Origin of the sequence: Caballeronia sp. ATUFL_F2_KS9A, assembly GCF_023630765.1 — a bacterium.
GTDB lineage: Bacteria > Pseudomonadota > Gammaproteobacteria > Burkholderiales > Burkholderiaceae > Caballeronia > Caballeronia zhejiangensis.
This window is the reverse complement of record NZ_JALQEK010000031.1, coordinates 1-113,649: the sequence shown is the minus strand read 5'-3', so window position 1 is coordinate 113,649 and position 113,649 is coordinate 1. Positions and strand designations below refer to the sequence as shown.

The window sequence follows — 113,649 nt, the reverse complement described above, 5'->3', positions numbered from 1 at the left end:
TCTCGCGCGCGAGCATGCGCGTGAACAGCAGCCAGAAGACGTCGAAGCCGCGCCCGCCTTCGGTGAACGTCGGCGGAATGCGGGATGGCGCATTTGCCAGCAACACCGTGCCGCGCCGCATGCCGTAGCCCAAGTGTGCGCCCACTTTCCCGCCGATGCAGACCGAGCCCGCGACGAGCCGCGACGCGGCGAAATCGCCCGCATCGCCCGCGACCAGCACGGTGCCGCGCCGCATGCGATCCGCGAGGCGCGCGCCTGCGCTGCCGTAAATCGCGAGCGTGCCGCCTGTCATGCCTTCCATGTCGCCGGGCAGCGCACTTGCGGCGAACTCGCCGGCGTTGCCGTGAATCGACAGTCGTCCGCCTTGCATCTCGCACGCGGCGAATGCGCCCGCATCGCCTCGTATGTTCAACTCGCCGCCGGACATCTTCATGCCCGCGTAATCGCCTGCAGCGCCGTGCACCGCGAGCGTGCCTTCGGTCATGTTCGCGCCGATGCGGTCGAGCCACGGCGCATCGCCTTCTATCGTGAGTGCGGGCGCATCGCTTGGTTCCTGCGCGATGTCGAAAAGATCGCCGAGCGCGCACGTTTCGCCCGCGCCTTGCAGCGTGATGCGCGGCAGTTCTGTCGCCGATATCTCCGCCAGCGTCGCGGGCAGTAATTTCGACCCGTCGACGCGAAAGCCCGGCGCATTTTTTACGCGCAACGTGATGGCGTTCATGCGCGGCTCCCGTCGATATCCTTCGACAGTTCATGCAGCTTGAAATGGTACGGCCCGAGCTTGCCGCCGTAGTTGCCCGCCGAAATGCGCAGCACGCCGCCGGCGCGCCCGATCTTCGTCGCCGCCGCGATACCCGCGGTCATCGCCGCGCCGACATCGGCATCGGTCAAGCCGTCGATGACGATTTCGAGCACGCACGCGATGTCCGGCGTCAGCTCGCTCTTCTTCGACAAGCCGACGAGCGTCGGGCAGAACGCATCGTTCGTGGACGCCGTCGCGCCCGCATACTTCGATCCGATCTTCGATCCCGAGCGCACGACGCCGCCCGGAAACGGCGTGATGACGTTCGGCAGCCGATGCATCGCGGCGACGGCGGATTCGGCCGCATTGAGCGCGCTGTCGATGTCGCGCGCGAGAAACAGCAGATTGCCGCCGCCGACCGCTTTCACCGTCGCGGTGAATTCCTCGCAGACGAACTCGCCGTCCATCACGGGCACGCGCCAATAGCGTGCGCCGTCGAGTACTTTCGATATTTGATAGCCGTCGCCGAAGAAGCGCAGGCCCGCGCCGAGCGGCGCGTTGTCGGAGAGCGGCGCGCGTGTGTTGGCGGGATCGATGCCGCCATAGACGGCGGTCGTCGGGCACGTCAGCACGCATTGGCCGACGCGCCGCGCGATCTGCTTGGCGAGTTCCTTCGACGATATCGCGAAGATCAGCACCGCGATGCCGGGCCTGCCATCGGGCGTTTCATCGCCGGACAGATCGCGTTCGATGCCGGCCTCGCAGCCGCAATCGATGACGGACGTCGCGAAGCCTGTCAGCGAATTGGCCGCGTGACGCGCCCACGTCGACGAATGCGCGGTGATGACGAGGCGCGTCGCTTTCATCGGGAAGGCTTCGGCGAAGGTGTCGTCGATCTGCGTGTCGTTGATACGCATGCGTCAACTCCCGTTCGAAGCGAAGCATGCGACGGGCAACAGCCGCCCGCCGTTGCAGCATGCGCAGATTTCATCGTCGCCGATCGCGATGTTCTCGAAGCGCGTCGCGAGGTTTGCCTGCGTGAATTCGCGCACGCGCTTTTCGATCGCGCGGTCGTAGTCGGGGCGCACGTAATGGATGCCGCCGGTGGGCGTCGCGAGCAGCGTGCCGTCGCGCGCGATCAGCTCGCCGTCCTTGAACACGTAAGCAGGCGATGTGAACATGCGCTCGCGATCGTCATCGTCGCGATACACGGCAATGTCCGCCGCCGCGCCTGCGCCGAGATGCCCGCGATCCGTGAGGCCGAGCAGTTTCGCGGGACCGGCGCGCGTGATGATCGCAATGTCGTAGAGCGAGAATTCGCGCGTGATTTCGCTCAACGCGCTCGCGGTTTTCGCATCGGCGTGCAGCTTGTCGAGTTGTTCGTCGCGAAAGGACTTGTCCATCAGCAAGCGGATCAGATGCGGATAGCTCGTGAACGGCGCGCCGTTCGGATGATCGGTGGTCATCGACACCCGCCACGGATCGTCGACGAGCAAAAAGATCTCGAGCCCGATGATCCATTGGAGCGCATTCACGAAGCTCTGTTCGCGGTACTTGAACGGCACGATGCCGCAGCCCGCATCGCATTCGATATCGCCGAGCACCCATTTGCGCGGTCGGGCCATCGGCGCGTTCTTGAACTGCATCATCGTGTCGCCGGATGCGGTGACGGTCTGACCGAAGATGATCTGGCCGACATCGATCGTCACGTTGGGCCGCGCGTTCACTGCATCGGCGATCGCGCGCGCGCCCGATGAAAACTTGCGCGGGCCTTCCGTGCCGTAGCTATGGAACTGGATATGCGTCAGATGAATGGGCAGGCCATCGGCGGTGTCCATCGTTCTGATCGTCGATTCGATGTTGCCCGGCACGCCGAGATTGCTTGCGTGAACATGCAGCGGATGCGGCACGCGCAGCTCGGTGAGCGCGCGCGTGAGCGTGCTCAACACATCGCGCGGCGTGATGCCGTAATGCGCGTGCTTTTCATCGACATCCAGCGAACGCTGATTGAACTTGAATGCCGATATGCCGCCCGGATTCACGACCTTCACGCCGAGCGCCTTGCTCGAATCGATGGTCCAGCCGACGTAATCGCGCAGACGTTCGAAGTCTTCCTTCGCAGCGAGCATCTGCAGGAAGAGCTCGTCGTTGCCCATCATCACGTAGGCGCCGTGATCGATGATCGGCGTGTCGCCCATTTCCAGATGCGCGTGGCGCGCGTTCGACGCGATCATCGCCGGCTCGAACGCGGCCGTGTAGCCCATTTCCGCATAGCGATAACCGGTGGCAAGCGTGCCGGGCGCGCACACGCCGCACGATGGCAGACGCATGTATCGGCCTTCGTTCGGACGATCGGGCACGGCACGCGGATCGTCGCGATGATCTTCGGGCAGAAGCAGCCGCGACAGATTCGTCTTGCCGCCGCCGATGTGCGAATGCAGATCGATGCCGCCCGCCATCACGATCATGCCGCTCGCATCGTAATCGCGGTCGATGCTTTCGTTCGCGGCATCGGCGACGATGCGGCCATCGCGCATATGGATGTCGCGCTTCTCGCCATCGACGCCATTCGCCGGATCGTAAAGCGTGCCGCCTTTGAGGCGCGTGACGCTCATGCGGGCCTCCTTGCCTGCGCGAGTTGCGATGCGATCGATGCGACCGTCGGCAAGGCGTAATCGCGCGCGGCGGCGAGCGGCGCGACCACCGATGTATCGACGCGAAACAGATGCCCGCCGCTGTCGATGCCCGGCGTCGCGACGGGGATGAACACGGTCGGCGCGTGGCGCACGGGGACGGCCGTCGATGGATGCGCGAGGATGATCGCGGGCACGTTCGCATCGAGCGATGCGGGCAGCGGCTCGGGCGCGAAGCTGGACACCCACAGGAGCGCGTCGATTTCGCCGCGCTGCAGCAGCGTTTCCGAGCGATAGCGATGCGCGTCGTGATCGAGCGGCAAGCCGTATGCGACGCGCGTGCGCAGCGGAAAGCCCGACAGCCATGTGATCGCCTGATTGACGGACGCGGCGCCGTCGTCGCCGGTGAGGGCGAGCGTGCCGGCGCGCGCGGTGCGATTGATCGCCTTGACGATGCGTTGCAGCGCTTCGATCGCGAGCGCGGCGTGTTGCGTCGGCAGCGCCGATGGCTCGTAGATCACCGCCGTGTACTTCGCGGCGTTGATGCGTTCGGTCAGCGCGACGAGCTCTGGCGTTGGAATCGGACGGCCGCCTTCGACGAGCGCGGACCACAGCGCGAGTGTGTCGAAGGGATCGGCGTTCGCGAGGATCGATTCGGCTTGGGCGTTGGCGGCTTTATCGATGTCACATCCGATGAATACAACCTTTGTCTCGCGGCCCTCGCTTGCGATGCGCTCGAAGAAGCGCGGATAGCGTCGCGACGGCTCGCACGCGAACACGACGATGAGATCGGCGCGCGAGCGGACTTCGGAGAGCGTCGTGAAGAACGAGCCGCGATCTTGCAGTGCGCGATTGCTGTCGGCGAGCGTGTCGCCGTGGAGGTGATCGAGGATCGCGCCGCACTGCGCGGCGAGTTCATAGAGCGCGCGTGCGCCGGACACGTCGGTCGCGAGACCGCCGAATAGCGGCCGATGTGCGTTCGACAGGATCGCGGCGGCTCGCGAGAGCGCCGACTTTTCGTCGGTGACTTGCCCGTCGATTTGGGGCTTCTGGCTTGCATCGTTCGGACCGAAGCGGGCAAGGGAGGCGTCCAGACGCGGGCAGGCGGTGTGCGGCGCTGCGAGGCGGTGATCGGCGGTGGGTGCGAGCGTGATGTCGTCGCATAGTAAAGGGCAGAACGGACAGGTCCAAGGTTTTGAGGCCGCGGACGGGGCGCTCGGCGTGGTGGAGGTATCGGGCATGGTCGACCTTTTGAGCAAGGTCTATGCCGGTTTTGTTGCTTTTTGCTTTTCGCTTTTCGCTTTTGCTTATCGCTTTTTGATTTCGCCGGATCCCGTATTCGTGTCGGTCTATTAGCATTGCCCCTGTGCGGGGCGGCACTCACTTTCTTTGCTGCTGCAAAGAAAGTAAGCAAAGAAAGCAGCTACTGATACGCCCGCGGTCACACGCAATTTGGGTAGTCCTCTCGTCGTTCGTGGGCTGCCTAACGAGTGCCCTCATAGGCCCAACCGGGCTTGGCTCGCGCACGGTCCGCCACATCGCACCACACAACAAACTGGTTCAGCACCAAACAGCTCCAGCCCGCTTCGCGGCCGACCGGTGAATCGGGTCTGCGTGTGCTTCGCTACTAACGTCTCAATCTCGCTGCACTTGCCGCACGTTGGTTTCCCTTGCATACCGGGCGGCAGCGCGTAGCGCTGTGCCGAAGCTCTTTCGTGCTGAACCAGCGTTCTCAACGGTTTCGGGCGGCAGACCGTGTGCGAGCCAAGCCCGATTAGGTGTTTGAGGGCACTCTTTAGGCGAGTGCCGCCTGTGACGAGAGGACTACCCAAATTGCGTGTGACCGCGGGCCTGAAAAGCTGCTTTCTTTGCTTACTTTCTTTGCAGCAGCAAAGAAAGTGAGTGCCGCCCCGCACAGGGGCAACGCTAATAGACCGACGCGAGACCGGGATCCGGCGACTACTGGAAGGAAAGTGACTACCGCCCGCACAGGGGCAATGCTAATAGACCGACGCGAAACCGGGATCCAGCGAAACCCCCGCCGGGAAAGGCGAAAAAAACTGCTCCGCATTGCAACACACTGTCACCCATGAATCACCATATGCAACACCTGCTTCCCAAACGATTACACCTAAAACGCGCCCCGAAAGCCGTTGGCATAAAAATTGAGTTCGGTGCCAAGGAAGTCAGAAAGAAGCCCCGCGATGCACATCGCCCTGAGATAAGGCGCCATCGTGAATAGCGGAAGCGACGAGCCAGGCAGAAGCGCCGCTGCGCTCGGCGAGCGCGAGATCATCGGCATGGCGGATTCCACCCGCGCCGATCACCTCCCGCGCCCCGGCGAGCGCCCGCACGTCAGCGAACGTGTCGAGATCGGGCCCGCCACACGCGCCCACATGATCGAGCGTCATCACGATCACGCGCGACGGCCACCATCCGCTCTCGCCATGCGTCGCCCCGAGCGCGCGCCCGCCGCGATAGTCGAGCGAAAGTATCGGCTCGAAGCCGCAAGCCGATGCCTCGGCGATCGCGCCGACATCGACGAGCGTTTCGGTGCCGAACACAGGCAGGATCGCGGCAGGCGCCGCTGAACGCGTCAGCCGCAAGACGCGTTCGACGAAAGCGCGCATCGGCAGAAACGCGGTAAAGCCCGCGTCGAGCCAGATGCGCAAGCCGTCGCCGAGGGCATCGCAAATCGCGGCGAGCGCGGCATCGTGCGCGCCGCGCGAAAGGATCGCGCCCAGATCGGCGACGTACAACGTGCGCGCGCCGGTCGCGGCGACGAGCGCGCGGGCGATCGCAACAGGATCGCTCGTCGCGCACAACGAGGACTGGATCGGCCGATAGCGCGAACGCTCGCCGCGCACCGCGCGCACCGCGTGGCCGTCGAGCAGATCGAGAACGGGTATCACCTGCATGGATGGCTTTCCTTTGACCAAGATCTTTGTATTCGAGTATCTCACCGGCGGCGGCATCGATCCGGACGCGGCAGGCGCAGGCAGCCTCGCCGATCTCTCCGCGCTCATCGTCGAAGGCCGCGTGATGCGCGACGCCATCGCCGCCGATCTGCGCGCGCTGCCCGGCATCGACGTGACCGTCGCAAGCTCGCGCTTCGAGCAACTCGACGGCGCAAGCGGCTACGTGCGCGCGCATCCGGGCGAATCGCTCATCCGCTTCGTGGCCCGCGTGGCGCGAGAGCATGACCATGCCTGCATCGTCGCGCCCGAGTGCGACGGACTGCTGCTCAAGCTCTACGACGCCGTCGGCCAGGCGCGCTGGCTCGGCTGCGCGAAGGAAGCGATCCGCGGGGCATCGAGCAAGAGCGCGACGGCCGCGTGTCTCGCCGCGCGCAGCATCGCCGCGACGCGCGCGCTCGAACCGGAAAACGCGGCCGCCGCAATCGGCCGGCGCTGGGTCGTCAAGCCCGACGACGGCGCGGGCGGCCTCGATACCTACGTCTACGACGACCTCGCCGCCGCGCGCGCCGAATACGCCGCGCGTGCGGAAGCGGGCCGCAATCCCGTGCTGCAGGAATGGGTCGACGGCGAGCCGTTGAGCCTTTCGCTGATCTGCCGCGACCGGCTCTCGCGGCTCGTGAGCATCAACCGGCAGCGCATCGGATTGTCGGATGCGGCGGGATCGGAACGGCGCGAGCGCATCGTTCAGTTCGATGGCGTCGATGTCGACCGCATCGACCGGCATGGGCCGCAAGGACGCGCGCTCGAACGGCTCGCGCTGCGCGTCGCCGATGCGTTTCCGGGGCTGCGCGGCTTCGTCGGCATCGATGTCGTGTGGCATCCCGAGCGCGGGCCGGTCGTGATCGAGGTGAATCCGCGTCTCACGGTCGCGTATGCGGAACTGAGCCGGCGCGGCGGCAGGAATCTCGCGGCGGAGCTGCTCGCGGCGCATCGCGTGCCCGGCTTCGACGGCGATGCCGGATTGCTGCGCGCGTGCGCCGGAGCGTCGTCATGACGGCACCGACATTGCACGATGCGCCGGTGTTCGGCTGGGACGTGGGCGGCGCGCACGTCAAGGTGTCGATGGCGACGCGCGCGGGCGTGCTCGCCGACGTCGCGCAATGGGCGTGTCCGCTGTGGCAGGGCATGGCGCACCTGGAACGCGCGATCGACGCGATGTTCGAGCGCTGGCCCGCCGCCGCCGATCCGGCCGCGCGCCACGCCGTCACGATGACGGGCGAAATGGTCGATCTCTTCGCCGACCGCGCCGACGGCGTGCGTGCGTTGACGCGCGCGCTTGCGCAAAGGCTCGGGCCGCGCACGATGTTTTTCGCCGGCGACGCGGGCTGGCTCGCGCGCTCGGCGTGCGCGGAACACTGGCGCAAGGTCGCATCGGCGAACTGGCTCGCGACCGCGCAATGGGTCGCGGCGTGCCTGCCGGATGCGCTGCTCGTCGATATCGGCAGCACGACGACGGACATCATTCCGATCGTCGGCAGACGCGTCGTGGCGCGCGGCACCAGCGACGCCGAACGGCTCGTGAGCGGCGAGCTCGTGTATCAGGGCGTGGTGCGAACGCCGTTGTGCGGGCTCGCGCATCGCATCGCGTTTCGCGGCGAGCACGCCGGCGTGATGAACGAATGGTTCGCGACGACCGCGGATGTCTATCGTCTGACGGGCGAGTTGTGGCCCGAGCACGACCAGCATCCGAGCGCCGACAACGGGCCGAAGACGCAGGCTGCGAGCCGCGTCCGGATTGCGCGGATGATCGGCCGCGACGCCGCCGATGCGAGCGATGCGGAGTGGCGGCGTTTCGCGCAGGGCTGGCGGCGCGAGCAATTGCGCGCGCTGGAGACGAATCTGGCGCGCGTCGTTGCGCAGGATGCGGCGCTGGCGGCGGCGCCGATCGTGGGCGCGGGTTGCGGGCGCTTTCTGGCGGCGGCGCTGGCGCGGCAGGAGGCGCGCAGCTATGTCGACTTCGCGCGTCTCGCGGGTATCGACGGCGACGATGCGACGCGTGCCGAATGGGTATCGACGTGCGCGCCGAGCGTGGCGGTTGCGCTGCTGGCGTCGATGGCGATGAAGGGCGCGGGAGGCAACGAAGCGCATCTGTCGAACGATGCATCGGCGCGCGCTGCGTGATAGCGTGCGAAACATAGCGAAGGATGCGGGTGCGTGGCCCGCCGGCTTGATCGAACGAGGACAGGAATATGTGGGTGGTGAAGATCGGGGGAAGCCTGAGTCACGACCCGGCGCTGCGCGAGTGGTTGACGCGGCTATGGGAAGTGGGCGGCGGGCGCGTCGTGATCGTGCCGGGCGGCGGCGATTTCGCGGACGCGGTGCGGCAGTATCAGCAGGAGTGGCATTTCGACGATCTCGCGGCTCACAACATGTGTCTGCTCGCGATGGCGCAGTACGCGATTCTGATGCAGGGCGTGGTGCCGGAGCTCGTGCTGGCGTCGAACGAGGATAGGATTCGGCGCGCGTTGCGCGATGGGCGTGTGGCGGTTTGGGTTCCGACCGATCTGATGCGCTCGACGCCCGATTCCATGACGAACTGGGAGACCACTTCGGATTCGCTCGCCGCGTGGCTTTCTACTTCGCTTAATGCGGAGCGGTTGATGATCGTGAAGTCTTGCGAGGTCGAGGCGAATGCGCCGCTCGAGGCGCTGGCTTCTAAAGGCATTCTGGATCGGCGGTTTGCGGATTATGTGCGGGATGCAAATTATGTCGTCGAGGTTTTGAGTAAGTCCGATGTAGGGGTTATGCGGGATCGATTGCTCAACGTGGCGGTTTGAATTTTCTTCGCTTTTGCTTTTGCTTTTGGTTTTCCTTTTTCGCCGGATCCCGTTTTCGCGTCGGTCTATTAGCACTGCCCCTGTGCGGGGCGGCAGTCACTTTCTTTGCTGCTGCAAAGAAAGTAACCAAAGAAAGCAGCTTCCGATACGCCCGCGGTCACACGCAATTTGGGTAGTCCTCTCGTCCATCGTGGGCTACCTAAAGAGTGCCCTCATCACAATCACCGGGCTTGGCTCGCGCACGGTCTGTCACATCGCACCACACAACAAACTGGTTCAGCACCACATAGCTCCGGCCCGCTTCGCGGCCGACCGGTCAATCGGGACTGCACGTGCTGCTCTACTAACGTCTCCATCTCACTGCAATCGCCGCCCTTTTGGTTTCCCTTGCAGACCCAGCGGCAGCGCGTAGCGCTGTGCCGATGCTGTTTCGTGCTGAACCAGCGCCCTCGAAGTTATTGGTTGGCAGACCGTGTGCGAGCCAAGCCCGATTAGGTGCTTGAGGGCACTCTTTAGGCGAGTGCCGCCTGTGACGAGAGGACTACCCAAAGTGCGTGTGACCGCGGGCCTGAAAAGCTGCTTTCTTTGCCTACTTTCTTTGCAGCAGCAAAGAAAGTAGGTGCCGCCCCGCACAGGGGCAACGCTAATAGACCGACGCGAAACCGGGATCCTGCGAAAAAGCCCCCGAATAACCGACGCTCAACGAGCAAGATGCAAAGCCCGAACCCACTTCTCGACGCGAAGCGGATCAAGCCTCCCAGTACGTCCATCGCGCTCATCGCAAAGAGCCCCACGAAACCCGGCAATATCCGGCGCGAGCAAACGAATCCTGTCGAGATCGTCCCACCTCAAAGATCCGGCGACGGCAATCATCGTCCCCCGCTTGCGCGCATCGCCGATGCAGGAAGCAAGCGCCCCCACATCGACGCAATCGAACAACGTGCGCCCGTCCTTGCTCGCCGTATCGAACACGATGCCCACAAAGCCCAGTTGCGCCGCAAGCGCGGCCAGTTCGCGATCCACGCCATCGTCGGATAACAACACCGGCACGACAGCCGCCGGCAAGCTCGCCAGATGCCGCAAGCACGCAAAAGCGCCCGCCCCGGGCGACACCCCGACCTTCACATAATCGACGCCCGTAGCCGCGACATCGAGCACGCGCGCGGTCATCTCGTCGAGCGCATCGTTGGGCAAATCGCCGATGGTCGCGCTGATCGGCCGCACCGCATACCGCGCACGCAACGCCCCCACGATACGCGCGATATCGCCGATCGCAACAGCGCCCAGCGCGCCCGCGCCCGGCTCCTTCAGGTCGATCAGTTCGGCGCCGGCGTTCGCCGCATCGAAGGCTTCGTCGGCCGAGCGGACGCTCGCGAGCAATGCGGTCATCGTCGAAACTCCAGAGGGATGGCTACGGAAAACGCGTCAGCTCACAGCCTTCGCGCGATGCGCCTCGATCGCCTGCAAAAGCCATTGCCAGGCCTCGCGCTCGGCGTCGCCCGCAGTCTTGTCGATGGCGATCCGCAAATACGCCACCTCGCTATCCACCTTTTCAGGCGGCAACATGAACAGCCGGCTCACGAGAATCGCGCCTTCGACAACCGCCGCCTGCGCGCGATTGAAGCCCGGAAACGGCGCATGCGTCTCGCGATGCACACATTCCATGCGCAACGTCGGGCGCGCTTCGTCATCGAGAAGTTCGGCGAGACGCAGCTCGATATGCGCGAGCGTCGATGCGAGCCGCACGCTTGGCACCGTGCTCGCGGCAACCGTCGGCCAGTCGCGCGCAATGCCCGTCACGCAGCCCGCGAACACGCGCACGTCCGTCGTCAGATTGATGACGGCGCTCTTCGTCGCGATGACGTTATCGAGCGTCGTCGACGGACGGAACGGCGCAAGAATCGCGAGGCCCTCTTCGAAGCGCACGCCCATCGGCGCGATATGCGGCCGGCCATCGCGATCCGCGGTCGTGACGATGGTCTCGTAAATCATGATGGTCGGCGAAAGTATTCGTAGCCGCACGAAAGAGCCGCCATCGCTTCGATGCGGCTTCGTGCGGGTTCGGTCCGCGTTTAGCGGGTGGCGATATACATCGTGATTTCAAAACCAAAACGCATATCGGTGAAGCTCGGCGTGGTCCATTGCATGGGCGTTCCTCCAGATGAGTCGGGTTGATGCCTCGATACCGCTTCGATGATTTGCCGATGCGGACGAATCCGCCAGGCGGCCGGGAGGGGGCCGGCCCTTCGACGATGCAAGCGTCATGCCAATGACATGAAGCGGATGCCGAAGAGCGCGGCTCGCTCATCATGCGCGCCGACTGTGACGAAATCAGAACACAGTGTCCCATTGCTTCGTTCATAAACGCATCAGGGCTATTCCCGACTAAGGCATCGCTTAAGCCCGGGCAAGTAATTCGTGAATTCCTTTCTGTGCGACGCGTGCTTACTCTGCAATGACAGCAGGGCGCGGTTCACAAGCGGCGATCGCTTCGAGCAGCACCGCGACGCCACTCTCATCTCACTGTCGAGGAAACGGAATGAACGACTTCAGCAAGGCCGCCGTCGAGGCGGTGCGCAATCCGTCCGATCCGCGCTCGCGCTATGCGGCCGGCGTCATGAAGTATCGCGAGATGGGCTACTGGCAGCCCGATTACACGCCGAAGGACACCGACGTCATCGCGCTCTTTCGCATCACGCCGCAAGCGGGTGTCGAGCCGGAGGAAGCGGCTGCGGCCGTGGCGGGCGAGTCGTCGACGGCGACATGGACGGTCGTGTGGACCGACCGTCTCACTGCATGCGACATGTACCGCGCGAAGGCGTATCGCGTCGAACCGGTGCCGAATGCGCGCGCCGACGAGCCGCAGTACTTCGCTTACATCGCGTACGAACTCGATCTTTTCGAAGAGGGATCGGTCGCGAACCTGACGGCGTCGATCATCGGCAATGTGTTCGGCTTCAAGCCGTTGAAGGCGCTGCGGCTCGAAGACATGCGTATTCCCGTTGCGTATCTGAAGACGTTTCAGGGACCGCCGACGGGCATCGTCGTCGAACGCGAGCGGCTCGATAAATACGGACGTCCGCTGCTCGGTGCGACCGTGAAGCCGAAGCTCGGCTTGTCGGGAAAGAACTATGGGCGCGTCGTGTACGAAGGTTTGAAAGGCGGGCTCGATTTTCTGAAGGACGACGAGAACATCAATTCGCAGGCGTTCATGCACTGGCGCGATCGTTACCTCTTCGCAATGGAAGCGGTGAGCCGCGCGCAAGCCGAGACCGGCGAAGTGAAGGGTCACTATCTGAACGTGACGGCCGGCACGATGGAAGACATATACGAGCGCGCGGAATTCGCGAAGGAACTCGGGTCGTGCATCGTGATGATCGATCTCGTGATCGGCTGGACCGCTATTCAGTCGATGTCGAAGTGGGCGCGTCGCAACGACATGATTCTGCATCTGCATCGCGCGGGACATGGGACTTATACGCGGCAGCGCAATCATGGCATCTCGTTTCGCGTGATCGCGAAGTGGCTGCGGATGGCGGGCGTCGATCATGCTCATGCGGGCACTGCCGTCGGCAAGCTGGAAGGCGATCCGTTGTCGGTGCAGGGCTATTACAACGTGTGCCGCGAGGCGCGCAATGAGCCTGATCTGTCGCGAGGGATCTTCTTCGATCAACCGTGGGCGGGGTTGCGCAAGGTGATGCCGGTGGCATCGGGCGGGATTCACGCAGGGCAGATGCATCAGTTGCTCGATCTCTTTGGAGATGACTGCATTCTGCAATTCGGCGGCGGGACGATTGGACATCCGCAAGGGATTCAGGCCGGGGCGACGGCCAATCGCGTCGCGCTCGAAGCCATGGTGAAAGCGCGGAATGAAGGGCGGGATATTGCTCGTGAAGGCCCCGATATTCTTGAAACCGCCGCGCGGAGGTGTACGCCGTTGCAGCAGGCGCTCGATACCTGGCGCGATGTCACTTTCAACTATGCGTCGACGGATACGCCGGATTTTGCTGTTACTGCTACGGCGGGGGTATAAGAGGTTTGTTGTTGTTGTTGTTGTCGCCGGATCCCGTTTTCGTGTCGGTCTATTAGCACTGCCCCTGTGCGGGGCGGCAGTCACTTTCTTTGCTGCTGCAAAGAAAGTAACCAAAGAAAGCAGCTTTTCAGGCCCGCGGTCACACGCACGTTGGGTAGTACTCTCGTCCCAGGCGGCACTCGCCTAAAGAGTGCCCTCAAACACCTAATCGGGCTTGGCTCGCGCACGGTCCGCCGCCCGAAAACGCTGAGGACACTGGTTCAGCACGAAACAGCTTCGGCACAGCGCTACGCGCTGCCGCCGGGTATGCAAGGGAAACCAAAGGGCGGCGATTGCAGTGAGATGGAGACGTTAGTAGAGAAGCACGCGCGGACCCGATTGACCGGGTCGGCCGCGAAGCGGGCTGGAGCTATTTCGTGCTGAACCAGTTTGTTATGTGGTGCGATGTTACAGACCGTGCGCGAGCCAAGCCCGATTAGGTGTTTGAGGGCACTCTTTAGGCAGCCCACGATGGACGAGAGGACTACCCAAATTGCGTGTGACCGCGGGCGTATCGGAAGCTGCTTTCTTTGGTTACTTTCTTTGCAGCAGCAAAGAAAGTGACTGCCGCCCCGCACAGGGGCAACGCTAATAGACCGCCGCGAACACAGGATTTCATAGAAGAAGCCGAATCTCCAAACATAAGGAACCCGAAATGAACATCACCCAAGGAACATTCTCCTTCCTGCCACCATTAACCGACGAAGAAATATCCGCACAAATCAATTACGCGTTAGAGCAAGGCTGGGCCTGCTCGGTGGAATACACCGACGATCCCCATCCAAGGAATACGTATTGGGAAATGTGGGGCCTCCCCATGTTCGACCTCCACGATGCCGCCGGCGTGCTGATGGAAGTGAACGAATGCCGCAAGACGTATCCGAACCACTACATCAAAGTAAACGCCTTCGACTCGGTCCGCGGATTCGAAACGATGCGCCTCTCGTTCATGGTGAATCGCCCAGCGGAAGAACGAGGCTTCCGACTCGAACGCCAGGACGACAGAAGCCGCATCCAGCGCTATGCGATCCGCACCTACGCAACCGATCGCCCGAGCGGCGAGCGTTATTGATGAGGAACACCGACCATGAACGCCGAAGCCACGCTCGAAGAAGCGCCGCAAGCGAAAGCGATGCACGCCGACCTGATGGCGCTCTATCGCGAATCGCGCATCGGCGAAGTACTGGCGGAACTGGACCGCGATCTCATCGGCCTCGCGCCGGTCAAGACGCGCATCCGCGAGATCGCCGCCCATCTGCTCGTGGAGCGCGCCCGCGAGACACTCGGTATCGCATCGGGTGCGCCCACGCTGCACATGTGCTTCTCGGGCAATCCCGGAACCGGCAAGACCACGGTTGCGCTGCGCATGGCGCAAGTGCTGCATCGCCTGGGCTATATCCGCCGCAATCATCTCGTCTCGGTGACACGCGACGATCTCGTCGGCCAGTACATCGGCCATACCGCGCCCAAAACGCGCGAAGTGCTCAAGCGTGCGATGGGCGGCGTGCTCTTCATCGACGAGGCCTATTACCTGTATCGCCCGGAAAACGAACGCGACTACGGACAGGAAGCCATTGAAATCCTGCTGCAAACGATGGAGAACCAGCGCGACGACCTCGTCGTGATCCTCGCGGGATACGAGTCGCGCATGGAGACGTTCTTTCATAGCAACCCGGGCTTTCGTTCGCGCATCGCGCATCACCTCGTATTTCCGGACTACGCGCCCGGCGAGCTTCTGCAAATCGCCGAACACATGCTGCGCGACATGCACTACCGCTTCGACGACGCCGCGCGATGCGCCTTCGAAGACTATCTCGCGCATCGCATCAGACAGCCGAACTTCGCCAACGCGCGTTCGGTGCGCAATGCGCTGGATCGCGCGCGACTGCGTCAGGCGAACCGGCTGTTCGCCGCGGCCGAAAGCGGCAACGGTGTCGCCGATGCCAACGCGCTGATGCAACTCGACGCCAGCGATATCCGCGCGAGCCGCGTGTTCACCGATTCATAACTCGAAGGAGAACGCGATGCAGGATGGACGCACGACCTTATCGAAGTTCCTGATCGACACGCTCGACCGCAAGCCCGGACCCGAGGCGGCGAGCGGACTCTCCGCGCTGTTGATCGACGTGGCCGCATCGATCAAGACGATCGCGGCCGCATTGACGCGCGGCGCGTTGAGCGGACAGCACGGCTCGGCACAATCGATCAACACGCATGGCGAGGAACAAAAGAAGCTCGACCTCGTGACCAACGATATCTTCCTGCAGCATTGCGAATGGGACGGTCTGCTCGCGGGCATGGTCTCGGAAGAAATGGACGACGTCTACGCGATTCCCGAGCCGTATCCGCGTGGCGAGTATCTGCTCGCGTTCGATCCGCTCGATGGCTCGTCCAACATCGATATCAACGGCGTAGTCGGATCGATCTTCTCGGTGTTGAGGCGCGCGAGCGACGAAAGCGACGCGCCCAACGACGCAGCGTTTCTGCGTCCGGGCCGCGAGCAGGTTGCGGCAGGCTATGCGATCTACGGCCCGTCGACGATGTTCGTGCTCTCCGTCGGCAATGGCACGCACGGCTTCACGCTCGAACGCGATGTCGGCAACTTCGTGCTCACGCACTCCGATATTCGCATTCCCGAGGATTCGTGCGAGTTCGCGATCAACGCATCGAACGAGCGCTTCTGGGAACCCCCCGTGCGCCGCTACGTGCAGGAATGCAAGGACGGCCGCACCGGATGCCGCGCGCAGGACTTCAACATGCGCTGGATCGCATCGATGGTCGCGGAAGTGCATCGCATCCTCATGCGCGGCGGCGTGTTCATGTATCCGCGCGACTTCAAGACGCCAGCGATGGAAGGCCGCCTGCGTCTCCTGTATGAAGCCAGCCCGATGAGCTTTCTCGTCGAGCAGGCGGGCGGGCTGTCGATCACCGGGCGCGAACGCATTCTCGATGTCGAGCCGAAAGCGCTGCATCAACGCGTGCCCGTGATACTCGGCTCACGCAACGAAGTCGACCGCATTCAGCGCTATCACGGCGAATACGATCGCGGCGAGGACAAGCCGTTCACGTCGCCCTTGTTCAAGGAGCGCTCGCTGTTCCTGCCGGAAACGGAAGCCTGATCCCGCATCTGAAACGGCGCTCATCGATTACATTCAGGGAGACAAGCGCATGTCAGTCAAACATCCGATCGTTGCAGTGACCGGTTCGAGCGGCGCCGGCACCACCACCGTCATGAAGAGCTTCACGCATATCTTCAGGCGCGAAAAAATCAACGCGCAGATCGTCGAAGGCGATGCGTTCCATCGATACGATCGCCTCGGCATGCGCGAAGCGATGAAGCAGAGCGAACGCGACGGTCTCGTCAACTTCAGCCACTTCGGGCCGGAAGCGAATCTGCTGCATGAACTCGAAACGCTGTTCGATACCTACGGCGAAACCGGCGGCGGCAAGTTTCGCCACTACGTGCACGATGAAGGCGAAGCCGTGCATTACAAGCAGGAAGCGGGCACCTTCACGCCATGGGAAGACGTCACGCCCGGCACGGACATGATGTTCTACGAAGGCCTGCATGGCGCAGCCGTCACCGACAAGGTCGATATCGCGCGTCATGCGGACTTGCTCGTCGGCGTGGTGCCGATCATCAATCTCGAATGGATTCAGAAGCTGCATCGCGATCAGACGATGCGCGGTTACTCGCATGAAGCCGTCGTCGATACGATCCTGCGCCGCATGCCCGATTACGTGAACTACATCTGCCCGCAATTCTCGCGCACGCATGTGAATTTCCAGCGCGTGCCGACCGTGGATACGTCGAACCCGTTCACGTCGCGCGAGATTCCGCAGCCCGACGAGAGCTTCGTCGTGATTCGCTTCGCGAAGCCGAAGGGCATCGACTTTCCGTATCTGTTGACGATGCTGCACGACTCGTTCATGTCGCGGCCGAATGTGATCGTCGTGCCCGGCGGCAAGATGGGTCTCGCGATGCAGCTCATCTTCACGCCGATGATCCTGCAGCTACGCGACCGGCGCGCGCGCGCATGAAAGGTTTCTCATCATCGCATCCAAGGAGGCATCACATGAATGCCGTCGCTGAAGCATTGCCCCGACTTCATCGCTCACCCGACACGCGGCAGATGGCGAACGCGTTGCGCATGCTAGCCGTCGATGCCGTGAGCCAGGCCAAATCCGGTCATCCTGGCATGCCGATGGGCATGGCGGAGATCGCGGTCGCGTTATGGGGAAGTCATCTGAAACATAATCCCGCCCATCCCGACTGGCCCGATCGCGACCGCTTCGTGCTGTCGAACGGGCACGGCTCGATGCTGCTCTATGCGTTGCTGCATCTGAGCGGCTATGACTTGTCCATCGACGAGATCAAGCGCTTCCGGCAGATGGGCAGCAAGACGCCCGGACATCCGGAATTCGGCGTGACGCCCGGCGTCGAAACGACGACCGGACCGCTCGGGCAAGGGCTGACGAACGCAGTCGGCATGGCGCTTGCCGAAGCCTTGCTCGCGCGCGAGTTCAATCGGCCGGGGCATGAGATCGTCGACCATCGCACGTATGTTTTCGCGGGCGACGGCTGTCTGATGGAAGGCGTGTCGCACGAAGCGGCGTCGCTTGCGGGCACGTTGCGGCTGAACAAGCTCACCGTGCTTTACGACGACAACGGCATTTCCATCGATGGCCACGTCGACGGCTGGTTCACCGACGATACGCCGAGGCGCTTCGAATCGTACGGCTGGCATGTCGTGCGCGCGGTGGACGGCCACGATGTCGACGACGTATCGCATGCGTTGCAGCTCGCGCGCGAGTCGGACCGGCCGACGCTGATCTGCTGCAAGACGGTGATCGGCCTCGGCGCGCCGAAGATGGCCGGCACGCACGATGTGCACGGCGCGCCGCTTCCCGCCGACGAAGTGGAAGCGACGCGGCACGCGCTTGGCTGGATGCATCCGCCGTTCGAGATCCCATCGCCGATACGCGCGCTGTGGGACGCGCGCGAGGCGGGCGCGGCGGCACAGGACGACTGGAATCGTCGCTTCGGTGCGTATCGCCGCGTGTTTCCGGGCGAGGCCGCCGAATTCGAGCGGCGCGTGCGCGGCGCGTTGCCCGCGAACTGGCGCGACACGGCGCATACGCTCGTGCGCGATGCGGATCGCGCGCGACAGAGCATCGCGACCCGCAAGGCGTCGCAACTCGCGATCGAAGGACTGGCGCGCGCGTTGCCCGAACTGCTCGGCGGTTCGGCCGACCTGACCGGCTCGAATCTCACGCGCTGGAAGGACGCGGTCGATGTAAGCGCCGCGCCGGAGAAGGGCAACTACATCCACTTCGGCGTGCGCGAGTTCGGCATGAGCGCGGTGCTGAACGGCGTTGCGCTGCATCGCGGGTATCTGCCGTTCGGCGGCACGTTTCTGACGTTCTCCGACTATTCGCGCAATGCGCTGCGCATGGCCGCGCTGATGAAGACGCGAACGGTGTTCGTTTTCACGCACGATTCCATCGGACTCGGCGAGGATGGCCCGACGCATCAGCCGATCGAACACGCCGCGACGCTGCGCATGATTCCGGGCCTCGACGTGTGGCGTCCGTGCGATACGGTCGAGACGATGCAGGCGTGGATCGGCGCGATCGAGCGCGACCGGCCTTCGTGTCTGCTGTTGTCGCGGCAGAATTTGCCGTTCGTGCCGCGCGACGAAGCGCAGATCGACGGCATCGAGCGCGGCGGCTACGTGCTCGCCGACTGGCCTTCGACTTGCGAGCGCGATGCGCGCCGCGTCGTGTTGATCGCGACCGGCTCGGAAGTCGCGCTTGCGCTCGCCGCCGTCGAGCCGCTGAAGAAAGAGGGCATTCTCGCGCGCGTCGTGTCGATGCCTTCGACGACCGTGTTCGATCGCCAGTGCAACGCGTGGCGCGAACGCGTGCTGCCCGAAGGCGTGCCGCGTGTCGCGATCGAAGCGGGCGTCACGGCGTTCTGGCGGCAGTACGTCGGGCTGAATGGCGGCGTGATCGGCATCGATCGCTTCGGTGAATCGGCGCCCGCCAGCGAACTGTTCGCGCACTTCGGCGTGACGACCGATGCGCTCGTCGACGAAGCGCGCCGCGTGGCCGCATGATTTTCGCGTTTTGCATGGAGACATCACGATGGCTTTCATCGCATTGAGGCAGTTGCTGGATCACGCGGCGGAGCACGGTTACGGCGTGCCCGCGTTCAACGTCAACAACATGGAGCAGGTCCACGCGATCATGCAGGCGGCCGAGGCGACGAGAAGCCCGGTCATCCTGCAGGCGTCGGCGGGCGCGCGCAAGTATGCGGGCGAGCCGTATCTGCGGCATCTGGTGTTGGCGGCGGTCGAGGCGCATCCGGATATTCCGGTGGTGCTGCATCAGGATCACGGCGCGAGCCCGTCGGTTTGCCAGCAGGCGATTCGTTCGGGCTTCACCTCCGTGATGATGGACGGCTCGCTCATGCCCGATCAGAAAACGCCCGCGGAATACGACTACAACGTGGACGTGAGCCGGCGCGTCGTCGAGGCGGCGCATTCGGTGGGCGTGTCGGTGGAGGGCGAGCTGGGTTGTCTCGGATCGCTGGAGACGGGGCGCGCCGGCGACGAGGACGGCGTCGGCGCACAAGGCGCGCTGAGTCACGATCGCCTGCTGACCGATCCCGACGAAGCGCGCGCGTTCGTCGAGGCGACGGGCATCGATGCGCTCGCGATCGCCATCGGCACGTCGCACGGCGCTTACAAGTTCAGCCGCCAGCCAACCGGCGATATTCTCGCGATCGATCGCATCGCCGAGATTCACGCGCGCATTCCGGATACGCATCTCGTGATGCACGGTTCGTCGTCAGTGCCGCAGGAATGGCTCGCGATCATCCGCGAGCATGGCGGTGAGATTCCGGCGACGTTCGGCGTGCCCGTCGATGAAATTCGGCGCGGCATCGCGAACGGCGTGCGCAAGGTGAACATCGATACGGATATCCGGCTCGCGATGACCGGCGCGATGCGGCGCGCGATGGCGTCGGCGAAGTCGGAGTTCGATCCGAGGCATGCGTTGAAGGCGGCGACGGCGGCGGCGCGGGATTTATGCGTCGAGCGGTTCGAGGCGTTCGGCTGCGCGGGACACGCGGATCGCATCAGGCCGATGGGACTCGAGGCGATGGCGAAGCGGTATCACTGAGAGGAGCGCCGCTCGGTGAGACGGGCGGCTTCAGGCAGATCCTTCTGCGCTTCTTCGACACTGAAAATATACTCATGTCCTCGGATAGTTAAGGAGAACTTCGATGCTATCCGAGTGCAATCGCCCCACCAATATGCCAAACCGCCAATCGAAACAATTGGGACCTATTTCATGCCTACCGAATCACCGACAGCCATCCCCGCATGTTCCATCTCGGCCCTGCGCAATCGAAGATCGTACGACATGAGCAGCGCCCGCATCTGCGGCGACATGCCGTGATAGTGAACGAGAAAGCTCGACGGCACACGAAAGCCCCACGGCGTGTTGATGTCAACGAGGCTGCATATGTCTTCGCTGCCCAACGATGCCTGCTCCGAGACCGCGCAATTGAAATGCCATTGATCCCCGCCGCCCGATACGAGACTTTGCTTGTCATCGACGTTCTCGACGCTTGCGATGACCCGATCGAGTAGCGCGGCATTCGCAGGCGTGCGGCGAAAGCCCATCACGCCTGAATTGAAAATCCAGGTGCCGACATCGCGCGCAAGAACGAGATCGCGGCTGCTGCAGAAAGACTCGAGTGGCCGGTCGAGATCGTTGACGAGCGTGTCGGCGTCGAGCCAGAAAGCCCATTCGTGATGCGGGAGGTTTTCGCGCAGCAGGAAAGGCTTGACCCAATTGCCGCGCATCGGCAGGCGTTCGGCGATGCGGCGCGGAACCTCGCGATGCACGTACAAGGTATAGCCATGACGTTCGCAATACTCACGCAGGTTCGCTTCTGCGATGCGTCCGTAGATCGCTGCCTCTGGCGTGTAGACGGTCGTGATCGACACGGGCCGTCCGGGATTGCAGGTGCTCATGGCCGTCATCGTGCTTTCATCGGATGCGCCGTCCTCGAACGCACGCGCATGGTTGTTGCGATGTGCATTGAGATGCTCGATGAGCGCTTCCCGCAGCCGGGGATGCACGCATGTTCGCGAGAGATCGGCGTGCTCTTCGGCGATAGCGAGCGCGAATACGCGAAACCGCGGCCATACGGGCATGAGGGGGCCACTGGCGGCGAGCACCGCGTAGATCGGATTCCGCGCGTTACCGCAAACGCGAGGAAACGTGCATGCATCGAAGGCATCGAGCAGGTCGGTTTCGATTGGCGGTATAGGCGATCCGAACCGGCAGCGATTCACGACTTTCAGCAGCTCGGCGCGCACCCGAGCCGTGTTGCGCCAGATTTGAACATCGGGTTGAGGCCGCACGTCCTTGATACGGGTGAGCAGCCAGTCGCGTTCGCCGAGCACGAAGTCGAGCGGCACCGGCTCGACGATCGCAGCGTTCTCGCTCAGCAACAAAACGATCTCGCCCTCTTCGGCGCGGTGCATTTCGGAGAGCAGCGACTCGTACTTGAAGAGCCATTGCGCCGGCGCGTTCCGATAGATGTCTGCCGCGTCGATGACGATATGGCGATACCCATGCAAGGCGGCATAGTGTCGATGATTGTCGAGCGCTGCGCGGGAGGGGTGAAGAAAAAGACTGATGACTTGCATGATGGCGGCGCCGCTCCGTTGAAAGGAGAGCTGCGCGAAGGCTTAAAGGCGTGGAGAAATGTTTAAGGGCGGATGCGAAGTACAAAAAACTAAGGATTACGCTGTAGTTTGTGTTGTTAGCGGAACCGCATTTTAGGCTATTTGCAGTCAACCATTGAATAGTTCGAGCAACCTTTTTGGAGCGATGTCATCATGCCTACCGAATCACCGACTGCCGAACTCGGCGCGATCGCATCCGGTTTCGTGCTCCCCGCGACCGACGGCAGCATGCACACACCTCATTCTCTGAAGGGTGAGAACGGCCTCGTGATCGTCTTCATGTGCAATCACTGTCCCTACGTGAAGGCCGCGATGCCGAACCTGATCCGCGATGCGCGCGCGTTGCATGAAATCGGCGTCAACGTGGCAGGCATCAATTCGAACGATGCGGCCGTCTACACCGACGACGCCTTCGATCGCATGATCGCGGTCGCCGAAGAATGGAACCTGCCGTTTCCGTATCTGCACGACGAAACGCAGGAAATCGCGCGCGCGTATGGCGCGGTCTGCACGCCGGAGTGCTTCGGCTTCGACCGCGAATTGCGCCTGAAATATCGCGGCCGAATCGATGCGTCGCGCAAGCAGGCTTTGCCCGATGCGCGCCGCGATCTCTTCGAAGCGATGCGCGCAGTAGCGATAAACGGCGAAGCGCCCGAAGCGCAATATCCCGCGCTCGGCTGCTCGATCAAATGGAAGCCTTAGCTTGTCTTTTTTGTGCTGCCGGGCGCATGCCACGCCATCAGGTCTTCATCGGGCCGATCGACTTCGCATCCCCAATCGAGTTGCTCATCCTGATCGAAGCGCTTGCCCAGCTGCCACGCGATTTCCGCGCGCGCGAGCTGCACGCCGAGGTAGAACGCGTGCCCGCCATCGTTTTCGATCTTCAGCGCGGGATAGAGCGCGAACGGATCGACGGCGACGTGATGCCCGTCGCGGTTATAGACATGTATGCCGTCCGCCGATACTTGCACGCGAAAATTCGGATCGCGCACGGCGGCGGCGAATGCGGCGATCTCTTCGGCATCGTACGGAAACGGCCGCTTTGCGTGCAGCGCGGACAGATCGGCGGATATGCCTTTGGGCAGCGTCTGCGTTTCGCGCGCGGCGTGCATCACGCGACGCGCGACATCGGCTTCGCGAACGGCGCGGCGCGCGTGCAGGCTGACCGACGTCGTCAGCACGGCGGCGATGCGCAATTCCGCCGCCATGCCGAACAACACTGCGTTGATGCCGCTCGTGTCGGCCTCGGTCAGCTCGGTCACATTGCCGACGCCCATCATGATCGGCACTTCGGGATGACGCTCGCGCAACGACACGTAACGCGCGATGGACGCCGCGAGCCCGAACGGAATCGGATCGAGAATCGGATCGGCGAGAAAGGCGCGGCCGCGCCTCGTCATCGCGTCGATTGCGGCATCGAGCGATGCGACGTCCGCGGGCTCGCGCGGCACGAGTATCGGCGTCGAAGCAATTTCATCAGTTATCCATAGCGTATCGACGTTGAGGCTCATCACATAGTCCGCGCCCGCGCGCCCGCCGCGCACGAGTTCCTCTTCACGCATCGAATCGACGCTCACGCGATAGCCTTGCTCTTTAAGCATCGCGACCGCGTCCTCGAGATGAGCAAACGGCGTTTCCGGCAGACAGCCGATATCGATTACATCCGCGCCTTGCCGCTTGTATTCGCGCGCGCGCGCCGCGATGCCGTCGAGATCGAGACGCGGCGCATCGACGATCTCCGCGAATATCTCCGTCTCGTAGCGCGACAGATCGACATGCCGCGCCTCGCGTCCGAAGAATTGCGGCAAGTCCTTCACCTCTTCGGGACCGCGCTCGACCTTCACGCCGTAATGCGCGGTGAGGGCGTCGAGATCGCCGCGGCATCGGCCGGGCACGATCATGCGAGTCGTGCCTTCGCTCAAGGGCGTCGCGACGCGCCGGCGGATCATGTCGGCGGTCATCAGGCCCGCGACCTGAAGGCCGATCTCGCGCACTTCCCATGTGAACGGCGATCCTGCGGCCGCAGGCGCGATGCTTTCGAGCACTTGCCGAAGGCTCGGCTCCGCGAGCCGTCCCGTCAGGAAGACGATGTGTTCCATGCGAGCTTCAGGTCCGCCAGGCGTTGATCGAGCGCGGCTTTGAGATCGTCGAGCGAGCGGGCCACGGTGGTATGCGCGAAGCGCGCGAGCCGCTCGACGTTCTCGAACTCGATCGCGCGCGGCCTCACTTCGACCCATTCGTGCGGGGCGTGCGTGATGACGGAGGGCGCGGTATCGCATGCGAACACGATGCCCGGCACGCATTGCTTGCCGGCTTGCGCATAGAGATTGGTGGGCAGGGTGTCGGAGATGCCGAACGCGCATTTGGCGACGGTGTTGCTCGTCGCGGGCGCGATCACGACCGTGTGATATTCGCCGCTATAGATCATGCCGACGGGCACGCTGCTCGCGCTGTTGTCGCGCAACACCTTGAAGTGCTCGCGCAGTTTCGCGACAGTCCAGCCGTAGAGCGGCAGCACTTCCTCGCCGGCAGACGAGAGAAACAGATCGACGCCCGGAAGCTGCCGTGCGAGCGCGATCGATTCTTCGAGCATATGGCCCGAGCCCGTCACGCACCACGCAAAGCGCGCGTCGGGCTTGAACTCGTCGAGCCGGCGGGCGGGCGTGGGTTGCGTCATGCGTCGGATGCGCCCGGCGTATCGTGCGACAGCCGGATATGCAGACGATGCATCTTGCGATACAGCGTATTGCGGCTGATGCCGAGCACCTTCGCGACATTGCTCACGTTCCAGCGATGCTCGTCGAGCAACTGAAGCACGGTCTCGCGCTCCTTGACCTGGATCGCGTTGAGCGACGACGTATCGGCATCGTCGGCGAGATGCGGCGCTGCGGTTATCGGCGTGCGTGCGGCGGTTTGCGTGACCGGCGCGACGCCGTTCGCGATCTCTGGCGGCAGATGCGCGCAGCGAATCTCGGGGCCGTCGCAGAGTGCGATCGCCATCTGCAGCACATGCCGCAACTGGCGGATATTGCCCGGCCACGGATAGTTCAAGAGCGCCTGCTTCGCTTCGGCGGAAAGCGCGGGCGGTTCTTCGGCTTCGGTCTCGAGAATATGGCCGATGAGCGCGAGCGCATCGGCGCGTTCGCGCAGCGGCGGCAGATTGATCTCGATACCGTTCAGCCGGTAATACAGGTCCTCGCGGAACATGCCGGTTTGCACGAGCTCGACGAGATTGCGGTGGCTCGCGCTGATGAGCTGAAAGTCCACCTTCACCGTCGTTTCCGCGCCGAGCGGCGTGACCTCGTGTTCTTCGAGCACGCGCAGAAGACGCGCTTGCAAGGCGAGCGGCATGTCGCCGATTTCATCGAGGAAAAGGGTGCCGCCGTTCGCCTGCACGATCTTGCCGCGACGGCCTTCACGCTGCGCGCCGGTGAACGCACCGGCGCGATATCCGAACAGTTCGCTTTCGATCAGATTCTCCGGCAGCGATGCGCAATTCACCGCGACGAACGCACCGGTTCCGTTGGGGCTGATGCTGTGCAGCGCATTGGCGAAGACTTCCTTGCCGGTGCCTGTCTGGCCGCGCAGGATGATCGGGATCTTCCGCTGGATCACGCGCGCCGCGAGTTGAATCTGCGAGGCCATGCGCGGATCGCCGAACTCCAGATGCGCGAGCTTGTCGAGGCGGCCCGCCGATGCCGGCTCGCGCGCGTCCTTCTTCGACGCTTTGGCGCGCGCGCCGGGCGCGGACAGATCGCGCGATGCCGGATCGTTCATCAGGATGCGCGTTGCGCCCTTCGCGCCTTCGCGCGACGTCTGCGCAGTGAGGAAGAAGCGGCTGTTCGCCTTCGCGCTGTAGACCGTCACCGGATGGAACGAGCCGCGAATGCTGCGCGCGATCATGTCTTCGAGCGACGCATTGAACGCTTCCTCGATGCGCTTGCCGCACAGCTCGGCGGGCGAGCGCAGATCGAGCTGGAAGAGGGCGCTGCGGCTTGCGGCGAGCACGACGCCATCGTCGCTGACGGCGAGCTTGCCCGCATGCAGAGTGCCGACGAACTCGGGCCGGCTATGAAAGTGGATCATGTTCGCGTGCCGGTAGCGCGCATCGATCAGACGATTTTCGATCATCTGCCGCGACATGCCGACGAGCACGAGCGAATGCTGCTGCAACAGCTTCGAGCGGCTCGTGACATCGAGCACGCCGACGACGGTGCCGCGTTCATCGAAGATCGGCGCGGCGGAGCACGTGAGCGATGTATAGCGTGGATAGAAATGCTCGTGCTGACAAACGGCGATGCAGTCGCGCTCGATGAGGCACGTGCCCATGCCGTTGGTACCGGCTTCGCGCTCGCTCCACATCGCGCCGACGCGCAGGCCGTCGGCGGCGACGGCTTCGCCGAACGGCACCGACGACACCTGATGCACGATGACGCCATCGGCATCGACGAGCACGACGGCGAGTTCAGGATCGGCGAGTTGCTGATAGAGCGTCGTCATTTCGAGCTTCGAGCACGCGATGAGATCGCTCGCGGCTTCGCGACGCTCGTTGAGTTCGTGCTGCGCGAGCACGGGCGGCATGACGAAGCGGCCTGGATCGAGCCTGAATTCCGTGAGGCATCGCAGCCACGATTGCGCGACCGAATCGCTGGCGCGGCGCGCGGCCAGCGGATTATTGACGATGTTCAGCACTTCCCGGACATGCGTGTCTACGTCAGCAAGTGACGACATGGGGGCAAGTCTCCGTTGCGCCGCATTCCGGTGCGCGTTTCGCGCGGCCGTTCGACGCCGAATCTGTTGTGTTTTACGCTGGCGCTGCGGCCAATCGTGCCTGAAGGCGCGCCTCGTGGCCGGATGATCGGGAGATTTCAGGTGCTGTCTGCGGACCCGAACGACCGGTTCTCAAAAACTGTACATCCTTAGGCGCGTAGGTTCAATAAGTAGTCGCATAGAGTGATGCGAACGCGCCCGCTTTTTGCTTGCCATTCGCGGATGGATTCGGCGATTGGCGCCGGGTCTCTTTTCTATAAAGGGCCGCATTCGCGCGGTGATGAACATATGGGCCGATTCGAACCGATCCGCGAAGCTGCGTATGTTGCGCCGCAACCTGATGCGTCCCTATCGCATGCTGCAATGGACATCGTTTATATCGAGGGACTGACGGGGCAGACGGTTATCGGCATCGACAAGAGCGAGCTGCATGATCCGCAGCCGGTGCGGATGAGCCTCGCGATCGGAGTGCCGTCGTTGCGCGCCTGCGTGACGGATCGGATCGAGGACACGGTCAACTATGCGGCAGTGCGGGAGGCGGTTCACGGGCTGCTTGCGTCGCATGGATTGCAGTTGCTGGAGGCGCTGGCGGAGCGCATCGCGCAGATGCTTATCGCGGATTTCGGTGCGCATTGGGTAAGGGTTACGCTGGCCAAGCCAGCCAAGTTCGATGATGTCGATGCTGTGGGTGTTGTGATTGAGCGACGACGTAGCGTCGATGTGCGGGGCGGCGGTTCTGTTAGCCTTGCTTGGATCGGGCGGGGGTATGTGCCGGGGTGATGGGTTTTTGGTTTTTTTTCGCTTTTGGTTTTTGGCTTTGGTTTTCGCCGGATCCCGGTTTCGCGTCGGTCTGTTAGCGTTGCCCCTGTGCCGCCCCGCACAGGGGCAGTGCTAATAGAACGACACGATCACGGGATCCGGCGAAATCAAGAGCGCGAGAGAAAACCGCAAGCAAAAAGAACTTCACTTGGCAGCAGCCTTCTGCTGAATCCCACAAGCCTTATAAGCATCCCTCTGCAATTCCCGATACTTTTTGGTTTGAGCCTTCGCGCGATCCACGCGAAACTCTGCCCCACCTTCCCCACCCAACGTAGCGTACTTGGAAAACGTAGATTGCTCGACGTAATCGTCATAAGTAAGCACCTTGGCGATCTTGTCGATCGCACACGAGCACTTGTACACGTTGGCGAAATCGTGCCCGTTATCGTCCATGCATCCGAGCACGTATTCCACGCGCCCTTCGGTCGGATAATCGTGCGTCTTCGCCGGCGGCGGCCCGCCACCCGCGCCTGTCGCGGCGAACGAAAGCGGCGAGATCAGCGAGAGGCAAAGAAGCACCGACAACGCGCAGCAACGTGGGGTCATGCGAAGAGCCTCGTGGTTATGAAACGAACAACGCCAAAACAGCCGGCACGCAAAAGTCCCACACGCACCGGCCCCAAACAACAAATCAGCTCGGCGAGAACGGATGCGACATCGTTCCCTTCTTCGATACTACATCCTGGGCCGATGGCTCGCCCGCCACCGCGCGCGCAATCGCTTCCTTCGTCGCCTGATAGTTGAAGTCGTGAATCTTCTGGTCGTTGTCCGCTTCCCAGTGAATGAACACGCCGACGCAAATGAACAGGTCGTCGGCTTCGTCGGCGGGAATGACGCCGCCTTCCACGCTGTCGGCGACAGCCATCGCCACCGCGCGCTGCGCCGGGCCGAACATCTGCACGGCCTGCTTCGCGCCCTTGATCGTCACCTTGTTGAAGAGAATCGTGTTCGGCTTGGTCAGCAGATTCGGCGCAACCACGGCGAGCAGCGACGTGAAGCCGTCCTTGTTGTTCGTGAGCGCGTTGCAGAACGCGGTCTCGGCAGCGGAACCTCGCGGTCCGATGATCAAGTCGATGTGTGCCACCTCGTTGCCATCGCCGACGAGCGACTCTCCTACCAGGACGCGGTTGATCTTGGCCATGCTGTTCCTCCAGTGATGTGTGGTTCTAGGGACTAGCGACTTGCTCTCGACTCGCGACGGGCACCTCTTTAGCCGCGCAAGGCTCGCGGTCCCACCGGATTGCCGATGCGACCGCTCAACCGCGAACTTCCTAACATGTTCCGTGCCAATTTCCGGTCCGCGCGGGCAGACTTCATGCATTCGCCGATGACGTCGTCAACGCGACGAAAAGCGCCGCCACCGCGAGGTCCGCGCTCGTGCCGGGATTGATGCCGCGCGCCTTCAGTTCGGCATCCCATCGATCGAGCGCGGGCGACTCCGCGGGACAACCCGCCGCGTGCCAGTTCGCGCGATGCATCGCCGCATCGCGCGTGACACTTTGCGCCATCGCCGCGCCCTGCTTGCGCACAATGTGCGAATCGGGCCAGCCGGAAAGAAACGTCAGGAACGCTTCCAGCATCGCGCGATGCTCCGTCGCCGACGACACGGCGCCCACCGCATCGAGGCCCGCGCCGAAGATATCGGCGAAACCGTTCTCATACTGACGCGCAATGCTGTCGCGATCCGCCGCGAGCGACATCGCCGCGCGCAAGGTCACGGTCGGCGGCGCATGCACGGGCTGCTCGGGCGCGTCGCCGAGGCCGCCCGGATTCGCCAGCGCGATCGCGCGATACGCGAGGCGCGCATCGTCGACGTCCAGTTCCGCGAGCACGCGCTCGGTCGCCGCGCGCCAGCGCGATGCATCGATCGGAGCGTCGCCATCGAAACTTTCGAGCGCGGCGCACAAAGGCGCGGCGAGCAGCACGATGCCCAGATTCGTGTTGCAGCCGACCGCGTCGAAAGTCCGCCGCACGGCGTCGAGAATGCGCGCGCCCACGCGTGCGCGCGGCGTGAAGAGTCCCGCCGCCGCCGTGCCCGCGCTCGCGATGAATTGCGCCGATGTCATGTTGTGCCCCGCGCTCGCGACGCTCACGTTGCCGGGCTTCCTGGTCTCGACATCGAGCCGGCACGCGCGCAGAAACGCGGTGCGCGCGGCGTCAGACGCGCTCATCGCCGCTGGCGAGCGCAAGCGGGCCTTTCGATGCGGCCAGCTTGCGATCGAGAAAATCGTCGACGAGCAGCGCCGCGATATCGCGCGGCGTCACCGATTGCAAACCGCGCCACGCCGCGACGCCGTTCACTTCGAGCACGACCGGCCGTCCGCCTTCCGCCGGAATCAGATCGACGCCCGCGTAGTCGAGACCGAGCGCCTGTGTCGCGCGCACGGAGATGTCTGCGAGCGCGGGCGTGATTTCGGCAGGCTCGCATTTCGCGCCACGCGCGAAGTTGTGGATCCAGTCTTCGCCGCCGACGCGCTTCATCGCCGCGACCGCCTTGCCGCCGATAACGAGCACGCGCCAGTCGAAGCCAGGCGCACCCGCATCGACATAACGCTGCAGATACGCGACCTGACTGAAGGGTTCCAGCGACGGCAGCGTCACGCCGGGCTTCTTCAGCCCTTTGCCCTGCGAACCGAAAAGCGGCTTCATCACGACTTGCCGGCCCGCCGCCGCCTCGCGCATCAGCACGCGCTGCGCATGCGACGGCGATTCGCTTGCCCACGTCGCGGGCGTCGGCACGCCGTATCGGTTGAGCAGAAAGCTCGTCATCGACTTGTCGACGCTGCGCTCGATCGCGCGCGCATCGTTATAGACGGGCACGCCGCTCTCGCGCAGCGCATGCAGGATGCCGAGCCGCAACGTCACCTGCTCGAACGTGCCGCCCGCGATGCCGCGCACGAACACCGCGTCGGGCAGCGTGTGGCCGAAGCCGGGAATCGCGAGACCGTGCGGCTTCCATGTCGTGTCGATGCGGCAATCCGCGAGATCGACGCAACGCGCTTCGACATCGCGCGCGCGGAATGCTTTCTTCAGGCGGCCGGTGTGCCAGCCTGTCTCATCGGTCATGATGGCGACGCGCAAGCTCATGACGCGCTCCATTGCGCGTCGAGCAAAGGCTTGTCGACCTTGCCGCCGTGATACGTCGCGCCGCTTTCGAGACTCGACACCCACGCTTCGGCGGGCGCGAAGAGCGCCGGATCGATCTGATAGAAGTCGTAGTTGAACGACGTGAAGATCTCCGCGAACGGACGCCCGTAATCGCGCGCATTCGACGACGGCAATTCGGCGGCGAGCCGCTTCGCGACCGCGTCGCTTTTGACCGTCAGATGCACGCGGCCGCCGTAGAGGATCGCGTCGTTGGTGCGGCCCATCGCCTGGATGCCGTCGGGCGCGGGCGGCGGAAGCGGCGCGCTGCCGCTGCCTTCGACGATCTCCGCGAGATCGACGCCCAGCACATGCGTCTTGTGCAGCGCGACTTCCACGACACGCGCGACGACCTGCACCGTGCCCGCAACAGACTGTGTCGGCGTCACGGCGATGACGAGCTTGTCCGGCGCGAGGCCGCAATCGTTGAGCACTTTGTCGATGACAACTTGCGGCGGCAGCCGGTCCACTTCCATCACGAGCGCACCGCGATCGTGACGGTCGCGATAGCCCAGTTCGTCGAAGAGCGGTTCCTTGCACGCGAGCGCGCGCGCCGGCCCCGAGCCGAGCGAGAAAAATTTCTTGCCGCCCGTTTGCTCCTTGGTCGCGGAAAGGCTCCAACCCGCGTACTGACTCGCGAGGCACGCGAGCACCGGGTTGCTCGTATGCACTTCGATGAAGCTCGGCCAAAGCGGTGCGTCATCGAACGCGCTGCGCCGCGCGACCCGCCCGAGCCCGCCCATGCAGATGCGCGCGATCAGGATGCCCGCGTCGGCGCTGCCTTTGGCGTCCACGCCCGCATCGACGATGACGGTGCCGCCATCGGTGCGCGTGACGTCGACGTGAAGACGCGCGGCATCGTCGATGAGACGCGCGACGAGCCGCTCGCTCGATGCGTTGACGCTCACCGCCGAATCCGCCTGGAAAGTTGAAGTCATGGTCTCGATAAGAGTTCGATGCGTTGCAAAAGGCGCGCATGCTCGCGATCCAGCGCGTCGCGCAGATCGGAGAACGCGGGCGCGGACGCGGTCATCGTGCAGACCGGCTGGCCCGCTTCGATGCGCGCGCCGACGAGCGGCACGTCGTGACACGCTGGATCGTCGAAACATGCGTCGCTGAACGCGGGCGACGCCGTGAAGCCTTCGTGCGCGAACACGACGCGCTGCCCCGCATGGAGCGGCGGGGTGCGAGCGGCGGTATCCGGCGCGTGCGGCAGCTCGCCGTGCAGACACGCATCCAGATGCGCGCCGATCAAACCGCGCGGCCAGGCGTCGGGCCAGGCGGCTTCATAGAGCGCCATCGTCGATGACGGGCGCGTGTTGATTTCGAGCACGCTGAACGTGTCGCCGTCGAGCAGAAAGTCGATGCTGTTCAGCCCCGTCAGATCCGTTTGCCAGACGATTCGATCAATCGCTTCGACGATGCGCGCCGCGATGCGCGCGGGCAATCGCACCGGCCCGAGCGAGCCCGCGTGCACGAAGGGCAGACGTCCCGCCGCGACCGTCAGTTGCTCCGCGAAGCCGATGACCGCCGCCTCGCGATGCGCGGCGACGAAAAGCGCGGACATCGAACGGCCCGGCGCGAGCCGCTGAAAATACGCGCCGGCGGGCGCGCGCCCGACATCATCGGCCCATTCGATATGGGTGCCGCCGCAGCCGTCCGAACGTTTGACGAGCCAGCCGCTGCGATCGGCGGGCGGCGTGTAGCGCACTTCCGGATGCGCGATGTGCGCTTCGTCGAGCAGCGCGAAGAAGCGGCGCGGATCGCGCACCGCCGCCGCCTGCGCGCCGTTGCCGATGAAGCGCGGCATGTGCGGCGCGCGGCTCAGTTCGCCCGCGAGCGGCTCCAGTCCGCTCGTCACGATGAGACCGAGCATGCGCGGCAGGCGCGCGGCGTGTTCGAGCGCATCGAAGAGACGCGCGCGATCGATCGACAGACCCTTGCCGCCAATATCGAACCACATGCCCGCGTGCTCGCGCGTGTCGCGATCGCCGAAGATATCGAGCGCGACGACGTTCAGTCCCGCGCGCGCCGCCGATTGCGCCAGAAGCCGCGCCGACAAACCCGCGACGGCGATGCGCGGTGCGCGGGATAGCTCGCCTGCGATCATGAGCTTTGTCCCGCGACGATCGCGCGGGCTTCGTCGAATGCTTCGGGAAAGCCGAGATAAACGGGCTTGCCGCCGGTGCGCATGCGCAAAAACAGCCGATGCTCCGCCTGATATTTGACGTTGCCGATCGCGAGCGCGCCGATGCCGACCGCGTCCGCGCGCGCGGCGCCCGCGAGCGGCTTGCCGTCGTCCATCACGTTGACGCCGGCGATGCCTTCGGGCGGCACGGCGTTCACATCGGCGGCGATCAGCAGGTTTTTTGCGTGGGCGAGATCGGCGGATGTCATCACCTGTACGCCCGCGACCGCCGTCGCGAACACGACTTCGGCGCGCGCGAGTTCGCGATGCAACTGATCGGGCGAGCCGGTCGCGACGCCCGAAGTCGCGATATCGAAGCGGCGATTGATTTCGTCGCTTACTTGCGTCGCGCGCGACTGGCTCGAATGGCTCGCGACGACGACATCCGCGCCGAGCGATGCGGCCATCGCCGCGGCCACGCGTCCGACCGCGCCGGTGCCGCCGAGAATGAGCACGCGCTTGCCGCCGAGATCGACGGAATGCGCGGCGCGCAGATGCTTTTCCGCGAGCGCGACGAGCGCGGCGGCGGTCGTGTACGCGCCGCTCGGATCGGCGAAGACGGAGACTTCGAACGGCGGGACCATCGCGTTGCGGGCTTTTTCGAGCATGTCGGCGGCGAGCATCACGTCGCGTCCGCCGATGAAGATGCCCGTGCGCGACACGCCTTTTGGCCCGCGCGAGAAGATCGCGTCCTGCGTGAGCTGCACGACGATGTCTTCATCGACATTGCAGTAGGGCACGAGGATCTGATAGCCCGCGTCGGCGGCCATGTTCACATCGAACGGACTCATTTGCGGCGTGCTGGTGAACATGTGCAGGACGTAGGGTCTTTCGGTGGCTTCGGGCATGGCGATGGACTCGTTGGGCGTGGTGGATGGTTCGATGTGCGTTCCGTGCTCAGGCCGCGTCCGCGCCGTGATGACGATGACCCGCCGCACGCCACGTCGCGCCGCGATTGCGTCCGGCGGCGATCGTGAACGCGAGCGGTGCGCCTTGCGAGACGCGCTGCGCGGCGGCGAGCGCGCGTTCGGCGTCCTGCGCGCTCGCGACGAACGCGAAGCCGACCGGCCCCCACGATGTCTGTCCGATGCCCGCTTTCTGCTCCGCGGCGACGGCTTCGAGCGCGCGCGCGACGGCGGGGCTCGCGAACACGCCGCCTTGAACGGGCGCGAAGTATTCGCCGATGGTGTGTTGCAGGTCGCAGATGGCGTCGGCGTAGGTGTCGAAATCGTGTTCCGCGACGGCGGGCAGGACGCGCATCAGCACGAGATGCGAAAGGTGCGCGGCGAGCGATGCGGGGAAGGGTGCGAGCGATGCGAGGCCGCGTTTCTCTTCGTCGCCGTGGAGGCCTTCGCGCGAGGTGTCGTCGATGAGCAGGACGCGCCATGCGTCCGGGAATGGCTGGCGGGCGATGAGCGGCGGCAGTTTCGTCGTGGAGGTGTGGCGGGTATTGCGCGCGTCGCGGCCGCCGTCGACGATCAGGCCGCCGTGATCGAAGCCATGTATGCCGATGCCGGAGCGCGCGCCTCGCGCGAGGATTGTGGCGATATCGGCGGTGGTGGCTTCGTGGCCTCGTACGCGGGCGTAGGCGGTTCCCAGGGCCAAGGCCAGCTGCGTGCCGGAGCCTAAGCCCGTGTGGGCGCGCGGGGTTTCGTGTATCTCGATGTCGATCGTTGGGCCTTTGCCCAGTGCTGCTTCCAGTTGCTCGACGTGGTGTTCGATGCGTTCGCGTTGTGCTTCGGTGGTTGCGCCTTCGATGTGCGCATCGCGTCTGGATGCTGGTGCTTGCCTCGCCGTTATGCGCGTGCCGTGCGCGTCGATCGCAAGACCCACGCTGCCGAAGACGCGGCCCAGCGAGCCATTCGGATCGATGAAGCCAAGATGCAGGCGCGCAGGCGATTCGACTGTGATCGCCGTGGGCGGCGAGATGCGTGCTGGTTGAGTCGGCATCGGGATGGGCTTCCTTTTTCTTGGCGGGATTTTTTCGGGGCTTTGGGGTTAGGCAAATCCTGTACCAGTTTTTTGTTTCGCCGGATTCCGTGGTCTGTCGGTCTATTAGCGTTGCCCCCTGTGCGGGGCGGCACTCGCTTTCCTTGCTGTAGTCGCCGGATCCCGGTTTCGCGTCGGTCTATTAGCGTTGCCCCTGTGCGGGGCGGCACTCACTTTCTTTGCTGTAGTCGCCGGATCCCGGTTTCGCGTCGGTCTATTAGCGTTGCCCCTGTGCGGGGCGGCACCTACTTTCTTTGCTGCTGCAAAGAAAGTAGGCAAAGAAAGCAGCTTTTCAGGCCCGCGGTCACACGCAATTTGGGTAGTACTCTCGTCCCCGGTGGCACTCGCCTAAAGAGTGCCCTCATCACAATAACGGCGCTTGGCTCGCGCACGGTCCGCCGCCCAATAACTTCGGGGGCGCTGGTTCAGCACGAAATGGCGTCGGCACAGCGCTACGCGCTGCCGCTGGGTCTGCAAGGGAAACCATCGGTTTGCGCGCGCAGTGCGATAAAGATGTTAGTAGCGAAGCACGCGCCGACCCGATAGACCGGTCGGCCGCGCAGCGGGCTGGAGCTATTTGGTGCTGAGCCCGTTTATTGTGTGGTGCGATGTGGCAGACCGTGCGCGAGCCAAGCCCGGTTGGGCCTATGAGGGCACTCTTTAGGCAGCCCACGAACGACGAGAGGACTACCCAAATTGCGTGTGACCGCGGGCGTATCGGAAGCTGCTTTCTTTGCTTACTTTCTTTGCAGCAGCAAAGAAAGTGAGTGCCGCCCCGCACAGGGGCAGTGCTAATAGACCGACACGAATACGGGATCCGGCGAAAGCGAAAGCGAAATCAAAAGCGGAACCGAAAGCAAAAGCAAAAACAAAAACAAAACCTCAACCCTCGTCATACTTGATATAGCGGAAGCGCTGATCATCCGAGGGAGTGCCCTCGAGCGGCCCATCCTCCTTCCCGGGCTGCCACTGAATGACCTCTTCGATCTTCGAAGCAAGAGCAAAGTCCTTATCCGTGATGCCTTTAGCGGAATGCGTCTTGAGCTTGACGATGACGAACGCATAAGAAACCGTGAGATCCGGATGATGCCAGGCCGCTTCGGCAAGATGCCCCACCGTATTCACGACCATGAGCGTCCCCTTCCAGCTTTCGGTCTTGAACTTGCGCCTGAGCCACCCATCCTCGACATACCAGTGCTTGAGCACACCGGTCAGACGCTGCTTGATCTCCTCATCGGAATAGACCTTCTCGGCTTGAGCCATGGCGAAGCCTCCGCAAAGTTATCGACGCAAGACCCAGTATGCGCCAAACAAAACATGCTGCATCGCGTCATGTCACACGCGCCGCATGACTGTTCGCGTATTTGACACAGTATGTGTCGCCACCCGACAGGAATTCGTCCACTAACGACAGCATCACCCGTCAAACTCCCGATTTAAAGCAACAAAAGTTAAACCGGCATGGAATATGCAATTGGCCTCTCTACGCAAACGTCCGGCCATGTACTGGACGAAGCGCAACTCGTTACCTGCATTTGAAGGCGCGCACGATGCAACCCGGTAGCGTGGTCATCCCTGGGTCGGAGGCATCACCATTCTGGAGGAGACATGAACTTACGCACCCTGGTTCTTGGACTGGCGGTGGCAGCGACGGCAGGCCTGAATTCTTATGTCGCTCAGGCCGACTCGCAGCTCGACAGCCTGATCAAGAATCCCTCGAACTGGGCGGCGCAAGCGGGCGATTACTCGAATCACCGCTATAGCACGCTCAAGCAAATCAACGAAAACAACGTCGGCAAGCTACAGGTTGCCTGGACCATGTCGACTGGTGTGCTGCGCGGTCATGAAGGCTCGCCGCTCGTCATCGGCGACACGATGTATATCCACTCGCCCTTCCCCAACAAGGTTATCGCCATCAACCTGAAGGATCAGACCTTCATCTGGCAATACCAGCCCAAGCAGGACAATCAGGTCATATCGGTGATGTGCTGCGATACGGTCAACCGTGGCCTTGCATATGGCGACGGCAAGATCTTCCTCCAGCAAGCCGACACCAAGCTCGTCGCGCTCGACGCAAAAACCGGCGACGTCGTATGGACCGCGACCAACGGCGATCCGAAGAAAGGCGAAACCAACACCAACGCGCCGCACGTTTTCGGCGACAAGGTCCTGACCGGCATCTCGGGTGGTGAGTTCGGCGTGCGCGGCCGTATCGTCGCGTACAACATCAAGGACGGCAAGGAAGTCTGGAAGGCCTACAGCACCGGTCCCGACAACGAAATGCTGATGGACCCGCAGGCGACCATGACCTGGACCGACGGCAAGATGACGCCGGTCGGTGCCGACTCGTCGCTCAAGAGCTGGCAGGGCGACCAGTGGAAGTACGGCGGCGGCACGACATGGGGCTGGTACGCATGGGATCCGAAGCTGAATCTCATCTACTACGGCTCGGGCAATCCGGGCACATGGAACCCGACGCAGCGTCCGGGCGACAACAAGTGGTCGATGACGATCTTCGCGCGCGATCTCAACACGGGCCAGGCGAAGTGGGTCTATCAGATGACGCCTCACGACGAGTGGGACTATGACGGCGTCAACGAGATGATCCTCTCGGACCTGAACATCGGCGGCAAGACCGTGCCGGCGATCGTGCACTTCGACCGCAATGGCTTCGGCTATACGCTGAATCGCCAGACGGGCGAACTGCTCGTCGCGCAGAAGTACGACCCGGCGGTGAACTGGGCCGATAGCGTCGATCTGAAGAGCGGCCTGCCGATTCGCAATGCGAGCTACTCGACGCAGAAGGCCGGTCCCGATCACAACGTGAAGAACATCTGCCCCGCAGCGCTCGGCTCGAAGGATCAGCAGCCGGCCGCATTCGATCCTGGCTCCAAGCTCTTCCTCGTGCCGACGAATCACGTCTGCATGGACTACGAGCCGTTCCAGGTCGATTACGTGTCGGGTCAGCCGTTCGTCGGCGCGACGCTCTCGATGTATCCGGGCCCGAACGAGAAAGGCGCGATGGGTAACTTCATCGCGTGGGATGCCTCGAAGGGCAAGATCGTGTGGTCCAAGCCGGAGAAGTTCTCGGTGTGGTCCGGCGCGCTCGCGACCGCAGGCGGCGTCGTGTTCTACGGCACGCTCGAAGGCTACATCAAGGCAGTGCGCATTAAGGACGGCAAGGAGCTGTGGAAGTTCAAGACGCCATCGGGCGTCATCGGCAACGTGTTCACGTACCAGTACCAGGGCAAGCAGTATATCGGCGTGTACTCGGGCATCGGCGGCTGGGCCGGCATCGGCATGGCGGCGGGTCTCGAGAAGTCGACGGAAGGCCTGGGCGCGGTCGGCGGCTACAAGGAGCTCGCGAAGTACACGGCTCTCGGCGGCACGCTCTTCGTGTTCGCGATTCCGGGCGGTTGATGTTTCTTCGATGTGAATGAGTCGATGTGCGATGCGCGGCGGCTGCAACGGCCGCCGCGCCGCAGCAACACGAAGCACCTCATATACAAGACATGTTCAAGGAGTCAGACGTATGAAAGGCCGATCACTCTTGCTGCTGACGATGACGCTCGCTGCTTCGTCGGCTTCCTTTGCACAGACGCCGCCTGCGATGCCTGCGCAAATCAAGCCGGTCGCGTATAAGGTCGTCGATGGCAACAAGGTAGACAGCGACACGCTGCAGGGCTGGAAGACCTGGCGGGCGCTCGCGTGCGAACGCTGTCACGGGGCGAAGCAGGAAGGGATGGTCGGCCCGTCGCTGATCGATGCTTTCAAGACGCTCGACAAGAATGAGTTTCATCGAACCGTATTCGGCGGTCGCGTGGACAAGGGTATGCCCGACTTCAGCGCGAGCCAGATGATGCAGAAGAACTGGGAGAACCTCTATGCGTATCTGAAGGGGCGCTCCGACGGCAAGATCAACCCGGGCGATCTGCAGGCAATCGATGCAAAATGAAGACGTTGCATGGCCGATTGGCGGCTGACGTCTGATGATTGCTCTCATACCCGGAGGTGTCGATGTCTGATCGTAATGCAAGCCGCGCCGCTTCGTTCCGATTCGTAGCCACGTTATGCGCGGCATTCGCGACGTTCTCGGCGCAACAGGCGTTCGCGCAAGGTGCGCTCGCTCCGCCGCCCGATCTGCCGAACAACGATGGCGCGGACGGCATCCTGCGCGTGTGCGCCGATCCGAACAACATGCCGCTCTCCAACAAGAAGGGCGAGGGTTACGAGAACAAGATCGCGAGTCAGATGGCGAGCGATTTCGGCTACAAGCTCGAATATACGTATTGGCCGCAACGCATGGGATTCGTGCGCAACACGCTGCGCGAGAAAGTGCCGCAGACGGAGCGCTTCAAATGCGATCTGATCATCGGCGTGCCGAAGGGTTATGAATTGACCGCGACGACGCGTCCGTATCTGCATTCTACTTACGCGATGGTGTTTCCGAACAAGCCCGAATACGCGAGCATCAAGACTCCATCGGATCTGATGAATCTGCCGCCGGATCAGTTGAAGAAAATGAAGCTCGGCGTCTTCGTGAAGAGCCCCGCCGTGGACTGGCTGCTTCGCCATGATCTGATCGCTCAGGCTGTGTCGTATCAGGGGCAAAGCGGCGATCCCGAGGCGTTTCCCGGCGAGATGATCGAACGCGATCTGGCGAAGGGCGACGTCGATGCGGCTTTCGTATGGGGGCCGATCGCGGGCTATTTCGCGAATCGTTCCGATAACAAGGTGCGTCTCGTGCCGTTCCCGGCCGGTCAGCCGATTCGCTTCGACTATGAGATTTCGATGGGCGTGCGTTATGGCGAAAAAGCGTGGCGGGACAAGGTCGATAACTGGATTGCATCGAACCAGCCGAAGATCGATCAGATTCTGACGAGCTATCAGGTTCCATTGTTGCCGTTGCAGCCGGAAAGCGCCCAATGAAGCGGATATACGCGGCTTCTCTTTGCGCGTGGGTTATCGCGCTGGGCAGTGCGATGCCGCGCGTCGCGATGTGTGCGGACGCGCCCGTGGCTTCGGCGCCGACGTCCGTCGATATCAAGCCCGCTGAGCAGTTGCTCTTCATGCAGCCGCATATGACCGGTGTCGAGGCGCAGACCGAGCTCGATTACGCGGTGGATTATTCCGGGCCGCCGTCGAAGGTCAATGACACGTTGCGCGTGCTCGTCGTGAGTCAGGGCAACAGTAAGAACGACGCGAAGGTTTCCGATCGGACGGGGAATGTCAACGTGCCGGGCGGCTTGCCTTGCAATCCGGTGATCATCTATTTTCTGGAGCATGACATCGCGGAGATGGAGCAACTGACGGGCGGTCAGCGGCGCTATTTCCAGCAGCGCGTGAGGATGGCGCTTGCGGCGGGGCCTGCTATCACGCCGGTGTCGAGCGAAGCGCTCGGGCTTGGCAAGCATGCGAAGGCGCAGCAGATCGTCATTCAGCCTTATTTGAACGATCCCAACGCCGAGCGGTTCACCAAGTACCTCGCCAAGCGCTATACGTTCGTCATGGCCGATGACGTGCCCGGGCGATTGCTCATGATTCGCACCGAAGTGCCCGGTGATGGAAACGATTTTGCGCATCCGCTGCAGAAGGAGACGATTGCTTTTCAAGGGACGTTCAGGAATATGGGCGCGCCGGGGAAGCCCTCGAATGCGCCTCGGGCTAGCCGGTGATTTTTTTCTTTTTCGCCGGATCCCGGTTTCGCGGCGGTCTATTAGCGTTGCCCCTGTGCGGGGCGGCACTCACTTTCTTTGCTGCTGCAAAGAAAGTAAGCAAAGAAAGCAGCTCGTCACGGCCCGCGGTCACACGCAATTTGGGTAGTCCTCTCGTTGCAGATGGCACTCGCCTAAAGAGTGCCTTCATCACAATAACCGGGCTTGGATCGCGCACGGTCCGCCGCCCAATAACTTCGGGGGCGCTGGTTCAGCACGAAACAGCTTCGGCACAGCGCTACGCGCTGCCGCGGGGTCTGCAAGGGAAACCAACGGGCGGCGAAGGCGGCGAGATCGAGGCGTTAGTAGGGAAGCACACGCGGTCCCGATTGACCGGTCGGCCGCGGAGCGGGCTGGCGCTATTTGGTGCTGAACCAGTTTGTTGTGTGGTGCGATGAGACGGACCGTGCGCGAGCCAAGCCCGGTTGGGCCTATGAGGGCACTCTTTAGGCAGCCCACGATGGACGAGAGGACTACCCAAATTGCGTGTGACCGCGGGCGTATCAGTAGCTGCTTTCTTTGCCTACTTTCTTTGCAGCAGCAAAGAAAGTAGGTGCCGCCCCGCACAGGGGCAGTGCCAATAGACCGACACGATCACAGGATTCCAAAGAAGCCGCAGCGAACCAAACCCGCCCAAAACGACCCCGTGAATTTCATCCGCTCCCTAACCCTGCGTCAGCTGCAAATCTTCGTGATAGCAAGCCGCTGTCCAAGCTTCGCCCGCGCAGCGGAGGAACTGCACCTCACCCAACCAGCGGTATCGATGCAAATCCGGCAACTCGAAGAAGCGATCGGCTTACCGCTATTCGAGCGAGTCGCGCGACGCTTATCGCTGACCGAAGCCGGCGAAAGGCTCTCACATCACGCGAGCCGCATACTCGGCGAAATCAAAGACGCCGAAGACGCCATGATGTCGCTCACACAAGCCGATAGCGGCTCGATAGCGGTGAGCATCGTCAGTTCGGCGACGTACTTCGCCCCCAAGCTTCTCGCGCTCTACAGGCAGCAATATCCCAAGGTCGATGTGCGCTTCTCCGTCGGCAACCGAGAAACGCTCTTGCGTCTCTTGCAGGACAATGCAACCGATCTAGCCATCATGGGCCGCCCGCCGCCCGAACTCGGTACGACCGCCGAGCCACTCGCCTATCATCCGCATGTGATCGTCGCGCCGCTGTCGCATCCGCTGCGTCATGCAAAACAATTCGACCTTCAGGAACTTGCGAACGATACGTTCCTGCTACGCGAACCCGGCTCGGGCACGCGCGCCGTCGCCGAGCATGTCTTTCGGCAGAACCTCTTCGTGCCCGCGCATAGCGTCACGCTCGGCAGCAACGAAACCATCAAGCAGGCCGTCATGGCGGGCATGGGCGTGAGCCTCATCTCGCTGCACACGCTCTCGCTCGAACTGCGCACCGGCGAAATCGCCGTGCTCGACGTGAACGGCACGCCCGTCGAACGCACGTGGCAACTCGTGCATTCACGCTCGAAACAACTTTCGCCGACTTGCCTCGCTTTTCGCCGCTTCCTCCTCGAACACGCCGAACCGTTTCTGGAGCGCGAATACGCGCAGTTCGGCCTGCGCAGACCCAGGCGGCTCGCCGAAGCAAGCGACGTCCGATGAACGTCGCATCGGCCTGCCGTCGCATCACGTTCCTCGTACTAATTGCGTGTGCAACTATCGCGCGTGCGCAGACCGCGCTGCAGGTCACGCAGATCGCGCCCGGTAACTACGCGCATCGCGGTCACGACGATGTCGCGACGCACGAGAACGGCGGCGATATAGCGAATGTGGGCTTCATCGTCGGAACACGCTGCGTCGCGGTGATCGACACAGGCGGCACGCTCGCGGAAGGCCGCGCGTTGCGCGCCGCGATACGCGCTGTCACGCCGCTGCCGGTCTGCTATGTCATCAACACGCACATGCATCCGGATCACATCTTCGGGAATGCGGCTTTCAAGGACGATCATCCGCAATTCGTCGGCAGCGTGACGCTCGCGCAAGCCGAAGCCTCGCGCGCGGACAACTACATGCGCGCGCTCAATCGCGAGTTGGGTAGCGCGGCAGCGGGCAGCGAAATCGTCGCGCCGACGAAGACGATCGACGGAACGGGCACGCTCGATATCGGTGGACGCACGCTCACGCTGCGCACATGGAAAACCGCGCATACCAACAACGACTTGACGGTATACGATGAGAAGAGCGGCACGTTGTGGACGGGTGATCTGCTCTTTGTGCACTGCATTCCTGTGATCGATGGCAGCGTTATCGGCTGGCTCGACGACATTGCGCGCATTCGACAGATGAATCCGCGTCATGTCGTGCCGGGGCACGGTCCGCTCGATCCGCCTTGGACGCAATCGCTCGACGCCGAGGAACGCTATCTCGCCGATCTGGCGCGCGATGTGCGTGCTGCGATCAGGAGGGGCGAAACGATCGGGCAGGCAGTCGATAGCATCGGTCTCGGCGAGAAAGACAAGTGGCTTCTCTTCGACATGTATCACCGTCGCAATGTGACGGCCGCTTATGCGGAGCTCGAATGGGAGCAGTAGTGCAGGACTGGAGGGACATCATGAAGACAACATGGTCCGGCGTTCGCGCGATGACGGTCGCGAGCCTCGCCGCCGCGGCGCTCTCGCCGTATGCCGCGCAGGCGGCGCAGCCCGACGACGATCCCGACAAGGTGGCGCGCTGGATCGACTTCAGGGAAGGGACGTTCAAGGGCCGCACGATCGACACGCACGGCGATGCGGTCATCAAGCTCGACGCCCCCGCGCGCGCAGCCGATGCCGCCGTCGTGCCGATCGCGATCAACGCGCAGTTTCCGCAATCGCCCGCGCGTTACATCAAGAAGCTCTATCTCTTCATCGACGAAAATCCCGAGCCGTATGCAGGATCGTTCGAGTTCACGCCGGAATCGGGACTCGCGACGATCGAAACGCGCGTGCGCGTGGAGGACTACACGTTCATGCGCGCGATTGCTGAGACGAACGACGGCAAGCTCTATAGCGCCGTTCGTTTCGTGAAGGCGTCGGGCGGATGTTCCGCACCCGCCGACAAGGACGAAGACGCGGCCGAGCGGACAGCGGGACAGGTCCGTCTTCAGGCCGAAGGTCAGGCCGTGGCGGGCAAGCCCGAACTCGCGCAACTGATGGTGCGTCATCCGAATCGAACCGGCATGGCGATGAACCAGGTCACGCGCAACTACGCGTCGGCGTATTTCATTCGCAAGGTGTCGGTCACGTATGCGAATAAGCCGGTGATGACCGCGAACGTCAACTTCTCGATTAGCGAGAACCCGAATTTCCGCTTCTATTTCGTGCCGAGCGGAAGCGGCGAACTGAAGGCGTTTATCGAGGATACGAAGAACAAGCATTGGGACGGCGCCGTGGCGGTCAACGCGCAAACGGGCAGCGCGCAGACATCGGCGATGAAATGACGGTGCGCCGCTTGCGAGCGCTGCTCTTCACGCTGCTCTTTGCTGTCAGCACGCTCACGCATGCGGCGATGAGCGGCATGCCGGCACCTGTCGCCATTGCGCCGGGCGTGTACGCGTTCATCGGCGACAACGATGCCGTCGCGCCCGCGAATCACGGCATCGTCGCGAACAACGGCTTCATCGTCGGACAGAACGGCGTGACAGTCATCGACACAGGTTCGTCTTATCGCTATGGCCGCGCGATGATCGAAGCGATCCGCAAGGTCACGCCGTTGCCGGTGAAGCTCGTCATCATCACGCATCAGGCGCCCGAGTTCGTGTTCGGCGCGGCCGCGTTTCGCGACGAGGGCGTGCCGATCCTCGCGCACGCGCGCGCCGCGCAATTGATTCGCGAACGCTGTTCGATTTGTCTCGCCAATCTGCGCAAGACGCTCGGCGAAGATGAAATGGCCGGCTCGCGCGTGACCGTTCCCGATCAGACGGTAAACGGCACGACGGAGATCGAAAGCGGCGGACGCAAGCTGCAACTGCTGCACTTCGGTCCTGCCAGCACGCCCGGCGATCTCGCCGTGCTCGACACGCAAACCGGCGTGCTGTTCGCGGGCGGGCTCGTATCGAATGGACGCATACCCGAGCTGCGCAACGAGCAGATTTCCGGCTGGCTCGCCGCGCTCGAGAACCTGCGCGGGCTCGACCTGAAGACGGTTGTACCCGGCTTCGGCAAGCCCTTGCGCGGCGACGACATCATGCGGACCGGCACGTATCTGCGCGAGCTCGAAGCCGCGGTGAAGCAAGCCTACACGAGCGGCGTCGGACTGACCGAAGCGATGCACACCGTACAGGTGCCCGCGTTCAGGAACGACAAGCTCTACGCGACCGCGCAGCCGCAGAACGTGCAGCGCATCTATCTGCAACTGGAAAAGCAGTAGCGCGTTGACGCAACCTTTCTTCCAACGCCGTAAAACTACCAGGAGACACAACGATGGCCCAGCTCGTAGCGCTATATAAAAATCCGTCCGACCCGCAGGCATTCGACGACTACTATGCGTCGACTCACGCGCCGCTGGCAAAGACGCTGCCGGGCCTGCGGCGCTATGAGATCAGCGCGGGACCGGTCGTGGCGGCATCGGGAGAATCGCCATATCACCTCGTCGCGCTGCTTCAGTTCGATTCGCTGGAAGCGATCCAAGCCGCGTTCGACTCGCCCGAAGGCCAGAAGACCGCCGGCGATCTCGCGAATTTCGCGCAAGCCGGCGTCGATCTGCTGATGTTCGATTCGAAAGAAGCCTGACCGACCTTTATGCCTTCGGAGATGCAACCGCGTCTCCGAAGCGCGTCTCTTTCCTCAGCTTATTTCCCCGAACGCAAGACCCGCGTCGCCGAATGGGGATGCTGCACGGTTTTATATCCATCGATACAATACGTTTTCTATCGGACGATATAAAACGTCCGTCCTTCAATTCGATGGAGCGGGATCATGGCGCGACCGCGCAATTTCGACGAGGACAGCGTGCTGCATGCCGTTGCCGAAGCGTTCTGGACGCACGGCTACGACGGCACGTCCACACGCGACCTCGTGCAGTACACGGGCCTTACACAGCCGAGCCTCTATAACGCTTTCGGCGACAAGCGCGCGCTCTTTCTGCGCGCGCTCGATCACTATCTCGAACACACCTTGCGCGAGCGCATCAACAGGCTCCAATCCACGATGACGCCCGATCGCGCGATCAGCGCGTTCTTTCGCGAGGTCGTCGAGCGTTCGGTGTCGGACGAGCATCGGCGCGGCTGCATGCTCGTCAATGCGGCGCTCGGCGCATCGCCGGAAGACGAAGCGTTTCGCGAGCTCATCGCGGAGGAGATGTCGCTGATGCGCGCGTTCTTCGAGCGCTGCCTGAAGGCCGGATTCAAGAGCGGCGATATCGAGCGCGTGATGCCGGCCGATGCCGGCGCCACGAATCTGCTCGCGGTGCTGCTCGGCGTGCGCGTGCTCGCGCGCGTCGATCCGAAGCCCGCGTTGTTGATCGGCGCCGTCGCGCCGACGCTGGCGATGCTGAAGCTGCCGCCGCTCGGGCTGAGCGTCGGCAGGCGTTAAGGCCTTCGTATCCATTCACGTCACGTTGTCCGTCCGCGTGCAAGCGCTGCGGCCGGGGGAGTCGTCATCATGTCGGAACAAACGGTATCGGCCGTCAGCGCCGATCAGCCCACTGCGCTCGATGCCCGCACTTTCTTCGCGATGCTCGCGGGCTTTTGCGCGAGTCTCGTCGCCATCGGCCTCGCGCGCTTCGCCTACACGCCGCTGATTCCGCCGCTGATCGAGGCGCACTGGTTCACGTCTTCCCAAGCGGTGACGCTCGGCGCCGCTAACTTCGCGGGCTATTTCGCGGGCGCGCTCTTCGGCCGCGCGATCGCCCATGCGCTCACGAATCGTCACGCGCTGCGGCTGCTCATGGCGATCGCGACGGTGGCCTTCTTCGCCTGCGCGTTTCCGCTGTCGATTGCCTGGTTCTTCGCGTGGCGGTTCCTTTCGGGCTTGTCGGGCGGCGCGATCATGGTGCTCGTCGCGACGACGATCCTGCCGCATGTTCCGCCCGCGCGTCGCGGCTTCGCGAGCGGGATGATCTTCGTCGGACTGGGCTTCGGCATCGCTGCATCGGGGACGCTGATTCCGAAGCTCCTTCATCACGGATTGCACGATACGTGGATGGGGCTCGGCGTGTTTTCGCTGATATTGACGGCAATTGCGTGGTTCGGATGGCCCGCGTCGAACCCACCTGCCGTCGCAAAGCAAGATGCGGCAACGCATTCGAACACGCACGGCAATACGCGTTTGCGCCTGCTGTATGGGCAATATGCGGCGAACGCGCTCGGCCTCGTGCCCGTGATGATCCTGCTCGTCGATTGCATCGCGCGCGGCTATGGCCGAGGCGCCGAAGTGGGCGCGAGCTATTGGGTGCTGTATGGCGTCGCGGCGATCTTCGGGCCGCTCGTCTGCGGCAATGCGGGCGATCGCATCGGCTTCGGCATGGCTTACCGTTTTGCGCTGCTGGTGCAGGCGTGCGCGGTGGCGTTGCTGGCTTTATCGGCGAATCCGTATGTGATCGGTGTCGCGACGGTGGCGCTCGGCATCTCGACGACCGGCATCGTGCCCCTCGCGCTCGGGCGCGTGCATGAACTGCTGCCGCACGATCATACCGAGCAACGTGCGGCATGGAGCAGGGCGACGTCGGCGTTCGCGTTGTGTCAGGCGCTTGCCGGATATGGCTACTCGTTTCTGTTCTCGCATACGCATAACGATTACGCGCTGATTTTTGCGTGCGGAGCGTGTGCGCTGGCCGTTGCGTTCATTGCGGATATCGTCGTGAACCGCAAGCGCGCCGCGAGCTAATCGATGTGGCCGGAAGTCGAATCGTCCGCTTCGACTTCGGGGTCTGCGACGCTCAAGTCCTCGCGTCGATGATTGATGACGAGAAACACGCTCATCAGCGCGAGAAAGGCACCGACCAGCATCGCGGCATTGATGAAGACACGTTCATAGCCGAGCTCGGCGACGTTGATGAACGGATAGGGATAAAAGTCGGAGAGACGTCCGCGCCACAGCGTGATGCAAAGATAAGACAGCGGATAGACGAGCCAGAGCGCGCATCGTTTCAATGAAAGGTGAAAGCGCGGCACGAAGAGATACCAGTACAAGGCCGCGAGCGCGGGCACGATGGTATGCAGCGATTCGTTGACGAGCGCGCGATAGCCCGATGGTGTCCATAGATAGCGCAGCAACGCGTTATAAGCGATGCCGACGAACACGATATATACGACGACCGCCGTGACGACGGTCGGTTTGCGGAAGAAGCGCGCCAGGGGGAATCGCGCGCGTGTTGCAACGCAGGTGAAGCAGAACGCGGTCAGCAGCACGGTCAAGTTCGTCAGGTAGCTGCTCATGCGCGCGAGGCCGTCGAAGACGGTGAAGCCGCGATTGACGAGACGCGCGATGGTGATGTCCGTCTGCGCCGCGAACGCGAGCCACGCGATCATCGCGATGGCGGCGGCCAGCGCGAGCGATGCGGTGCTGGGCGTGTGAAGCGGCAACGCGGGTTCTTGACGGGGAGGTTGGCGGGACGTGTTCGACATGACGCCATTTTACGTGCGCGCCAGGCGACTGCACCGACGATCGCGTCAGCCGTCACCGCATGAAGCGTGGAAGGCCAAAGATCCAGCCTGGCGCCCGTTCGAGACACGTCCGATTCTGGTGCACGGCAAACTCGACTTATAAGTATCCGTGCTTCGCCCTCGAGGAAATCCAGACATGATGTGGCGGGGATTTCCCGGATGCGCACAACAACGTTCGTCTCGCTTGGAAGTGCGGCGGGGCGCAATCGATACGCACGGAGTGCCTCGCCGCGACCCGCTCACCCGAGCCTGACAACCGCATCCCTCAACGCCGTCCTCAACCCTTCCTCGACCACCGGGTGATAAAACGGCATCCGCAGCATCTCATCGACCGTGAGCTTCATCTGCAACGCCCACGCCAGCAAATGCGCGATGTGTTCCGCATCCGGCCCAATCCATTCCGCCCCGACGAAGCGGCGGCTCGCGCGATCGACATACACATGCATCAACCCGCGATTTCTGAGCATCACGCGGCTGCGGCCTTGATCCTCGAAACTCACTTCGCCCGTCACGAACGACTCGGGCTTAAGGTCGACATGACGCGAGCCGACCATCGCAATGCCCGGATCGGTGAACGCAACTGCAATCGGCGCGCGACGCTCGACCGCTTCGACATGCGGATAACGCGCGGCATTCGTGCCCGCCGCGCGGCCTTCGTCGGCGGCTTCGTGAAGCAAGGGCAGCACGCCGTTCGCATCGCCGGCGATGAAGACCGGATGAGCGCCCGCCTGCAGCGTGAGCGGATCGTAGACCGGCAGGCCAACGTCATCGAGTGCAAGCGATGTATTGCTCAAAGCCAGCCCGCCGACATTCGGCTTGCGCCCGGCAGCGACGAGCACGTAATCAAAGGTTTCCTCGATCGACTCGCCCGCATCTGACACATAGCGCAAACGCACTTCATCTCCTTCGCGCACGGCGGCCTGCACTTGCGCAAACGGCTCGAAACGAAACGCTTCGCTGAACACACGCCCGGCATACGCACGCACATCGGGATCGGTGAAAGGCCCGACGCGCCCGCGCGCGCCCAGCAGCGACACACGCACGCCGAGCCGCGCCAGCGCCTGACCGAGTTCGAGGCCGATGACGCCCGCGCCGATCACCGCAACGCGCTTCGGCAAATCGTCCCACGCGAACACATCGTCGTTGATGATGGCGCGATCGCCGAGCGCGCGATACATCGACGGCATAACGGGACTCGACCCCGTCGCGATGACGATGCTCTTCGCCTGCACCTTCGTATCGTCGCCCACTTGCAGCAGGTTATCGTCGATGAAGCGCGCGTAGCCGGTGAGCTTGTCCGCATCGGGCATCGCATCGACGCCCGCGACGACGAAGCTGACGAAACGATCGCGCTCGCGCTTCACGCGCGCCATCACTTCGCGCCCGTCGATGCGCAGCGCGCCATCGATATGCACGCCGAACGCCGCCGCGTGCGTCGCGTGATGCGCGGCATCGGCCGCTGCGATGAGAAGCTTCGACGGCATACAGCCGACGCGCGCACACGTCGTGCCGTGCGCGCCGCCTTCGATGAGAATCGCCGAAGCGCCCGCAGCCTTCGCCGCGCGATACGCCGAAAGTCCCGCGCTGCCCGCGCCGATGATGGCGACATCCGTATGGATCGTGTTCATGATGAAGTCCCGAGTGATTGATGCAGTTGCGGATCATCATAAAGCGCGGCGCGCAAATCGTGAATGCTCGTTCGTATCGCTTTTCTGCTCGATCGTCTCAACTCGCGACGCATCGAAGTGATGTATTCATCTAGACGTCTCATGCGCGTCACTATCTCGTCATGTTCGCTTCCTAGAATCTCCCGAACGTTTCAGCGCGCCATGTGAGCGCGCCCATCGAGGGAAGCTATGGACGCAATTCGCATCGAGCGTCTCACCAAGACGTTCCGGAATGGCCGCAAGGCGCTCGACTCCGTCGATCTGCGCGTGGAAGAGGGCGAGATGGTCGCGCTCATCGGCGCTTCCGGATCGGGCAAGTCGACGCTTCTGCGGCACATCGCAGGCTTCACGGCATCCGACCCCGCGCCGTCGCACGTCACGTTGCTCGGCCGCCCGATCCAGCAGAACGGCAGGATCGTGCGTGAAGTGCGCTCGATACGCCGCGACGTCGCCTTCGTGTTTCAGCAGTTCAATCTCGTCGGACGTCTTTCAGTGCTGACGAACGTGCTGATCGGCGCGTTGTCGCGCGTGTCGTTGTGGCGTCGTATGTCCGGGCGCTTTCCGCGCGACGAACGCTCGCTCGCGATGGATTCGCTCACCGCGATGGGCATCGGCGAACACGCGTTCGAACGCGCGAGCAATCTGTCGGGCGGTCAGCAGCAGCGCGCGGCACTGGCACGCGCGCTCGTGCAGCGTGCGCGCATCGTGCTCGCGGATGAACCGATCGCATCGCTCGATCCCGAATCGGCGCGACGCGTCATGGAACTCATGCAGACGCTCAATCGCGAGCGCAAGCTGACGGTCGTCGTGTCGCTGCATCAGATCGATGTCGCGATGAAGTACTGCCCGCGCACGATCGCGTTGCGCGATGGCCGCGTCGTCTTCGATGGCGCGAGCGAGCGTCTCACGCCCGAGGTGCTGCACAAGCTCTACGGATCGTCCGCCAGCGAACTGCTTGCGCATCACGTAGCGCGGACGCACGCCGCGGAACCTCAACTCAACGTCAACTCCTGGATCGCATCATGAAAAAATTCCTGGCCGGCGCCGCGCTCGCGTCTTGCCTGCTGACGCAATCCGTTCTTGCCGAGACGATCAACTTCGGCATCATCTCGACGGATTCGTCGGCCGCGCTCAAGCAACGCTGGCAACCGCTCATCGACGATCTGAACAAGCAGACGGGTCTCGACGTGAAGGCCTACTTCGCGACCGACTACGCGGGCATCATCGAAGCGATGCGCTTCAACAAGGTGCAGATCGGCTTCTTCGGCAATGCATCGGCGATCGAAGCGGTCGATCGCTCGAACGGCGAAGTCTTCGCGAAGGTGAAGTACAAGAACGGCGATGCGGGCTATTACTCGCTGCTCATCACGAACGCGAACAGCAAGTGGAAATCGCTCGATCAGGTGCTGAAGAACACGAAGGAAATCAATCTCGGTTTCGGCGATCCGAATTCGACGTCGGGCACGCTCGTGCCATCGTATTACCTCTTCGCGAAGAACGGCATCAACGCGAAGTCGTCGTTCAAGAGCGTGCTGCCGTCGAGCCATGAAGCGAACATGCTCGCGGTCGTCAACGACAAGATCGATGTCGCGACCAACAACACCGACATGCTCGACACCATCAAGACGCAACATCCCGAGCTGTATCCGAAGGTGCGCGTGTTGTGGAAGTCGCCGCTCATTCCATCGGACCCGCTCGTATGGCGTCGCGATCTGCCGCAAGCGACGAAGGACAAGCTGCGCAACTTCTTCGATCACTACGCGGAAAAGGACCCGCGCGAACAAGCGGTGATGACTGCGATCTCGGGCTATTCGGGCTTCGCCGATTCGTCGAACGCGCAACTCGTGCCGATTCGTCAGATGGCGCTCTTCCAGAAGAAGCAGCAGGTGCAGAACGACGCGCATCTCGACGACGCCGACAAGAAGGCGCAGATTGCCGCGCTCGATCAGAAGATCGCCGCGCTCGACACGACGGCGGCGAAGTAAATGAAGCCGCTCGACGTAACGACGTTCGAGGCCGGCATCGTGCGGCCCGTGCGGACGAGTGCACCGAAGCGCAGCTGGACATCGATGTTCGGCTGGATCGTCCTGATCGCCGTGCTGGGCCTGTCGTGGCAGAGCGCGGACATGCGCCCGCTCGATCTGCTCGGCGCATCGGGCAACATGAGCCAGTTCGCGCGCGACTTCTTTCCGCCCGACTTCACGGAATGGCGCACGTACGTGCATGAAATGATCGCGACGCTCGCGGTCGCCGTGTGGGGCACGGCGCTCGCGCTCGTCTGCGCCGTGCCATGCGGGCTGCTATCGGCGCAGAACATCGCGCCCGTATGGATCTCGCAACCCGTGCGCCGCCTGATGGACGCGTGCCGCGCGATCAACGAAATGGTCTTCGCGATGTTGTTCATCGTCGCGGTCGGACTCGGGCCTTTCGCCGGCGTGCTCGCGTTGTGGGTTCATACAACAGGCGTGCTCGCGAAGCTCTTCGCCGAAGCGGTCGAAGCCGTCGATGCGCGGCCCGCCGAAGGCGTGCGCGCGACCGGCGCGAGCAGTCTCGATGAAATCGTCTACGGCGTGCTGCCGCAAGTGTTGCCGCTGTGGATTTCGTTCGCGCTGTATCGCTTCGAGTCGAACGTGCGCTCCGCGATGGTCGTCGGCATGGTCGGCGCGGGCGGTATCGGCGTCGTGCTGTATGAAGCGATCCGCTCGTTCAACTATGCGCAGACGTCGGCGGTGATGCTGATCGTCATCGCGATCGTGTCGATGATCGATCTCGCTTCCGGGTGGGTGCGCGAACGCGTGATTTGATTGCGCTTGCAACTATCGATGCCGAGCGCCTCATCAGGCGCTCGCGTCGTTTTCAGGCGTGGTTCGTACGCGCGAGCAGCGCGAGCAATTGCGTGCCGGCGTCTGCGAGCATGCCCGAGTTGTCGATCTTCACGACATGCGCGTGCGACGGCAGTTCGAAGGCCGGACGGCGCGCGAGACGCGCTTCGATCTGCCGGGCGTCTTCGCGTCCACGACGCGCGAGGCGCGCGGCAAGCACGGACGGCGCTGCATCGATATGCACGAAGCGCGCATGCGGATAACGTTCGAGCGCGAGTTCCGCATGCTGGCGCGAGCCGTTCACGACGACTGGCCTGCCGCGCGCGAGCCACGCATCCAGCTCGATGCCGATGCCATACCGCAGCCCGAGGCTTTCCCAATGCATCGCGAAGAGGCCGTATGACAGTCTCGAAGCGAATTCGTCATGCGAAAGGGCGATATGGTTCTCGCCGTCCGCGACCGCGCGCGTGATGTAGCGATGCGCGAACAGCACCTGTGCGCCGATGCGTTCGCGCGCGAAGCCGAGCAGCGAGTCCTTGCCCGCGCCTGACGGTCCCATCACGTAGATCAGTTTCGTGCTATCCACTTCGGTCATGCCACTTCCCGTGCGTTGTTGAACGGCAGGCGCTGCCATAGCGCGAACGGCGCGCCCGGCTGCGGCTCGATGAAAAGCGCCGCGCCGTGCACCGGCAGCGGGCCGAGCGTATCGATGCGCGCCTTCCATTCCGACATGATCGACGCGCGCGCGTTCGCATCGTCGAGGGAATCGGAAAGGGTCATATGGAAGCGATATTCCTCGAGGACATACGGATAACCCCATTCGCGCAGCAATTCGATCTGCCGTGCGCTCATGCCATCGACGATGCGCCGCTCGATGCTTTCCCGCGATGGCATCGTACGCAACGCGGAGAGCGCCTTCAGTGCGCTCGCGGCCAATGCTCGAAGGGTTGCGTCGTCGGCGGGCGCGGCGGGCCGTAGCGCGACGAAACGGCCCATTTCCGTGGGGCATACCGGCATCTCGAAGCGCGGCGTCGAACTGGCCCACGCACGCGCACATGCCAGCACGTCCGCGAGCTCGACACCCGGGGCCATATGAAACGGCGCGACGAGCGTCGCGTGCCAGCCGTAACGGCGCGGGGCGTGCGTCACGGCATGCGCGGGCGTCGCGGTTTCGCGGCCGCTCTCGGGATCGCGGCCGAGCCATTCGCAACCTTCGCGCCACCATGCGGAAGCGGCGGGCGGCGCGTAATAGAGCGCCACGCGCGGATGAACGGCGGCGCTCATCGATCGTGCTCGACCATCAATTGCACGCGATCCGCCGCGAAATGCGTGATGCCGTATTTGATCGGCACGCCGTCCTCGTCGACATCGACGTTTTCGACCCACAGCACCGGCTGCTGACGATTGATCTGCAAGCGCCGCGCCACGTCCGACGAAGGCAGCACGCTGCCGATGCGGCTCCATTTGCGCATGTAATCCTTTACGCCGAACGTCTCCAGCGCGGCACTGACACCGCCCGCCGCTTCGATGACCGCGGGCAGATCGTTGAAGCGCGCGGCTGGGTACCAGTTGCGCGCATACGTCATCGGAATGCCGTCGGAGTCGTGGCGCGTTTCGATCTGATAGACGAGCGTGCCGGCGCGCACGCCGAGCGCCTTCGATACGGTCGGATCGGCCTTCACGCGCTCCGAACTCAGCACGACGCCAGCCGACGTGTGCTTCTTGCGGCGCAGATTCTCGGTGAAGCGCGTGCGCCGGCCGATCTGATAATCGATCGCGCCCGGCTGCACGAACGTGCCGCGCCCCTGCTCGACGCTCACGAGACCCGTTGCGGCAAGCCGCAGCATCGCGCGGCGAACCGTATGACGGTTCACGTCGAAACGCTTGGCGAGTTCCGCCTCGCTCGGCAGGCGTCCTTCGTCGCCGAAGCTCTTCGCGGCAATCTCGGCGGCGAGTATCTGCTCGATCTGCCGCCAGACCGCGACCCCCGCGCCGCGCTCCACGGCAACGCCAGGCGCCGCATTTTCGTTGGATGTCATTGCGCTGTCATTCCTGTCGGTTTGAATATCGTTCTCCCGGATTGTAGTGCGCAACTCGTGATGGAAATGTGAAAGCCTCACTACACGACCAAACGTCTAGACGACTAGACTAGACAACGAGTAGCATGACGATGATCCGATCCTTCCAGACAAAGGGAATGCGATGAGTACTTCAATGGAGCCGCGCGCAACGCGAGGCCGCCGCGAATGGATGGCGGTGCTTGCCCGCACGCCGCGCGAGGCGCTGCAACATGCGCTCGAAGCGGCGCTCGAAGGCGCGCGGGTGCCCGACTACGAGTGGCTGCGCGCGCCGGATATCGGGCTTGCGATGGTGCGCGGGCGCATCGGCGGCACGGGCGATGCGTTTAACCTCGGCGAAACGACCGTCACGCGCGCCACGCTTCGTCTCATCGCCGATGACGGCAGCGCGCCGGTCGGTGTCGCCGTGCACATGGGGCGCGACAAGGAACGCGCGACGCTCGCCGCGCTCGCGGACGCCCTCCTGCAGATGCCGCGCTTCGCCGACAAGTTGCAGACGCAACTCATCGAGCCGCTGGCTGCGCGCATCGCAGATGAACGACGCCGCAAAGAAGCCGAAGCGGCCGCGACGAAGGTCGAATTCTTCACGATGGTGAGAGGCGAATGATGCGAATCGACATGACCACGCTCGTGCCCGGCTTCAACGACACGGTGCACGACGCGCAACGCGTGTTCCGCGCATTGCTCGATGCGCTGTCGCGGCCCGGCAGCATCGTTGCGATCGATGCCGCGCTGCCGGACAACCATGCGATGCGCGATGGCCTCGCCGGGCGCGTGCCGCTCGCGGCGTTCGCGTCGCTGCTCGCGCTGACGGATTATTCGACGCCGGTTTTCATCGAGCGCGAAGACAACGTGCTTGGCGATGCGCTGCGCTTTCACGCGAGCGCGCGCTTGACGCGCGATCGCCGCGAGGCCGCATTCGTCTATATCGACGATGCGCGCGACATGCCTTCGCTCGATGCTTTCTCGCACGGCGAACCCGAATCTCCCGAGCATGCCGCGACGCTCTTTATCCATGTGCCGTCGCTGACCGAAGGTGAGCCGCTCGTGTGGAGCGGTCCAGGCATCGCGCAATCGCGCAGCGTCGCCATTGCGGGCCTGTCACGGGAGTTCTGGCGTCAGCGCGCGGCGCTCACGGCGCTCTTTCCTTGCGGCATCGATTGCTACTTCGTCGCGGGCGGCGCGCTCGTCGGCCTGCCGCGCACGACGCAAGTGGAGGTGAACTGATGTACGTCGCGGTCAAAGGTGGCGAACGCGCCATCGAACGTTCGTGGGACGTGCTCGCGAAGAAGCGTCGCGGCGATGTTTCCGTCCCCGAGTTGTCCGTCGCGCAGATTCGCGAGCAGATGCGTCTTGCCGTCGCGCGCGTGATGACGGAAGGCTCCGTCTACGATGAAGACCTGGCCGCGCTCGCGATCAAGCAGGCAGCCGGCGATCTCGTCGAAGCGATCTTTTTGCTGCGTGCGTATCGCACGACATTGCCGCGTTTCGGCTACACGCTGCCGATCGATACCGAAGCGATGTGTGTCGAGCGCCGCATCTCGGCGGCCTTCAAGGACATTCCCGGCGGACAGATGCTGGGCGGCACGTACGACTACACGCAACGCCTGCTCGATTTCACTTTGCTCGCCGAAGGCCAACAAGTTGCGAATGCAACTATCTCGGCGAAAGAGACGGACGCGAGCGCGATGCCGCGCGTGTTGTCGATGCTGGACAAGGAAGGCCTGATCGAGCAGGAACGCGCGCACGAGAACGCGCCCGAGCCGGGCGATCTTTCGCGCGAACCGCTGTCGTTTCCCGCCGATCGCTCGACGCGCCTGCAAAACCTCGCACGCGGCGACGAAGGCTTTCTGCTCGCGGTCGGCTATGCGACGCAGCGCGGCTACGCGCACAGCCATCCGTTTGCGGGCGAGATCCGTCATGGCGAAGTCGCGGTGGAAATGATGGTCGATGAACTGGGCTTTGCGGTCGAGATCGGCGATATCGACATCACCGAATGTCAGATGATCAATCAGTTCGCGGGCAGCGGCGATGTGCCGCCGACGCTCACGCAAGGCTATGGTCTCGCGTTTGGCCACTCCGAGCGCAAGGCGATGGCGATGGCGCTCGTGGATCGCGCGTTGCGTGCCGAAGAACTCGGCGAATCCGTCGGTTCACCGACGCAGGATCCCGAGTTCGTGCTGTATCACAGCGATAACGTGGAAGCATCCGGTTTCGTGCAGCATCTGAAGTTGCCGCACTACGTCGATTTTCAATCCGAGCTCGAACTGCTGCGCCGTTTGCGCGCCGCGCACGGTTCGGACGACAACGAGGAGGATGCGGCATGAACGCACTCACCGAAGGCTATAACTTCGCGTACCTCGACGAGCAGACCAAGCGCATGATTCGCCGCGCGTTGCTCAAGGCGGTCGCGGTGCCGGGTTATCAGGTGCCGTTCGCATCGCGCGAAATGCCGCTGCCGTATGGATGGGGCACGGGCGGCCTGCAGGTCACGTCCGCGATCATCGGTGCAAGCGATACGCTGAAGGTCATCGATCAAGGCTCCGACGAAACGACGAACGCGGTGAACATTCGCCGCTTCTTCGCGCGCACCGCGGGCGTCGCGACCACCACGCGCACCGCCGATGCGAGCATCGTGCAGACGCGTCACCGCATTCCCGAGACGCCGCTCACGGACAAGCAGATCATCGTGTATCAGGTGCCGATGCCCGAGCCGCTGTTCCGCCTCGAACCGCGCGTGACCGAGTGCAAGAAGCTGCACGCGCTCGCGGACTATGGCCTCATCAACGTCAAATACTATGAGGATATCGTGCAGCACGGCAGCATCGCGACGACTTACGATTACCCGGTGCTCGTGAACGGCCGCTATCTGACGTCGCCTTCGCCGATCCCGAAGTTCGACAATCCGAAGATGCACATGAATCCCGCATTGCAGCTTTTCGGCGCGGGCCGCGAGCGGCGGATCTACGCCATTCCGCCATATACGAAAGTGAAGAGCCTCGATTTCGAGGATCATCCGTTCACCGTGCAGAAGTGGGAGCACGCGTGCGCGCTGTGCGGCTCGCACGATAGCTTTCTCGACGAGATGATCGTCGACGATCAGGGCACGCGCATGTTCGTCTGCTCCGACAGCGATTACTGCCATAGCCGTCGCGACGACGAAGAGGTGACGCGATGAACGCACTCCTGAAAGCGACGCGCCTCACGAAGCGTTATGAAGGACGCGGCGGGTGCGTCGATGTCGATCTCGATGTTCATCCGGGCGAAGTGCTGTGCATCGTCGGCGAATCGGGATCGGGCAAATCGACGTTGCTGAATGCGCTCGCGTTGCGCAGCGACATCGACGGCGGTGCGCTCACCTACACGACTCGCGAAGGCGAAGCGCTCGATCTGCTGACGCTCGCCGAGCCGCGCAAGCGTCTTTTGTCGCGCACCGAATGGGGCTTCGTGCATCAGAACGCGCGCGACGGATTGCGTCGCAACGTATCGGCGGGCGCGAACATCGGCGAGCCGCTGATGGCGATCGGCGCGCGTCACTATGGCCGTCTGCGCGAGACGGCCGCCGACTGGATGAGCCGCGTCGAACTCGATGCCGCGCGCATCGACGAATTGCCTTCGGCATTTTCGGGCGGCATGCAACAACGTCTGCAGATCGCGCGTAATCTGGTGACGGGACCGCGCCTCGTGTTCATGGACGAACCCACCGCCGGCCTCGACGTATCGGTGCAGGCGCGTCTGCTCGACTTGCTGCGCACGCTCACGAGCAAGCTGCATCTCGCGGCCGTGATCGTCACGCACGATATCGGCGTTGCGCGTCTGCTCGCGCATCGGCTGATGGTGATGAAGGACGGGCGCGTCGTCGAAAGCGGGCTGACGGATCAGGTGCTCGACGATCCGCAACATCCTTATACGCAGACGCTCGTCGCGTCCGTGCTGCCTGTTTGAGGTTCGACCGATGACACACGATTCCTTCATCACCAACGACAAGCTGATGCTGCGCGCAATCGGCATCGAAAAGACTTTCACACTGCATCAGCAGGGCGGCGCGCGTATCGCCGCGCTGTCGGGCGTATCGCTCGATGTGGAACGCGGCGAATGCGTCGTGCTCGCGGGCGCGTCGGGCGCGGGCAAGAGCACGTTCCTGCGCTGCATGTACGGCAACTATCTCGCGACGCGCGGCACGATCGCGATTCGCGACGACAGCAAGCCCTCGCGTCATACGATGCTGACCGACGCCGCGCCGCACGAGATCATCCGGCTGCGCAACACGACGATGGGTTACGTGAGCCAGTTCCTGCGCGCGATTCCGCGTGTGTCGTCGCTCGATCTCGTCGCGGAGCCGCTCGTGTCGCGCGGCGTCGATGAAGACGAAGCACGTAAGCGTGCGAGCGCGTTGCTCGAACGCCTCAACGTGCCGCGCCGTTTGTGGACGCTCGCGCCCGCGACGTTCTCGGGCGGCGAGCAGCAGCGCGTGAACATCGCGCGCGGACTGATCGCGGCGCATCCGCTGCTGTTGCTCGATGAACCCACTGCGTCGCTCGATGCCGAAAACCGCGACGTGGTCGCCAATCTGATCGTCGAGGCGCGCGAGCAGGGCGCGGCGATCGTCGGCATCTTTCACGACGAAGACACGCGCGAGCGCGTCGCGACCCGCATCGTGCGGCTCGCATCGAGCGCGGCCATCGCTCATCAAACCGATTCCGGAGTGTTGCAGACATGCTGATAACAAATGCGCGCATCGTGACGCGCGACGAGGATTTCGTGGGCACCTTGCGCGTCGAGGACGGATGCATCGCCGACATTGCGCCGGGCAATACGGCGGCGCGCGAGGCGCACGACTGGGACGGGGATTATCTGTTGCCCGGCTTCGTCGAGCTGCATACGGACAACATCGAGAAGCATCTCGCGCCGCGCCCCGGCGTGCTGTGGAATCACGAAGCGGCGATCATCGTGCATGACGCGCAAGTGGCGTCGGCGGGCATCACGACCGTGTTCGATGCGCTCGGCGTCGGTTCGCGTCCCGAAGACGGCGTGCGCGGCCGCGAGCTTCAGGTGCAATGCGCGAAGTCGATCGGCAAGTTCGTCGCGCGCGATCTCTTGCGCGCCGATCACTTTCTGCATCTGCGATGCGAAGTCGGCACGACGGATGTCGTCGAAGTGTTCGACCTGCTTTCGTCCGATCCGCTTTTCCGGCTTGCATCCGTGATGGACCACACGCCCGGCCAGCGTCAGTGGCAGGATCACGAGAAGTGGCGCAAGTATCAGGAACGTCATGGCAAATGGAGCGACGAGCACGCGAAGAAAATCCTCGCCGAACTCGCGGATCATCAGGCGCGTTACGCGGCGAAGCATCGCGCGGAAATCGTCGCGCGCTGCAAGAGCCTGAACATCTCGCTTGCGAGCCACGACGACACGCTCGTCGAGCATGTCGAGGAAGCGGCGCGCGACGGCATCGCGCTCGCCGAATTCCCGACGACGCTCGAAGCCGCGCGCGCCGCGCGCGAACACGGCATCGCGACGATCATGGGCGCGCCGAACGTCGTGCGCGGCGGCTCGCATTCGGGCAACGTGTCGGCGCTCGAACTGGCGCACGAAGGGCTGCTCGATATCCTGTCGTCGGATTACGTGCCGTCGAGTCTACTGATCGCGGTGTTCGATCTCGTCGCCAAGGCGGGCTGGTCGCTGCCGCGCGCCGTCGCGACCGTTTCGTGGGCGCCCGCGCACGCGGCGGGTCTCGCGGACCGCGGCGCGATCGCCACGGGCCTGCGCGCGGACTTCGTGCGCGTCGCCTCGGTGGACGGCCTGCAGGTGCCGCGCGAAACGTATCGCGCGGGGCGGCGCGTGTCCTGACTGTCCGCAGATTCGCTGCCTTTTGACAGCCACACGTCAGCGCTTCGTCATACGCGGGAAAGCCCGCGTTGACGAAGCGCAAACTTCTTCAGTACCCTCACTCGCGAGTTCGCTATGTGAATCGGTGTTCGTCTAACGAACTTTTCTCCGATTTCCATGCGGTTTGACCGGGGTTCGCTGCTCGCACGACAACAACAAGAACGGCGGCGGGAAGCGGTTTCAGTTCCGGGACGCGGCCTTGCGAGGCGCGCGCCCATCACCGAAAAGGGAATGAAGTGAGTAGAAGTCCTGCCGTGAACGTACAGACGTTCATCAACGAGCATCCGTTCTCGCCGTTTCAGTGGCTCATCTTCGTGATGTGCTTCGTGATCGTGCTGCTGGACGGTTTCGATACCGCCGCGATCGGCTTTATCGCGCCGTCGCTCGTCGCCGAATGGCATATCAGCCGTCCGGCGCTCGCGCCCGTCTTGAGCGCCGCGCTGTTCGGCCTCGCCGCGGGCGCGCTGTTGTCCGGGCCGCTGTCCGACAAGCTCGGCCGCCGCGCGATGTTGCTTTCGTCGGTGCTGATCTTCGGCGTCGCGTGTCTCGCGTCGGCGTTCTCGGCCGACCTCACGCAATTGACGACGCTGCGCTTCATCACCGGCCTGGGGCTGGGCGCCGCGATGCCGAACGCCGTCACGATGATGAGCGAGTTCTGTCCGGACAGCCGCCGCGCGACGCTCATCAATCTGATGTTCTGCGGCTTTCCGCTCGGCGCGGCGTTCGGCGGCTTTCTCGCCGCGTGGATGATTCCGCAGTTCGGCTGGCGCAGCGTGCTGATGCTCGGCGGCATCGCGCCGCTCGTGCTGTCGGTGCTGTTGATCGTCACGTTGCCGGAATCGGTGCGCTACATGGTGGCGAAGTCGAAGCCCGTCGAGAAGATTCGCGCGACGCTCGCCCGCATTTCGTCCGACGCGATGAACGCCGGCTCGTTCTTCATGACCGAGGCCGCGCCCGCCGCGACGGGACAGAGCGGCATCAGCGTGGTGCTGTCGCGCTCGTATCTCGTCGGCTCGATCATGCTGTGGCTCACGTATTTCATGGGCCTCGTGATCTTCTACGCGTCGATCAACTGGATGCCGATTCTGCTGAAGGAATCGGGCCTGCCGCCGCAAAAGGCGACGCTCATTTCCGCATTGTTCCCGCTCGGCGGCGTCGGCGCGGTGCTGTGCGGCGTGCTGATGGACAAGTTCAACGCGAACCGCATCATCGCGGCGTGCTACGCGCTGACCGCCGTGAGCGTGTATCTGATCGGCCAGGCGGCGGGCAATGTCGGCATGCTCGTGCTCGTCGTGTTTGTCGCGGGCGTGCTGATGAACACCGCGCAATCGTCGATGCCCGCGCTCGCCGCGGCGTTCTATCCGACGCAAGGGCGCGGAACGGGCGTCGCGTGGATGCTCGGCATCGGGCGCTTCGGCGGCATCGCGGGATCGTTCCTCGTCGCCGAGCTGACGCGTCTGCATTTCACGTTCGGCGGCATCTTCGCGACGATCGCGGTGGCGGGCATCGTTTCGGCGGTCGCGCTGCTCATCAAGCAGGCCGCGCATCCGCAAACGGCGATGGCGAGCGACCTGAAATCGACAGAGCCGGTCGGGCACTGAAGCAGCATGGACCGACGCCCCGCATGACTTCGGTCATGCGGGGCGTTTTGCTTTGTGCGCCGCGTTCCGCGCCTCAAGATTCGACGCGCCTTGCCGTTAAATTGCACGCAGCTTTCGATAACGACGCGGCGTCGCACCCGCTCACGCAAACGTAAAATCGCCCGCGATCGGAAGCCGCAAAGCGAGCGCCTGCCCCGGCGCGTCCATCGGCTATTACAACCAGATCGTGAAAAAACTTTCTTTCAAGACCAAGCTCATGAGCATCGTGGGCTTCGTATGGCTCAGTCTGATTCTTCTGTGCGCGCTCAACGCGATCTCCACGAAACATTCGCTGATGAACAACCGCGAAGGCGCGCTCGCCGAACAGGTTCAGTCGGCGGCGAGCGTCGTCAGGTTCTATGTGAAGCAGGCGCAAAGCGGCGCGCTGCCCGAAGACGAAGCGAAGAAACGCGCGATCGCGAGCGTGCGCGCGATCCGCTACGGCACGAGCGGCTATGTCGGCATCATCGATTCGAAGATGTGGCAGGTGCTCGATCCGCCGCGTCCGCACTCCGAGGGCAAGATCAACGATTTCGTCGATAGCACGGGCAAGCACTTCACCGCTGAGATCGTCAAGCACGGTCTCGACGGCTCGCATATCACGACGTATTCGTATCCCAAACCGGGCGAGCAGGAACCGCTGCCCAAGGTCACGTACGGTGATTACGTGCGCGAATGGGACTGGCACGTCTACACGGGCGCGTGGATCGACGACATCGATCGCGCCTTCCATGCCATCGTGCTCAAGTCGCTCCTGCTGATCGGCGTGATCGGCGCGGCGCTGACGGTCGCGATGACGCTCATCATCCGCGGCGTGCTGAAGAGCATCGGCGGCGACCCGCGCGATGCGGCCGTCGTCTGCCAGCGCATCGCGGCCGGCGATCTCGCGCAGACCGTGCAAGTGCAGCGCGGCGACGATTCGAGCCTCATGCATTCGATGCACACGATGCAATCGCGCCTCACGCAGACGATCGCGCAGATCAAGCTCGTCGCGGACGGCATCACGGCGGCGTCGCGCGAAATCGCGGACGGCCATCACGATCTTTCGTCGCGCACGGAAGAGCAGGCCGCGTCGCTCGCGCAAACGGCGTCGAGCATGGAAGAGCTCACGTCGACCGTGCGTCTGAACTCCGATAACGCCGGCGAAGCGTGCCAGCTCGCGGCGAGCGCATCGTCGACGGTGGAAAGCGGCAGCGGCGTCGTGCTCGGCGTCGTCGCGACGATGGACAAGATCGCGGGCAGCTCGGAGAAGATCGTCGACATCATCGGCGTGATCGAAGGCATCGCGTTTCAGACCAACATCCTCGCGTTGAACGCGGCCGTCGAAGCGGCGCGTGCGGGCGAGCACGGGCGCGGCTTCGCGGTGGTCGCATCGGAAGTGCGGGCGCTCGCGCAGCGCTGCGCGGCGGCCGCGAAGGATGTGAAGACGCTCATCGACGAATCGGTGACGAACGTCACGGCGGGGCAAGACCTCGCGCAGCAATCCGGCGACACGATGAAGCAGATTCTCACGTCCGTTTCGCGCGTGACCGACATCATGAACGAGATCTCGTCGGCGTCGACGCAGCAGACGCAGGGCATCGAGCAGGTCGGCGTCGCGATCGTGCAGATGGACGCGGTCACGCAGCAGAACGCCGCGCTCGTCGAACAGGCGACGGCCGCCGCCGCCGCGCTCGCGACGCAGGCCGAAGAGCTGAAGCGCGCCATCGCGGTCTTCAAAACCTGACACGAAGACGCGAAGACGTTGGCGAATCGTCAGACCGTGGCATGTCGCGTGCTGACTCCTGACGTGCGAACGGCCGCTCGCGTGAAGCGCGGCGGCCAGCAGGCAGAACAAGCCGTGAGCATCGCATTTCGCAACCGCCAACAGGAGTCTTCGATATGAAACGTTTCGCCCTTTCCGCCGCTGCCGGCGCTTTCGCGCTGGTGTGCGCGTCCGCTTTCGCGCAGGACAATCCGCCGAGCTCGAACACGGGCCTGCAGGCCGGCGACAACGCGCAGACCACGACGCAGCCCGCGCAGCCGAACGCGCACGCGCACAAATCGACGCATTCGAAGAAGACGCACAAGAGCACGATGAACTCGGGTCCGTCCACGCAACCGGGCGGCACCGCGACGCCGAGCGGTCCGGGCGCCCCGGTCAGCGCGAGCGGCTCCGGCCAGTAAAGCGCGCTGCAATGACGAACGGGACGCCGCGCGGCGTCCCGTTTTTTATTTCGCGAAGAGCGACGACATATCGGCGAACGCTTTGATCTCGACGGCATTGCCCGACGGATCGAGGAAGAACATCGTCGCCTGTTCGCCGACTTCGCCCTTGAAGCGCACATGCGGCTCGATGATGAAGCGCGTGCCCGCCGCGCGCAGCTTGTCGGCGAGCTCGTTCCACTGCGGTATGGACAGCACCACGCCGAAGTGGCGCACCGGCACGGCGTCGCCATCGACCGCGCTCGTCGTGCGATGTCCGCATTCCTCCGGCGCGAGATGCGCGACGATCTGATGGCCGTAGAAATCGAAATCCACCCATGCGTCGGAGCTGCGGCCTTCCGGGCAGCCGAGCAGTTCGCCGTAGAACTCGCGCGCGGCCGCGAGGCTATGAACGGGAAACGCGAGATGGAACGGCGGCATGGCGTGCTGGGTCGTGCTCATGGAGTTGAGTCCTTCAATCGGCGTTCATGGGAACTGGAACGAAAGTTTATTAATAAATATTTGTGTTGAAAAACGATATATTTCTGGAGTCAGCCCAAATATTTTCGATGAATCGACATGCTGCGCGAACTCCGGACTTTCATCGCGGTGGCGCGCCACGGCACTTTCGCGGGCGCAGGCGCGCAGATCGGCCTCACGCAATCGGCCGTGAGCGCGCAGATGCAGCGCCTCGAAGCGCATCTCGGCGCGAAGCTGTTCGACAGGACGGGCCGCTCCGCGACGCTCAACAAGGCCGGCAAGCGCACGCTCGAACTCGCCGATGAACTGATCGCGCTGTACGCGCGCCTCGCTGAGCCAGAAGGCGAGGACGGGCGCGGCGGCTCGCTTTCGGTGGGCGCGATCGCGTCGGCGCATGCGGCGCTTTTGCCCGATGCCATCGGCGCGTTCCGGCGCATGCTGCCGGCGTGGCGCATCCGGCTCGTGCCGGGCGTGTCGCTCAATCTGCTCGCAAGCGTCGATGCAGGCGAGATGGACATGGCCGTGATGATCCGCCCGCCGTTTTCGCTGCCCGCGGAACTGCAATGGCGCACGCTCGCCGTCGAGCCGTTCGTGCTGCTCGTGCCTGCCGCGAAGAAGGGCGCCGACTGGCGCGCGCTGATCGAATCGGAGCCGTTCATCCGATACGACCGGCGCTCGTTCGGCGGCCGGCAAGTCGACATGTTTCTGACGAAGCGCCGCATCGCCGTGCGCGATTCGATCGAGGTCGACGAGCTGCCGGGCATCGCGCAACTGGTGGCGCGCGGGCTGGGCGTGGCGCTCGTGCCGGTATCGGACGGCATCGGCGCGTGGCCGCGCGGCGCGGTCGCGCTCGATCTCGGCGGCGACACGTTTCATCGCGAGATCGGGCTTGTGGAGCGCGCGCGGCGCGTGCGCGCGGACGAGCCGGATGCGGCGGCGCGCCTCGCGGGCTGCATCGTCGAAGCGGCGCAGCGCGGCGGGCCGATTGCGGCCGTCAAACGCGCGCGCAGGCGCAACGCGTCCTAGAATGCGTGGCAGGTGCGTTACCTGTGGGGAAGCCAATGGATGACGAGCAGCCCATCGGCGACGCGAAAGCGCGTCTCGCGGATTCGTCGCTGACGATCGTGCAAGCGCTCGTGCAGCGCGTGCAGGCCGTGCTCGCGTGGCTCGATCGCGTCGATCCGGGCACGCATCGGCGCATCAAGGGATTGCGGCTCGTGACCGCGTACGGGCTGGCGGCGGCGCTCGGCGCGCTGCAGGACGTGACGCAAAGCGTGCCGGCGGGTGTGTCGGTGGGCGCGCTCGCGGGCGGCTTCGCGCTGTGGGCGAGCGTGTCCGAGGCGCGCACGACGCGTTTGGAGTCGAGCCGCGATCTCGTCATTCTGTGCGTCGCGGCTGCGTTCGGCGCGTTCACCTTCACGTTTTTTGCGCCGATGCTACGTGAAACCGGACGCGGCGGCGCCGAGCTGATTCTCGTGACGGGCGCGTTCCTCGCGGGCTATCTGAAGCGCTTCGGGATGACGGGCGCGGGCGTCGGCTCGCAGCTCTATATCGGCCAGCTCCTCGCTTACGGGATGGATCTGCGCCCCGGCGATTCCTGGGCGATCCTGCTCGCGTTACTGATCGGCATGCTCGCGGCGATCGTGCCGCGCGTGCTGAGCGGACCGGCCGAGCATCCGGTCGTGCTGCCCGCGCTGGCGTCGGAGCCCGCTTACGGTCGGGACGCGATCTCGCCCGCCTTCGCGATGGGTCTGCAGGCGGCGTGCGGCGCGCTCGTCGTCGTGGCGTTGAATCGCCTGTTCGGGCTCGCGGAATCGGCGTGGGCGATCACGGCTTGCGTGTATGTCGTCGCGACGTCGGCGGTCGGGACGGCGGAGCGCGTACGGCGGCGCATCTACGGGACGCTTGTCGGCGTGCCGATCGGCATCGTGTGTCTGCCGCTCGCGGAACATTGGCCGCTCGTCGTGTGGATTCTGTCCGCGTTCGCGATGATCGCCTATGCGATGGCGCTGCCGGAGCGATACGACATCGCGTGCGGCGCGTTCGCGTTCGTGCTCATCGTGACGCTCGCGGCGAGCGGCGTGCATTCGCTCGAACTGCTGACGGCGCGCGCGTGGGAAACGCTGCTCGGCGGCGCGCTGGGGCTGATCGCGTCGCGGGTGATTTTTCCGTTGCGGGTGGTGAGGGCGTGATCGCCCTCACCGCTTCGCCACCTCCTCCAGCAACCGGTCCAGCACGTCGAAATCCACCGGCTTCACCAGATGCGCGTCGAAGCCCGCCTGCGCGGAGCGTTCCTTGTCGCTGTCCTGTCCGAAGCCCGTCATCGCGACCACCGTCGCACGCCCGATGAGCCGCTGCGAGCGCAGCGCGCGCAGCACCGCGTGACCGTCCATGTCGGGCAAGGCGAGATCGAGCAAAATCAGTTGCGGCGGGAAATGGCGGATCACGTCGAGTCCTTCCTTGCCGTGATACGCGGTACGCACGTCGTGGCCTTTCATCTGCAAGAGCAGCGCGAGGCTGTCGGCGGAATCCTGGTTGTCGTCGATCACGACGATGCGCAGGCCGCCGCCCGTGCCTAGCGTCGCAGTCTGCGCGAGCACGCGATGCGGCCGCGGCGCATCGTGGTCGGACGCGTAAGGCAGGCGCACGACGAACGTGCTGCCCTGATTCGGTCCGGCGCTCGCCGCGCTGATCGACCCCCCGTGCATCTCGACGATCGACCGGCACAGCGTCAGCCCGATGCCGAGGCCCGCCTCGCCGGGATTGAGATAGTGATCCTCCTGCACGAACAGATCGAAGATGGACGTGAGACCCTTCTGGGAGATGCCGCGCCCCTTGTCGATCACTTTCAGCAGCAGCGCTGTCGCCTCGCGCTCGACTTCGACGCGGATCGTGCTGGCGCGCGGCGAGAACTTCGACGCGTTGTTCAACAGGTTCTGCACGACCTGCACGAGCCGCGTGATGTCGCCCATCACATGAACGGGCTCGGACGGCAGCTTGCTGACGACGTTCTGCGCGCGTTCGTCGGTGAACGGATGCACGAGCTCGATGCTGCGCGCGACGATCTCGCTCACGTCCACGCGCGTCATGCGCAGATCGATCTTGCCGGTCGTGATGCGGCCCATGTCGAGCAGATCGTCGACGAGCCGGCCGAGATGCGAAGTCTGTCTGTCGATGATGTCGCGGCATGCGGCGATGCGTTCCGGCACGTCGCTTTCCATCTGCATCACGCCGATCGCATTGCGCACCGGCGCGAGCGGATTGCGCAACTCGTGCGCGAGCGTTGCGAGAAACTCGCTGATGCGCCGCGACGACACTTCGAGCTGATCGAGGCGCTTTCTGTCGCTCATGTCGCGCGTGACCTTCGCGAAGCCGCGCAGCACGCGATGCTCGTCGTACACCGCGTTGATCACCACGTTCGCCCAGAAGAGCGAGCCGTCCTTGCGCACGCGCCAGCCTTCGCTCTCCACGCGGCCCGTGCGGATCGCGGTCTGCAGTTCGATCTCGGGGAGGTTGGCTTCGAGATCCTCGGGGCAATAGAACATCGAAAAGTGCTTGCCCAGGATCTCCGACGGCTGATAACCCTTGATTCGCATCGCGCCCGTATTCCAGCTTGCGATATGGCCGGCCGGATCGAGCATGAAGATCGCGTAATCGCTGACGCTTTCCACGAGCAGACGAAAGCGCTCTTCCGAGAGCCGCAGCTTCTCTTCCTCGGCGCGCTTCGCGGTGAGATCGCGCGTGTACTTCGCGTAGCCGATGATCTCGCCCTGCGTATTGCGCGCCGCCGTGATGACGACATTGGCCCAGAACAGCGTGCCGTCCTTGCGCACGCGCCAGCCTTCGTCCTCGAAGCGCCCGGTCGCGTAGGCCTGCTTCAGCTCGTACTCGGGCCAGCCGCGCGCCACCGATTCCGCCGTGTAAAAGCGCGACAGATGCTGTCCGATGATTTCGTGCGCCTCGTAGCCCTTGATCTTGCGCGCGCCCTTGTTCCAGCTCGTGATGCGGCCGCTCAGGTCGAGCATGAAGATCGCGCAGTCTTCGATCGCATCGACGAGCGCGTGATACTGCGGCTCGCTCATGGCGGGCTCGGATGGCGCGTGGCGGGCGAGGTCGAGGGGCGAGTCGGCTTTAGGTCTGGTCATGGTTCGGGTGGTCGGCGCAGCGGCGGACGTTTCCTGGACAAAAGGTCCGCCGACGCCACAGTCTACCCGGAGCCCCGGCATCGCTGCCATGCCTTTAGTGAGCGTAGCTATCGGCGTGCCGGGCCGCGAAACGGCGCGCGGCGATCGCACCACCCGCTTTCAGCCGTGCTTTTGGAGGGATTTCAACGCCGATGCACGCACGTAGACTGCGTTCACATTTCAGAAGGTCGGTGCTGGGCAGGCAGTGCGACGAGGCCGATGAAGTGGATTCGTGAAACCCTCAGGAGCACTACCATGACCGGCAATCTCAAAGGCATCATCTTCGTCGCGGCGCTCGCATGCGCTTCCTACGCGCTCGCAAGCGGATACGGCCCCGCGCCGCACTATTCGCCGATGGAAGGCGCGCCCGTCTCGCAGCAAGGCATGAACATGCAGACGATCGCGCAGGACGCTCAGCCAGGCAACGATGCAGGCGCCGGGAAGGCGAAGCAGGACAGCCCGCTCATTCAGGCGCAGGATTGAGCGCTTTTTGCATGAGACCGCGTTCCGCCGGTGGTCTCGGCGGGACGCGGCGCGTTCAATGAAACGCCTGATTTGCGGCGTTTTTCGCATCGGCCGCGCCGACCGTCTCGACCGTGCCCTTCGCGCGCCCGATGTCGATCTTCGGCATGAACAGCATCGAAATCACGGTGCCTAGCGCGATCACGAACATCGCCGTGAAGGTCAGATGCAGCGAATGGTGCAGCACGAGGCGAATCTCGTTGTTCGTCGCGAAGTCGCCGGGCACGGACGACAGCAGTTGCTTCAGCTGATCCGCATGAACGGGCGGCAGGCCGGCCGTGTGCGTGAGGCCGTAGTTCTGCACCGCGCCGAACACGGCTGCACCGAGCGTATTGCCGAGGTTGCGTGAGAAGAGGTTCGATGCCGTCGCGCTGCCGCGTTCCATCGGCTGCACGATTTCCTGTATCAGGATGAGGCAGGACACGCTTGTGATGCCCATGCCGAAGCCCAGCACCGCCGAGCCGACGCCCGCCCAGACCGGGCTCGATTGCGGACCGAGCAGCACGAACGGCAACGCGCCCAGCGGAATGAAGACCGGGCCGATCATCAACAGACGCCTCAGGCCGATGCGGCTGAACGCGCGCGACGTGAAAGTGGCGCCGCTCGGCCAGCCGATCATCATCATCGTGAGCGCGAGGCCCGCTTCCACCGGCGTGCGATGCATCACGCCCTGCACGTACATCGGCAGGAAAGTGGTGAGGCCCATCATCGCCATGCCGGCGAGGACCGTCGCGACGTTGCTCGCGGCAATCGGCCGATGCGACCACAGCCTGAACGAGATCATCGGATCGGCGGCGCGGCGCTCCTGAATCACGAAGCACACGATCGCGAGCACGAACACGCCGATCTCCAAGCCGACGCGCGCATTGCTCGCGTGGCCGGCGTCGGTGAGCGCCATCATCAGCGCGGCGACGGCGGCGGTGAAGAAGAACGCGCCCGCGAGATCGATCGCCGGACGGTCGTGGCGCTTTTCCTCGTGCAGAAAGAGCGTGAAAAGCAGCGCGGCCAGTATGCCGATCGGCACGTTGATCCAGAAGATCCACGCCCACGAGAACTGGCGAATCAGCAGGCCGCCCACCATCGGCCCGAGCACGGCGGACACGGCCCACACGCTCGCGAGATAGCCCTGCACCTTGCCGCGCTCGCGCGCCGGATAGAGATCGCCGACGACCGTCAGCGCGACCGGCAGGATCGCGCCCGCGCCGACGCCCTGAATCAGCCGGAAGACGATCATCGCGGGCATCGACCACGCGAAGCCCGCGAGCACCGAGCCGATCAGAAAGATCGCGATGCCCGCGAGGATCGCCGGCTTGCGGCCGTAGAGATCGGCGAGCTTGCCGAACACGACCGTGAGCGCCGTCTGCGTGAGCAGGAACGACGAGAACACCCAGCTATACAGATTGAGGCCTCCGAGCTGCGTCGCGATTTGCGGCATCGCGGTGGAGACGATGGTGGCTTCGATCGCGACCATGGCCATCGAGGCCATCACCGCGCCGATGACGAGGGGACGGACGGTTTTGCTGTTCTGTGACATGCGGGCAGGAAGGCATATCGCCCGCCGCGCGTACGAGACAACCATGCGCGCAGACGGGCCATGCTCGAAAAATGAAGATGCGGCGGCGACGCCCCGGCTTGCGGATTCCTTGCAGCCGAAGCAATGTCGCCGATGAGAAAGCGCCGGATGCAATGTTATCCCGCCGCGCGAATCGCTGCTCGATGCGCATTTGCGCGCTCATTCAACGCTAATTCTTCGGGCCTACCTTCTGTACGTGGACGGGCAGCATGCTTCCCCGAGCAATCCGGCGGCCCGTTTCACGTATTCTCCTCAGCCCTTGGCGCCGGCCGTGATTCGGACCGGCGCATTTTTTTCCGCGCTTACGCGCATCTGCCACGCACATGTCGTCTTTCAGACCGAAATCCCCGGGAATGTCGCCTAAAATCGAACGGGCTGCAGCTTTGCCCCGTTCCCTTCCGAAGCGGCGGACTCGCATGATCAAATCACTGAAGAATCAGCTGGTGCTCGCGCTCGGGCTGCTCGTCAGCGTGATCGGCGTCGTGCAGGGCGTGAGTTCGTATCAGTTGAGCAAGACCGGCATGAGCGCGCTGCTCGACATGCGGCTCGAACAAGTGGCGGCGCGTCTGCGCGACGGACTCGCCGACAGCCTGCCGAAAAATCCCGCACGCGGCACCCAGGACGAGCGCGACGTCGTCGCCGTGGTGTGGAAGCCGGGCGAGGCGCTGCCTTTCCGCACGACCGACCCGTCGCTGCACTTTCCGCGCGACGCGCAGCCGGGTTTTTCCGGCGTCGACGTCAACGGCGAGCATTGGCGCATGTTCACGCGCCAGGAGCCGACGATGACGATCCAGGTCGCGCAGCGCTCGTCGATCCGGCGCGAAATCACGCAGGAAGCCGCGACGCAAACGCTCTGGCCGATCGCGGTGCTTTTGCCGCTCGTGTGGATCGCGGTCGCGCTCGTCGTGCGGCGCTCGCTGCGTCAGTTGAACGAGCTGGGCGAGGAAGTCCGCGCCATCGACATGGGTCATCTGCAGCCGCTGCCGACCGTCGGCGTGCCCACGGAAATCGCGCCCTTCATCCATTCGATCAACACGATGATCGAGCGCCTCGCGACATCGATCGAGAAGGAGCGCAAGTTCATCGCCGATGCCGCGCACGAATTGCGCACGCCGCTCACCGCGCTGCAGCTTCAGGCCGACAATCTCGCGCCGCATATCTATCCCGGCAATCAGGAGCGCTTTCAGGAGTTGCGCAAGGGCATCGCGCGCAGCGGCAAGCTGATTACGCAACTCTTGCGGATGGCGCGCGCCGATGCGCCGATGAACGGCGCGCCGCTCGCGCGCGTGAACATCGCGGACGTGGTCACGGCCGCCGTCGCCGACGTGCTGCCGATCGCCTTGTCGCGCGGCATGGATATCGGCGCGGAGGAAATGGTGAACGCGCACGTGCGCGCGGTGGAAACCGACATCGGCATGGCGGTGAAGAATCTCGTGTCGAACGCGGTGCGCTATACGCCCGATGGCGGCACCATCGACCTGCGCACGCGGCGCGATGGCGACATGGTCTGGATCGATGTCGTCGACACGGGGCCGGGCATCGACGAAGCGTTGCTGCCGCGCGTGTTCGACCGCTTTTTCCGCGCGAATCCGGACATCGAGGGCAGCGGGCTGGGGCTGTCGATCGTGAAGGCGATTGCCGCGCGTTACGGCGGCGACGTGACGCTCAAAAATCGCAGCGACGGGCGCTCGGGCATCGTCGCTTCGATCGGTTTTCCGGTCGAGGAAGTGAGCGAAAGCGTGCCATCGCCCGCGTTGAACCTTTAGTGTTTTGCGCGCTGTTTTCCGCCGATTACAATGCATTCGCTGCGTGGCGCGAAGCGATCGTCGCCGGTCAGTAGAACACTCAAAATGACCGGTCGTGCGTTTTCCGTTTTCCCAGATCCTTCGGGCCGCATTCCGGGCGCGTGGCGCGCGCCATTCTCGCGGGACGCGGGGTGGAACATGCGAATTCTTCTGATCGAAGACGACGTGCAGATCGGCACGAGCCTGATGCGTGCGCTCAAGGACGCCGATTACGCCGTCGATTGGGTCCGCGACGGCAACGCGGGCCGCGAGGCGATCAACGCCGCCGAGTACACCGTCGTGCTGCTCGATCTCGGCTTGCCGGGCATGACGGGCATCGAACTCTTGCGGCAGGCGCGCACGTCCGGCAACGCGACGCCGGTGCTGATCCTCACCGCGCGCGACGATCTCGACACACGCGTCCAGGGCCTCGATCTCGGTGCCGACGACTATCTGCTCAAGCCCTTCGACATGCCCGAACTGCTGGCGCGCATCCGCGCGGTGCTGCGCCGCAAGGCGGGCTACGCGGTCTCGCGCCTCGGCGACGATTCGCTCTGCCTCAATCTCGATCAGCGTACGCTTACGTGCGGAGAGACGTCGGGCGTGCTGTCCGCGCGTGAATTCGCGCTGATGCACGCGCTGCTCGAACGTCCCGGCACGATCTTCTCGCGCGATCAACTCGAAGACCGTCTCTACGGCTGGGGCAAGGAAGTGGAGAGCAACGCGGTCGACGTGCTGATCCATTCGGTGCGCAAGAAATTCGGCGCGGGCGTGATCCGCAACGTGCGCGGCCTCGGCTGGACGGTGATGCTCGGCCAGGCCGGCCGCGAGGAAACGAAATAGCGCGCGCGACATCGGCGGCGCGGCTCAATGCTCGTCGTATCGACGGCCGAGCGCGCCGCAAAAATACATGCTGTAGTCGTGATCCTGCGTTTCGATCTGACGCATGCGCCGTTCGAGATCCGCGAGATCGCTCGACGATGCGAGATAGTCGTCGCGGGCTTCCTGCGCGGTGCGGATCGAAAAGAGATGGTCGATGGAGTGAGTGAGACGTTCAAACATGATGTGCTCCCGTCGTTGAATGCAGGCCGATGAGTGGGGCCGACGAAAGCAGGTTATGCGCGCTGAATTAGCAGCGAATGAGAGCGCGAAGCAGCGACTCGCGGCATGCGCGATGCTGCTCTTCGCATGACGAAGCGTTCGCCAACGCACCGTGACGCGGATCACGCTGCGGGAAGGCACTGCCGCGCCGCACCATCCCGTGCTATCTTGTTTTAATAGGGGTTTCATACGGAACTGTGCGCTGTTCGCATTCGTCGATCGTCTCTCGTGAAGGCCGCCATGAACGATGTGTCTCGTACCCTCAGTGCCCGCGACCGCGTCGAGTTGCTGTGCTGGCTCACATGCGGCAGTCTCGGCGCGTATTACCTCAATGGCGACTGGCCGGCGGCCTCGTTTCACGTACAGGCCGCGCACAAGTGGCTCGACCGTCATCAGCGGCTCGCGGACTGGCTGACGGTCGCGAAGCTCGCGGCCATCGCCCGCGACATCGCCACGCAGCATTGCGCGATGCTCGAAGCCGACTGGGCCCGCGACGCCGTCGAGGAAATTCTCGATAGCGAAGACCTCAACTATCAATCGGATGTCGTGCGGCAGGTTTTCGACGATTGCCGCCGCGCGCTCGCGGAAAAGCGCACGCCGGAATGAGCCGGCCATCGCGACGGGCGGCCTCTAGCGCGAACACCTGTATGGATGTACAGTAAGCCATTTTTCTGCTCTCGTCGCCGCGATGGACGCGCTGTCCTCCACATCCGCACCGCGCCGCATCGCGCATCTCGACATGGACGCCTTCTTCGCGTCGGTCGAACTTCTGCGTTATCCGGAATTGCGCGGCATGCCCGTCGTGGTCGGCGGCGGGCGCAGCGCCACGCCTGAAACGTTGCCCGACGGCAGGCGCCGCTTCAAGCGTCTGCGCGATTACGCGGGTCGCGGCGTCGTCACCACGTCTACCTACGAGGCGCGCAAGTTCGGCGTCTTTTCCGCGATGGGCATGATGAAAGCCGCCCAGCTCGCGCCCGACGCAATTCTTCTGCCGACCGATTTCGAGTCCTATCGCCATTATTCGCGGCTTTTCAAGGCGGCCGTCGCGACGTTCACCACGCAGATCGAGAATCGCGGCATCGACGAAATTTATATCGATGTCAGCGATCTACCCGGCGAATCCGCCGAGATCGGCCAGCGCATGAAGGACGCCGTGCACGACGCGACGGGTCTCACCTGCTCGATCTGCATCGCGCCCAACAAGCTGCTCGCGAAGATCGGCTCCGAGCTCGACAAGCCCGACGGTCTCACCATCCTCACGATGGACGATCTGCCAACGCGCATCTGGCCGCTCGCCGCGCGCAAGGTGAACGGCATCGGACCGAAGGCGAACGAGAAGCTCGCGGCGCTCGGCATCGTGACCGTGGGCGATATTGCCGCCGCCGATCCCGGTTTCCTGCAGACGCATTTCGGCCACACGTACGCCGCCTGGCTCGCGCGCATCGCGCAGGGGCAGGACGAGCGGCCTGTCGTCGTCACTTCGACGCCCAAGTCGATGAGCCGCGAGACGACCTTCGAGCGGGACTTTCATCCGAAGCAGGATCGCGCGACGCTTTCCGCCGAGTTCACGGGGCTGTGCACGCGCGTCGCCGAAGACTTGCAGCGCAAGGGCTACGTCGGGCGCACGGTCGGCATCAAGCTGCGCTTCGACGACTTCCGCACCGTGACGCGCGATCTGACCGTGCCCGTCGCGACCGCCGATCCCGTCGAGATTCGCCGCGCCGCGACCGAATGCCTGAAGCGCATCGTGCTCGATCGCCGCATCCGTCTGCTCGGCGTACGCGTCAGCGCGCTCGCCGGGCGCGACGAAAGCGGCTTCGTCGAGCCGGTGCAGGTCGAATTGCCGTTCGATATCGCCGGCGACTGAAGCGCGCCTTATTTCATAGGCGCATAACGTAATCGCAGATGCTTCGTTGCCGCGCGAATCGCCGCGCGTTAGATTGATCGCTTCCCCAAGCTATCGATTGCCATTAGTCCGACGTGACGATTCTCACTGCCCCCATTGCCGAGCACGCTGCCGCCGATCAATCCATCGAGATTCGCCCGTTCGATGCGCCGCTCGGCGCGGAAGTCATCGGGCTCGATCTGTCGAAGCCATTGTCACAAGCCGATTTCGCGCGCATCCATCGCGCGCATCTGGATCATCACGTTCTCGTGTTTCGCGATCAGCGCATCACGCCCGACGAACAGGTCGCGTTCAGCAAGCGCTTCGGTCCGCTGCAGATTCACGTGCTGCATCAGTTCGGGCTCGGGGGGCATCCGGAAGTGCTGATCGTGTCGAACATCGTCGAGAACGGCAAGCCGATCGGTCTCGGCGATGCGGGTCATTTCTGGCATTCCGATCTTTCGTACAAGGACAAGCCGAGTCTCGGCTCGATGCTGCACGCGCAGGAATTGCCCGCGACCGGCGGCGACACGCTGTTCGCGAATCAGCATCTCGCGTGGGACACGCTTCCCGCGCATCTGCGCGATGCAGTCGAAGGCCGCGTCGCCGAACACACCTATCTCGCCAAATACGGCGAGCTGCAAAAGCGCAGTCCGTGGCGTCCGAATCTCTCGGCGGAGCAGATCGCGCAAGTCAAGCCGGTGACGCATCCGATCGTGCGGACGCATCCGGAAACCAAGCGTCGCGCGCTCTTCGTGAGCGAGCATTTCACGACGCGCATCATCGGTCTGCCGGAAGACGAAAGCCGCGCCTTGCTCGCGGAACTCTTCGCGCATAGCACGCAAAGCGAGTTCGTCTATCGCCATCAATGGCGCGAACGCGACATGGTCTTCTGGGACAACCGCTCGGTGATGCATCTCGCCGCCGGCACGCCCGACGATCAGCGCCGCAAGCTCTATCGCACGACCATCGAAGGCGACGCGCCTTTCTAAAAAGCCACTATTTTTACGGGGTTTCATCGATGCATTCTCGAACCGGGAAGGGCGGCGCACGCGCGCTCGTCGCGGCGCTTTCGCTCGCGATCGGCGTCACGTCGGCGAGCGCGCATGCCGAAGGCACGTTGCGCATCGCCGAGCAATTCGGCGTCGTGTATCTGCTGCTCAATGTCGCGCGCGACCAGAAGTTCATCGAGCAGGAAGGCAAGAAGGAAGGGCTCGATATCAAGGTCGACTGGGCGAAGCTGTCGGGCGGATCGAGCGTCAACGATGCGCTGTTGTCCGGCTCGGTCGATATCGCCGCGGCGGGCGTCGGCCCGTTGCTGACGATCTGGGACCGCACGCACGGACGGCAAAACGTGAAGGGCGTCGCGTCGCTCGGCAACTTCCCGTATTACCTCGTATCGAACGATCCGCGCGTAAAAACCATCGCCGATTTCACCGACAAGGATCGCATCGCGGTGCCGGCAGTCGGCGTGTCGGTGCAATCGCGCGTCCTGCAATACGCGGCGGCCAAGCAATGGGGCGACAAGGAATACAACCGCCTCGACAAGCTCACGCAAGCGGTGCCGCATCCGGACGCAGCCGCGGCGCTCATCGCGGGCGGCACGGAGATCAACGCGCACTTCGGCAATCCGCCGTTCCAGCAGCAGGAACTCGCGGGCAATCCAAAAGCGCATATCGTGCTCAATTCATACGATGTGCTCGGCGGCCCCAGTTCCGCGACGGTGCTCTACGCGACCGAGAAATTCCGCAACGAGAATCCGAAGACGTATCGCGCGTTTGTCGCCGGTCTTGCCGATGCCGCGCGCTATATCACGCAACATCCGGAACAAGCCGCCGATATCTATCTGCGCGTGAACAACGCGAAGATCGACCGCGATCTGCTGATCAAGGTGATCAAGGATCCGTCGGTGCAATTCAAGGTCGCGCCGCAAAACACGTTCGGGCTCGCTCAGTTCATGCATCGCGTCGGCGTCATCAAGAACGAGCCGAAGTCGTGGCAGGATTACTTCTTTACCGATCCCGCGACGAAAGACGGAAGCTGACGCCGCTTATCGGCGATTGCGGATTCGATATGCGCAATGATTGGTTCGCTCGAGCGCAGCGCGCCGGTATCGTGATCGTTTGCAATCGGGCAGATGAACATGGCCGCCAATCCCCAAGCGCTTTATTCGCACGAAGCCGATCGTGAGGCTGCGACGAGCGGCAAGCTTCTCAGCGCGAAGAACGTCACGCTCGAATACCGCACGCCGGAGCGGCTCGTTCGCGCGACGCACGATGTCAGCTTCGATGTCTACGGCGCCGACCGCTTCGTGCTGCTCGGGCCTTCGGGCTGCGGCAAGTCGACCTTGCTCAAGGCCGTTGCCGGCTTCATCGAGCCGGTTGGAGGCAGCATCGAAATCGGCGGTGAACGTGTGCGGGGGCCGGGCGCGGATCGCATCGTCGTGTTTCAGGAGTTCGATCAGTTGCCGCCGTGGAAGACCGTCGTGCAGAACGTCGCCTTTCCGCTGCGCGTCGCGCGCAAGCTCGGCCGCGCCGAAGCTCGCGAACGCGCGCTGCATTATCTCGACAAGGTCGGTCTCGCCAAATTCGCCGATGCGTATCCGCATACGCTGTCGGGCGGCATGAAGCAGCGCGTCGCCATTGCACGCGCCCTCGCGATGCAGCCGCGCGTGCTGCTGATGGACGAGCCCTTCGCCGCACTCGATGCGCTCACGCGACGCCGCATGCAGGAAGAGCTCTTGCGCCTCTGGAGCGACGAGCGATTCACGCTGTTGTTCGTCACCCACTCGATCGAGGAAGCGCTGATCGTCGGCAATCGCATTCTGCTGCTGACGCCGCATCCGGGACGCGTGCGCGCCGAGCTCAACAGTCATCAATACACGCAGGACAGCCTGGGTCGCGGCGAGTTTCAGCAGAGCGTCGCGCGCATTCATCGTCTGTTGTTCGAAGAGGAGCGCGCGCAATGAGCACGCCGCATCTGATCGTGCCGCCCGTGCGGCCCGAGTATGAAATCGCGCCTGCCGCGAGCGTCGCCGTCGAACATGAAGCGCCGTTGCCGCTGTCGAAGCGGCTAGCGGATCGTGCGTGGCTGCGCAAGTCGATCATCGCGCTCGTGCTGATCGCGTTGTGGGAAATCGCCGCACGCGCCGTCGATAACGATCTGCTGTTGCCCACGTTCAGCGCGACCTTCGTCGCATTCGTGCAGGGCATCGCGTCGGGCGAACTCATCGAGAAGATCGGCATTTCGATGTCGGTACTGCTGCGCGGCTATGCGCTCGGCGCGGCGCTCGCGTTCGCGCTGACATCGCTTGCGGTGTCGACGCGCATCGGCCGCGACATCCTTTCGATGCTCACCGCGATGTTCAATCCGCTGCCTTCCATCGCGCTGTTGCCGCTCGCGTTGCTGTGGTTCGGCCTCGGCACCGGAAGCCTGCTTTTCGTGCTCGTGCATTCGGTGTTGTGGCCGCTCGCGCTCAACACGTATGCGGGCTTTCAGGCCGTGCCGACGACCTTGCGCATGACGGGCCGCAACTACGGTCTCAACGGCATGCGCCATGTGATGCTGATTCTGGTGCCCGCCGCGTTGCCTTCGATTCTCGCGGGCTTGCGCGTGGGCTGGGCCTTCGCGTGGCGCACGCTGATTGCCGCGGAGCTCGTGTTCGGCGCGAGCTCGGGCAAGGGCGGGCTCGGCTGGTACATCTTCCAGAACCGCAACGAGCTTTACACGGACCGCGTGTTCGCGGGACTGGCTGCGGTCATCGTGATCGGCCTTGCTGTGGAGCATCTCGTCTTCGATACGATCGAGCGCGTGACCGTGCGCCGCTGGGGCGTGCAGCAATGAGCGCGCTCAATTCCCCCCGCGAATGAAGTCGATGAACGCGCGCAACGGCCCCGGCATGTGCGCGCGGCTCGGATAATAGAGACGCGGCCCGGTGAAACTCTGCCACCACGGTTTGAGCACGGGCACGAGCGCGCCATCGTCGATGGCCGCGCGCACGAACTCGTCGAACGTATAGACGAGGCCCAATCCCGCGATGGCCGCGCTTCGGCTGATCTCGATCGACGACGTGACGAGCGGTCCTTCCGGCGCGATGCGTATCGTTTCCTTGCCGCGCATGAATTCCCACACGGCCAGCACGCCGCTATCGAAACGATGCCCGATGCACGCGTGATTCACGAGTTCGCGCGGATGCTTCGGCTCGCCGTGCGCCGCGAGATAAGCCGGCGACGCCACCGCGACGAAGCGTTGCGTGCGCGGCCCGATCGGCACGGCGATCATGTCGCGCTCGATGCGCTCGTCATAACGGATGCCCGCATCGAAACCGGCGGCGAGCACGTCGATGAAGGTATCGGTTGCGCTGATCTCCAGCTTGATGCCCGGATGCGCCGTCAGAAAACGCGCGACGATTGGCGGCAGGATCTCGCGTGACACGATGCGCGGGACGTTCAGGCGCAACGTGCCGGTCGGGCTGTCGCGAAAGCCGTTGACGGCATCGAGCGCGCCTGCGATTTACGCGAACGCGGGCCCGAGGCGTTCGATGAGCCGCTCGCCCGCTTCGGTCGGCGTGACGCTGCGCGTCGTGCGATTCAAAAGCCGCACGCCCAGACGCGTTTCGAGCCTGCGTATGGCCTCGCTCAGCGACGACGCCGACACGCCGCGCAACAGCGCCGCCTGCCTGAAGCCACGCGACCGCGCGACGGCCAGAAACGCGTGAAGATCCGACAAATCCGGTTCGCTCATCTCTCACCCATTGTTCGCTGAGGCGCACAGCCCATTCGGATTGAGGCGGATTATCGCACGCGAGGTTTGCTCCCATAATCGTCTCCATTCTTCAAGGAGAGAACGAACATGGAACAACGCAAGCTCGGAAAGAACGGACCGCAATCGTCGGCGATCGGCCTCGGATGCATGGGCATGTCGGGCATGTACGGGCCGTCGGATCGCGCGGAGAGCATCGCGACGATACACGCGGCCCTCGAAGCGGGCGTGACGCTGCTCGACACCGGCGACTTCTACGGCATGGGGCACAACGAAATGCTGATCGGCGAAGCGTTGAGAAGCGCGCCGCCTTCACGCCGCGATGCGGCGATTCTCAGCGTGAAATTCGGCGGCATGCGCGATCCGGCCGGCCGGTTCATCGCGTTCGATGGACGGCCCGTCGCCGTGAAGAATTCGCTCGCGTATACATTGCAGCGGCTCGGCGTCGAACATATCGACATTTATCGGCCCGCGCGCCTCGATGCGAACGTGCCGGTCGAAGACACCGTCGGCGCGATCGCCGAGATGATCGACGCGGGCTATGTGCGCCACGTCGGATTGTCGGAAGTCGGCGCGGACACGATTCGCCGTGCCGCCGCCGTGCATGCGGTGTGCGATCTGCAGATCGAATACTCGTTGATTTCGCGCGGCCTCGAGGAATCGATTCTTCCGGCATGCCGCGAACTCGGCATCGGCATCACGGCGTACGGCGTGCTGTCGCGCGGACTCATCAGCGGACACTGGAGCCGCGACGCCGCGCAATCCGGCGACTGGCGCGCGAACAGTCCGCGCTTTCAGCAAGGCAACGTCGAACGCAATCTCGCGCTCGTCGATGCGTTGCGCAAGATCGCCGATGCAAAAGGCGTGAGCGTCGCGCAGATCGCGATCGCGTGGGTGCTCGCGCAGGGCGATGACATCGTGCCTGTCGTCGGCGCGCGCCGTCGCGACCGGCTGACGGAATCGCTCGGGGCGCTCGATGTCGCGCTCACGAAGGATGACCTCGCCGCGATCGAAGCGGCGGTGCCGAAGGGCGCGGCGGCGGGCGATCGCTACGAGGCCGTGCAGATGGCGCATCTCGACAGCGAGAAGCGCTGAATCTCCCGGCGTGGTTCGCGACGCGGCACGCAAACTGCGACGCGTGTAGCATCGATCCCGATCCACCGATGGAGAGACGCCGAGTGAAAATCGCGACCTTCAACATCAACGGCATCCGTCCGCGGCTCGACGCCTTGCTGACATGGCTCGAACGCGAATCGCCCGATATCGTCTGCCTGCAGGAACTGAAAGCGACCGACGCGCAGTTTCCCGCCGACGCGATCGCGAACGCGGGCTACGGCGCGCTATGGCATGGGCAGCAATCGTGGAACGGCGTGGCGATTCTCGCGAAAGACGCGGAGCCGGTGCTGAGCCGGCGCGGGCTGCCGGGTTACGAAGACGATACGCATAGCCGGTATATCGAGGCGGCCGTGGGCGGCTTGCTGATCGGCTGTCTTTATCTTCCGAACGGCAATCCGCAGCCCGGCCCGAAGTTCGATTACAAGCTCGAATGGTTCGCGCGCTTCAACGCACATGCGAAGATGTTGCTCGATAGCGGACATCCCGTCGTGCTCGCGGGCGATTACAACGTCGTGCCGACCGATGACGACATCTACAACACGCGCTCGTGGCTGAAGGACGCGCTGTTGCAGCCGGAGAGCCGCGCGGCCTACGCGGCTTTGCTCGCGCAAGGCTGGACCGATGCGCTGAAGCAGAAGTTTCCCGATGAGCGCATCTATACGTTCTGGGATTACTTCCGCAATCATTGGCAGACGAATTCGGGCTTGCGCATCGATCACATCCTTCTTAGCAAGGATCTCGCGAAGAAGCTGGAGGCGGCGGGCGTCGACAAATGGGTGCGCGGCGAGCCGCATGCGAGCGATCATGCGCCGGCGTGGGTCACGCTCAAGCTCGGGCGCACGCGCAAGAAATCGGCTTAGGCTTGCAGCGTGTCGCGCGTCGGTTGCAGCGACGCGAGGAATTGCATCGCGTGTTCGCGGCCGCCCATCGTCCAAACGTCGAGATGATCGGCGTCTTCGATGAGCGCGAGACGCTTGTCGCCGCGTGCTGCATCGAAGAGACGCTGGAAGTGTTCGGGCGGAATCACGCCGTCTTTCGTGCCGCCGTAGATCAAGAGCGGCGCATCGATCGATGCGATTTTCGCGAGGCTTTCGTAGCGATCGCGTGCGAGCAGCCGCACGGGAAAGAGCCGGAAGCGTTTCGCGGCGACATCGACGATGCTCGTGAACGGCGCTTCGAGCATCAGCGCATGGATCTTCGCGACGCTTGCAAGCTGCACGGCGACACCCGAGCCGAGCGAATAACCGTGCAGCACGATGTTGCGTGAACGCGCCGCGGCGTAGGCGTAGGCGGCGCGCGCATCGGCGTAAAGGCCGGCTTCGTGCGGCCTGCCGGGATTGCCGCCGTAGCCGCGATATTCGGCGAGCAGCACGCCATAGCCCGCTTCGATCATCTCCAATGCAACATGACCGCGCTGGAAAAGGTCTTCGCCATTGCCGTGAAAGAGGATGACCGTGGGCGCGTCGTCGTCGGGCGGCGCTTTGTAGCGCATGGTCAGGTCGAGGCCGTCATCGGTTCTGATGACGACTGCTTCGGTGCGCGCTTCCACATCGGCGTTCTTGAAGGCTTCGATCTGTTCCAGCGGATAGACGAGCCTTCCTTGCAGCCAATACAGGCCCGCGAGCGCGATCGTGTAGACCAGCGCTATGGCGAGCAGGGCGATCCAGAGGACTTCGCGCATCGGTGTCGGCGGCGGGTTGGCGTTCCTCGTATGGTAGTGGAGTTGCGGCGTGTGGATGCGTGCGCTTGCGCCTGCATTTCATGAACGGGCGGTGAATTGTTACCGACAGAAAAATGACCCGGATGAATTCCGCGGGATCCAATCGATCAAATTCGACGCGGACAACTTGTCGCTGTCAAATCGCCATCGAGTTGATCTGGCGCGCACGCTCGTCGACGCTAACAACAGCGTCGCGCGGACTGACATTGTTGTTCTCTATGGCTATTCGAAAAGGGCGACGAGACGGAACGGCGGTCACAAAAAAGCGCGTTGAATCCGTCGTTAGCTATCTTCGTGCGCTCGGCGTCGAAGAGAGGCGTATCGAGGTCGACTATGAGATTTGGCCTACCGTTCCAAATGTCCCCGATTCGGAGCGCTTCCAGGTTCTGGTCGAATTCATCCCGGCCAAAAGCCCCTTGCGGTTAGGTAGGGCGCGGTTGCGCGCGAGCGATTGCAGGCCGCTTGCGTGGCGCCAGCGACCAGATCTCCGGCAACTCGCTCACTCCCGCACATCCACATCCCCCTGCCGCAAGCTCAAAGGCATCTCCGCAGCGATCTCCTTCTCCACGTCCTCCGCTTCCCGCTCGCGATTGAACAGCGCGTTGAGCAGAATCGCGAACACCGCGGCGAGCGTGATTCCGCTATGCGTCAGCGGCCCCGCCCACGCCGGCATGTGCGCGAAGAACGTCGGCGCGGCAAGCGGAATCACGCCCACGCCCAGACTGATCGCGATGATGAGCAAGTTGTTCTTGCTATCGAAATCGACCTTGCTCAGGATCTTCACGCCGGTCGCCGCGACCATGCCGAACATCGCGATGCCCGCGCCGCCGAGCACGACCACCGGTATCGAAGCAATCAGATTCGAGAGCTTCGGCAGCAGCCCGAGCAGGATCAGGATCACGCCCGACACCGCGACCACCCAGCGGCTTTTGACGCCCGTAATGCCCACGAGCCCGATGTTCTGCGAAAACGACGAATGCGGAAACGTATTGAAGATGCCGCCGATCACGGTGCCGAGACCATCGGTGCGCAGTCCGCGCGTCGCATCGATGCGCGAAACGGGGCGCATCGCGAGATCGCCGAGCGCGAGGAACATGCCGAGCGATTCCACCATGATGACGACCATCACGAGACACAGCGAGGCGATCGCCGCGACATCGAAGACCGGCATGCCGAACGCGAACGGCCGCACCGGCGCGAACCACGCGGCTTGACCGACGCCCGCGAAATCGACGAAGCCGAGCGGCAACGCGATCACGAAGCCGATCGCCATGCCGAGCAACACCGAAATATTCGCGACGAAGCCCTTCAGATACTTGTTGATGAGCAGAATCGCGAGCAGCACGATGCCCGCGATCATCAGATTGCGCGGCTCGCCGAAATTCGGTGCGCCGCGTCCGCCGCCCGCCCAGTTGATCGCGACGGGAAAGAGCGTCATGCCGATCGTCAGAATGATCGTGCCCGTGACGATCGGCGGAAAGAAGCGCATCAGCCGTCCGAAGAACGGCGCGATCAGGACCGCGAACACGCCCGCCGCGATGGTCGCGCCGAAGATCGCCGGCAGGCCCGCACCGGATGATGCCATCGCGACCATCGGCCCGACCGGCGCGAAGCTCACGCCCATGATGACCGGCAGGCGGATGCCGAATTTCCATACGCCGATGCACTGCACCAGCGTGACGACTCCGCACGCGAAGAGGTCCGAGCTGATCAGAAACGCGACCTGCTCCTTCGGCAGCTTGAGCGCTGCGCCGATGATGAGCGGCACCGCGATCGCGCCCGCGTACATCACGAGTACGTGCTGAATGCCGACCGCGAGCATCTGACCGATGGGCAGCACTTCGTCGACGGGATGAATCGTTTGGGCCATGTGCGCTCCGGCAAGCTCGAATGTCTATGACGTTGAGTGGGTCGCCCGAGTATTGCACCGCGCGACGGCCGAAAAAATATTCGGGCCGCTATACATGGCATCGGACGCGCGCTTGACTTTGTTCAGGATATTTGACCGATATTGTCCATGCGATCGCGCGCACACGGCAGCATTTGCCGATTCGGCGCAGCGCGCATCGCGACAAACGGAAGAAATCCTCGAATCCCTTGTGCCGCAAGGCTTGTCGCACTGTCGATTTTTGGGATGGCGTGCTACATTCCGAGCGCTTCGCGTTGCTTTATTTCGATAGCTTTCGCGGCGATGCAACAATCCAGCTTCCAGGGCTTGGCGCCCAATAACATCACTCGCACGGGGATCTCGGCATGGAAATGGTCGGCGGAACGCGGCTTGCCCAACTGTTCACCAGCAACCAGGAGCAATTGCTCGCGGAATGGTTCGCGCAGCAGCACGCCATCGCGGCGCGGCGCGGCCTCGTCGGCGAGGCGGAACTGCGCAATCAGTTCAGCCAGTTCACGTCGCTTCTCGTGACGGCGCTCGGCGCCTCCGAACGCGTCGATTTCAAATCGTCCGCATGGCAGGAAGTGCGCGCGTTTCTCGCGGAAATGTCGGCGCAGCGTGCGCGTCAGGGCTTCACGCCCGTCGAGACCGCGATGTTCGTGTTCTCGCTCAAGCAGCCGCTCTTCGCGCGCTTGCGCGACACGCTCGTCAACGATGCTCCCGCGCTCGCCGATCTCACCTGGACGATCAGCACGCTCTTCGACGAGCTCGGGCTCTTCACGACCGAAGTGTTCCAGGCGAGCCGCGAGCAGGTCATCGTGCGCCAGCAGCAGGAACTGCTCGAACTGTCGACGCCCGTCGTGCAGTTGTGGGACGGCATTCTCGCGCTGCCGCTCATCGGCACGCTCGATTCGGCGCGCACGCAAGTCGTGATGGAAAACCTGCTGCAGAAGATCGTCGAGACGGGCGCGGCCATTTCGATCATCGACATCACCGGCGTGCCGACCGTCGATACGCTCGTCGCGCAGCACTTGCTGAAGACGGTCGCGGCGGCGCGTCTGATGGGCGCGGACTGCATCATCAGCGGTATTCGTCCGCAGATCGCGCAGACCATCGTTCATCTCGGCGTGAATCTCACGAACGTCACGACCAAGGCGACGCTCGCGTCGGCGTTCGTCGTCGCGCTGCAGCGCACGGGCAAGTCGGTGACGGCCGGATCCGCGCAGGACGCCTCGCGCGGCAGCCGCGCAAGCGACGGCTTCGATTCGCTGCAAGCGGAATGACGCAGCCTTTCGCCATTCGAAGCACGCATCGAACGCAACGCGACTGAACGGGGTTTCAAGCGATGGAACGCATTCCGATTCTCACGATGGGCAGGCTCCTGCTCGTCACCATTCAGGTCGACATGCACGACCGGCTCGCGCTCGCGCTGCAGGACGATCTGACGAGCCGCATCGTGAAAGACGGCGCGCGCGGCGTCCTGATCGACATTTCCTCGCTCGACGTGGTCGATTCGTTCATCGGACGCATGATCGGCAACACGGCCGCCATGGCGCGCGTGCTCGATGCCGAGACGGTCGTCGTCGGCATGCAGCCTTCGGTCGCGATCACGCTCGTCGAACTCGGCCTCACGCTTTCGGGCGTACGCACGGCGCTGAACGTGGAGAAGGGCATGGCGCTCCTTTCGAAGGGCGGCACGGCCTGACGGCCGCATGCACACGACTCCATGACGATCTTCAATTCCACAGCCGCGCCGACGTCCTCGTCGCCGCCCGACACGCTGCCGATCCGCAACGACGAGCAGATCGTGCGGCTGCGCCAGTTCGTGCGCGAGAAGGCGGTCTCGCAGGGCCTGTCTCTCATCGACCAGACGAAGTTCGTGACGGCGGCGAGCGAGCTGGCACGCAACACGCTCATCTACGGCGGCGGCGGCGACGTGCATTGCTATCTCGTCGAGCGTAACGGCCGCCGTGGCCTCAAGCTCGAATTCGTCGACAATGGTCCGGGCATTCCGGATATCCCGCGCGCGCTCTCCGACGGATTCACGTCGGGCAGCGGCCTCGGGCTCGGGCTTGGCGGCGCCAAACGTCTGTGCGACGAATTCGACATCCGCTCCGCGCCGGGCGAAGGCACGCACGTCTCGATCACGAAATGGAAACCGTTCTGAAGGAATCGATGGCCGCGCAGCAGCGCTACGAGATCGCCGAGGCGAGCCAGATCGCCTATGCGCGGCGTTCTATCGGCGAACTCGCGCGGGGGCTCGGTTTCAACGAGACGGCCGCGGGCGAGCTCGCGATCGTCGTCACCGAATGCGGCACGAATCTGCTGAAGCATGCACAGCGCGGCGAACTGCTCGTGCGTCCGCTCGTCGACAGGGGCGCCGGCGCGACTTTGCGCTACGGCATCGAAGTGCTGTGCATCGACAACGGGCCGGGCATTTACGATCTGCATCGCTGTTTCGAGGACGGCTACACGACGGCGGGCAGTCCCGGCAACGGCATGGGCGCGATCGAGCGTCTTTCCGACGAACTCGACATCTGGAGCGCGCCGCAACGCGGCACGGTGTTGCGCGCCGTGTTCTGGAACGCGCCGGGCGCGGCGAACACGCGTGCGCCGCAACTGACATACGGCGTCGTGAACCTGCCGCTGCAAACCGAAACCGTATCCGGCGATGCATGGTCCGTCTACGCGCATGACGGCGAATTCACCGTGCTCGTCGCCGATGGCCTCGGTCACGGACCGCTCGCCAATGTCGCGGCGATCGAGGCGGCCAAAGCGCTCGCCGCGAACGGCGACCAGGCGCTCGATCGCATCATGGAGGCCGCCAACGAGGCGCTGCGCCCGACGCGCGGCGCGGCGGTCGGCATCGCGCGCATGCCGGCGTTCGCCTCGATGCCGGGCATGGCGGTGAGCTTCGCGGGCATCGGCAATATTTCGGCGAGCGTGTGGACCGAAGGCACGCACAAGCATCTCGTCTCGCACAGCGGCATCGTCGGGCATGCGGCGCGGCGCGCGCAGATCTTCGACGTGCCGTATCCGCCGAACGCGCTCGTCGTGCTGCATTCGGACGGGCTCACGTCGCGCTGGGATCTCGCGCGCTATCCGGGCCTCGCGATGCGGCACCCGGCGCTCGTCGCGGCGGTGCTGTATCGCGACTTCGCGCGCGGCCGCGACGACATCACCGTGTTCGTGGCCCGCGCGGCCGGGAGCGCAGGATGACGCAACCGCTCTACTCGATGCGGATCGATCACGAGCGCGATATCGTCGCGGTCCGCGTGAAGGCGCGCGATGCGAGCGCGGCGCTCGGCTTCTCGCCGCAGGATCAGACGCGCATTTCCACGTCGGTGCTCGAAGCCGCGCGCACCGTGCTGATCGCGGGGCAGGCGGCGCGCGCGGAATTTCTCGTCGATAACGCCGCGCGCCCGCCGCGCTTCGTCGTGCGTTTTCTGGCGGGCGGCGGTGCGGGCGAGCGTCTGCGCGCCATGCGCCACGACGACTCGCAAGCCGCGCTGGGCCTGCTCGCGGCGCAACGTCTGATGGATCAATGCGCGATCGCCGACGAAGCCGATGGCGACACCTCGATCTCGCTCGCGAAGGCTTTACCCGATGGCGTGCCGTGCGATGCGCAGGCGGTGAAGAACGCACTCGAGCGTCAGCCGAGCGAAGACACGGCGGCGGAATTGCAGCGCCAGAATCGCGAGCTGATCGCCGCGCTCGCGGATCTGCGCGAGCGTCAGGAGGAGCTCACGCGTCTTACGCGCGAACTCGAGGACACCAATCGCGGCGTCGTCGCGCTTTATGCGGAGCTGGATGCGCGCGCCGATCATCTGCGCCGCGCGGACGAATCGAAATCGCGCTTTCTGTCGAACATGAGCCACGAGTTCCGCACGCCGCTGTCGTCGATCCGCGCGCTCTCGAAACTCTTGCTCGAACGTATCGACGGCGATCTGACGGAAGAGCAGGAAAAGCAGGTGCGCTTCATCCGCAAGGCGGCGGAGGATTTGTCGGAAACGGTCGACGATCTGCTCGATCTCGCGAAGATCGAAGCGGGCAAGATCGAAGTGCGTCCCGCCGAATTCGAAGTCGATACCCTGTTTTCGGCGCTGCGCGGCATGTTGCGGCCGCTGTCGCCGGGCGGCGCGGTGGAACTCGTGTTCGAATCGTGCGAAGGCCTGCCGCCCATTCATACCGATGAAGCCAAGGTCGCGCAGGTGCTGCGCAACTTCGTATCGAATGCGCTCAAGTTCACCGAGCGCGGCGAAGTGCGCGTCGCGGCGAGCTATGACGACGCGCGCCGGCTCATCACGTTTTCCGTCAGCGATACGGGCATCGGCATCGCGCCGGAGCATCAGCAGGTCGTCTTCGAAGAGTTCGGGCAAGTCGAAAACCGCCTTCAGCAATACGTGAAGGGTACGGGCCTCGGCCTGCCGCTGTGCCGCAAGCTGTGCAAGCTGCTCGGCGGCGATGTGTCGCTCGCGAGCGAACCCGGGCGCGGCTCGACTTTCAGCGCGACGATTCCCGCGCATTACGGCGCGGACGTCGACGCCGCGCATCACGCCGCGAGCGATACGCGGCCCGCCGTGCTGATCGTCGCGAGCAATCCGATCGAGCGGCTCGACTGCGAGGCCGCGCTGCGCGCTTCGCCGTATCGCCCGATGAGCGCCGCGACGCTCGACGAAGCGAGCCGCCTGCTCGCGCGCACGCAGCCCGCCGCGTTGCTGCTCGCCGTGCGGCCCGCGCCGTCGGAAGCGTGGATCTGGCTCGCCGCGTTGCGCGCGCAGGCCGCGACGCGCAGCATTCCGATCGTGGTGCTCGGCGAGGACGAGGATCGCAATGAAGCGCGGGCGCTGGGGGCGACCGCGTTCGTTGAAAAGCCGGCGGGCGGTGGCGAGCTGCCGGGCGTGCTGGATGCGGTGACGGGCGAGGGACGAGCATCATGAGAAGCGACTGGAACGAGGTGCTGATCCTCAACGTCGACGACAACGACGGCGCGCGCTATGCGAAAACGCGCATCCTGTCGCGCGCGGGCTTCAACGTGATCGAAGCGCCGACGGGCACGGCCGCGCTCGAACGCGTGCGCGCCGAAGCGCCCGATCTCGTGCTGCTCGACGTGAAGCTGCCCGACATCAACGGGCTCGAAGTGTGCAGGCAGATCAAGGCATCGCCGGAGACGTCGGGCACGCTCGTGCTGCAGACATCGGCGGCGGCCGTGCATAGCCTCGATCGCATTCGCGGTCTCGAAGGCGGCGCGGATAGCTATTTGACCGAGCCTGTCGAACCCGCGGAACTGATCGCGCATGTGCGCGCGTTGCTGCGCGTGCGGCTCGCGGAAAATGCGCTGCGCGAGAGCGAGGAGCGCTTTCGCCAGCTTGCCGGGAATATCGACGACGTGTTCTGGATGCTCGATCCGGCATCCAACGAACTGCTCTATGTGAGCCCCGCTTACGCGCATCTCTTCGATACCGGCGGCGGCGCGCCCGCGCCCCTGCCTGGCCCCGATCACTGGTCCGGCGACATTCTTCCCCTCGATCGCGATCATGTCGCCGAGGCGTATCGGCAACTGCTCGCGAACGGCACGCCGTATCAGGTCGAATATCGCATCGTGCGCGCGAGCGGCGGGCCGCGCTGGGTCGCGGAGCGCGCGTTTCCGGTTAACGGCGCGGCGGGTCATCCGGCGCGGCCGTATCGCATCGCGGGCATCGTCAACGATATCTCCGAGCGCAAGGCCGCCGAGCTGCTGTTGCGCGAAGCGGACCGCCGCAAGGACGAGTTTCTCGCGATGCTCGCGCATGAATTGCGCAATCCGCTCGCGCCGATCCGCAATGCGGTCGATCTGCTCGATCCGGATCGCGAGCCGTCCGTGCAGCACTTCGCGACGGTGCGCGCGATCATCGACAGACAGGTGCGGCATTTGAGCCGGCTCGTCGACGATCTGCTCGACGTTGCGCGCATCACGCAGGGCAAGATCACGCTGCGCCAGGAAACGGTCGATCTCGCGGCGGCGCTCGCGGCGGCCATCGAGACCGTGCAGCCCGCGCTCGAACGAAAGCGGCACGCGTTGACGGTGAAGCTGCCGGATGCGCCGCTCTACATCGTCGGCGACAGCGTGCGGCTCGCGCAGGTGTTCGGCAATCTGCTGTCGAATGCGTCGAAGTACAGCGTCGAGGAAGGCGAGATCGCCATCGAAACGGAACAGTTCGGCGATGAGGTGCGTATCGTCGTGCGCGACAAGGGCATCGGCATCGCGTCCGACATGCTGCCGCACATCTTCGATCTGTTCGTGCAATCGGAGACATCGCTCGAACGATCGGAGGGCGGGCTCGGCATCGGCTTGCCGCTGGCGAAGACGCTCGTCGAGTTGCAGGGCGGACGCATCGAAGCATTCTCGGCGGGGGCGCAGGCGGGCAGCGAGTTCGTCGTGTGGCTGCCGCTCGCGAAGGATGCGCAAGTGGCCACGCAAGGCGCGCCGGCAACGCCCGCGACCGTCAACGCGGGCAAGCGCGTGCTGCTCGTCGATGACAGCGTCGACGCGGCCACCGCGATGGCGCTGCTGCTCGAGGCCGACGGCTTCGACGTTCGCACGGCGCACGATGCAACCGAAGCGCTCGCGGTCTCCGACACCTTCATGCCGCAGATCGTGCTGCTCGATATCGGCTTGCCGGGCATGGACGGATACCGGCTCGCGGCCGAGATGCGCGCGCGTCCCGCAACCGCCGATGCCTTGCTGATCGCCGTGACGGGATACGGGCAGGCGCATGATCGTCAGCGCTCGAAGGAAGCGGGCTTCGATCATCATCTCGTGAAGCCGGTGGCGTTCGCGGAGATTCAAAGGGCGGTGTCGGGAAAGTTCGCCTGAGGGCGGAGCCGAAAAATCTGAATTGCCAATGGAAATGGCGTAATCGCGCGCCGATTGCGGCACACTCCGCCGGGAACAAATCAGAACGGATTCCGTTCCCATGACATCCTCACCGCTCGTCACCGTCGTCATGCCCGCGTTCAACGCGCAGGCCTTCATCGGCGAAGCAATCGCTTCGATTCGCGCTCAAACGCTCGAAGACTGGGAGCTCATCGTCGTGGACGATGGCTCGATCGATCAGACGTTCGCCGTCGCGCAGCAGGCAGCGGGCGACGACAGCCGCGTGCGCCTCATACGCTTCGGCCGGAACGAGGGCATCAGCGCCGCTTCGAATGCGGGTTTCGACGCGGCGCGCGGCGAGTTCATCGCGCGCATCGACTCGGACGACCGGGCGCTGCCGACGAGGCTCGCCGCGCAAGTCGCCGCTTTCCGCGAGTGCGCGCGCCTTGCCGCTTGCGGCGGCCATGCGCGCTTGTTCGGCGATGGTATTGCCAACGACACTTATGGGCTTTGCACGCTCGGCGACGGCGCTCTGAAGGCCCGGCTTTTCGAAGGCTTCAACACCATCGGCGGCGCAATGCTCATGGTGCGCCGTTCGTTCGTCCGCGAGCATCGCATCCGGTTCGACGTGCAGATGGCGAGCGCCGAAGACCTGAACTATCTCGTCGCGATCATGGTGGCCGGCGGCGAGATCGGCAATGTCGATGAAGTCCTCGTCGAGGTCAGGTCGCACCGAACCAGTTTCACCAGAAGCCGGGAAGATCTGGCGGGCCCGGCGATGAAAGGCCTCCGCAAACGTCTTTTGGCGCTCTGGTACCCGAGCCTCGATCCGCGCGACATCGATCTCATCGTTGGCATGTGGTTCGGCCTGGAAGTCGGCACCGACGAATTGCTCGCCGTCGTGCGCGCGGTCGACAGACTCATTGCTGCCGACGCGAAGGACTTCGGGCAAGACGTGTCCGTGCTTCATGATCTCATCGTCAGGCGCTTGGTCGCGGTGGTCGACTTCTTTCGAGGCGCATTCGATGCGTCCCATTTTCAGGCAATCCGCGTGTTGGCCGCTCCGGCCATCGGCGTCGCGCTCGATGCGGCCCGTCTTTCGCACGAAGCGGTCTGAGGCGTCGCTCCGCGTTTTCACCTAGCAATTCAAGGTTGACTCGCGTGCTCGCGCGTCCGACACTTTAGCCATGCAAGTGTGATCACAGGTCACACCAATCGAATGCATCGCAGCAGCCGAACGAAAGAACGGAGGCAAAAGTTGGCGACACGCTCGACGACGGACTTACCCGCGCTCGAATTAGTTGCACGCGAAACCATGGCCGGTCGCGTTTATGCGCAATTGAGGCAGGCGATCATGACGGGCCGCTTCGCGCCTGGGCAGTTGCTCAGCTTGCGCAGCGTCGCGGAAGCGGTCGGCTCGTCGACCATGCCCGTGCGCGCCGCGCTCACGCGCTTGCAGGCGGAAGGCGCATTGATCGACGGTCCCGGCCGCGCGCTGATGGTTCCGCCGATGACGCTCGAACTCCTCGATGAGTTGCGGGACGTTCGCATCGCACTGGAAGGCGCGGTCGCCAAACGCGCGGCGTCGCGCATGACACGCGCGCATCTCGACGCGCTGCAGGCCATCTTCGACACGATGGACGCACACGTCGAAGCGGGCGACGTATCCGCGTATCTGCGCAGCAACTTCGAATTTCATATCGCCATTTACACGCACGGCGCGAGCGATCTCACGCTCGCGACCATCCAGAACCTCTGGATGCGCATCGGCCCGTTCCTGAATCTCGTCGCGCCCGACATTCCGCATATGCGCCGTTCGATGGCGGCGCATCGTCATATCGTCGAAGCGCTCTGGCGCGGCGATGGCGAAGGCGCGCGCGCCGGCATCGAGGAAGACATCGGCGATGCGGCCGCCGATCTGCAAGAGCGTTTGCAAAGCGGCGAACTGAGCAACAAGGCAAGCGCCTGACACGCATAACAACAACGGAGACATGGATGACGGTTCTTCAGATGCTGAAACCGCACGCGGGATTGCGCGTGCTCATCACGGGCGGCGCATCGGGCATCGGGCTCGTGATAGCGCGCGCGTTCATCGATGCAGGCGCGCGCGTGCACGTCTGCGATGCGAGTCCCGAAGCAATCGACGCATTGGCGAAAGCCGAAGCGAGCGCGGAGTGCAATGCGATCACGTCGACGCTCGCGGACGTAGCGGACAAGGAAGCAGTCGAGCGCGTATTCGTCGATGTGGAACGCGAGCTCGGCGGACTCGATGTGCTCGTGAACAACGCGGGCATCGCGGGGCCGACGGGCGGCATCGACGCGCTCGATGCGAACGAATGGGAACAGACCGTCGATGTGAATCTGAACGCGCAGTTCTACTTCGCGCGCCGCGCGGTGCCGCTCTTGCGCAACGCGAATGGCGGCGGGGCGATCATCGCGCTGTCGTCGGTGGCGGGACGGCTCGGCTACGCGTTTCGCACGCCTTATGCCGCGACGAAGTGGGCCGTCGTCGGCATGACGAAGAGCCTGGCTATCGAGCTCGGGCCGTCGAACATTCGCGTCAATGCGATCCAGCCGGGCATCGTGAAAGGGCCGCGCATCGAGCGCGTGATCGCGGCGCGCGCGAAGCAACTGAACGTCTCCTATGAAGAGATGGAGAAGCAATATCTCGCGAAGATTTCGCTGCGCCGCATGACGACGCCCGAGGAAGTCGCGGCCACGGCGCTCTTCCTGTGCTCGCCCGCGGGCAGCGGCATCTCGGGACAGGCGATCTCCGTCTGCGGCAACGTCGAAGTCCTTTAATAGAACGAGGAGCACATGGCAACGAAACGCAAGGTCATCATCACCTGCGCGCCGACGGGCGCGATCCATACGCCTTCGATGTCGCCGTATCTTCCGCTCACGCCGCAGCAGATCGGCGATGCCGCGCTCGCGGCTGCAAAGGAAGGCGCCGCGATCCTGCATCTTCATGCACGCGACCCGAACGATGGTCATCCGACGCAGGATCCCGCCGTGTTTCAGGAGTTTCTGCCGCGCATCAAGGCGGAAACCGATGCGGTCATCAACATCACGACGGGCGGCAGCCCGCACATGACCGTCGCGGAGCGATTGAAGCCCGCGCATCACTTCAAGCCGGAAGTGGCGTCGCTCAACATGGGATCGATGAACTTCGGCCTGTATCCGATGCTCGATCGCTTCAAGGAATTCAAGTACGAGTGGGAGCGCAAGCATCTGGAAAACAGCCGCGATCTCGTGTTCAAGAACACGTTCGCGGATATCGAATACATCCTCACGTCGTGCAGCGATAACGGTACGCGCTTCGAGCATGAGTGCTACGACATCTCGCACCTGTACAACCTCGCGCACTTCGTCGATCGCGGGCTCGTCAAGCCGCCGTTCTTCGTGCAGAGCGTTTTTGGCTTGCTCGGTGGCATCGGGCCGCATCCCGAAGATCTGGCGCATATGAAGCGCACGGCGGATCGTCTCTTCGGCGACGACTATGTATGGTCGATTCTCGGCGCGGGACGTCATCAGATTCCGCTCGGCTCGATGGGCGTCGCGCAGGGATCGAACGTGCGTGTTGGCCTCGAAGACTCGTTGTGGATCGAGCCGGGCAAGCTCGCCGAATCGAGCGCGGCGCAGGTGAAGAAGATTCGCCAGGTGATCGAAGGACTGTCCCTCGATATCGCGACGCCCGCCGAAGCACGCGAGATGCTCAAGCTCAAAGGCGCGAGCGATACCAACTTCTGATAGCGGAGGGCATCGTGAGCACGAAGCTGAAGGTAGTCGCGATGCCGACGGGCTGGCTCACCGTCGATCGCTCATCGCAAGTGTATGGCCGCTACTTCGGCCAGCAGATGAAGGTGCCCGTATGGTCGACGGCGATTGTCGGCGCGCAGAAGAAGATCGTCGTCGATACGGGCATACACGATCCAGGCTGGGTGTCCAACTTCGTGTGCCCATGCGATCAGGCGCCGGAGGAAAAGCTCGAACGCGCGTTGAAGGAGTATGTCGGCTGGAGCGCGGACGAGGTCGATATCGTCATCAACACGCATCTGCATTACGACCATTCCGGCGGCAACACGCTTTTCAAGAATGCGCGCTTCATCGTGCAGGCGGCCGAGTGGGAATACGCGGGTCATCCGCTGCCGACGCAGGCCACGTATTACCAGGAGTTTCTGATCGGCCGCGAGCCGCTCGCGTATTTTCGCTGGCAGTTCGTGAACGGCGTGACCGATATCGTGCCCGGCGTGCGCGTCGTGCCGACGCCGGGTCATACGCCGGGGCATCAGTCCGTCGCGGTCGATACGGAAGAAGGTGTCGTGCTGATCGCCGGCGATTGCGCGAACTGCATGGAGAACATCGTCGATCTCGTTCCAGTGGGCATCGTGCATGAAACGCTGGCGGAGATCGGCTCGTTGTCGCGCATCCGTCAGATCGCCGATTTCGTCATACCCGGACACGACCCGAATGTCGTGCCCGGCAGCGCGGGCATCGCTCTGCCCGCGAGCGCTCGTCTGCCGCACATCCGAAGTTAGAAGCGCCCGCTTCATAACCATACGAATACCGGAGGAAGACATGAAAGCATTGACGCAGTCGATTCGTCATGCGGGACGGGCAGCGCTCGGCCTCGCGTTCGCGGCGGCGCTCGCCGTATCGGGCACGGCGCACGCGGCCGGCAAATACAAGATCTTTTTGTCGATGAGCTATGTCGGCAACGACTGGCAAACCGAAGCCGCGAACATGGTCAAGGCGATGGCCAATACGCCGGGGCTGAAAGACAAGGTCGATCTCGAAGTGCAGGTCGCGGGCACCGATGCGCAGAAGCAGATTCAGCAGATCAACTCGATGGTGCAGGCAGGCGCGAAGGCCATCGTCATCTATCCGATCTCGCCGACGGCGCTCAATCGCGCGATCAAGAACGCGTGCTCGAAGGGCGTCGTCGTCGCGGCGTATGACGGAGAAGTCACCGAGCCGTGCGCGCATAACGTGACGATCGATCAGCATCAGGCGGGCACCGTCACCGCGGAATGGCTCGCGAAGACCATCAACGGCAAGGGCAATGTCGTGATGATCACGGGCGTGCCGGGCACGTCGGTCGATCGCGCACGCACCGAGGCGGCGAAGGCCGTGTTCGCGAAGTATCCGGACATCAAGATCGTCGCGGAAGGAACGGGCATGTGGAGTCAGGCGACCGCGAAGACCGAGCTTTCGAAGATTCTCGCGACGAACAGCTGGGACAAGATCGACGGCCTGTGGATGCAGGTCGGCTGCTTCACGGCGGCGTCGATGCAGCTCGAAGCGGGCATTGCCGACGACAAGATCAAGCCGTGCGCGGGCGAATCGTCTAACGGCCATCGCGTGCAGATGCTGCCGCCGGGCGAAGTGAAGGGACAGGGCGGTTATCGCTCGATCGGCTATCGCTCGATCTCTTACGGCGCGCCTCCGTACTCGGGCGCGATGGCGCTCAAGATGGCCGTGAAGAAGCTCGACGGCGGCGACTTTCCGGCGCGCGTGACGCTCAAGCTGCCGCTCGTGCTGACCTCGGAATCGAAGCTGTGCAAGACGGGCAGCATCGACGAACTGAAGGCGGGCTGCACCGCGTTTCCGCCGGACAAGGTGCCGCCGGGCTGGTTCGCGGACATCTACTCCGAAGAGACGAAGGAAGTCGGCTTCAATGCGGCCTTGACGGGCAATCAGGACTGAGGCGGCGCGATGAACGACGCATCATTGGCGATCGATCTGTCGAACGTGACGAAGCGCTTCGGCGCGACCGTCGCGCTCGATGGCGCGTCGTTCTCGGTGAAGCGCGGCGCGGTGCATGCGCTGCTCGGCGAGAACGGCGCCGGAAAGTCCACCACGGTCAAGCTGTTGTCCGGATTGATGCAGCCGGATGCCGGCAGCATCCGCGTAATGGGCAGCGACGTGACGATGAAGAGCCCGAAGGACGCGCATCGCGCGGGCGTGCAGACGGCGTTTCAGGAGATGACGCTCGTGCGCGATCTCACGGTCGCGCAGAACCTATTGATGTCGTACGAGCCGACGGGTTTTCTCGGGCGCATCAGAAAGCGCGACGCGCAGCGGCAAGCAGCGGAATGGCTCGACAGGCTCGAACTGTCCGATGTGCGTCCCGGCGCTTATATTCGCGATCTTTCGTTGCCGGTGCGGCAGAAGATCGAGATTGCGAAGGCCATCGTGCGCAAGCCGAAAGTGCTGTTGCTCGACGAACCGACGTCCGCGCTGTCGGGACGCGATGTCGCGTGGCTCTCACGGCGCATCGACGAACTGAAGGCGAGCGGCGTGACTTTCGTGTTCATCTCGCATCGCATGCAGGAAGTGCGCGAGTTCTGCGACAGCCTCACGGTGTATCGCAATGGCCGAGATGTGGGCGCGTTCGACGCTGCGGATATATCGGATGACGAAGTAATTCGACTCGTCATCGGGCGTTCGATGGAGGCGAAGTATCCGCCCAAGATCACGACGGTACGAAGCGACGCGACGCCGGCGATCGAGACGCGCAACGTTCGCGTCGATGGCGTCGTCGCCGATTTCGATCTCGCCGTGAAGCCGGGCGAAGTGCACGGCATCGCAGCGCTGCAGGGCATGGGGCAACGCGAGCTGTTCGAGGCGCTGTTCGGTGCCACTTACATCGACGATGGCGAGATTCGCATCGACGGCAAACCGGTGACGCTGACATCGACGGCGGATTCGCTGAAGGCCGGCGTATCGACGAGCTTTCTGCCCGAAGACCGCAAGACCGAAGGCTTGTTCCTGCGCTTGCCCGGCGGCGAGAATGTGTCGCTTCCCGTGATCGGCCGCTATGCGCGCTTCGGCCTCATCGATCGCAAGCGCGAGCAGGCCGCGATTCGTCGCTCGCTTGCGCAGATGGAGGTGAATCCGCGCGCGCTGTACAAGCCGTGTCTGTCGTTCTCCGGCGGCAATCAGCAGAAGATCGCGATGGCCAAGTGGCTGCTCACGCAAAGCCGCGTGTGGCTCATGTTCGATCCGACGCGCGGCATCGACGTCGGCACCAAGCATCAGATCTTCGTGCTGATGCGTGCATTCGCCGCGGCGGGTGGCTCCGTGCTTTTCTATTCGACGGACGTGCCCGAGCTCGTCAACGTGTGCGACCGCGTGTCGGTGATGTATCGCGGACGCAACGCCGGCGAGTTGAGCGGCGACGCGCTGACCGAAGAAAACGTGATGCGCAAGATGCTTTCCAGTTGAGAGGTTGCTCATGAAGATAGCCGTTGCGTCGCCCGAAAGCGAGGTCGTGCGGCCGGGCGCGCGCGTGGGATTTGGCGCGCGCATCGATCATCATCGCGGGCTCATCATCGCGATCAGTGCGTTGCTTGCGATGCTCGCCGGATGGGTTTCGCTGTCCGCGACACCTGTCGGGCTCTACGACATCGGATCGGTAATTTCGAGCGCAACTACACTCGCGCTCGCGGCGATCGGGCAGACCATCGTCGTGCTGTCGGGCGGATTCGATCTGTCGGCCTCGGCGGTCGTGTCGCTCGCGAACGTGCTTGCCGTGCGCTTCGTGCAAGGATCGCCCGTCGAACAATGGGGCGGCGCCGCGCTGATTCTGGCGATCGGCGGCGGCATCGGCCTCGTCAACGGCGCGCTGATCGCATGGTTTCGCTTGCAATCGATCGTCGTCACGCTCGCGACGATGTTCATGGTGCAAGGCTTGACGCTGCTGATTCAGAACAAGCCGGGCGGCAGCGTCGGCGATCAGTTCGGCGCGGTGCTCACCGCCGATCTCATCCCCGACAAGATGCCGATGTCGGCGGGCTTGCTGATTCTTGCGCTGTTGATCTGGTCGTTCATCAAGCGCACGCGTTACGGCGTGGGTCTGTACGCGTTAGGCAGCGATGCCGACGGCGCGTATGCGAACGGCATGCCGGTCACGCGCTACCGCATCGCGACGTATGCGCTCGCTGGCATGTTCTACGCGGCGGCGGGTCTGTATGTATCGGCACAGACGGGCTCGGCCGATCCGCTCGTCGGCCGTCCGCTGCTGCTCTCGATGTTCACGGCCGTCGTGCTCGGCGGCACGTTGCTCGGCGGCGGACGTGGCGGCTGCGTCGGCACCGTGTTCGCAGCAATGACGCTGATGATCACCGTGAACATTCTGCTCGTGCTGAACGTATCGGCGTTCTTCACGACGATAGCCGAAGCGGTGATCCTGATTCTCGCGGTGCTCGGTTCGTCGATCGGCAAGCAATCGGCGGCGCATGAATGCGCGCGTCACGCGGCGCAGTGGCTCAAGGCGGTGCGAACGGGCACGCGCGCACGCGACGACAAGCATGCGCGGCGCGTTGCGTTCGAAGTCGACGATTATCGTCCGGTTGAAAACACGGAGCTGAAGGGACGACCGATCGCCGACTGGATCGAGCGCAATCGCGAATGGGTCAAGTATGTGGTGCCGGCTTATCTGCTGTTCTTCGCGGTGGTCGTCATCACGGGCTTTGTCTATGGGCCGGGCGTGCTCGTCAGCGCGAACTTCTATAGCAGCCTGCTCACGCTGACCTTGTTTCTCGCGATACTCGGCCTCGGCCAGGGCGCGGTGATCCTGACGGGCGGACTCGACTTGTCGATGCCCTGGCTCATCACGCTGTCGGGCGTGTTGCTGACCGGACTCACGCACGGCGTGAACGGCGCGGCCGCGTGGGCGGTGCCGATGGTGCTGCTGGTCGGCCTGCTCGTCGGCGTGTTCAATGGCGTGGGCGTCGTGATGCTCGGCTTGCCGCCGATCGTCGTCACGCTTGCGGCGAACGGTTTGCTGCAAGGCCTCACGCTGATCTATTGCAATGGCTCGCCACAAGGATGGTCGCCGTCGACGATCAGCGAATTCACCAACGGACGCTTCGGTCCGCTGTCGATCGCGGCGTGGAGCGTGCCGGTGTTTCTCGTCATCGCGTTGCTGCTCCTGCATCGCACGCCGTTTGGGCGGCGCGTGTATGCGGTCGGCAATTCGCCGGTCGCGGCGAAGCTGTCGGGCGTGCGCGTGGGCACGACGCTCATCGCCGTGTATTGCCTTTCGGGTTTGTGCTCCGCGATCGTCGGCCTGTTGCTCGCGGGGTTCAGCTCGCAAGCTTTTCTCGGCATGGGCGATCCGTATCTGTTGCCGTCGATTGCAGTGGTTGTCGTCGGCGGCGCATTGATTACCGGTGGACGCGGGCACTATCTCGGCGTGTTCGGCGGCGCGCTGCTGCTTACGGCGCTCGGGACGTTGCTTGCGGGAACCACGGTGCCGCCCGCGGTGCGCGACATCATCAACGGACTCGTCGTGCTGGCGGCTGTCATCACGCTGCGGGACAAGAAGGGCTAAACCAACTCGAACGAGGACCAGATGCAGATGCAAGCGAACAACATTGCGGTGATCGGTTCGGGCCGTATCGGCCGCGCGTGGGCGATCGTCTTTGCGAAGAGCGGCTTCAACGTCACGATCCACGATGCATCGAAGGGCATGCTCGGCGGCGCGATTCCCGCGATCCGCGAAAGCGTCGAGGATCTGGCGTCGTTCGACCTGATCGATGAAGCCGTCGATGCGATCGTGGCCCGCATCACCGCATGCGAACATCTCGCCGATGCTGTCGCCGACGCCGATCTCGTGCAGGAGAACATCGCGGAAGTGGTGGAAGCGAAGCGCGCGTTGTTCATCGAACTGGACCGCCTCACGAAGCCTGACGCGATTCTGGCGAGTTCGACATCGGGATTGCCTGCATCGACCTTCACGGAAGGCATGGCAGGCCGCGCACGCTGTCTCGTCGCGCATCCGGTGAATCCGCCGTCGCTGGTGCCGCTCGTCGAGTTGTGCGGCGCGCCGTGGACCTCGCAGGACACGATGGAACGCGCACGCGCCATCTACGAAGGAGCGAAGCAGAAGCCCGTCACCGTGAATCGCGAGATCTCGGGCTTTCTGCTCAATCGTCTGCAAGGCGCGTTGCTCGACGAAGCGTTGAGTCTCTATGAACAAGGTTATGCGAGCGCCGCCGATCTCGACACCGTGATACGCGATGGACTCGCGATGCGCTGGTCGTTCATGGGCCCGTTCGAAACGATCGACCTCAACGCGCCCGGTGGCGTGGCCGATTACGCCGCGCGCTACGGCGGCACATACAAGAGCATCGCTGCGGGACGCAAGCCGTTCGACTGGTCCGCCGAGACGCTCGGCAAGCTCGATGCCGAACGGCGCGCGGTGCTGCCCCGCGAGAAGATCGAAGAACGCAGCCGCTGGCGCGATCGGCGTTTGATGGCGCTGCTCGCGCATCGGCGCGATATCGAGGACGGTGAAGCCTGAACAAAGGAGACGACGATGCCCGAAGTACGCTTGCTGGTCGATGCGAACAATCATCTCGGCGAAGGACCGCTATGGGATGTGAAGGAGGAACGGCTCTACTGGATCGACAGCACGGCCGCGGAAATCTATAGCTGCCGTGCTGACGGCGGCGACGTGAAGCGCTATTTCGTGCCGCGTCACATCGGTTCGATGGCGTTGCGCGAGCAGGGCGGCGCGGTGGTCGCGCTCGCGAACGGCCTGCATTTCTACGACTTCGATGCGCAGACCGTGCAGTTCATCGCCGATCCCGAAAGCGACGATCCCGAGACGCGGTTCAATGACGGAAAGGTGGATCGCCGTGGACGCTTCATCGCGGGCACCATGTCCTACGACTTCGACCGCTACGATGCCGATCGCGGCCAGCGCTCGACGCGCAGCGGCGGGCTGTATCGGCTCGATACGAATGGCCAGGTCACGCGGCTCGACAGCGGCATCAGTTGTTCGAACGGCCCATGCTGGAGCCCCGACAACAAAACCTTCTACTTCACCGACACATACAGCAAGGAGATGTACGCCTACGACTACGACATCGAAACGGGCGCGGCGACGAACAAGCGCCTGTTCGCATCGGCGCACGACATGGCCGGCACGTTCGATGGCGCAACCGTCGATGAAGAAGGCTATGTCTGGTCGGCTCTCGTCTTCGGCGGACGCATTCTGCGCTTCGCTCCCGATGGCAAACTCGATCGCGTCGTGCCGTTTCCCGTGCGCAATCTGACGAGCGTGATGTTCGGCGGACCGAGTCTCGACATCCTCTACGTATCGACGATGGGCCGCCCGATGTGGGGCATTCCGCAGAAAGAGCGCGACAAGGGCGGCCTTTTCGCGGTGACGGGCCTCGGCGTGCGCGGCATTCCCGAGCCGCGTTTCGCGGGATAGAGCATGAGCGTTTATCATTCGGGCCTCAGGGTCTCGAACGATATCGCTCGACATGGATACGAACAAGCTCATTGCGTCGCTGCCCGCGCGCATCGACGCGATCATCTCGCGCGGTGCGAAGGCGCATCCCGATCACATCGCGTTGCATGAGGACGCGCGCACGTTGACTTATGCGCAACTCGACGATGCAATCGATGCGCTGGCCGCGCGTCTCGGTGCGGCGGGCGTGCGCGCCGGCGATCGCGTCATGCTGATCGGCGAGAACAGCGTCGTGCTCGTCGCATCGCTTTTTGCCGTGAGCCGTCTCGATGCGTGGGTGCTGATCGTGAATGCGCGATTGTCCGCAGTCGAGCTCGATGTGATCCGCGCGCATGCGAAGCCACGCATCGCGCTCTATACCGTCGATGTTTCCGACGACGCCGCGCATCACGCGCAACGTGACGGCGCTTCGGTCGAATCGCTCGATGCGACGCCGATCGGCGCGTTTGCGTTAAGCGATATCGATGCCGCGTCTGAGCAGGAGCCGCACGGACTGTCATCGGACAGGCAATGCGCGGCGCTCATCTACACGACGGGAACGACCGGCGCGCCGAAGGGCGTGATGCTGTCGCATCGTAATCTGCTGTTCGTCGCGGCAGTATCCAGCACGCTGCGTCGTGTCGGTACCAGCGATCGCGTCTATGCCGTACTGCCGGTATCGCATGTGTTCGGTCTTGCGTCCATGTGCCTCGGTTCGCTGTATGCGGGCGCGACGTTGCGTCTTGCGGCGCGTTTCGATCCCGCGCGCGCGGGACGCGTTCTCAGCGATGAACGCATGACGATCTTTCAAGGCGTTCCCGCGATGCATGCGAAGCTGATCGATCATTTCACGCCGCGCGGCGGCCTGAATGCGCCATCGTTGCGCTTCGTCTATTGCGGCGGCTCGCCTCTCGACATGACGCTCAAGGCCGCTGCCGAAGCGTTCTACGGTGTGCCCTTGCATAACGGCTATGGCATGACGGAGAGCAGTCCGACCGTATCGAACACGCTGCTCGATGCACCGGCGCCCGATTCGTCCGTCGGGCCGCTGATTCCAGGCGTCGAGGCGCGCATCGTGCCGCTCGCGCATCAAAGCGACGCCGACGATACCGGCGAACTATGGGTGCGCGGGCCGAACGTGATGCTCGGCTATTACCGCGATGCGGCGCAGACGGCGGCCACGGTGACGGAGGACGGCTGGCTCAAGACGGGCGATCTCGCGCGCTTCGAGAGGGGCAACCTGTATATCGTCGGGCGCAGCAAGGAGTTGATCATCCGCTCGGGTTTCAACGTGTATCCCGCGGAAGTGGAGCAGGCGTTCAACAGTCATCCCGCCGTGCTGCATTCCGCCGTGGTCGGACGGAGCGTGCAGGGCAATGAAGACGTGCTTGCGTTCGTCGAATTGAGGCCCGGCTGCACGGCGAGCGAAAGCGAACTCGCGGAGTGGGTCGGCGAGCGGCTCGCGCCCTACAAGCGGCCTTCTTCTATCCGCATACTCGATGCATTGCCCGTGTCCGCGAGCGGCAAGGTGCTCAAGCATCGGCTCGGAAAGCTCGCTAATTAGTTGCGGATGCAACCGGTTTGCTCGCTGCATTCGTGTCTTCGCCTGCGCCGCCCAGCGACTGGAAAAGTGCCGCGGTGTCCGAGAGACGATTGGCGTGCGCGAGCGCGTAATCGAGTTGCGTCTGAAGCGCCTGACGTTGTGTGTCGAGCAGATCGAAGCGGCTCACGCCGCCCGCCGTAAAGCGCGCGCTGGCTGTGTCGAGATTGGCTTGCGCTTCGTTCGCCGCGATCTCGCGCGCGTGCAGGGCATCGGCATCGTTTTGAAGCGCGGTCAGGCTATCGGCGACCTGTTGCAGCGCGTCCAGCACGGTCTGTCGATAGGCTTGCATGGCTGCTTCGTAGGCCGCTTCGGACGATCGCTTCCTCGCGCGCAGCTCGCCGCCATGAAATAGCGGCTGCGTGAGATTCAGGCCGACGTTCCACACGTTGAGGCTATTGAGCATGTCGTGGATGTTCGTGCGCTGGCTTCCCACGCCCGCAGAGAGCGAGAACTTCGGATAGAGGTCGGCAGTCGCCACGCCGACGTTCGCGCTCGCCCGATGCAGCAACGCTTCCGATGCGCGGATGTCGGGTCGTTCGCGTGCGAGCGTCGAGGGCAAGGTCAGCGGAACGTTGCCCGGAACATGAAGCGAGTCGAGCGTGATGGCATCGAAGTCGGCCTTGGATGGCTCGACGCCCAGCAACACTGCAAGCCGGTGATCGGCCTGATCGCGTTGCGTGACGAGCGACGGAAGGTTTGCGCGCGTCTGCTCGACGAGCGTGCGCTGGCTGCGCACGTCGAACGGCGCGACGCCGCCCGCCTTCAGGCGGCCTTCCATGATGGACAGTTGACGCATCTGTGCATCGACGAGACCTTCGGTGAGCGTGATCTGATGCTGCAACGAAGCGCGCCGGATCGCGGTGGCAACGACATTGCCCGCGATCGAAAGCCGCGCCGCATCGAGCTCGAACGACTGATAGTCCACTTGCGCACGCAATGCTTCGAGTGCGCGCCGCTCGCCGCCGAAGAAGTCGAGCGTGTAAGACACGCTCACCGAGGCATCATAAAGCGTGAACGGACCCGGACTCGGAATCGGCACGCCGAAGGCAGCAGGATCGACCTTTTGACGCGAGCCGGAGAGCGAGGCATCGACGACGGGAAAGTATGTCGCGCCCGCCTGCGCGCGATAGTCCTCGCGCGCCTGCACGAGCTTCGCCCGCGCCTCGTCGAGCGTGGGACTGTCGCTCAATGCGCGATCGACGAGACGGTTCAGCGTATCGGAGCCGAACTGCGTCCACCAGCGCGGCAGCGCATGATCGGCCGCGGGAAAGTCCTTTACCGCGACCGGCGTTTTGACATAGGTCTGCGTGTCCGGCGGCGCAGGCGCATGAAAATCGGGGCCGACAGTGCAGCCGCACAACGTGAGCGCGCAGAGGGGAAGAATCATTTTCATCGATGTTTCCCTAGTCGAGCGTGCGCCGATAGAAGCGCAACGCAATGCCCATCACGATGACGGTGAAGAGCGCCATCGGCCACACCGAGGGCCACAGGTCCGCCCAGCCGTTGCCCTTGAGAAGAATGCCGCGAATCAGGCGATTGAAGTACGTGAGCGGCAGCAAATTGCCGATGAACTGCGCCCACGCCGGCATGCCCGCGAACGGAAACATGAAGCCGGAGAGAAGGATGTTCGGCAGGAAATAGAACATGGTGAGCTGCATTGCCTGAAGTTGGTTCTGCGCGAGCGACGACAGCGTGATGCCCACTGTCAGATTCGCGGCGATGAAAAGCAGCGCGGCGAGATAGATCGCGAGCGGATTGCCGACGAGCGGCACATGGAAGACGAAACGCGTGGCCGCGAGAATGATCGACGCCTGAATGAGACCGATGAACACGTAAGGCACGATCTTGCCCGTCATCACTTCGACGGGACGCACGGGCGTGGCAAGGAGGTTTTCCATCGTGCCGCGCTCGCGTTCGCGCGTCATCGCGAGGCCGGTCATCATGACGAGCGTCATCGTGAGAATCACGCCCATCAAGCCGGGCACGACGTTGTATTGCGTGATGCCTTCGGGGTTGTAGAGGTTGTGGACCTGCACGTCGAATGGGGCGGGCGTTGCGTTCAAACGAGCAAGCGGGCCGGTGATGTCCTTGTCGGCAACGGATCGTACGAGCATGGTCAGCGCGTTGCTCGCCTTGCTCACCGCATTCGGATCGGTCGCGTCGGCCTCGACGAGCAGCGCGGGCCGCTCGCCGCGCAACAGCTTGCGCGAGAAGTCGACGGGAATGTTCAGCACGAAAAGCACGCGGCCTTGCGCAAGTGCGCGACGGCCAGCTTCGTCGTCGGGCAGCGTCTCGACGATGTCGAAATAGCCGGAGTGCTCCATTGCCGCGATGAAGCTGCGCGAAAACGGACTCTGATCGCCGACGATCACGGCCGTCGGCAGATGCTTCGGGTCGGTGTTGATTGCGTAGCCGAAGAGGGCGAGCTGCACGATAGGCAAGCCGACGATCATGCCGAACGTGATGCGGTCGCGCCGCAATTGCAGGAACTCCTTGATGACGATGCTCCACCAGCGCGTCACGGAGAAGCGCGCGAATATCGCGAGCGGGCCGCGTGCCTTCATGACGTCACCTTGAAGTTGTCGGTCGACCGGCTCATCAGATAGATGAAGACATCTTCGAGTCCGGTTTCGATCGGCTCGGCGCGCGTTGCGCCGTCTTTTGTCGCATCGCGCACGGCCGCCTCGAGCGCAGCGTGATCGCTGCCGCTCACATGCAGCGCAGAGCCGAATACGACGGTCTGATCGATGCCGGGCGTCTTGCGCAAGCGTTCGGAAAGTTCGCTCAAATGCTCGCCGTGAATGCTCCATGTCGCGAGGTTTTGCGATGCGATCACTTCGTTCGCGGTGCCTTGCGCAAGCAGCTTGCCATACGCGATATACGCGAGCTTGTGGCATCGCTCGGCTTCATCCATGTAGTGCGTGCTCACCAGCACCGAAATGCCTTTCGCGGCGAGACGATGCAACTCCTCCCAGAAGTCGCGGCGCGCGGTGGGATCCACGCCTGCGGTCGGCTCATCGAGCAGGAGCAGCTTCGGCTCGTGCAGCATGCATGCGGCGAGCGCGAGGCGTTGCTTCCATCCGCCCGAGAGCGAGCCCGTCAGCTGACTCGCGCGGCTCTCCAGACCGAGCGCTCCGAGCGCGCGATCCACGGTTTCGCGGCGATTGCTCATCTGATAGATGCGCGCGACGAAGTCGAGATTCTCGCGAATCGTCAGGTCTTCCCAGTACGAGAAGCGCTGCGTCATATAGCCGACGTTGCGCTTGATCTCTTCGCTTTCGCGCACGATGTCGTAGCCGAGGCACGTACCGCTGCCCGAATCGGGTGTGAGCAGGCCGCACATCAGGCGGATGGATGTTGTCTTCCCGCTACCGTTCGGGCCGAGAAAGCCGAAGATCTCGCCGCGCGCGACTTGCAGCGATACATCGTTGACGACGTGTTTGTCGCCGAAGTGCTTGTTGAGATTCTGGACGTCGATGACGTATTGCGTGTCCTGCATGCTCGTTACACTCATTGCAACCTCACGCCGACGGGTTGGCCCGGATGCAGCTTCGATGCATCGGCCGGTTGAGGATGCGCTTCGACCATGAACACGAGCTTCGAGCGGTTCTCGTTGCTATAAATGACCGGCGGCGTGTATTCGGCCTGATTCGAGATGTAGGTGATTTTCGCGGGCACGTCTTCCGTGCAGCCGTCGCAATGAATCGATATCGCGCGCCCCGTTGCGAGGCTGCCCACCATGTTTTCCGCAACGAAGAAGCGCACTTTCACGTTCTGCGGCGGCAACATCTGCACGACCGGACTGCCCGCCTGTACCCATTCGCCGACACGATAAAGCGTGTCGTACACGAGCCCGTCCGCAGGCGCCGCAACGCGCTTTTGGTCGACCTTCCATTGCGCCTGCGCGACAAAGGCTTGCGCGGCTGCGACTTGCGCGCGTTGCGCCGCGATCTGTTGAGGACGGCCCGGCAGGCGTGCGATATCGACCTGTTCGGCGAGGTCGCGTACTTGCGCGGCGGCGGCATCCGCATTCGCGCGCGAATCGTCGAGCTGCCCTTTGGCGATGCCGCCCGCGCTGAACTGCGCTTCATCGCGGCTCAGTTGCAGCGCGGTCTTGCGAGCGTTCGCGCGTGCCTGCGCGAGTTGCGCGCGCACCGATGCGACCTCCGGTGCGCGCTTTCCCGTGAGGATGTCCTCGAGTTGCGACTGCGCGGCCATGAGTTGACGCTGTGCCTGATCGAGGGCGGCGGTTTCATCGGCCGATTCGAGCATGAAGGCGCTCGTTCCCGCCTTCAACGTTTGCCCCCGCGCGACGGACAGCGCTGTGAGCTTGCCCGATTGCGACGAGCCGAGGTAGACGAATTCACCTTCCACGTAGCCCTGATAGATATCGCGGTCCTGATGCGAGCACGCCGCGAGCGCCGTGGCGAAAAGCAAGCAGGTCGGGATGGCGGTGATGCGGCTCATGGCGCGCTCCGTGGAAGTATTCGTTACTTGGTTGGTCTACCAAACAATACGTGAGGCGGCTCGTCGGTGTCAAGCAGAGCGGCGGTGGGTCGCACGCGGGTGTGCCAAATCAAGGATAGACGGCGCGAGTAAAAATTACAGGCGGGGCGGATGCGCCGGCGTAAAACGACGCCACGAGCGAAAGTAAGACGAAAGCGCGAGCAGGCATTACGTGTGCTTCGCTGATAGCGACACGAGGCGACTACGACATGGACAATCTTTTGAAGATCGCGCAGGACTGCGGCTTTTCAGTGGTGCTGGAAGGCCGGATCGGCACGCAGGAATACAACAGCGTGAGTGGTCCGCTGCAGGCGTTGGAGAAGTTCGCGGAAGTCATCCGCGATACGGCTTTGCAGGAGCAGCCGCGGCAGGACGAGTGAGCTCGAGTCGCTGTTCGAGAATGGCGTCATTCGGGTGAAAGCGTTTCGCGAATAGATTCGGCGTCCGAATTAAATAACCGCCGACAACCTTTGCGTGTCTCCTGCATTCGAATTACAGTGCGATATTCGTGTGACTGGAATCGACACTGATAAGAACGGAGACGCCAAGATGAATCGAAGAAAGGGACAACGCCTGATTGCGCTGACGATCGGCGCATCTCTAATCGCACCGCTCGACGCGCGAATCGCATTCGCCGATACACCGGGCGATGAAACGATTGCCGTTGCCGGTCTTTCGCAACCGTCGGACATCCTGATCGACCGTTGGGGCGTACCGCACATCTTCGCCGTAAACGATAGCGACGCCTTCTTCGTGCAAGGCTTCAACGCCGCGCGTGACCGCATGTTTCAGATCGATCTGTGGCGCAGACGCGGCCTCGGCGAGCTTTCGGAGGTCTTCGGTCCCGCTTATGTGGAACAGGACAAGGCCACGCGGCTCTTTCTTTATCGCGGCGACATGGCGACCGAATGGCAGCGCTATGGTCCCGATGCGAAGCCTGCCGCGACACGCTACGCAGCCGGCGTGAATGCGTATATCGACTGGCTTGCCGCGCATCCGGACCGCATGCCTTATGAGTTTCGCAAGATCGGCTATTGGCCGGCGAAATGGAGCGCCGACGATATCGTGCGTATTCGCAGCCACGGTCTCACGCGAAATCTCACAAGCGAAGTCGCGCGTGCACGCGTGACGTGCAAGAGCTCGCTCGACGCGGACACCGTGCGTTTCGGACTGCAGCCGCAGTGGAAAGCGCAGATGCCCGCGGGCCTCGATCCCTGCCTTCCCGATGATGTCCTCAAAGTCTTTACGCTCGCAACACAAGGCGTGCGCGTGACGAAGGAGTCGATGAAGAGCACGGATGCATCGACGACGATGATCGCCGCAGCCGAGAATCCCGAGGAAGTGACCGAAGGCAGCAACAACTGGGTGATCGCGCCATCGAAGTCGGCGACGGGCCGCGCGATCATGGCGAACGATCCGCATCGTGCTTATGCCGCGCCGAGCCTTCGCTACATTCAGCAGATCAGCACGCCGACGCTCGATATCATCGGCGCGGGCGAACCTTCGGCGCCAGGCATTTCGATCGGGCATAACGGCTCGATCGCTTATGGACTCACGATCTTCAACATCGATCAGGAAGATCTCTATGTATACGAGTTGAATCCGGCGAATTCGCGGCAGTATCGTTATAAGAGCAAGTGGGAGCCGATGCGCGTCGTGCGTGAACAGATCGCCGTGCGTAATGGCGCTCCCGTCACCGCCGATCTGCTTTACACGCGACACGGTCCTGTGATCTATACGGAAGAACGCAAGCATCGCGCCTTCGCCGTGCGCACGGCGTGGCTGTCGCCCGGCATGTCGCCGTATTTCGATTCGATGCGCTATATGCGCGCGAAGAATTACGCGCAGTTCAAGGCATCGCTTGCGACATGGGGCGCGCCGACTGTGAATCAGCTCTATGCGGACAAGGATGGAAACATCGGCTGGGTGCCGAGCGGCCTCGCGCCGAAACGCCCGAACTGGGACGGCCTCATGCCCGTGCCCGGCGATGGCCGCTATGAATGGGCGGGCTTCTGGCCGCGCGATGCAATGCCTTCGGTCTATAACCCGGCGCAAGCTTATTTCACCACGTCGAATGAAATGAATCTGCCCGCGGGTTATCCGTATGCGGAGCGCAAGCTCGGCTTCGAATGGACCAACGGGTCGCGGCATCAGCGTATCGACGAAGTGTTGAAATCGCTGCCGAGGGTGTCGATCGAAGACTCCGAGCGCTTGCAGAACGATGACGTTTCGATTCCGGCGCGCAGGCTCGTCGCATTACTCGCGCCGCTTTCGAGCGATGATGAAGACACACGCGCCGCGCTCGCGATGCTCAAGGACTGGGACGCGCACATGAGCGCGAGTTCGCCGCAAGCCGCGCTCGAAGAAGTATGGTTCTCGCGTCATCTCGGACGCACGTTCAAGGAAGCGGTGTTGCCGAAGGACGCGGCGGCGTCGTTCGGCGCACCCGATACCTCGGTGATGCTCGATTCGCTCGAACATCCCGAGACGCGCTTCGGCGACGAGGCGCCGGCCAAACGCGATGCCGTTCTGCTTTCGAGTCTGCGCGATGCCTATGCGGAGATGCGTCATCTGCAAGGCGCCGATGCAACCCAGTGGCGTTGGGGCAAGCTGCAAACGAACCTCAACGCGCATCCTCTGGCCGATGTCGTCGATGCGGACATGCGTGCGAAGCTGAACGTCGGGCCGATCGGAAAGGGAGGCAGCGCTTACACGCCGAATCAGTCGACCTATCGCGCGAGCGACTTCCGCGAGACGAACGGACCGTCGTTTCGTGTGGTCGTCGATGTCGGCAACTGGGACAACTCGCGTGCGGTGAATCTGCCTGGCGAATCGGGCGATCCGGATAGCCCGCATTATCGCGATCTCGCGCAGATGTGGCTCGACGGGCAGTACTTCCCGTTGCTGTATTCGCGCTCGGCCGTCGAAGCCGCAACGGAGAAACGCGTGCATCTCGTGCCGGACGCGCATTGAGCACGGGCTGCGTGAGCGCCGATGATCTTCACGGCGCTTTGCATCACAATTACGATCGCGGTGGACGGGTGCTGGCTGGCGCCTTGCCGGACTCCTCATCCGGTTCATCCTCCGCGCTTCCTTCTTTATTCTTCTTATAGAGTCTGCTTCGACGCGGGAATAGATCGCTGCGTACCCGGGTTAACCAATCGAAGCCTCTACGCTTGAAACCTAGGTCAAGTGAGTCGAAGCCGCGCAAGGGCCCTGTGCGTTCGATGAGGTCGTGGATCGCGTGCGATCCGGTCAACCTTTTCTGTCGGAGTGAACATCATGAACGCCATCGCCAAAATCGTCGTGTCCGTCGCCGTGGTCGCTGCACCCACGTTCGTTTTCGCGCAGAGCCAGAACGCCCCTCTGACGCGCGAACAAGTCAAGGCCGAGCTTGTTCAGCTCGAACAGGCGGGGTATTCGCCGGCCACGGGCGAGCAAGCCAACTATCCCTCGGATATTCAGGCGGCGGAAGCGAAGGTCGCCGCGCGGCGGAACGCGAACGAAGCGAATGAAGCGTACGGCGGCACCCATGCCGGCGGCGCGGCGTCGGGTTCAGGCGCGATGCGCAAGCCGATGTCGATGAAGCATGGTTCGATGTGGATGTCTACGTCGGATTGCGTCGGGCCCGCGAGTTATTGCACGCTGTTTTTCGGAAGCTGAGTCGTCGGGCTGTTGGTGAGCGCGGGGGAGTCGGTCGGGACTTCCCGCGTTTGCATGTCTGGCTATTTGTACGTCCAGCGGCGTTTGGCGGGCGCAGAAAAATAATTTGCGAAAGGGGCTTGCGGAGATGTCATCGGCTCTTCATAATCTCGTTTCTCTGCTGCTGATGCAGCGACGCAAGACGGAAGTTGAAGTAAGGCTTGTCTTGCGATGTGCTCTTTAAAAACTAACAGCCGATAAGTGTGGGCGCTTGATGGCGAGTGCGGCTGGTTCTTCGGAATCGGCGATAG

At 63.6% G+C, this 113,649-nt stretch carries 106 protein-coding genes and 1 pseudogene (1 of these 107 only partly in view); 69 read left to right on the top strand and 38 right to left on the bottom strand.

Features of this window, described 5'->3' with window-relative positions:
- From NCS67_RS19365 to NCS67_RS19345, 5 genes are all read right to left on the bottom strand, one after another.
- Positions 1-721, bottom strand: the 5' portion of a protein-coding gene (locus NCS67_RS19365) for a formylmethanofuran dehydrogenase subunit C (protein WP_250436170.1). It extends 101 nt beyond the left edge of the window; only the first 721 of its 822 coding nucleotides appear in the window; its start codon is at positions 719-721; its stop codon lies beyond the left edge, outside the window.
- Entirely contained in the window at positions 718-1,659 is a 942-nt protein-coding gene (gene fhcD / locus NCS67_RS19360; RefSeq protein WP_250436168.1) for a formylmethanofuran--tetrahydromethanopterin N-formyltransferase, read from the bottom strand. Before fhcD ends, NCS67_RS19365 begins: the two co-directional genes overlap by 4 nt.
- Positions 1,660-1,662: 3 nt before the next feature.
- On the bottom strand, positions 1,663-3,357 hold the full coding sequence (locus tag NCS67_RS19355; RefSeq protein ID WP_250436165.1) for a formylmethanofuran dehydrogenase subunit A: 1,695 nt from the start codon (positions 3,355-3,357) through the stop codon (positions 1,663-1,665).
- Positions 3,354-4,616, bottom strand: coding sequence for a molybdopterin-binding domain-containing protein (locus NCS67_RS19350; RefSeq protein WP_250436163.1), 1,263 nt, complete (start codon positions 4,614-4,616; stop codon positions 3,354-3,356). Before NCS67_RS19350 ends, NCS67_RS19355 begins: the two co-directional genes overlap by 4 nt.
- A 945-nt stretch (positions 4,617-5,561) precedes the next feature.
- Positions 5,562-6,293 carry a HisA/HisF-related TIM barrel protein gene (locus tag NCS67_RS19345; RefSeq protein ID WP_250436161.1) on the bottom strand — a complete coding sequence of 244 codons (732 nt, stop codon included), beginning with the start codon at positions 6,291-6,293 and terminating at the stop codon, positions 5,562-5,564.
- Between the two features lie 13 nt (positions 6,294-6,306).
- Here NCS67_RS19345 and NCS67_RS19340 point away from each other — a divergent pair, with 13 nt between their 5' ends.
- From NCS67_RS19340 to NCS67_RS19330, 3 genes are all read left to right on the top strand, one after another.
- Entirely contained in the window at positions 6,307-7,347 is a 1,041-nt protein-coding gene (locus NCS67_RS19340; protein WP_250436159.1) for an ATP-grasp domain-containing protein, read from the top strand.
- On the top strand, positions 7,344-8,474 hold the full coding sequence (locus NCS67_RS19335; RefSeq protein ID WP_175982311.1) for a hydantoinase/oxoprolinase family protein: 1,131 nt from the start codon (positions 7,344-7,346) through the stop codon (positions 8,472-8,474). The genes NCS67_RS19340 and NCS67_RS19335 overlap by 4 nt, the downstream gene beginning before the upstream one ends.
- A 68-nt stretch (positions 8,475-8,542) precedes the next feature.
- A complete protein-coding gene (locus NCS67_RS19330) occupies positions 8,543-9,130 on the top strand; it encodes an amino acid kinase family protein (protein WP_250436157.1) in 588 nt (195 codons plus the stop codon).
- Positions 9,131-9,829: 699 nt separating this feature from the next.
- On the opposite strand, the gene NCS67_RS19325 is transcribed toward NCS67_RS19330, so the two are convergent.
- The 3 genes from NCS67_RS19325 to pqqA all read right to left on the bottom strand — a co-directional run bounded on the left by NCS67_RS19325 (position 9,830) and on the right by pqqA (position 11,277).
- A complete protein-coding gene (locus tag NCS67_RS19325) occupies positions 9,830-10,519 on the bottom strand; it encodes a (5-formylfuran-3-yl)methyl phosphate synthase (RefSeq protein ID WP_250436156.1) in 690 nt (229 codons plus the stop codon).
- Between the two features lie 36 nt (positions 10,520-10,555).
- Entirely contained in the window at positions 10,556-11,122 is a 567-nt protein-coding gene (locus tag NCS67_RS19320; RefSeq protein WP_008354334.1) for a DUF447 domain-containing protein, read from the bottom strand.
- Positions 11,123-11,202: 80 nt separating this feature from the next.
- Positions 11,203-11,277, bottom strand: a complete 75-nt coding sequence (gene pqqA, locus NCS67_RS19315) for a pyrroloquinoline quinone precursor peptide PqqA (protein WP_008354335.1) — start codon at positions 11,275-11,277, stop codon at positions 11,203-11,205.
- A 392-nt stretch (positions 11,278-11,669) separates the two neighbouring features.
- Here pqqA and NCS67_RS19310 point away from each other — a divergent pair, with 392 nt between their 5' ends.
- The 7 genes from NCS67_RS19310 (at position 11,670) to fba (ending at position 20,387) form a co-directional block, all read left to right on the top strand.
- Entirely contained in the window at positions 11,670-13,163 is a 1,494-nt protein-coding gene (locus NCS67_RS19310) for a form I ribulose bisphosphate carboxylase large subunit (RefSeq protein ID WP_250436155.1), read from the top strand.
- 694 nt (positions 13,164-13,857) lie between these two features.
- Entirely contained in the window at positions 13,858-14,274 is a 417-nt protein-coding gene (locus NCS67_RS19305) for a ribulose bisphosphate carboxylase small subunit (RefSeq protein WP_008354337.1), read from the top strand.
- A gap of 15 nt (positions 14,275-14,289) precedes the next feature.
- Entirely contained in the window at positions 14,290-15,210 is a 921-nt protein-coding gene (cbbX, locus tag NCS67_RS19300; protein WP_250436154.1) for a CbbX protein, read from the top strand.
- Positions 15,211-15,226: 16 nt separating this feature from the next.
- On the top strand, positions 15,227-16,321 hold the full coding sequence (locus tag NCS67_RS19295; RefSeq protein WP_250436153.1) for a class 1 fructose-bisphosphatase: 1,095 nt from the start codon (positions 15,227-15,229) through the stop codon (positions 16,319-16,321).
- A 49-nt stretch (positions 16,322-16,370) separates the two neighbouring features.
- Complete coding sequence (locus NCS67_RS19290) at positions 16,371-17,243, top strand: phosphoribulokinase (protein ID WP_008354340.1); 873 nt, start codon at positions 16,371-16,373, stop codon at positions 17,241-17,243.
- A gap of 35 nt (positions 17,244-17,278) precedes the next feature.
- Complete coding sequence (gene tkt / locus NCS67_RS19285) at positions 17,279-19,321, top strand: transketolase (RefSeq protein ID WP_250436152.1); 2,043 nt, start codon at positions 17,279-17,281, stop codon at positions 19,319-19,321.
- A 28-nt stretch (positions 19,322-19,349) separates the two neighbouring features.
- The gene (gene fba / locus NCS67_RS19280) at positions 19,350-20,387 is read left to right on the top strand and encodes a class II fructose-bisphosphate aldolase (protein WP_008354342.1); all 1,038 of its coding nucleotides are present in this window, start codon (positions 19,350-19,352) and stop codon (positions 20,385-20,387) included.
- Between the two features lie 164 nt (positions 20,388-20,551).
- On the opposite strand, the gene NCS67_RS19275 is transcribed toward fba, so the two are convergent.
- Complete coding sequence (locus NCS67_RS19275) at positions 20,552-21,928, bottom strand: glycosyltransferase family protein (RefSeq protein WP_250436151.1); 1,377 nt, start codon at positions 21,926-21,928, stop codon at positions 20,552-20,554.
- Positions 21,929-22,120: 192 nt separating this feature from the next.
- On the opposite strand from NCS67_RS19275, the gene NCS67_RS19270 reads away from it, so the two are divergent.
- Positions 22,121-22,669, top strand: a complete 549-nt coding sequence (locus NCS67_RS19270; RefSeq protein ID WP_175982836.1) for a thioredoxin family protein — start codon at positions 22,121-22,123, stop codon at positions 22,667-22,669.
- Here NCS67_RS19270 and NCS67_RS19265 read toward each other — a convergent pair.
- Genes NCS67_RS19265 through NCS67_RS19255 form a run of 3 tightly spaced genes read right to left on the bottom strand, consistent with a single transcriptional unit; the run spans position 22,666 to position 26,698 of the window.
- Entirely contained in the window at positions 22,666-24,066 is a 1,401-nt protein-coding gene (locus NCS67_RS19265; protein ID WP_250436150.1) for a DUF6513 domain-containing protein, read from the bottom strand. The two genes, NCS67_RS19270 and NCS67_RS19265, sit on opposite strands and share 4 nt — an antisense overlap.
- Positions 24,045-24,644 (bottom strand): flavoprotein, encoded by a 600-nt coding sequence (locus NCS67_RS19260; RefSeq protein ID WP_250436149.1) that lies wholly within the window; start codon positions 24,642-24,644, stop codon positions 24,045-24,047. The genes NCS67_RS19265 and NCS67_RS19260 overlap by 22 nt, the downstream gene beginning before the upstream one ends.
- Positions 24,641-26,698: a sigma-54-dependent Fis family transcriptional regulator gene (locus NCS67_RS19255; protein WP_250436148.1), complete on the bottom strand. Its 2,058-nt coding sequence runs from the start codon at positions 26,696-26,698 to the stop codon at positions 24,641-24,643. Before NCS67_RS19255 ends, NCS67_RS19260 begins: the two co-directional genes overlap by 4 nt.
- Positions 26,699-27,025: 327 nt before the next feature.
- Here NCS67_RS19255 and NCS67_RS19250 point away from each other — a divergent pair, with 327 nt between their 5' ends.
- Positions 27,026-27,517 carry a dihydroneopterin aldolase gene (locus tag NCS67_RS19250; RefSeq protein WP_075583615.1) on the top strand — a complete coding sequence of 164 codons (492 nt, stop codon included), beginning with the start codon at positions 27,026-27,028 and terminating at the stop codon, positions 27,515-27,517.
- Positions 27,518-27,700: 183 nt separating this feature from the next.
- Here NCS67_RS19250 and NCS67_RS19245 read toward each other — a convergent pair whose 3' ends face one another.
- The 9 genes from NCS67_RS19245 to NCS67_RS19205 all read right to left on the bottom strand — a co-directional run bounded on the left by NCS67_RS19245 (position 27,701) and on the right by NCS67_RS19205 (position 36,140).
- Positions 27,701-28,102 (bottom strand): hypothetical protein, encoded by a 402-nt coding sequence (locus NCS67_RS19245; protein WP_008354350.1) that lies wholly within the window; start codon positions 28,100-28,102, stop codon positions 27,701-27,703.
- Between the two features lie 85 nt (positions 28,103-28,187).
- Positions 28,188-28,697 (bottom strand): formaldehyde-activating enzyme, encoded by a 510-nt coding sequence (gene fae, locus NCS67_RS19240; RefSeq protein WP_008354351.1) that lies wholly within the window; start codon positions 28,695-28,697, stop codon positions 28,188-28,190.
- 172 nt (positions 28,698-28,869) lie between these two features.
- Complete coding sequence (locus NCS67_RS19235) at positions 28,870-29,727, bottom strand: triphosphoribosyl-dephospho-CoA synthase (protein WP_250436147.1); 858 nt, start codon at positions 29,725-29,727, stop codon at positions 28,870-28,872.
- Positions 29,714-30,643 carry an ATP-grasp domain-containing protein gene (locus tag NCS67_RS19230; RefSeq protein ID WP_175982839.1) on the bottom strand — a complete coding sequence of 310 codons (930 nt, stop codon included), beginning with the start codon at positions 30,641-30,643 and terminating at the stop codon, positions 29,714-29,716. The genes NCS67_RS19235 and NCS67_RS19230 overlap by 14 nt, the downstream gene beginning before the upstream one ends.
- Entirely contained in the window at positions 30,640-31,638 is a 999-nt protein-coding gene (gene mch, locus NCS67_RS19225) for a methenyltetrahydromethanopterin cyclohydrolase (protein ID WP_008354354.1), read from the bottom strand. Before mch ends, NCS67_RS19230 begins: the two co-directional genes overlap by 4 nt.
- Positions 31,635-32,810, bottom strand: a complete 1,176-nt coding sequence (locus NCS67_RS19220; protein WP_250436146.1) for an ATP-grasp domain-containing protein — start codon at positions 32,808-32,810, stop codon at positions 31,635-31,637. The genes mch and NCS67_RS19220 overlap by 4 nt, the downstream gene beginning before the upstream one ends.
- Positions 32,807-33,736 (bottom strand): NAD(P)-dependent methylenetetrahydromethanopterin dehydrogenase, encoded by a 930-nt coding sequence (locus NCS67_RS19215; protein WP_008354357.1) that lies wholly within the window; start codon positions 33,734-33,736, stop codon positions 32,807-32,809. Before NCS67_RS19215 ends, NCS67_RS19220 begins: the two co-directional genes overlap by 4 nt.
- Positions 33,737-33,785: 49 nt before the next feature.
- On the bottom strand, positions 33,786-34,838 hold the full coding sequence (locus NCS67_RS19210) for a beta-ribofuranosylaminobenzene 5'-phosphate synthase family protein (RefSeq protein WP_250436145.1): 1,053 nt from the start codon (positions 34,836-34,838) through the stop codon (positions 33,786-33,788).
- A 921-nt stretch (positions 34,839-35,759) separates the two neighbouring features.
- Positions 35,760-36,140, bottom strand: coding sequence for a 4a-hydroxytetrahydrobiopterin dehydratase (locus tag NCS67_RS19205; RefSeq protein WP_008354359.1), 381 nt, complete (start codon positions 36,138-36,140; stop codon positions 35,760-35,762).
- A gap of 345 nt (positions 36,141-36,485) precedes the next feature.
- On the opposite strand from NCS67_RS19205, the gene NCS67_RS19200 reads away from it, so the two are divergent.
- From NCS67_RS19200 to NCS67_RS19150, 11 genes are all read left to right on the top strand, one after another.
- Positions 36,486-38,297, top strand: a complete 1,812-nt coding sequence (locus NCS67_RS19200) for a methanol/ethanol family PQQ-dependent dehydrogenase (protein WP_008354360.1) — start codon at positions 36,486-36,488, stop codon at positions 38,295-38,297.
- A gap of 112 nt (positions 38,298-38,409) precedes the next feature.
- Complete coding sequence (locus tag NCS67_RS19195; RefSeq protein WP_008354361.1) at positions 38,410-38,832, top strand: c-type cytochrome; 423 nt, start codon at positions 38,410-38,412, stop codon at positions 38,830-38,832.
- Between the two features lie 62 nt (positions 38,833-38,894).
- A complete protein-coding gene (locus NCS67_RS19190) occupies positions 38,895-39,806 on the top strand; it encodes a substrate-binding domain-containing protein (protein ID WP_008354362.1) in 912 nt (303 codons plus the stop codon).
- Positions 39,803-40,552, top strand: coding sequence for a hypothetical protein (locus NCS67_RS19185; protein ID WP_008354364.1), 750 nt, complete (start codon positions 39,803-39,805; stop codon positions 40,550-40,552). The genes NCS67_RS19190 and NCS67_RS19185 overlap by 4 nt, the downstream gene beginning before the upstream one ends.
- A 685-nt stretch (positions 40,553-41,237) precedes the next feature.
- Complete coding sequence (locus tag NCS67_RS19180) at positions 41,238-42,212, top strand: LysR family transcriptional regulator (protein ID WP_250436144.1); 975 nt, start codon at positions 41,238-41,240, stop codon at positions 42,210-42,212.
- The gene (locus NCS67_RS19175; RefSeq protein ID WP_250436143.1) at positions 42,209-43,141 is read left to right on the top strand and encodes a quinoprotein relay system zinc metallohydrolase 2; all 933 of its coding nucleotides are present in this window, start codon (positions 42,209-42,211) and stop codon (positions 43,139-43,141) included. Before NCS67_RS19180 ends, NCS67_RS19175 begins: the two co-directional genes overlap by 4 nt.
- 20 nt (positions 43,142-43,161) lie before the next feature.
- On the top strand, positions 43,162-44,028 hold the full coding sequence (locus NCS67_RS19170; RefSeq protein ID WP_250436142.1) for a quinoprotein dehydrogenase-associated SoxYZ-like carrier: 867 nt from the start codon (positions 43,162-43,164) through the stop codon (positions 44,026-44,028).
- Positions 44,025-44,957 carry an MBL fold metallo-hydrolase gene (locus NCS67_RS19165; protein ID WP_250436141.1) on the top strand — a complete coding sequence of 311 codons (933 nt, stop codon included), beginning with the start codon at positions 44,025-44,027 and terminating at the stop codon, positions 44,955-44,957. Before NCS67_RS19170 ends, NCS67_RS19165 begins: the two co-directional genes overlap by 4 nt.
- A gap of 53 nt (positions 44,958-45,010) precedes the next feature.
- On the top strand, positions 45,011-45,319 hold the full coding sequence (locus NCS67_RS19160) for an EthD family reductase (RefSeq protein WP_008354369.1): 309 nt from the start codon (positions 45,011-45,013) through the stop codon (positions 45,317-45,319).
- Positions 45,320-45,505: 186 nt separating this feature from the next.
- Complete coding sequence (locus NCS67_RS19155) at positions 45,506-46,120, top strand: TetR/AcrR family transcriptional regulator (protein WP_250436140.1); 615 nt, start codon at positions 45,506-45,508, stop codon at positions 46,118-46,120.
- Positions 46,121-46,189: 69 nt separating this feature from the next.
- The gene (locus NCS67_RS19150; RefSeq protein ID WP_008354371.1) at positions 46,190-47,413 is read left to right on the top strand and encodes a YbfB/YjiJ family MFS transporter; all 1,224 of its coding nucleotides are present in this window, start codon (positions 46,190-46,192) and stop codon (positions 47,411-47,413) included.
- Here NCS67_RS19150 and NCS67_RS19145 read toward each other — a convergent pair.
- Both NCS67_RS19145 and NCS67_RS19140 read right to left on the bottom strand, forming a co-directional pair.
- Positions 47,410-48,153: a Pr6Pr family membrane protein gene (locus tag NCS67_RS19145; RefSeq protein ID WP_250436139.1), complete on the bottom strand. Its 744-nt coding sequence runs from the start codon at positions 48,151-48,153 to the stop codon at positions 47,410-47,412. The genes NCS67_RS19150 and NCS67_RS19145 overlap by 4 nt on opposite strands.
- Positions 48,154-48,431: 278 nt before the next feature.
- The gene (locus NCS67_RS19140; protein WP_250436138.1) at positions 48,432-49,820 is read right to left on the bottom strand and encodes a dihydrolipoyl dehydrogenase; all 1,389 of its coding nucleotides are present in this window, start codon (positions 49,818-49,820) and stop codon (positions 48,432-48,434) included.
- 228 nt (positions 49,821-50,048) lie between these two features.
- Here NCS67_RS19140 and phnC point away from each other — a divergent pair, with 228 nt between their 5' ends.
- The 3 genes from phnC (at position 50,049) to phnE (ending at position 52,663) form a co-directional block, all read left to right on the top strand.
- Positions 50,049-50,885 carry a phosphonate ABC transporter ATP-binding protein gene (gene phnC / locus NCS67_RS19135; protein WP_175982850.1) on the top strand — a complete coding sequence of 279 codons (837 nt, stop codon included), beginning with the start codon at positions 50,049-50,051 and terminating at the stop codon, positions 50,883-50,885.
- Positions 50,882-51,844, top strand: coding sequence for a phosphonate ABC transporter substrate-binding protein (gene phnD / locus NCS67_RS19130; protein WP_250436137.1), 963 nt, complete (start codon positions 50,882-50,884; stop codon positions 51,842-51,844). The genes phnC and phnD overlap by 4 nt, the downstream gene beginning before the upstream one ends.
- An 84-nt stretch (positions 51,845-51,928) precedes the next feature.
- On the top strand, positions 51,929-52,663 hold the full coding sequence (gene phnE, locus NCS67_RS19125) for a phosphonate ABC transporter, permease protein PhnE (protein WP_250436357.1): 735 nt from the start codon (positions 51,929-51,931) through the stop codon (positions 52,661-52,663).
- 52 nt (positions 52,664-52,715) lie between these two features.
- On the opposite strand, the gene phnN is transcribed toward phnE, so the two are convergent.
- Genes phnN through phnF form a run of 3 tightly spaced genes read right to left on the bottom strand, consistent with a single transcriptional unit; the run spans position 52,716 to position 54,720 of the window.
- Positions 52,716-53,276 (bottom strand): phosphonate metabolism protein/1,5-bisphosphokinase (PRPP-forming) PhnN, encoded by a 561-nt coding sequence (gene phnN, locus NCS67_RS19120; protein ID WP_250436136.1) that lies wholly within the window; start codon positions 53,274-53,276, stop codon positions 52,716-52,718.
- Entirely contained in the window at positions 53,273-53,965 is a 693-nt protein-coding gene (locus NCS67_RS19115; protein WP_250436135.1) for a DUF1045 domain-containing protein, read from the bottom strand. The genes phnN and NCS67_RS19115 overlap by 4 nt, the downstream gene beginning before the upstream one ends.
- Positions 53,962-54,720, bottom strand: coding sequence for a phosphonate metabolism transcriptional regulator PhnF (phnF, locus tag NCS67_RS19110; RefSeq protein WP_250436134.1), 759 nt, complete (start codon positions 54,718-54,720; stop codon positions 53,962-53,964). The genes NCS67_RS19115 and phnF overlap by 4 nt, the downstream gene beginning before the upstream one ends.
- A gap of 163 nt (positions 54,721-54,883) precedes the next feature.
- Between phnF and phnG the strand changes: the two genes are divergently transcribed.
- From phnG to NCS67_RS19055, 10 genes are all read left to right on the top strand, one after another.
- A complete protein-coding gene (gene phnG / locus NCS67_RS19105; RefSeq protein ID WP_034473491.1) occupies positions 54,884-55,366 on the top strand; it encodes a phosphonate C-P lyase system protein PhnG in 483 nt (160 codons plus the stop codon).
- Positions 55,363-55,986 (top strand): phosphonate C-P lyase system protein PhnH, encoded by a 624-nt coding sequence (gene phnH, locus NCS67_RS19100; RefSeq protein ID WP_175982855.1) that lies wholly within the window; start codon positions 55,363-55,365, stop codon positions 55,984-55,986. The genes phnG and phnH overlap by 4 nt, the downstream gene beginning before the upstream one ends.
- The gene (locus tag NCS67_RS19095; protein WP_250436133.1) at positions 55,986-57,086 is read left to right on the top strand and encodes a carbon-phosphorus lyase complex subunit; all 1,101 of its coding nucleotides are present in this window, start codon (positions 55,986-55,988) and stop codon (positions 57,084-57,086) included. The genes phnH and NCS67_RS19095 overlap by 1 nt, the downstream gene beginning before the upstream one ends.
- Positions 57,083-57,937, top strand: a complete 855-nt coding sequence (locus NCS67_RS19090; protein ID WP_250436132.1) for an alpha-D-ribose 1-methylphosphonate 5-phosphate C-P-lyase PhnJ — start codon at positions 57,083-57,085, stop codon at positions 57,935-57,937. The genes NCS67_RS19095 and NCS67_RS19090 overlap by 4 nt, the downstream gene beginning before the upstream one ends.
- Positions 57,934-58,704, top strand: a complete 771-nt coding sequence (gene phnK / locus NCS67_RS19085; protein ID WP_008354386.1) for a phosphonate C-P lyase system protein PhnK — start codon at positions 57,934-57,936, stop codon at positions 58,702-58,704. The genes NCS67_RS19090 and phnK overlap by 4 nt, the downstream gene beginning before the upstream one ends.
- A gap of 10 nt (positions 58,705-58,714) precedes the next feature.
- Positions 58,715-59,482 carry a phosphonate C-P lyase system protein PhnL gene (phnL, locus tag NCS67_RS19080; RefSeq protein ID WP_008354388.1) on the top strand — a complete coding sequence of 256 codons (768 nt, stop codon included), beginning with the start codon at positions 58,715-58,717 and terminating at the stop codon, positions 59,480-59,482.
- Positions 59,476-60,609 carry an alpha-D-ribose 1-methylphosphonate 5-triphosphate diphosphatase gene (locus NCS67_RS19075; protein WP_008354389.1) on the top strand — a complete coding sequence of 378 codons (1,134 nt, stop codon included), beginning with the start codon at positions 59,476-59,478 and terminating at the stop codon, positions 60,607-60,609. Before phnL ends, NCS67_RS19075 begins: the two co-directional genes overlap by 7 nt.
- Before the next feature lie 275 nt (positions 60,610-60,884).
- Positions 60,885-62,249, top strand: a complete 1,365-nt coding sequence (locus NCS67_RS19070; protein WP_250436130.1) for an MFS transporter — start codon at positions 60,885-60,887, stop codon at positions 62,247-62,249.
- Positions 62,250-62,475: 226 nt separating this feature from the next.
- Complete coding sequence (locus NCS67_RS31915; protein ID WP_175982858.1) at positions 62,476-64,014, top strand: methyl-accepting chemotaxis protein; 1,539 nt, start codon at positions 62,476-62,478, stop codon at positions 64,012-64,014.
- Between the two features lie 155 nt (positions 64,015-64,169).
- Positions 64,170-64,454 (top strand): hypothetical protein, encoded by a 285-nt coding sequence (locus tag NCS67_RS19055; RefSeq protein ID WP_008354392.1) that lies wholly within the window; start codon positions 64,170-64,172, stop codon positions 64,452-64,454.
- 45 nt (positions 64,455-64,499) lie between these two features.
- On the opposite strand, the gene NCS67_RS19050 is transcribed toward NCS67_RS19055, so the two are convergent.
- On the bottom strand, positions 64,500-64,934 hold the full coding sequence (locus tag NCS67_RS19050) for a VOC family protein (protein WP_008354393.1): 435 nt from the start codon (positions 64,932-64,934) through the stop codon (positions 64,500-64,502).
- Positions 64,935-65,051: 117 nt separating this feature from the next.
- On the opposite strand from NCS67_RS19050, the gene NCS67_RS19045 reads away from it, so the two are divergent.
- A complete protein-coding gene (locus NCS67_RS19045; protein WP_008354394.1) occupies positions 65,052-65,978 on the top strand; it encodes a LysR family transcriptional regulator in 927 nt (308 codons plus the stop codon).
- Positions 65,979-66,013: 35 nt separating this feature from the next.
- Positions 66,014-67,144: an FUSC family protein gene (locus NCS67_RS19040; protein WP_250436129.1), complete on the top strand. Its 1,131-nt coding sequence runs from the start codon at positions 66,014-66,016 to the stop codon at positions 67,142-67,144.
- Between the two features lie 6 nt (positions 67,145-67,150).
- Here NCS67_RS19040 and NCS67_RS19035 read toward each other — a convergent pair whose 3' ends face one another.
- Positions 67,151-69,034 carry a PAS domain-containing hybrid sensor histidine kinase/response regulator gene (locus tag NCS67_RS19035; RefSeq protein WP_175982860.1) on the bottom strand — a complete coding sequence of 628 codons (1,884 nt, stop codon included), beginning with the start codon at positions 69,032-69,034 and terminating at the stop codon, positions 67,151-67,153.
- A gap of 357 nt (positions 69,035-69,391) precedes the next feature.
- Here NCS67_RS19035 and NCS67_RS19030 point away from each other — a divergent pair, with 357 nt between their 5' ends.
- Positions 69,392-69,619, top strand: a complete 228-nt coding sequence (locus NCS67_RS19030; RefSeq protein ID WP_008354398.1) for a hypothetical protein — start codon at positions 69,392-69,394, stop codon at positions 69,617-69,619.
- 55 nt (positions 69,620-69,674) lie between these two features.
- Here NCS67_RS19030 and NCS67_RS19025 read toward each other — a convergent pair whose 3' ends face one another.
- On the bottom strand, positions 69,675-71,192 hold the full coding sequence (locus NCS67_RS19025) for an MDR family MFS transporter (RefSeq protein WP_250436128.1): 1,518 nt from the start codon (positions 71,190-71,192) through the stop codon (positions 69,675-69,677).
- A 455-nt stretch (positions 71,193-71,647) separates the two neighbouring features.
- Between NCS67_RS19025 and NCS67_RS19020 the strand changes: the two genes are divergently transcribed.
- A complete protein-coding gene (locus NCS67_RS19020; RefSeq protein ID WP_250436127.1) occupies positions 71,648-72,997 on the top strand; it encodes a sensor histidine kinase in 1,350 nt (449 codons plus the stop codon).
- A 177-nt stretch (positions 72,998-73,174) separates the two neighbouring features.
- Positions 73,175-73,858, top strand: a complete 684-nt coding sequence (locus NCS67_RS19015; RefSeq protein WP_033536934.1) for a response regulator transcription factor — start codon at positions 73,175-73,177, stop codon at positions 73,856-73,858.
- Between the two features lie 24 nt (positions 73,859-73,882).
- On the opposite strand, the gene NCS67_RS19010 is transcribed toward NCS67_RS19015, so the two are convergent.
- Positions 73,883-74,077, bottom strand: coding sequence for a DUF3563 family protein (locus tag NCS67_RS19010; protein WP_008354402.1), 195 nt, complete (start codon positions 74,075-74,077; stop codon positions 73,883-73,885).
- A 279-nt stretch (positions 74,078-74,356) separates the two neighbouring features.
- On the opposite strand from NCS67_RS19010, the gene NCS67_RS19005 reads away from it, so the two are divergent.
- From NCS67_RS19005 to NCS67_RS18980, 6 genes are all read left to right on the top strand, one after another.
- Entirely contained in the window at positions 74,357-74,722 is a 366-nt protein-coding gene (locus tag NCS67_RS19005; RefSeq protein WP_008354403.1) for a hypothetical protein, read from the top strand.
- A gap of 82 nt (positions 74,723-74,804) precedes the next feature.
- Positions 74,805-75,983 (top strand): DNA polymerase IV, encoded by a 1,179-nt coding sequence (gene dinB, locus NCS67_RS19000; RefSeq protein WP_250436126.1) that lies wholly within the window; start codon positions 74,805-74,807, stop codon positions 75,981-75,983.
- A gap of 113 nt (positions 75,984-76,096) precedes the next feature.
- The gene (locus tag NCS67_RS18995; protein ID WP_250436125.1) at positions 76,097-76,993 is read left to right on the top strand and encodes a TauD/TfdA dioxygenase family protein; all 897 of its coding nucleotides are present in this window, start codon (positions 76,097-76,099) and stop codon (positions 76,991-76,993) included.
- Positions 76,994-77,022: 29 nt separating this feature from the next.
- A complete protein-coding gene (locus NCS67_RS18990) occupies positions 77,023-78,045 on the top strand; it encodes an ABC transporter substrate-binding protein (RefSeq protein WP_008354407.1) in 1,023 nt (340 codons plus the stop codon).
- A gap of 99 nt (positions 78,046-78,144) precedes the next feature.
- Entirely contained in the window at positions 78,145-78,969 is an 825-nt protein-coding gene (locus tag NCS67_RS18985; RefSeq protein ID WP_008354408.1) for an ABC transporter ATP-binding protein, read from the top strand.
- A complete protein-coding gene (locus NCS67_RS18980; RefSeq protein WP_250436124.1) occupies positions 78,966-79,844 on the top strand; it encodes an ABC transporter permease in 879 nt (292 codons plus the stop codon). Before NCS67_RS18985 ends, NCS67_RS18980 begins: the two co-directional genes overlap by 4 nt.
- A 6-nt stretch (positions 79,845-79,850) precedes the next feature.
- Here the strand turns inward: NCS67_RS18980 and NCS67_RS18975 are convergent.
- Positions 79,851-80,744, bottom strand: a pseudogene (locus NCS67_RS18975) (LysR family transcriptional regulator).
- 108 nt (positions 80,745-80,852) lie between these two features.
- Here NCS67_RS18975 and NCS67_RS18970 point away from each other — a divergent pair.
- Positions 80,853-81,857: an aldo/keto reductase gene (locus tag NCS67_RS18970; protein WP_008354411.1), complete on the top strand. Its 1,005-nt coding sequence runs from the start codon at positions 80,853-80,855 to the stop codon at positions 81,855-81,857.
- 68 nt (positions 81,858-81,925) lie between these two features.
- Positions 81,926-82,738 carry an exodeoxyribonuclease III gene (locus NCS67_RS18965; protein ID WP_175982868.1) on the top strand — a complete coding sequence of 271 codons (813 nt, stop codon included), beginning with the start codon at positions 81,926-81,928 and terminating at the stop codon, positions 82,736-82,738.
- On the opposite strand, the gene NCS67_RS18960 is transcribed toward NCS67_RS18965, so the two are convergent.
- Both NCS67_RS18960 and NCS67_RS18955 read right to left on the bottom strand, forming a co-directional pair.
- Positions 82,735-83,559, bottom strand: a complete 825-nt coding sequence (locus tag NCS67_RS18960; RefSeq protein WP_250436122.1) for an alpha/beta hydrolase — start codon at positions 83,557-83,559, stop codon at positions 82,735-82,737. The two genes, NCS67_RS18965 and NCS67_RS18960, sit on opposite strands and share 4 nt — an antisense overlap.
- Before the next feature lie 538 nt (positions 83,560-84,097).
- Positions 84,098-85,468, bottom strand: a complete 1,371-nt coding sequence (locus NCS67_RS18955) for a nucleobase:cation symporter-2 family protein (RefSeq protein WP_250436120.1) — start codon at positions 85,466-85,468, stop codon at positions 84,098-84,100.
- Positions 85,469-85,851: 383 nt separating this feature from the next.
- On the opposite strand from NCS67_RS18955, the gene NCS67_RS18950 reads away from it, so the two are divergent.
- From NCS67_RS18950 to NCS67_RS18870, 17 genes are all read left to right on the top strand, one after another.
- On the top strand, positions 85,852-86,769 hold the full coding sequence (locus tag NCS67_RS18950) for an STAS domain-containing protein (RefSeq protein WP_008354416.1): 918 nt from the start codon (positions 85,852-85,854) through the stop codon (positions 86,767-86,769).
- A 62-nt stretch (positions 86,770-86,831) separates the two neighbouring features.
- Positions 86,832-87,191 (top strand): STAS domain-containing protein, encoded by a 360-nt coding sequence (locus tag NCS67_RS18945; protein WP_008354417.1) that lies wholly within the window; start codon positions 86,832-86,834, stop codon positions 87,189-87,191.
- Positions 87,192-87,212: 21 nt separating this feature from the next.
- Positions 87,213-87,653, top strand: coding sequence for an anti-sigma regulatory factor (locus NCS67_RS18940; protein ID WP_008354418.1), 441 nt, complete (start codon positions 87,213-87,215; stop codon positions 87,651-87,653).
- Positions 87,638-88,705, top strand: a complete 1,068-nt coding sequence (locus NCS67_RS18935; RefSeq protein WP_008354419.1) for an ATP-binding SpoIIE family protein phosphatase — start codon at positions 87,638-87,640, stop codon at positions 88,703-88,705. Before NCS67_RS18940 ends, NCS67_RS18935 begins: the two co-directional genes overlap by 16 nt.
- Positions 88,702-90,426, top strand: coding sequence for an ATP-binding response regulator (locus NCS67_RS18930; RefSeq protein ID WP_250436118.1), 1,725 nt, complete (start codon positions 88,702-88,704; stop codon positions 90,424-90,426). Before NCS67_RS18935 ends, NCS67_RS18930 begins: the two co-directional genes overlap by 4 nt.
- Positions 90,423-92,342 carry a hybrid sensor histidine kinase/response regulator gene (locus NCS67_RS18925; protein ID WP_250436116.1) on the top strand — a complete coding sequence of 640 codons (1,920 nt, stop codon included), beginning with the start codon at positions 90,423-90,425 and terminating at the stop codon, positions 92,340-92,342. Before NCS67_RS18930 ends, NCS67_RS18925 begins: the two co-directional genes overlap by 4 nt.
- A gap of 100 nt (positions 92,343-92,442) precedes the next feature.
- Positions 92,443-93,459 (top strand): glycosyltransferase family 2 protein, encoded by a 1,017-nt coding sequence (locus tag NCS67_RS18920; protein ID WP_250436114.1) that lies wholly within the window; start codon positions 92,443-92,445, stop codon positions 93,457-93,459.
- A gap of 198 nt (positions 93,460-93,657) precedes the next feature.
- Positions 93,658-94,311 (top strand): GntR family transcriptional regulator, encoded by a 654-nt coding sequence (locus tag NCS67_RS18915; RefSeq protein ID WP_250436111.1) that lies wholly within the window; start codon positions 93,658-93,660, stop codon positions 94,309-94,311.
- A gap of 26 nt (positions 94,312-94,337) precedes the next feature.
- Positions 94,338-95,144: an SDR family oxidoreductase gene (locus NCS67_RS18910; RefSeq protein ID WP_250436109.1), complete on the top strand. Its 807-nt coding sequence runs from the start codon at positions 94,338-94,340 to the stop codon at positions 95,142-95,144.
- 15 nt (positions 95,145-95,159) lie between these two features.
- The gene (gene kce, locus NCS67_RS18905; protein ID WP_008354425.1) at positions 95,160-96,092 is read left to right on the top strand and encodes a 3,5-dioxohexanoate:acetyl-CoA acetone transferase; all 933 of its coding nucleotides are present in this window, start codon (positions 95,160-95,162) and stop codon (positions 96,090-96,092) included.
- Between the two features lie 14 nt (positions 96,093-96,106).
- A complete protein-coding gene (locus NCS67_RS18900) occupies positions 96,107-96,880 on the top strand; it encodes an N-acyl homoserine lactonase family protein (RefSeq protein WP_008354426.1) in 774 nt (257 codons plus the stop codon).
- 40 nt (positions 96,881-96,920) lie between these two features.
- Positions 96,921-98,048, top strand: a complete 1,128-nt coding sequence (locus NCS67_RS18895) for a sugar ABC transporter substrate-binding protein (protein WP_008354427.1) — start codon at positions 96,921-96,923, stop codon at positions 98,046-98,048.
- Between the two features lie 9 nt (positions 98,049-98,057).
- The gene (locus tag NCS67_RS18890; protein WP_250436107.1) at positions 98,058-99,569 is read left to right on the top strand and encodes a sugar ABC transporter ATP-binding protein; all 1,512 of its coding nucleotides are present in this window, start codon (positions 98,058-98,060) and stop codon (positions 99,567-99,569) included.
- Between the two features lie 10 nt (positions 99,570-99,579).
- On the top strand, positions 99,580-101,679 hold the full coding sequence (locus NCS67_RS18885; RefSeq protein WP_008354431.1) for an ABC transporter permease subunit: 2,100 nt from the start codon (positions 99,580-99,582) through the stop codon (positions 101,677-101,679).
- Between the two features lie 27 nt (positions 101,680-101,706).
- Positions 101,707-102,651 (top strand): 3-hydroxyacyl-CoA dehydrogenase, encoded by a 945-nt coding sequence (locus NCS67_RS18880; RefSeq protein ID WP_250436356.1) that lies wholly within the window; start codon positions 101,707-101,709, stop codon positions 102,649-102,651.
- Between the two features lie 15 nt (positions 102,652-102,666).
- Positions 102,667-103,569 carry an SMP-30/gluconolactonase/LRE family protein gene (locus NCS67_RS18875; RefSeq protein WP_250436106.1) on the top strand — a complete coding sequence of 301 codons (903 nt, stop codon included), beginning with the start codon at positions 102,667-102,669 and terminating at the stop codon, positions 103,567-103,569.
- 52 nt (positions 103,570-103,621) lie between these two features.
- A complete protein-coding gene (locus NCS67_RS18870) occupies positions 103,622-105,151 on the top strand; it encodes a class I adenylate-forming enzyme family protein (protein WP_250436105.1) in 1,530 nt (509 codons plus the stop codon).
- On the opposite strand, the gene NCS67_RS18865 is transcribed toward NCS67_RS18870, so the two are convergent.
- The 4 genes from NCS67_RS18865 to NCS67_RS18850 are packed head-to-tail and all read right to left on the bottom strand — an operon-like array spanning position 105,144 to position 109,657.
- Positions 105,144-106,583: an efflux transporter outer membrane subunit gene (locus tag NCS67_RS18865; RefSeq protein ID WP_250436104.1), complete on the bottom strand. Its 1,440-nt coding sequence runs from the start codon at positions 106,581-106,583 to the stop codon at positions 105,144-105,146. The two genes, NCS67_RS18870 and NCS67_RS18865, sit on opposite strands and share 8 nt — an antisense overlap.
- A 10-nt stretch (positions 106,584-106,593) precedes the next feature.
- Positions 106,594-107,754 (bottom strand): ABC transporter permease, encoded by a 1,161-nt coding sequence (locus NCS67_RS18860; protein ID WP_250436103.1) that lies wholly within the window; start codon positions 107,752-107,754, stop codon positions 106,594-106,596.
- Complete coding sequence (locus NCS67_RS18855; RefSeq protein WP_502801865.1) at positions 107,751-108,704, bottom strand: ABC transporter ATP-binding protein; 954 nt, start codon at positions 108,702-108,704, stop codon at positions 107,751-107,753. The genes NCS67_RS18860 and NCS67_RS18855 overlap by 4 nt, the downstream gene beginning before the upstream one ends.
- Positions 108,701-109,657, bottom strand: coding sequence for an HlyD family secretion protein (locus NCS67_RS18850; protein ID WP_250436102.1), 957 nt, complete (start codon positions 109,655-109,657; stop codon positions 108,701-108,703). Before NCS67_RS18850 ends, NCS67_RS18855 begins: the two co-directional genes overlap by 4 nt.
- Positions 109,658-109,905: 248 nt before the next feature.
- Between NCS67_RS18850 and NCS67_RS18845 the strand changes: the two genes are divergently transcribed.
- The 3 genes from NCS67_RS18845 to NCS67_RS18835 all read left to right on the top strand — a co-directional run bounded on the left by NCS67_RS18845 (position 109,906) and on the right by NCS67_RS18835 (position 113,359).
- Complete coding sequence (locus tag NCS67_RS18845; protein ID WP_008354446.1) at positions 109,906-110,076, top strand: hypothetical protein; 171 nt, start codon at positions 109,906-109,908, stop codon at positions 110,074-110,076.
- A 169-nt stretch (positions 110,077-110,245) separates the two neighbouring features.
- Positions 110,246-112,669: a penicillin acylase family protein gene (locus tag NCS67_RS18840; RefSeq protein ID WP_250436101.1), complete on the top strand. Its 2,424-nt coding sequence runs from the start codon at positions 110,246-110,248 to the stop codon at positions 112,667-112,669.
- A gap of 309 nt (positions 112,670-112,978) precedes the next feature.
- Entirely contained in the window at positions 112,979-113,359 is a 381-nt protein-coding gene (locus NCS67_RS18835; RefSeq protein ID WP_175982883.1) for a DUF4148 domain-containing protein, read from the top strand.
- Between the two features lie 62 nt (positions 113,360-113,421).
- On the opposite strand, the gene NCS67_RS18830 is transcribed toward NCS67_RS18835, so the two are convergent.
- On the bottom strand, positions 113,422-113,649 hold a 228-nt coding region (locus NCS67_RS18830; RefSeq protein WP_250436099.1), incomplete at its 5' end, for a hypothetical protein.

Excerpts from the sequence above, each read along its gene's own strand:
- fhcD (WP_250436168.1), bottom strand. The coding sequence starts at position 1,659 with ATGCGTATCAACGACACGCAGATCGACGACACCTTCGCCGAAGCCTTC.
- NCS67_RS19355 (WP_250436165.1), bottom strand. The coding sequence starts at position 3,357 with ATGAGCGTCACGCGCCTCAAAGGCGGCACGCTTTACGATCCGGCGAAT.
- NCS67_RS19350 (WP_250436163.1), bottom strand. The coding sequence starts at position 4,616 with ATGCCCGATACCTCCACCACGCCGAGCGCCCCGTCCGCGGCCTCAAAA.
- NCS67_RS19345 (WP_250436161.1), bottom strand. The coding sequence starts at position 6,293 with ATGCAGGTGATACCCGTTCTCGATCTGCTCGACGGCCACGCGGTGCGC.
- NCS67_RS19335 (WP_175982311.1), top strand. The coding sequence starts at position 7,344 with ATGACGGCACCGACATTGCACGATGCGCCGGTGTTCGGCTGGGACGTG.
- NCS67_RS19330 (WP_250436157.1), top strand. The coding sequence starts at position 8,543 with ATGTGGGTGGTGAAGATCGGGGGAAGCCTGAGTCACGACCCGGCGCTG.
- NCS67_RS19325 (WP_250436156.1), bottom strand. The coding sequence starts at position 10,519 with ATGACCGCATTGCTCGCGAGCGTCCGCTCGGCCGACGAAGCCTTCGAT.
- NCS67_RS19320 (WP_008354334.1), bottom strand. The coding sequence starts at position 11,122 with ATGATTTACGAGACCATCGTCACGACCGCGGATCGCGATGGCCGGCCG.
- NCS67_RS19310 (WP_250436155.1), top strand. The coding sequence starts at position 11,670 with ATGAACGACTTCAGCAAGGCCGCCGTCGAGGCGGTGCGCAATCCGTCC.
- NCS67_RS19305 (WP_008354337.1), top strand. The coding sequence starts at position 13,858 with ATGAACATCACCCAAGGAACATTCTCCTTCCTGCCACCATTAACCGAC.
- cbbX (WP_250436154.1), top strand. The coding sequence starts at position 14,290 with ATGAACGCCGAAGCCACGCTCGAAGAAGCGCCGCAAGCGAAAGCGATG.
- NCS67_RS19295 (WP_250436153.1), top strand. The coding sequence starts at position 15,227 with ATGCAGGATGGACGCACGACCTTATCGAAGTTCCTGATCGACACGCTC.
- NCS67_RS19290 (WP_008354340.1), top strand. The coding sequence starts at position 16,371 with ATGTCAGTCAAACATCCGATCGTTGCAGTGACCGGTTCGAGCGGCGCC.
- tkt (WP_250436152.1), top strand. The coding sequence starts at position 17,279 with ATGAATGCCGTCGCTGAAGCATTGCCCCGACTTCATCGCTCACCCGAC.
- fba (WP_008354342.1), top strand. The coding sequence starts at position 19,350 with ATGGCTTTCATCGCATTGAGGCAGTTGCTGGATCACGCGGCGGAGCAC.
- NCS67_RS19275 (WP_250436151.1), bottom strand. The coding sequence starts at position 21,928 with ATGCAAGTCATCAGTCTTTTTCTTCACCCCTCCCGCGCAGCGCTCGAC.
- NCS67_RS19270 (WP_175982836.1), top strand. The coding sequence starts at position 22,121 with ATGCCTACCGAATCACCGACTGCCGAACTCGGCGCGATCGCATCCGGT.
- NCS67_RS19265 (WP_250436150.1), bottom strand. The coding sequence starts at position 24,066 with ATGGAACACATCGTCTTCCTGACGGGACGGCTCGCGGAGCCGAGCCTT.
- NCS67_RS19260 (WP_250436149.1), bottom strand. The coding sequence starts at position 24,644 with ATGACGCAACCCACGCCCGCCCGCCGGCTCGACGAGTTCAAGCCCGAC.
- NCS67_RS19255 (WP_250436148.1), bottom strand. The coding sequence starts at position 26,698 with ATGTCGTCACTTGCTGACGTAGACACGCATGTCCGGGAAGTGCTGAAC.
- NCS67_RS19250 (WP_075583615.1), top strand. The coding sequence starts at position 27,026 with ATGGGCCGATTCGAACCGATCCGCGAAGCTGCGTATGTTGCGCCGCAA.
- NCS67_RS19245 (WP_008354350.1), bottom strand. The coding sequence starts at position 28,102 with ATGACCCCACGTTGCTGCGCGTTGTCGGTGCTTCTTTGCCTCTCGCTG.
- fae (WP_008354351.1), bottom strand. The coding sequence starts at position 28,697 with ATGGCCAAGATCAACCGCGTCCTGGTAGGAGAGTCGCTCGTCGGCGAT.
- NCS67_RS19235 (WP_250436147.1), bottom strand. The coding sequence starts at position 29,727 with ATGAGCGCGTCTGACGCCGCGCGCACCGCGTTTCTGCGCGCGTGCCGG.
- NCS67_RS19230 (WP_175982839.1), bottom strand. The coding sequence starts at position 30,643 with ATGAGCTTGCGCGTCGCCATCATGACCGATGAGACAGGCTGGCACACC.
- mch (WP_008354354.1), bottom strand. The coding sequence starts at position 31,638 with ATGACTTCAACTTTCCAGGCGGATTCGGCGGTGAGCGTCAACGCATCG.
- NCS67_RS19220 (WP_250436146.1), bottom strand. The coding sequence starts at position 32,810 with ATGATCGCAGGCGAGCTATCCCGCGCACCGCGCATCGCCGTCGCGGGT.
- NCS67_RS19215 (WP_008354357.1), bottom strand. The coding sequence starts at position 33,736 with ATGCCCGAAGCCACCGAAAGACCCTACGTCCTGCACATGTTCACCAGC.
- NCS67_RS19210 (WP_250436145.1), bottom strand. The coding sequence starts at position 34,838 with ATGCCGACTCAACCAGCACGCATCTCGCCGCCCACGGCGATCACAGTC.
- NCS67_RS19205 (WP_008354359.1), bottom strand. The coding sequence starts at position 36,140 with ATGGCTCAAGCCGAGAAGGTCTATTCCGATGAGGAGATCAAGCAGCGT.
- NCS67_RS19200 (WP_008354360.1), top strand. The coding sequence starts at position 36,486 with ATGAACTTACGCACCCTGGTTCTTGGACTGGCGGTGGCAGCGACGGCA.
- NCS67_RS19195 (WP_008354361.1), top strand. The coding sequence starts at position 38,410 with ATGAAAGGCCGATCACTCTTGCTGCTGACGATGACGCTCGCTGCTTCG.
- NCS67_RS19190 (WP_008354362.1), top strand. The coding sequence starts at position 38,895 with ATGTCTGATCGTAATGCAAGCCGCGCCGCTTCGTTCCGATTCGTAGCC.
- NCS67_RS19185 (WP_008354364.1), top strand. The coding sequence starts at position 39,803 with ATGAAGCGGATATACGCGGCTTCTCTTTGCGCGTGGGTTATCGCGCTG.
- NCS67_RS19175 (WP_250436143.1), top strand. The coding sequence starts at position 42,209 with ATGAACGTCGCATCGGCCTGCCGTCGCATCACGTTCCTCGTACTAATT.
- NCS67_RS19170 (WP_250436142.1), top strand. The coding sequence starts at position 43,162 with ATGAAGACAACATGGTCCGGCGTTCGCGCGATGACGGTCGCGAGCCTC.
- NCS67_RS19165 (WP_250436141.1), top strand. The coding sequence starts at position 44,025 with ATGACGGTGCGCCGCTTGCGAGCGCTGCTCTTCACGCTGCTCTTTGCT.
- NCS67_RS19160 (WP_008354369.1), top strand. The coding sequence starts at position 45,011 with ATGGCCCAGCTCGTAGCGCTATATAAAAATCCGTCCGACCCGCAGGCA.
- NCS67_RS19155 (WP_250436140.1), top strand. The coding sequence starts at position 45,506 with ATGGCGCGACCGCGCAATTTCGACGAGGACAGCGTGCTGCATGCCGTT.
- NCS67_RS19150 (WP_008354371.1), top strand. The coding sequence starts at position 46,190 with ATGTCGGAACAAACGGTATCGGCCGTCAGCGCCGATCAGCCCACTGCG.
- NCS67_RS19145 (WP_250436139.1), bottom strand. The coding sequence starts at position 48,153 with ATGTCGAACACGTCCCGCCAACCTCCCCGTCAAGAACCCGCGTTGCCG.
- NCS67_RS19140 (WP_250436138.1), bottom strand. The coding sequence starts at position 49,820 with ATGAACACGATCCATACGGATGTCGCCATCATCGGCGCGGGCAGCGCG.
- phnC (WP_175982850.1), top strand. The coding sequence starts at position 50,049 with ATGGACGCAATTCGCATCGAGCGTCTCACCAAGACGTTCCGGAATGGC.
- phnD (WP_250436137.1), top strand. The coding sequence starts at position 50,882 with ATGAAAAAATTCCTGGCCGGCGCCGCGCTCGCGTCTTGCCTGCTGACG.
- phnE (WP_250436357.1), top strand. The coding sequence starts at position 51,929 with ATGTTCGGCTGGATCGTCCTGATCGCCGTGCTGGGCCTGTCGTGGCAG.
- phnN (WP_250436136.1), bottom strand. The coding sequence starts at position 53,276 with ATGACCGAAGTGGATAGCACGAAACTGATCTACGTGATGGGACCGTCA.
- NCS67_RS19115 (WP_250436135.1), bottom strand. The coding sequence starts at position 53,965 with ATGAGCGCCGCCGTTCATCCGCGCGTGGCGCTCTATTACGCGCCGCCC.
- phnF (WP_250436134.1), bottom strand. The coding sequence starts at position 54,720 with ATGACATCCAACGAAAATGCGGCGCCTGGCGTTGCCGTGGAGCGCGGC.
- phnG (WP_034473491.1), top strand. The coding sequence starts at position 54,884 with ATGAGTACTTCAATGGAGCCGCGCGCAACGCGAGGCCGCCGCGAATGG.
- phnH (WP_175982855.1), top strand. The coding sequence starts at position 55,363 with ATGATGCGAATCGACATGACCACGCTCGTGCCCGGCTTCAACGACACG.
- NCS67_RS19095 (WP_250436133.1), top strand. The coding sequence starts at position 55,986 with ATGTACGTCGCGGTCAAAGGTGGCGAACGCGCCATCGAACGTTCGTGG.
- NCS67_RS19090 (WP_250436132.1), top strand. The coding sequence starts at position 57,083 with ATGAACGCACTCACCGAAGGCTATAACTTCGCGTACCTCGACGAGCAG.
- phnK (WP_008354386.1), top strand. The coding sequence starts at position 57,934 with ATGAACGCACTCCTGAAAGCGACGCGCCTCACGAAGCGTTATGAAGGA.
- phnL (WP_008354388.1), top strand. The coding sequence starts at position 58,715 with ATGACACACGATTCCTTCATCACCAACGACAAGCTGATGCTGCGCGCA.
- NCS67_RS19075 (WP_008354389.1), top strand. The coding sequence starts at position 59,476 with ATGCTGATAACAAATGCGCGCATCGTGACGCGCGACGAGGATTTCGTG.
- NCS67_RS19055 (WP_008354392.1), top strand. The coding sequence starts at position 64,170 with ATGAAACGTTTCGCCCTTTCCGCCGCTGCCGGCGCTTTCGCGCTGGTG.
- NCS67_RS19050 (WP_008354393.1), bottom strand. The coding sequence starts at position 64,934 with ATGAGCACGACCCAGCACGCCATGCCGCCGTTCCATCTCGCGTTTCCC.
- NCS67_RS19045 (WP_008354394.1), top strand. The coding sequence starts at position 65,052 with ATGCTGCGCGAACTCCGGACTTTCATCGCGGTGGCGCGCCACGGCACT.
- NCS67_RS19040 (WP_250436129.1), top strand. The coding sequence starts at position 66,014 with ATGGATGACGAGCAGCCCATCGGCGACGCGAAAGCGCGTCTCGCGGAT.
- NCS67_RS19035 (WP_175982860.1), bottom strand. The coding sequence starts at position 69,034 with ATGAGCGAGCCGCAGTATCACGCGCTCGTCGATGCGATCGAAGACTGC.
- NCS67_RS19030 (WP_008354398.1), top strand. The coding sequence starts at position 69,392 with ATGACCGGCAATCTCAAAGGCATCATCTTCGTCGCGGCGCTCGCATGC.
- NCS67_RS19025 (WP_250436128.1), bottom strand. The coding sequence starts at position 71,192 with ATGTCACAGAACAGCAAAACCGTCCGTCCCCTCGTCATCGGCGCGGTG.
- NCS67_RS19020 (WP_250436127.1), top strand. The coding sequence starts at position 71,648 with ATGATCAAATCACTGAAGAATCAGCTGGTGCTCGCGCTCGGGCTGCTC.
- NCS67_RS19015 (WP_033536934.1), top strand. The coding sequence starts at position 73,175 with ATGCGAATTCTTCTGATCGAAGACGACGTGCAGATCGGCACGAGCCTG.
- NCS67_RS19010 (WP_008354402.1), bottom strand. The coding sequence starts at position 74,077 with ATGTTTGAACGTCTCACTCACTCCATCGACCATCTCTTTTCGATCCGC.
- NCS67_RS19005 (WP_008354403.1), top strand. The coding sequence starts at position 74,357 with ATGAACGATGTGTCTCGTACCCTCAGTGCCCGCGACCGCGTCGAGTTG.
- dinB (WP_250436126.1), top strand. The coding sequence starts at position 74,805 with ATGGACGCGCTGTCCTCCACATCCGCACCGCGCCGCATCGCGCATCTC.
- NCS67_RS18990 (WP_008354407.1), top strand. The coding sequence starts at position 77,023 with ATGCATTCTCGAACCGGGAAGGGCGGCGCACGCGCGCTCGTCGCGGCG.
- NCS67_RS18985 (WP_008354408.1), top strand. The coding sequence starts at position 78,145 with ATGGCCGCCAATCCCCAAGCGCTTTATTCGCACGAAGCCGATCGTGAG.
- NCS67_RS18980 (WP_250436124.1), top strand. The coding sequence starts at position 78,966 with ATGAGCACGCCGCATCTGATCGTGCCGCCCGTGCGGCCCGAGTATGAA.
- NCS67_RS18970 (WP_008354411.1), top strand. The coding sequence starts at position 80,853 with ATGGAACAACGCAAGCTCGGAAAGAACGGACCGCAATCGTCGGCGATC.
- NCS67_RS18965 (WP_175982868.1), top strand. The coding sequence starts at position 81,926 with ATGGAGAGACGCCGAGTGAAAATCGCGACCTTCAACATCAACGGCATC.
- NCS67_RS18960 (WP_250436122.1), bottom strand. The coding sequence starts at position 83,559 with ATGCGCGAAGTCCTCTGGATCGCCCTGCTCGCCATAGCGCTGGTCTAC.
- NCS67_RS18955 (WP_250436120.1), bottom strand. The coding sequence starts at position 85,468 with ATGGCCCAAACGATTCATCCCGTCGACGAAGTGCTGCCCATCGGTCAG.
- NCS67_RS18950 (WP_008354416.1), top strand. The coding sequence starts at position 85,852 with ATGGAAATGGTCGGCGGAACGCGGCTTGCCCAACTGTTCACCAGCAAC.
- NCS67_RS18945 (WP_008354417.1), top strand. The coding sequence starts at position 86,832 with ATGGAACGCATTCCGATTCTCACGATGGGCAGGCTCCTGCTCGTCACC.
- NCS67_RS18940 (WP_008354418.1), top strand. The coding sequence starts at position 87,213 with ATGACGATCTTCAATTCCACAGCCGCGCCGACGTCCTCGTCGCCGCCC.
- NCS67_RS18935 (WP_008354419.1), top strand. The coding sequence starts at position 87,638 with ATGGAAACCGTTCTGAAGGAATCGATGGCCGCGCAGCAGCGCTACGAG.
- NCS67_RS18930 (WP_250436118.1), top strand. The coding sequence starts at position 88,702 with ATGACGCAACCGCTCTACTCGATGCGGATCGATCACGAGCGCGATATC.
- NCS67_RS18925 (WP_250436116.1), top strand. The coding sequence starts at position 90,423 with ATGAGAAGCGACTGGAACGAGGTGCTGATCCTCAACGTCGACGACAAC.
- NCS67_RS18920 (WP_250436114.1), top strand. The coding sequence starts at position 92,443 with ATGACATCCTCACCGCTCGTCACCGTCGTCATGCCCGCGTTCAACGCG.
- NCS67_RS18915 (WP_250436111.1), top strand. The coding sequence starts at position 93,658 with ATGGCCGGTCGCGTTTATGCGCAATTGAGGCAGGCGATCATGACGGGC.
- NCS67_RS18910 (WP_250436109.1), top strand. The coding sequence starts at position 94,338 with ATGACGGTTCTTCAGATGCTGAAACCGCACGCGGGATTGCGCGTGCTC.
- kce (WP_008354425.1), top strand. The coding sequence starts at position 95,160 with ATGGCAACGAAACGCAAGGTCATCATCACCTGCGCGCCGACGGGCGCG.
- NCS67_RS18895 (WP_008354427.1), top strand. The coding sequence starts at position 96,921 with ATGAAAGCATTGACGCAGTCGATTCGTCATGCGGGACGGGCAGCGCTC.
- NCS67_RS18890 (WP_250436107.1), top strand. The coding sequence starts at position 98,058 with ATGAACGACGCATCATTGGCGATCGATCTGTCGAACGTGACGAAGCGC.
- NCS67_RS18885 (WP_008354431.1), top strand. The coding sequence starts at position 99,580 with ATGAAGATAGCCGTTGCGTCGCCCGAAAGCGAGGTCGTGCGGCCGGGC.
- NCS67_RS18880 (WP_250436356.1), top strand. The coding sequence starts at position 101,707 with ATGCAAGCGAACAACATTGCGGTGATCGGTTCGGGCCGTATCGGCCGC.
- NCS67_RS18875 (WP_250436106.1), top strand. The coding sequence starts at position 102,667 with ATGCCCGAAGTACGCTTGCTGGTCGATGCGAACAATCATCTCGGCGAA.
- NCS67_RS18870 (WP_250436105.1), top strand. The coding sequence starts at position 103,622 with ATGGATACGAACAAGCTCATTGCGTCGCTGCCCGCGCGCATCGACGCG.
- NCS67_RS18865 (WP_250436104.1), bottom strand. The coding sequence starts at position 106,583 with ATGAAAATGATTCTTCCCCTCTGCGCGCTCACGTTGTGCGGCTGCACT.
- NCS67_RS18860 (WP_250436103.1), bottom strand. The coding sequence starts at position 107,754 with ATGAAGGCACGCGGCCCGCTCGCGATATTCGCGCGCTTCTCCGTGACG.
- NCS67_RS18855 (WP_502801865.1), bottom strand. The coding sequence starts at position 108,704 with ATGAGTGTAACGAGCATGCAGGACACGCAATACGTCATCGACGTCCAG.
- NCS67_RS18850 (WP_250436102.1), bottom strand. The coding sequence starts at position 109,657 with ATGAGCCGCATCACCGCCATCCCGACCTGCTTGCTTTTCGCCACGGCG.
- NCS67_RS18845 (WP_008354446.1), top strand. The coding sequence starts at position 109,906 with ATGGACAATCTTTTGAAGATCGCGCAGGACTGCGGCTTTTCAGTGGTG.
- NCS67_RS18840 (WP_250436101.1), top strand. The coding sequence starts at position 110,246 with ATGAATCGAAGAAAGGGACAACGCCTGATTGCGCTGACGATCGGCGCA.
- NCS67_RS18835 (WP_175982883.1), top strand. The coding sequence starts at position 112,979 with ATGAACGCCATCGCCAAAATCGTCGTGTCCGTCGCCGTGGTCGCTGCA.